Below are 114,653 nucleotides of genomic sequence, written 5' to 3'. Positions count from 1 at the left end.
CCTTGCTGACGGAGACGGCAGGTTGCGCCTGATCGTCGATGCGGGAATCCTTGCGAAGCTCCTTCAGGATGCGATCGGCCAGCGCCGGAACGGCGCCGGCGGGGACCGGAAACGTCACCTTGATCTCGCCCGTGCCAGGATAGGCGCTGTGGTTGATGATGGCCGCGCCCCAGACCTGTCCATTCGGCAAAAGGATTTGCGTGTTGTCGGGCGCGACCAGCTCGGTCATGAACAGCGACAGCGATCTCACCTTGCCCGCCTTGCCGGCGACCTCGACATCGTCGCCGATGTGAAAGGGCCGGAACAAGAGCAGCATCACGCCGGCGGCGAGATTGGACAGCGTGCCCTGCAAGGCAAGACCAATGGCGAGCGAGGTCGCGCCCAGCACGGCAACGAGGCTCGCCGTCTGGATGCCGAACAGCTGCAGCACGGCGATGCCGACGACCGCGAGCACGCCATAGCGCGCAAGGCTGCCTACGAACAGCGTCACCAGCGGGTCGACGCGGTGGGTCACGCTGAGGACGCGCGTGACGAAGCGTTGCATCGCGCCGGACAGATACCAGCCGACCGCGAGCAGCAGGACCGCGTAGATCGCGTTCAGGCCATACAGGACAAGCGAAGCTTTCAGCGTGTCGAAATTGATGGTCATGACGGCTCCAACCCGGTCAGTCGGTTGAGAACGCGCCGCGATGCGAAATGATCCCGGTGGATGCTGATGGGGAACACGGAGCGATGTTGGATTGGGAGGGCACGCCCGCCGCTCCATTGTCATTGCGAGCGGTGGAGAGAGCAGTGCTGATCGCGACTACGTCGACGCCAGCTTTGGCCGGCCGTAGATCGCGTCCGCCCGTTTCTCGAACGCGGTCGAGAACCGCGCGAAGGCGGCATCGAACATCGAGCCCATCAGCATCGCCAGCATGCGGCTCTTGAATTCGTAGGCGAGGAAGAAGCCGACGTCGCAGACGCCCTCGCCCTTGGGCTCGAACGTCCAACGGTTTTCCAGATTCCTGAACGGACCTTGCAGATATTCGACCAGGATCTTCAGATTGGCGCGGTCGAGCGTCACGCGGCTGGTGAAGGATTCCTTGACCAGCTTGAACGACACCGTCATGTCGGCGACCAGCACCTCGGTGCCGTCGGGTTTCGCCATGCGCTGGCGCACCTTCAGCGCGCTGCACAGCGGCACGAATTCCGGGTAGCGCTCGACATCGGCGACCAGATCAAACATCTCGGACGCGCTGTGGTTGACACGGTGCTTGCTCGAAACTCGATGCATGGTACGTCAGCGGGCGTGAGCTGCCCGCGCAGCCTTCAGTCTCGCGAAATCCTCGCCGGCATGATGCGACGAGCGGGTGAGCGGGCTTGCCGACACCATCAGGAAGCCCTTGGTGTAGGCGATCTTTTCGTAGGACGAGAACTCGTCCGGCGGCACGTAGCGCATCACCGCGTGATGCTTGCGGGTCGGTTGCAGATATTGTCCGATGGTCAGGAAGTCGACGTCGGCCGAGCGTAGATCGTCCATCACCTGCTGCACCTCGTGGCGCTCTTCGCCGAGGCCGACCATGATGCCGGACTTGGTGAAGATGGTGGGATCGAGCTCCTTGACCCGCTGCAGCAGCCGGATCGAATGGAAGTAGCGCGCGCCGGGCCGCACCGTGAGATAGCGCGACGGCACCGTCTCGAGATTGTGGTTGAACACGTCGGGCTTCGCCGCAACGACGATTTCGAGCGCCCCCTCCTTGCGCAGGAAGTCGGGCGTCAGGATCTCGATCGTCGTCGAGGGACACGCGGCCCTGATCGCGCGGATAGTCCGAGCGAAATGCTCGGCACCGCCGTCAGTGAGGTCGTCGCGGTCGACCGAGGTGATGACGACGTGGGCGAGGCCGAGCTTGGCCACGGCCTCGGCGACGTTCTGCGGCTCGGCCGCATCCAGTGCATTCGGCAAGCCGGTCTTGACGTTGCAGAAGGCGCAGGCCCGGGTGCAGGTGTCACCCATGATCATAAAGGTCGCGTGCTTCCTGTCCCAGCACTCGCCAATGTTCGGGCAGCCCGCCTCCTCGCACACCGTGTGCAGGCCGTTGGCGCGCACGATGTTGCGGGTGTCGGCATAGCCGCGGGTGTTCGGAGCGCGCACGCGAATCCAGTCCGGCTTCGGCGGCGAAGCGGAATCGGGCCGATTCACCTTTTCGGGGTGGCGCGGGCGCAGCGGATTCGAGATGGTATCGACAATAACGACCATGGGGTGTCCGGTCTGTTCAGGTCCTACCTAGTCGGTCTGGCCTGGCATCGCAACCCGGCTCGCCCCGCTTCAGGGAACATGGCAGATATGGGCAATATCTTGCTCTGTTCTCAGGCGATTCTCACCTCGAATGGCTCCAATCTCGAACGCTTCACCACCGCGGCTCGGCAAGCCCCTGAAGCGCGCCTTCTTCGGACGCAGCGTCCATGAGGTCGCGCCCGACCTGATCGGCGCCACCATGCTCGTCGACGGCGTCGGCGGGATCATCGTCGAGGTCGAGGCCTATCACCATACCGACCCGGCGGCGCACTCCTATCGCGGGCCGACGCAGCGGAACCAGGTCATGTTTGGCCCGCCTGGCTTTGCCTATGTCTACCGCTCCTACGGCATTCATTGGTGCGTCAACTTCGTCTGCGAGGAGGAAGGCTCGGCCAGTGCCGTGTTGATCCGCGCGCTGGAGCCGACGCATGGATTGGCCGCGATGCGCCAACGCCGGCGTCTGCAGGAGGTGCATGCGCTGTGCTCGGGCCCTGGCAAGCTGACCGAGGCGCTCGGCATCACCATCGCGCACAACGCCCTGCCGCTGGACCGGCCCCCCATCGCGTTGCATGCGCGAACCGAGGATGTCGAGGTCGCAACCGGCATCCGCATCGGCATCACCAAGGCGGTCGAACTGCCCTGGCGCTACGGCGTCAGGGGCTCGAAGTTTTTGAGCAAGCCGTTTCCGAAATAGGCCTAAAGCGCGATGAATCATCATCGCGCTTTAGGTTATTGTTTGAGCATGATCTTTCCGGAAAACCGCTGCACACTGTTCCGATCATGCTCTAAGACGCCTGCTTCAGCCGCTCCATCGCCTCGAGCAGCTTGGCCTTGCGCGCCAGCGCCGCCTCGCGCTTTTCGCGCTCCTCCTCGACGACCTCCTCGGCCGCGTTGGCGACGAACTTCTCGTTCGCCAGCTTCGACTCGGCGCGCTTGATGTCGGCCTCGGCCTTGGCGATCTCCTTGTCGAGACGCGTGCGCTCGGCGCCGACGTCGATCACGCCCTTGAGCGGCAGCGCGGCGACCTCGCCGCGCACCAGCAGTTGGACAGCGCCGTCAGGCGCGCGGTCGGCGAACGAGATGTCCGACAGCCGCGCCATACGCTTGATGACATCGGTCCAGCGCGGCGCGCGCTCCTTGGTTTCGGCCGAAGCGCCTGCGAGCACCAGCGCCGTCAGCGTTGCCGGCGCGATATTCATCTCGGCTCGCACCGAGCGGATCTGCGTGACGAGGTCGATGACCCAGCCGATCTCGGCTTCGGCAGCCGGATCGGTGAAGTCGGCATGATCGAAGATCGGCAGCACCCAGGCCGGCGAGACGAGCGCATCGGTCGGTCCCGTGGTCGCCGCAAGCATCGCGAGCTGCTCCGGCGTCGGCTCGACCGGCTTCAGCGGCCACGGCGCCAATGCGAGCAGGCCCTCGCGCCTGGCCGTCACCTCCCACAGCTCTTCGGTGATGAAGGGCATGAAGGGATGCAACAGCTTCAGGATCTCGTCGCGCGCCCAGGCGACCATGGCGCGGGTCTCGTCCTTGGCAGGGTTGTCCGGACCGAGCAGCACGGGCTTGGCGAGCTCGACATACCAGTCGCAATAGACGTTCCAGACGAAGCGATAGATGCTGCCGGCTGCATCGTTGAAGCGATAAGCTTCGATCGCCTCGGTCACCTCGCGCGTGGTGTGGGCGGTCTCATGCGCGATCCACCGGTTCAGCGTCTCCTTTGCCTTCGCCGGCTCGAAACCATCAGGCACGGCGCAGTGGTTCATCTCCGCGAACCGGCACGCGTTCCAGAGCTTGGTCGCGAAATTGCGGTAGCCTTCGACGCGGCTGGTGGCGAGCTTGATGTCGCGCCCCTGCGCCGCCATCGCGGCCAGGGTGAAGCGCAGCGCGTCGGCGCCGTATTCGTCGATCAGGTGGAGGGGATCGATGACGTTGCCCTTCGACTTCGACATCTTGGCGCCCTTCTCGTCGCGGACGAGGGCGTGGATGTAGATGGTCGAGAACGGTACTTCCTTCATGAAGTGCAGGCCCATCATCATCATGCGGGCGACCCAGAAGAAGATGATGTCGAAGCCGGTCACCAGCGCATTGGTCGGATAATAGCGCTGCACCTCGGGCGTCTCGTCGGGCCAGCCGAGCGTCGAGAACGGCCACAGCGCCGAGGAGAACCAGGTGTCGAGCACGTCCTCATCGCGCGTGATGAAGCCTTCCCGCTTGTTGCGGTCGAGCGCCATCTCGCGGCCCTGCTCGGGCGTAATGACCTCCTGCTCGACGTAATAGCCGAGCGCGTGGCTGATGGCCTCCTCCTCGGTCTCGGCGACGAACACCTTGCCGTCAGGGCCGTACCAGGCCGGGATCTGATGGCCCCACCAGAGCTGACGCGAGATGCACCAGGGCTGGATGTTCTCCATCCACTCGTAATAGGTCTTTTCCCAGTTCTTCGGCACGAACGTCGTTTCGCCCGAACGCACCGCCGCGATCGCAGGTCTCGCCAGCGTCTTGGCGTCGACGTACCACTGGTCGGTCAGGTAGGGCTCGATCACGCTGTTGGAACGATCGCCGTGCGGCACCATGTGGGTGTGCGGCTCGATCCGTTCGACGAAGCCGAACGATTCCAGCCGCTCGACGATGCGCTTGCGCGCAGCGAAGCGGTCGACCTTGTGGAATTCCTCGGCGAATTGCGCAGCGCCTTCGGGCAGGTCGCGCAGATAATCCTCGTTGTCGAGGAGATCGAGACAGCCTTCCCTGTCGAGCACGCTGATCCGGCGCAGCCCGTGGCGATTGCCGACCTCGAAATCGTTGAAGTCGTGCGCCGGCGTCACCTTCACAGCGCCCGATCCCTTCTCGGGATCGGAATACTCGTCGGCGACGATTTTGATCTTGCGGCCGACCAGCGGCAGGACGACATTCTTGCCGATCAGCTTCTGGTAGCGATCATCCTCCGGATGGACGGCCACGCCGGTATCGCCGAGCATGGTCTCGGGGCGCGTGGTGGCGACCACGATGAAGCTCGAGGGATCCTCGGGGTTGAACGTCTTGCCCTCGATCGGATAGCGCAGATACCAGAGGTGGCCCTTCACTTCCGTCTGCTGCACTTCGAGATCTGAGATCGCGGTCAGCAGCTTGGTGTCCCAGTTCACCAGCCGCTTGTCCTTGTAGATCAGGCCCTCACGGTGCAGCTCGACGAAGACCTTGACGACGGCCTTCGACAGGCCCTCGTCCATCGTGAAGCGCTCGCGCGACCAGTCGCAGGACGCACCGAGGCGCTTGAGCTGGTTGATGATGGTGTCGCCACTCTCGGCCTTCCACTGCCAGACCCGCTCCAGAAACTTCTCGCGGCCCATCTCGCGGCGACCGGGCTGCTGGCGCTCCATCAGCTGCCGCTCGACCACCATCTGGGTGGCGATCCCGGCATGATCGGTGCCGGGCTGCCACAGCACGTCGCGGCCGCGCATGCGCTCGAACCGGCAAAGGATGTCCTGCAGCGTGTTGTTGAGGGCGTGGCCCATGTGCAGCGAGCCCGTCACGTTCGGCGGCGGGATCACGATGGTGAAGGGCACGGCATCACGGCGGTCGGGCCGGCCAGCCTTGAACGCAAGGCTGTCCTCCCACACCACGGACATGCGGGTTTCGATATCGGCGGGCTGGTAATTTTTCTCGATCATGGGGCTGCTAGAAAGCCGCGCGAGGGGGCCAAGTCAACGAAAAGTCAACGAAAAGGCCAGGGAAAACGAGGCGGCAACAGCGCTTTCCAGCCCGGTCCGGGGCCCGAATATGACGCCCAAGCCGGGCTTTATGAGGGCCCTTCGGCCGCCCTCAGCGGCCGCCGCGCGAGACCCGCTCGATTTCGGCCTTCACGATGCGTTCAACGAGGCCGGGCAGGTTGTCGTCGAGCCAGGACTTCAGCATCGGCCGCAGCATCTCCTTGACCAGGTCCTCCAGCGTCCGCGCATTGCTGCTGAGCACCGTATGGGCCAGGGAGTTGAAGGCGGATTCGACCGCGGAGACCGTCGATTGCGCGAGGATCGGCTGCTGCGGGGGCAGCGGCGGCGCGTCGAAGTCCACCGGCGCGTAGGACGGCGGCGGGGCGGGACGCGGCGGCTCGGCGAATTCGAGATCGTCGCGTGGCTCGACCTTGCGGAAGGTCGGCGGCGGCGGAGGCGGCGTCGGGTCCATCGCCATGTCGTCGGTCAGTTCGAGCACGTCGGGCTCAGGCTCAGGCTCGGGCTCTGGCTCGGGCGCGCGGACCTCCGGCGTAGGTGTGGCCGCATCGAGACCCGCCAGCAACGCGTCGATATCGTCCTGGCTGTTTGATGCGTCCGCCGCGGGCGCCGGCGCAGGTGGCGGCGCCGGCTTTGCAGCCGGCGGCGGTGCCGGCTTCTCGGCGGCGGGTTTAGGCGGAGCGACCTTGGATGGCGGGATGTCGTTCATCGCCTGCGGCTTCGGCGGCGCGGCGGGCGCAGCAGCCTTCTCGGGCTTGGCGGCCTCAGCCGGCGGGGGCTTTGCCTCGTCGTCGGCAATGATGCGCCGGATCGAGGCCAGAATCTCCTCCATCGAGGGTTCTGTGACCTTTGCAGGCTGCGTCATCTCCGACTCCACATCATCAACGCCCTCGCATGCGTTGTTTTACACCAAGCACGGCAGGATTGGCCGGTTCCGCAACGATGGGTCCGCCATTTTCGTCGCCGCAGCCCGACTTGTCCCCAGATCACGGCTCGACGCGCAGCGGTGCGCCCCTGCCCCCGGCGCCGAAGCGTTACGCACACGACATCAACGCGGGCGAATCGACCCGCATCATCTTGGCAAGGCTATGTCAGGGATTTTGACGATTGCAAGCAAAGCACCGGTCGACCTCGGCTATTGGCGAGATCGACCGGATGATTACGGGAATCAGCGGCCGTCAGGCGTGCGCACACCCGCCCAGCTGTCCCGCACCTGATGATAGTGAACGCTGGGGTCGTAGGTCGTAGTCGCAAGGCCGAGGACCTGCGGCGATAGACGCCCGACCGCCGCGAGGACGTTATACGATGCGACCACGCGATCGTGCTGCGCGGTCACCAACGCAACGCGCGCGTTCACCAGCGCCTGCTGCGCATTGAGCACGTCCAGCGTGGTGCGCTGGCCGGCCTTGGCCTCCTCGCGGACGCCGTTCAGGGCGATCTCGGACGCCGTCACCTGCGCCTGAGCCGACTGCACCTGCGCCTTGGTGGCCTGCAGCGAGCCCCACCATTGCACAATGGTCGCGCGGGTCTGGTCGCGAGTCGTTTCGAGGTTGAGCCGCTGCTGCGCCAGGTTCTCCTTGGACTGGCGGATCAGCGAATATTCACCACCGCCATTATAGATCGGCACGGTGAGCTGCGCGATCGCCGATGCGGTGTACGAACGCATCTGAATCAAGGATTGTTCGTCGGCCCGCTGGGCCGTTGCCTGAACCGAAAGTGTCGGCAGCAACGCTCCTTCATTGATCTTGACCTGCAGATAATTGACGTCGATGCCGTACATGGCGGCCGTCACGTTGGGGTGCTCGATCAGGCCGAGCTCGATGGCGGAAGCCAGCGTCTGAGGCAGAAACCGATCGACAGGCGAGCCGGGCGCAAGATTCGTGGGCTCGTTTCCGATGATGCGACGGTAGTTCGCGCGGGTCGTCGTCAGATTCGCTTCAGCGGTGAGCGCCTGGGTCCTCCCGGCCGCCAGTTGCGCTTCCGATTGGGCGACGTCGGTGCGGGTCACTTCGCCGACATTGAAGCGGTCGCGGGTCTGCTTCAGTGTCTGCTCGAGGACGCGCACGTTGCTGCGCTGGACTTCGAGCGTGGCGGCATCCCGCAGATAGTCCATGTAGGTCGTCGCGGCGCTCAGCAGTACGCTCTGATCCATACCGCGCAGCGCTTCACGCGTACCGGACACCTGGCTCTCCGCCGCGCGGGTCCGGTTGGCGGTCTGGTTGCCATTGTAGAGCGTCTGTGTCGCCGTCACGCCAATGCTGCGAGGCACCCTCGTTCCGTAGACTGAGTTGGTCCCGGGGGCACTCTGCAAATCTTGATATGAATAGCCACCGGTCGCTGTCAGATTGACCCTCGGGCGATAGCCCGACAAGGCCTGAGGCACGCCCTCGTCAGTCGAGCGCACCTGGGCACGCTGTGCGTTGAGCTGCGGGTTGTTCTGATAGGCGCGCACCAGCGCGCCCTCGATCGTATCCGCCAAGGCAGGTGTCGGCCCGGCAAGCGCCAGCAGCAGGACCGAAACCGCAGCTCCGGTGAAGAGCTTCACCCCATGCATCCGTGAAATTCCGTTCGTTCTAGCGCCCTGCTCGTGCCCGCGAGCCGGGGTACCGTACCAATGGAGTCGTTGCCCCGCCGCAACATAGGACGCGGTCAAGCGCGACGGAACTACCTGGGGGTGGTTCTCAGTGGAAACTCTTCGCGTGCAGCATCCCGGCCACACTTCTGATTCAGAACGGATTTGGGGCGGCTTTGGGGCCGTCAGAAGACAAAGGCAGCCGCCCGTTCCAGCCCGGGAAGCACCGGGGCGGCGGCGTCGAACAGGGTCCGATGACCGAATTCGCCGTGGGTACGGGTCACGATCGTGGCGCGCGGCGGCCTCGATTCGGCCGACACCCCCACCAGGCGCCCACCCTCCTCCAGCTGCCCGAGCAGCGCTTCCGGCATCACCTCGGCCGCGCCGTTGAGGAGAATCACATCATAGGGGGCAGCAGCAGGGTCCCCCTCGGTGCAGGCCGCCGCCTTGCAGGCGACATTGGCAAGCCCCTGGGCGGCGAAGGCGTCGCTGGCCTTGGCCGCCAAAGCCGAATCGCACTCGGTCGCCGTGACCTGACGCGCGAGCTTGGCGGCCAGTGCGGCGAGATAGCCGGTGGCGCAGCCCACGACCAGCACGTTGTCATCCGCGCCGATCTCGGCGGCCTGGAGCAGCTTGCCGGTCAGCGCCGGCTTGATCAGGAACCGCTTGGCGGCGCCCTCGCTGACGTCGAGGTCGAGATCGAGGTAAGCCAGCGCCTGCCGGCCGGCCGGCACGAAAGCCTCGCGCGGCACCGTGAGCATGGCATCGAGAACACGACGGTCGGTGACGTCATTGGTGCGCACCTGGCCATCGACCATTTTTTGGCGCGCGGTCGAAAAACCGGACATTTGCGGACCCTGCAATGCGGACGATGCCGCGGAGAAAAATCGCGGCATCTTTTGGAGCATGCTCGGTCAAAACGCAACATAGCGGTTGGCGATGCGCGTTTCGCCCTCCGCAACCTCTCCTGATGGAGGGCCGGGCCGGCCCTATTCGATGGCGACTGCCAGGCGGCCAATGAGGCCAGCGACCTCGTCAAGCCGCGCCGAATCCGGCGCCTCGACTGCGCGCGCGAGACAAGCGAGGCATTCATCGTCGCTGAGCTCGGGGATGCCGGCCGGCAGAATCGAGGGGGCCAAATCAGAACGGTCGACCTTGATGTCTGGCATGGGAATCAGCTCCGCGAGTGTCCGGCAGATCCACGCTCGACGTAAATTGAGTCGTTTTGGCGCCGTCCGAATGGCGGGACCTCGCCGACGCACAGGTGTTCGAGCGCGATTCCGTGCTGCACCCCGGTGCTTCGCTCTCGATTTCAGGCAAAGCACATAGCACGCAGCATTAGGATGCAAGGGCAAGCTTTTGAATTTAGTAAGATTCGGCTCTCCGGACTGGATCCGGTTTTGTTACGGAAGCGTCGGTTTCTCTTGAGCCTTTTAGCGCGCCTCAGCGTCGAGGTTCCCAAATCATTCCCAAGGCCTACCAAGCGTTCACGTTGGAGAGGGACGCGCTGACGGCGCGCAATGATCCAGAGGCCCTTGACCCATATCAAGGGAGCCTGTCGCCCGCCCGCCAACATCCACACATTACCGCCCTTCAGCCCATCGTCGGGCGACCGGGAGTTTCGATCATGAAGGCTGTTTCCGTCGAAGAAGCCGTTGCGATGATCCCGGCGGGCGCCAGCGTCATGGTTGGCGGCTTCATGGGAGTTGGAACGCCGGAGCGGCTGCTCGACGAAGTCGTGCGCCAGAGGAAGACGGGTCTGACCTTGATCTCGAATGACGCGGCCACGCCCGGCAAGGGCGTCGGCAAGCTGTTCGATCAGGCACTGGTGTCGAAGCTGACGGCAACGCATATCGGTCTCAATCCGAAGGCGCAGCAGCAGATGCTGGCGAACCAGATCGCGGTCGACCTCGTGCCGCAAGGCACCTTCGTCGAACGCATCCGCGCCGGCGGGTGCGGTCTCGGCGGGGTGCTGACGCCGACCGGGGTCGGAACGCTGGTGGCCGAAGGCAAGCGCCAGATCGAAGTCGACGGCAAGCCGTTCCTGCTGGAAACGGCGCTGCGGGCGCAATTCGCATTGGTGCACGCCTTCCTCGCCGACTACCTCGGCAACCTCGCCTACGCCCTCACCTCGCGCAACTTCAACCCGGTCATGGCGATGGCAGCCGACACCGTCATCGTGACGGCGGAGCATATCGTCCCTGTCGGCGTGATCGCGCCCGATCACGTCGTCACCCCCGCGCCGCTCGTCGACTATCTCATCACCAACGGGTGACATCATGGATCCCCAGATCATCATCGCCCGGCGTGTCGCCAAGGAGCTGAGGAGCGGTAATCTCGTCAATCTCGGCATCGGCATTCCGACCCTGGTCGCCAATTACGTGCCGTCGGACCTGAAGGTCTTCTTCCAGTCCGAGAACGGATTGATCGGCACCGGGCCGATTCCCGAGCAGGGGATGGCGCATCCGACGCTCACCGATGCCGGCGGACGCCCGATCAGCGCGCTGCCGGGCGCATCCACCTTCGACAGCGCGATGTCGTTCGGCTTGATCCGCGGCGGCCACGTCGATGTCACCGTGCTCGGCGGCCTCCAGGTCGATGCGCATGGCCATCTCGCGAACTGGATGATTCCGGGCAAGATGGTCCCGGGCATGGGCGGCGCAATGGACCTCGTCACCGGCGCCAAGCGCGTGATCGTCGCCATGCAGCACGCGGCCAAGGGCAAGTCGAAGATCGTGGTGAAATGCTCGCTGCCGCTGACCTCGGCACGCCCTGTCAACCTTGTCGTGACCGACATGGCCGTGATCGGTTTTCCCGATGGCAAGGCGACGCTGCTGGAAACAGCACCCGGCATGAGCATCGGCGAGGTCATGGCCTTGACGGAGGCCGAACTCGCCATTCCCGACAATGTTCCGGAAATGAAGCTCTGAACAGGTCAACCCATGCGAATATTCAGCGACTTCAACGAGATCAAATCCGCAATCGGCACCGAGATAGGCGCCAGCGACTGGATCGAGATCACGCAGGACCGCATCAACCAGTTCGCCGAGGCGACCTGCGACGAGCAGTGGATCCATGTCGACCAGGAGCGCGCCAAGCAGGAGATGCCGGGCGGCAAGACTATCGCCCATGGCCTGCTCTCGCTTGCCCTTGCCCCGCTGTTCATCCGCTCGGTCATCGGCCTGAAGGGGCTGCGCAACACGCTGAATTACGGTGCTGACCGCATCCGATATCTCGCGCCGGTTCCGGCGGGCTCGAAGTTACGCGGCCGGGTCACGATCGCGGAAGCGGAGGACGTGCCGCCGGACGGGCTGCGCGTCAACTACCACCTCGTGATCGAGATCGAGGGCGGCAAGAAGCCGGCCTGCGTGGCCGAACTGATCGCGCTTCACTATCGCTGAATCAAAGAGTCGAAAAACAACCCCATGCACAGTAGACATGGGGCTGATCTGATTGATGTTTCCTGTTCGCCCGGAACCGGTTGCTCCGTCGGGCAAAACACTGGCAATATTGTCACCATCGATCGTGGGTCGCCGGACTGCTCAGCGCGTCAATCGACGATGTGGTGGCCGCCGTCGACGTCGAGGCCCCGCCGGGATCAGCTTGGCGCCGTGGATGGTGACGCGGCACGTCCTCCGAACCAGGCACCGAAATAGCCTGCATAAAGTGCCGGTGATTCGAGGTTCATCGAATGCCCTATGCCTGGCACGACGACCAGCCGGCAATCCGGCATCGCTTCGGCCATGGCACGGAGATCGGCCGGCGCGATCCAACCGTCCCGCTCGCCCCACAACACGAGGTGCGGATGCCGGATCTCGGACATACGGCGCTCCAGCTCACGGCTCTCCTTCTCCCGCGTCAGGTTCACCGGCGTGCCGATCCAGATCCCCTCCGATACGCCGAAGGTCTGCCCAATGATCCGATCGAACAGCGTCTGGATCTCTCCCAGCCCCTCGCGAAAGCGAGGGACCATGTTCGGCCCCATGCTCTCCGGGACGAACAGCGAAGAAGCGGCTGTAGCCATCACGGACCGCGTCAGCTCCTTGCTCGACATCATGGCCCTGAATAATCCGATCTGATCGGCATCGAAGGCCATGCCGAGCGGCGTTACCGGATCGAGCGCGAACACACGGCCGAAGCGCTGCGGCTGCTCGAGCAGCATTCTGGCGGCGATGATGCCGCCGGTGGAATGTGTCGCGAGATGGCAATAGCCGATCCCGAGCGTATCGAGCGCCGCCAGCATGTCCTCGGCGTGCTGCCGCATGGAGTAGTTGGAATAGTCGGCCGACGGCTTCGGCCGGTCGCTGTCGCCACAGCCGCGCCAATCGATTGCAACCACACGGAGCCCGATCGGAAACAATGGCGCGGCGAGCTCGATCCAGTCCTTGCTGGCGAGATTTCCGTGGATGAAGACGACGGTGACGTCGCCTCCTCCCCACTCCCGCCAGCCGAGTCGGAGTTCGCCCGCCTGCACCCTTGGCATCGCCGGGCCCTACTTGTTGAGGCCAGCCGTCGGAGCCGCTCCAGGCGGTGTCGGCGCCACTGGCAAGGCAGAGACGACGGCGCCCTTGATCATGCGATCGGTTCCGAGCGGCGATGATGTGTCCACCTCCCCGTTGGTCACGAAATCCACGACATCGGCAGCGTATTCCACTGGATTGTCGGTGTGGATGAAGTGTCCGGTCTCCGGATAGATCTTGAGCATCGGCCGGTTGCCGGCATTGGTCATACGCGTCATGAACGGCGTGATGACGTCGCGGCCGAGGTCCGTCAGGCCGTTGAACGCAGGCGTCGGAATGAACGGCTCCTTGTCGCCGAACGCCAGGAAGATCGGCGCTTTGATCTGGGTGACCCGCTCATAGAGGTTCTTCGGGTCATCCTGCTGGAGCTCAGCACCGATCGTGTAGATGTCGAAGATGAAGACGTTGCACCACTGATCGAGCTCCTTCGGGTTGCCCTTGGTAAGCCCGGCGCGTTGCTCGGTATGGAAACGGGCATATTCGCTGTCGTTGAAGAAGTATCCGCTCTTCGCAGCCGATACCACGCCGGTGTCCGGATCACGTTTCTTGAAGTAGAAGAAGTCGCGGACGTTCTGCTCGCTCCGCGCCTTTTCCGCAGCGAGAATACCGGTCTGGTCCCAGACCTGCTTCCACTTGTCGAAGTCTCGGCCGAGACCGTCGGCGAACAGAGGCGCCTTCTTGTCCTTGGCAATGGTGATCTCGCGCGGATATTCCTCGAGGCCGGACGGCGCCTCCAAGGCGAGGCCCTGCACCGCATCAGGCCAGGTCAGGGCGTAGCCCACGACGAACTGGCCGCCGAGCGAGTGGCCGAGATAGTACGCCTTCTTGACTCCGAGCTGGTTGACCACGAGGTCGTAGATCACCTCGCGCATGTCCTGCATGGTGCGAGCAGGATTCTTGTCGAGATTGCCGGGCCCCGACATGCCGTAATGCGGTAGGTCCGGCACGATCACGCGCAGGCCGCTGCGCAGCGCATACTGCATGATGTTGCCGTAATGGCCGCCGAACGCGCCCTTGCCGTGGATGATGACGAGCACCTTCGGATCCTTGTCGGTGCCGGCATACTCGTCCATGTAGCCGATTTCCCAGGAATTGCCGCTCTTGTCCTTGGCACTGCCGAATTTGACCGGATAGGGATAGGTCACGTAGGCCTTCCAGAACGACTTCTTGGGATCAATCGTCTGGGCGACGCCGGGCACGCGGTAATTCTTGTCGACGAATTTCTGGGCGCGATCGAGGGCCGCCACGTCATCCATGAAGGCGACGAACTTCGGATCGTTCTTGCGCTGGTTGATGATCGGGAACACGCCGTAGTGCGCGACGGGGCTCTCCTGTGCGATAAGATCAGCGCCGGGCACGCGATCGACAGCCTTCTGCGCCAGCTTGAAGTTGAGCCAGAGGTCGTTGGTGATGTGCATCACCAGCGTGCGAGCCTGAATGCGACCGAGATAGGGATTGACGTTATGGGTCTCGCCGACCCGATTGCGCCAGACGAGATCGACGGCGTCGTAGAGCTTGGCGCGATTAATGACGTTGAGGCCGGCCTTCTCGTTCGGCGGATCCCAATAGAAAATCTCGGGCTGTACCGCCGCCCAGTTCTGGGTCGTGCGGAAGGAAAAGTCATAACCCGTCATGCCGAGGATCGACCAGCCGAAGGCCACGCCCGGCACCGGATGCTTTTCCTTCGGGAGCTTGTAATAGTCGCCCTCGGTCGCCTGCCAGACCGGATCGCCCTGGATCGCGGCTGTCATCATCTGGAAAGTCCAGTTGCCGACCGGGTCGTCGCCATCCGATTGCGTGGTGCCGCCGATCGGCATCAGGGCGCTGACATATTCCGGATGCATCACGCCCCAGACGTAGGTCTGCGTGCCACCCATGGAGACGCCGGTCACCAGCGCGACGCGCGCGACCTTCAGCTCGTCGCGCAGCAGGCGGTAGTTCGCCTGCACCATGTCGTAGTAGCTGTATTGCGGAAACTTGATGCCTAGGCCGTCGGATGGCTTGCTCGCGCCCCAAGTGCCGAGCGGATCGACCATGATGACATAGTAACGATCCGTATCGATCGGCCGGCCCGGACCAATGATGGGTACGCCACCCGACAACGCCGCACCCTTGACCCACTGTTCGTACATGTCGGTGGAATCGCCGGAATAATAGGAGTTGATCACGATGGCATTGGTGATCTCGCCCGCCCCGTTGCGCCTTGCGTTGCCGACGGCGATGTAAGCCGTGCGCAGCTTGCCGGCCCCGAGCGATTCCAGCGTGACGCCGCCCTCGCCGCCGTTCTCCCATTTGGAAGGGTCGGTCAGGTCGTACTTGCCGCCCAGGCGGAAGTTGGCGATCTCGTAGGTCTTCTTCAGCCCGTCATGCTGCACCTGCGACGAACGGCGCGTGAAAGGCTGTGCGGTTGCGATCGCCGTTCCGAGCAGCAGCACGATCAGGCTCAACAGGCAACGATTCAACGCATCTCGTCCGGCCATGATGCGATCCTCCCTGGAAGATTTTCCTGAAACGCTAGGCAGGGCGGCCGGGGAAGGTTTGATCTAGCTCAATGGAATCCGCTCGGAGGAATCGAGCATCGCGGGCATCAAAAGACCGGCGGTACCCTCGCGATGCCCTTCCTCAGCCACGGCTCATATCGGATCCGCTATGAGCTCGACGGGCCGGCGGGCGCACCGGCCTATGTTCTCGTGAACGGGCTGACGCAATATTCCGAGCTGTGGAGCGCCTATCGCGAGGCCTTGTCGGCGCGAGGCTTTCGCGTTGCGACCTTCGATCTTCTCGGCCAGGGCGCCTCCGACAAGCCGAGGCTCTTCATCAGCCAGGACGATCAAGTCGCTGCACTGCGCCTCCTCATCGACGAACTCGGGGACGGTCCGATCTTTCTGAGCGGGATCAGCTTTGGCGGCCTGATCGCGCTGCGATATGCGATCGAGCATGGCAAGCGGCTGGCCGGGCTGGTGCCGATGAGCTGCTTTGCGGAGCTGTCGCCGCAACTCTTGCTGCTTGGCAATGCGCTGCGGACCGGCCTGATCCTCGGTGGCACGAGTTACCTCCAGGATCTCCTGTTGCCCATGAACCTCTCGGACCAATGGCTGAAGCCACTGCTGGACAAGCTCGAGAGCGTGAAGCGGCAAGGTTGGCTGGTCAACGACGTCTACGCGCTGCAAAACCTGATGGAATCTTTCCTCGACTTCCAGCCGCTCACGCCGCGCCTGTCCGCGATCGCCGTTCCGACCATGATTCTCAACGGCGAGTTCGATTTCCTGACGCCGCGGGCTCTCCACGAAACATTGCGTGTCGAGATTCAGAACAGCTCATTGGTGATCATCCCCAGGGCCTATCACGCCTTCACGCTGGAGAAAGGGGCACTGACCGCCGATCTGCTGGCGCGCTTTGCCGAAGACGTGCTGGCCGGCCGCTGGCAGGGCAATCAAGCGGTCTGGGTGGCGCCGGACCAGCCCGGCGGCGAGCTCACGCCGTTTCCTGCCGGCTACGATCATCTGCGTGCCATCCCGGTCAAGCGAGCGCTGCCATGAGCGGCTTCCTCGGTCCCGTCGCGCCGGACGGTCGCATTCCACCGAACCAGCAGACGAAGGTCGCAGCATTCCTGATTTCGGCGCACGGCGCCCTGGCTCGGCAATTCGCTTTCATGCTGCCCGCGAGGCTCGACGCGGCATGGCAGACCGAATTGAATGCTCAATTTTATCGCGAGACCGAGATCGTCTCGCTGCTGCTGCGCGCCACGTCCTGGGTGCTGGATCCTTCCCTGGGTTACATGCTCGCCTCCTGGGAGTCCGCCTGGCTGCCTGCACCGGTCGAAGGGATCGCAGACCCTCGCCTTGCCCAAATGATTCACCTCGCAGCGCTTGCCCACGCCGTGCATGCCGGCATACGGCCGGCTGCGATCCTACCGATCGAGGCCAATGCGCAGGATCCTTTTGTTATGGCGCTACGCCGGATCGAATTTGAGAGTGGCCGGCTGTTGCAGGCCCAGATTCTGTTTCTGAAGAGCACAGACCTTGCGCCGCATCGCGACGCGGTCAGTGCGGCGCTCGCGCAGCGTCACGCCGACGTCCGCAAGCTCTGGCGCGAATTACTCGAGTGCATCGGCATCGGCGTACCGCCGGCATGACAACGCGCGATTGCGCGCTCAATCGATGATGTGATAGCCGCCGTCGATATAGAGCACGCCACCGGTGATCAGCTTGGCGCCGTCGAGCGCCAGGAACGCGGTGGCGTTGCCGACATCGTCGATGCTGACGAGGCAGCGCGAGGGCGCCTTGGATTGCGCCTTGTCCATTAGCTCGTCGAACTCCGGAATGCCCGAGGCCGCGCGGGTGGCGAGCGGCCCTGGCGAGATCGCGTGCACGCGGATGCCCTTCGGACCGAGCTCGGCAGCGGCATAGCGGACCGCGGCTTCGAGCGCCGCCTTGGCAACGCCCATGATGTTATAGTTCTCCACCACCATCTGGCTGCCGTAATAGGTCATGGTGAACATCGTGCCGCCGTTCTTCATCAGGGGTTCGGCTAGATGTGCCATCCGCAGGAACGACCAGCAGGAGACGTCCATGGTCTTCAGAAAGCCGTCGCGGCCGACGTCGACGACGCGGCCGTGCAATGCTTCCTTCGGCGAAAAGGCGATGGAATGAAGCAGGAAATCGAGCTGCCCCCACTCCGACTTGATCCGCTCGAATACCGCTTCAGTCTGGCCTTCGACCATGACGTCGAGCGGCAGGAAGATCGGCGCTTCCAGGGCCTGCGCCAACGGCTCGACGTGCTTCTTGGCGCGGTCGTTCAGATAGGTGACGGCGAGATCGGCTCCGAGCGCGCGAAACGCCCTGGCGCAGCCCCAGGCGATCGATTGGTCATTGGCGATGCCGACGACGAGGCCCTTCTTCCCCTTTAGTGCGACCTTGCTGTCCGGAAATACTGGAATCATGACACCCTCTCTTTTCTGGGGTTGGGCGATTGGCCGTTCATCAACAGCGTCAGCGTGTGCTGCGCAATCATGAGCTCCTCGTCCGTCGGGACGACGTAGACCGGAACGAGACTCGTCTTTGCCGATATCAGCCGCGAATGGCGCGTGTTCTCGGCCGGGTCGAGTGCCACGCCAAGCCAGCCGAGCTGCTCCGCCACACGCGCGCGGATGCCGCTCGAGTTCTCGCCGATGCCGGCGGTGAAGACGAAGGCATCGATCCCCTGCAACGCCGCCGCCAGCATTCCGGCGTTGAGGCCGATGCGATAGACGAAATAGTCCACCGCCAGCTTCGCTTGCGGATCCGTGCTCGCCTCCAGCTCGCGCATGTCGTTGCTGAGCCCGGAAAGCCCCTTCAAACCGCAATCGCGATAGAGAAAATCCTGCACCTTCGATGGCGTCATCCCCTTCTCGGACAATAGGTACAGCACGACGCCCGGATCGAGCTGGCCCGGGCGCGTGCCCATCGGCAGCCCATCGAGCGCGGTGAATCCCATCGTGCTCTCGACGCTCAGCCCATTCTTCATGGCGCACATCGACGCGCCACTGCCGAGATGGGCGACAATCACCCGGCGCTTTGCGACCTCTGGCGCAATCTGGGGCAAGGTCCTGGAGATGTACTCATAGGAGAGCCCGTGAAAGCCGTAACGTCGCACACCTTCGGCGTGAAGCTGGTAGGGGATGGCGTAATGATCGGCCAGCGGACCGTGCGTGCGGTGAAACGCGGTGTCGAAGCACGCGACCTGGGGTATCGTCGGGAAATTGGCCAGGATCGAGCGGATCGGCGCCAGATTGTGCGGCTGATGCAGCGGCGCTAACGTGACGAAGCGTTCTAGCCGTGCCACCACGCCATGATCGACGAGAATTGGCCGCTCATGATCCGGCCCGCCATGGACGACGCGATGCCCGACCGCCAATGGATGGATGCGCGCCTCGTTCCGCAGCCATTCCCCCGCGACTTGCATCGCCGCCGGCACATCCGGAATGGCCTCGATCGGATAGGCCCGGTCCGCCATGGGATCATTGCCTGCCCTGCTCGCCCGCAAGCGCGGACGGCTGCCGATGCCGTCCACCTGCCCCTTGATCAGGCGGCGCAGAACGCCCTCACCCTCGACCGCAAAGACCTGGAACTTGACGCTCGAGGAGCCGGCGTTGACGACGAGTATGCTGTCCATGGCGGTCACGCCGCGACTGTCGGCGCCTTCTGGCGCCGCGCGTGAGCATAAAGTGCAGCAACCGCGCAGGACGCCATCCGTGCTCTTGGGCTGTCCGCACGCGAGGTCAGGACGACGGGGACGCGCGCGCCGAGCACAATGCCGGCGCCGTCGGCCCTGGCGAAATAGGCGAGGTTCTTGGCCAGCATGTTGCCCGCTTCGAGATCGGGCACGACCAGGATCTGAGCGCGGCCGGCCACCTCGGACTTGATGCCCTTGATCCGTGCGGATTCGAGGTCGATCGCGTTGTCGAACGCCAGCGGCCCGTCGAGCACGCCGCCCGTGATCTGGCCGCGATCCGCCATTTTGCAGAGCGCCGCGGCCTCGATCGTGGATGGAATCTTCGATGTGACGGTTTCGACCGCGGAAAGGATGGCCACCCGCGGCGACTTGCCGAAGCCCGCCTGGTTGTAGAGGTCGATCGCGTTCTGAATGATGTCCCGCTTGGCGTCCAGATCGGGGAAGATGTTGATCGCAGCGTCAGTGACGAAGATCGTCTCGGCGTAGGCCGGCACATCCATGACGAAAACATGGCTGATGCGCCGATCGGTGCGCAATCCCCCGACTTTGGCCGTGACGGCTCGCATCAGCTCGTCGGTGTGAAGGCTGCCCTTCATGAGCAGTTCGCCGCGCGCGGCATGGATCAATTCGACACCCCTCGCCGCGGCTTCGTCGCTGTGCGCGGCATCCACGATCTCATAACCCGAGATGTCCAGGCCGAACGTGCCAGCCGTATCCCGGATCTTCCGCTCCGGTCCGACCAGGAGCGGCCGGATGATGCCGGCAGACGCGCTGTCGACGGCGCCGCGCAAGGATGTCTCATCGCAGGGATGCACCACGACGGTCGGCGTCGGCGGGATTGCCCTGGCCGCCGCGATCAGGCGATCATACTTGCTGGGAGACTGCGTGGCCGTCGCATCTGCTGACATGATGTCGCTCCCGATCCTTGCAACTCGCGTTACGACGCCTTCGCCTTGGGATCGAAAGGGGCAACGTTCGACGCCCTTTCGGCACCTTCCGCGGTGTCGAGGCCAAACAGGCCGGCGATCTGCCGCAGCCGGTTGGCGCGCTCGCCGGTGACATCCGCACTGGCCGACAGCACCTGCTCGATCGCCTCGAATGCTGCGCGGCGAACGTTCATGTCGTCAGGCAGCAATTTCGGGATTGCAGCGAGCGCCCCTTCCCGGTCGAGCAGCAGCATGAAGAACTGCTCGCGTACCAGCATCTTGAACTCGGCAAGAGACATGCGTGCGCCGCCATGATCCCGGCGGACCCGGCGCAGAGCCTCGATGCTCCGTTCGTCCACCATCCCCCGTGCCGAGCCGACATAGAGCAAAGCGCGTAACGCCGCTGCACGGAGGCCGCCCTCACCGATCCGCGACTTCAGCTCGGCAATGCGCCTCTCGAGCATGGTGCGATGCTCGGCGGACATCTCACGCCGACGCGACGGCGTGGACGTCGGATCGATCCCGACCGCCGCCTGGAGCGCCGGGGATCCGTAGACGCTGAGGAACATCGCTTCGCTGAGCGCCTCCTGTGAATCGCGCCAGCTGTCGAGGGCGTGAACGACCTGCTTCGAGATCTGCTCCTGGAACGCCAGGAACGGATTGTCCGCAGCGACCGGCTTGCGCTTCTCGGCGGCCTTCTCGGCCAATGATTTCACCGTCGCCATGAAAGGATTCTGGCTGCTGAACAGCTCGTATTGCAGCCGCAGCGGATGCATGTTGTGAGCCCATTCGGCCATCTGTGGCGTCACCATGCGCTTGAGCCATGGCTGGACGAATTTTCGATAGGCCGCCAGGTTGATTTCCGAGATTCGTTTGGCGGTGGCAAAGCGTCGCTCGTCCTCAGGCGAATTGCCGCCCATGGCGCGGATGTCGTCGAGCGTCCGCGCTTCGCAGCGCATCACCCACTGGCCGACGACCAGATCCGAACTTGCGGTTTCCTCATCCTTCGCCTCGAACGTCGCTTCATAGAGTCCGGGCGGCAGAACGTCGATGAGGTCGATGTTGCTGGAAAATTCCGCGTGCTCCTTCTTGGCGACGCCGCCGGAGACGAAGATGCCGAGATGGCCGATGTTCTGGTGCACGGTGTAGACGATGGTCTGGCCATAGGCCCTGATCTCATCGACATCGGCATAGCAATCGAGGATCCAATGCAGCGCCTGCTGCGGCGGCGTGATGTTGTCGCCCTCCGAGCAGAACACCACGATCGGGGATCTGATGTTGCGAAGGTCGACCTTCCGGCCATCGGACATTTCGATGTTGCCGGCCGCGAGGTTGTTGCCGACGAACAGCTCATCGACGATGAATTGGATCTCCTCGGCGTTCAGGCTGACGTGGCCGCCCCACCAACGCTCGAATTCGAGGTAACGATCCGCCTCGGTGTCGACCTTGGAATAGACGTTGTATTGCTTGGTCCAGAGCGTATTCGACGGGTTCTGGTTCTCGAAGTTCTGCACCAGCCAAGCACCATCGAACTTGCCGGCGCCGAGATCGGAGGTCAGGGCCGTCAACCAGCTTCCGCCCAACAGCCCGCCCGAGTAGCGCATCGGATATTTTCCATGCACGCCGGCCCAATAGGCCAGCGGCGCGCCGGCGATGATCAGCGGGCCGAATAGCTCGGGACGTAGCGAGGCCAGGATCATGACGGCCCATCCGGCCTGACAATTGCCGATCACGCAGGGCTTGCCGTCGGCATCCGGGTGAAGGCTCATGACCTTTTCGATGAAGATGGCTTCGGCACGCGCGATGCGCTCGATGGTCTGACCGGGCATCGGGTCCGGCAGGAATCCGATGAAGTAGCAGGGATGGCCTGCTTTCATCGCCACCCCGATCTCGCTGTCGGCCTTGAAGCCGCCGATGCCGGGGCCGTGGCCCGCACGCGGATCGACCACGACGAACGGCCGCCGGTTCATGTCGATCTCGACGTTGGCGGGCGGAACGATGCGCACCAGCGCGTAATTGACGGGCTCGGCGAGCTGGCGCCCGTCGATGATCAACTCCGCCGCATATTGCAGAACATGCGGGGCGGTTTGCGCGAGGTGCTCCCTGTACTGGTCCCCGCGCCGGCGCATGATATCCAGGAACAGGATACTGCGCTGTCCCGCATCGACGAGGTATTCGACTGCCGAGGCGACCAGCCCCGACATGGGACCGCCCGGAATTTGCATCTTGTGCATGGACATGTTCTCGACCTCTCCGTCGCCTCGGCCAATTGACGGCTTGGAGCGAGGACGAACGTTGATCTAGGTCAAGATGATCTGCACGCTTGGGAGGCGTTTATCCCGCATACTGAGGCATGAGAGGCGGCTGGACCGCTTTGGACGAGCGACATCGGCATGTCACAAGCTGCAACTTATAGCGTGCAAACCGTCCTGAAGGACGGCACTCCGACCGAGATCCGCGCGCTTCGCGCCAGCGACGAGGCGGACATGCTCGCTGCCATTGCGCGCACTGGACCGCAATCGCTGCAAAGCCGGTTCTTCGTTTTGAAACGGCATTTCTCGGAGAAGGAGCGTGCCTTCTTCATGGACGTGGATTTCAGCAATCACGTTGCGCTGGCCGCTCTCGCCGAGGAGCAGGGTCGATACGCCATTATCGGCGGCGGCCGGTACGTCATCGTCGAGTCCGGTCGGGCCGAGATGGCCTTCGTCGTGGTGGATGCCTGGCAAGGTCGCGGGGTGGGCTCCTTATTGCTGAAGCACCTGACAGAGATCGCGCGCGAACAAGGCGTAAGAGAGCTCACAGCCGAGGTTCTGTCCGACAACATGCCCATGCGCAGCGTGTTCGCGAAGGCGGGCTTCAAGCTCGCGCGGAGTGACGATCCGAGAACGGTGCACCTGTCGCTCACGCTTTGATCCGCGCGCCCGGCTTGAGCCTCACCTCAAAGCGATCGTGATCCGACTGATGTTGGCCGCCAGCTCGAGCCCCGCCTTCGGGCCTTGCAGCACCATCGTGACGCCCTTTTCGTTGCGGAGGTGCACACCGTTGGCACCGCCGACCAGCGCAAAGCCGCCGCCGACGGAGCTGTAGTTGCCGGCAAAATCTCTGACCTCCCTAATGCCGGATGCCCAGCCGTCGAGGCGACCGACACTTGCACCGACCGTGATGCCCAAGCTCACGCCGCTGACGCTGAAGGGATAGGTCTTGCCCCGGTACGTCAACACGCCGCTGCCGGCGCCACCGCCGGCCAGGAGGCCCGCCTTGACGATCTTCACTCTGACCTGACCGGTGGCCTGCGCGAAGGACGGCGCCGCCGGCAGGGTCAGCCCGAGCGCGAGCAGGAGCAGCGCGACCAGGCGAAATGCGCGCATGCGCGGCTCAGGGTTTTGCGGCATCGACTTTCTTCCAGGTTTCATCGGGATTGAACAACGTGGTGCGCTGGGCGATGAACTCGGTGCGCTTGCCGAGATCCTTCTGGTAGACGACGCCGTCATGATTGACCAGGAAGGTCATGACGCCCGAATTGCCGTATTCCGCGGGCCAGGCGATCAGGGCGAAGCCGCCGATCATCTTGCCCTTGACGACGTAGTTGAGCGCACCGCCGCGCGCATCCCGCCCCTGCGCTTTGAGAATCCGGAAGTAATAGCCGTGATAGGGCGTCGGCCCGACATCACCGCCGCGATAGCCCTCCTTCGTTGCTTCGGCCGCGAGCGCGCCGAGCGGGCTCGGGTCGCTGTCGTCGCGCCAGAACAGGCCGTCCTTCTTGCCGGGCGAGGAGGAGATGCGCTGCGCGTAGACGCCGACGCCCTCGCCGCGGTCCTTTTCCGCATATTCGTTTTGCGCGTCGACGAAGGCGAGCGCGGTCTGGATCGCGTCGAGCTCGTTGCGGCCGATGCGACGGCGCAGCACCTCAATGCGTCCCTCGTCGGTGTCGAACGCCCAACCCGTCCTGGTGTTGACCAGCGGAATTGGAAACGGAAAATCGTCCGGCCCGAGCATCAAGGTGGCGGTCTTGTTGCCCTCCGCCTTGATGCCGTGCTTGGCGTCGTACATCGCAGTGAAACGCGCCCGAATGTCGTTGTCCGCAATCTCGTCGCCGGACGACACGATGTCCTCCGCATTCCTGCCGAGCACTTTCAAGATGTCTTTCGGGCCGCTCTTGACCGCGGCGGCGAGCGCAGACGCGGCCTCTTCCGGTGTCTTGTAGGATTCCTGTGCGAGAGAGGCCGATCCGAGCAGCGCGAGCGCGAGGACGCCGGGTATCAGCGCACGGCTAAACGATTTCATGCCGGTCATGGCATCACCTCCGCAGGAATTTTCGCGCCGCCGGCGAGCCAGTCGCGATAGGTGCGGAACGCCAGCCCGAGTTTTTCGTAATGGACGCGCAGATAGCCGTCGCTGCCGCGGGTCACGGCAGCGGGCATCGCCTGCTCGACCTCCTGCGCCATCACGCCGACATAAGCCTTGTCGCTGCCGATATAGCTGAAGCGATAATAGCCAAGGCCGTTCGGAAGGTGCCCGAGCAGGACGATGTCATGCTTGAGCGCGATATCCGAGCGCCGGCCGCCGCCGCCACCGCCACGGAAGCCGCCTCCGCCGCCGCCGCGCATCGCCATTCCGCCACCGCCGCCGCGGCCGGCAAAGCTTGGTCCGCCGCCGCCACCGCGCGGCATGCTCGCCATGCTGGCGCGGCCGCGTGCGGATGCTGCGGCCGCCGAGCGGCCGGAGGAGACGTTCATGGCCCCGCCGCGATTGCCGCCGCCGCGATTGGCCGAACCGCCGCCGGCGCGGTTCGCAGCCTTGGCGCGATCGCCGCCGCCCTTGGTCGCGCCCTTGGCACGATCACCGGCACCGGCACGATCGCCGCCGCCGGGCCGGTCGCGCGTCCCTGCGCTGGGGCGATCGCCCGCGCCCGGACGGTCGCCGCGATTGCCGGCGCGATCACCTGCGCGATCCCCAGCGCGATCTCCTGCGCGATCTCCTGGACCGCCGCGATCACCCGCACGATCTCCCGCCCGGTCCCCGGCACCCTGGTCGGGGCGCAGCACCTGGTTGCCGTCGCGGCCACGGAAATCCATCCGGTCCGACACGCCGGCCTTCAGATTGTTGTTGCCGAAGCGCTGCTGAACATTGCTGTTGTTGTAGCGCACACCGCCGCGATGCGCCGGATTGTGCTGCCAGCCATTGCCGATATTCGTGGTGCGATGGTTGACATAGACGTTGCGGTTGCCCCAGTTGCAGCCGCCGCCCCAGTAATTGCCCCAGCGTCCGATCGCCCAGGCCGTGCCGAACGCGATGCCAGCCGCGACCACGCCGGCGCCGATATAGGACGGGTAGCCCCAATAATAGGGCGGATACTCCGCATAGGGCCAGCTGCCGTAGACCGTCGCCGGGTCGTAATACGGCACGTACATCGCCGCGGGATCGGCCTGCTGGATCACGACGACCTGCTTGCCTTCCTGAGACTGGACGCTGACCTTCTGCTGCTTGGTGGTGACGAGCTTCTTGTTATCATAGGCCTTGTTGCGCAGACGCTGGATCGCGTCCATCACGTCGGGCTGCTGGGCGAGGAAGGCATCGCCCAGCTTCTTGGTCCAGTCGAGCTGCTCGCTCATCATCGCGAGGACATCGGCGGTGCTGGCCAGCGCCTTGACGCTGTCGTCCCAGCCCTGCTTTTCCACTTCCGTCTTCAGCGCATCGCCCTTCAGGCTCTTGCGCTCCTTCAGCCAGCGGTCGGCCTGCACCACCTCCAGCGGATAGGTCGAGGCGGCCAGTACATTGGCGAGCAACTCGTCCGGATAAAGCGCGATCGGCGCGACGAGGGCCTCGAGCTGCTCGGGCTTCAGGAGCTCGGCCGCCGGTGCGGGCGGGCTGGCAGGCTGCGCCTGCGGGGCCGGGGCTGCAGGCGTCGTTGGGGTCTGCGCCATTGCGGCGACCGAAGTTGCCATCAACAGCGCCAGCGCCATCAGGGTCTTGCCGCAACGAAACATCACATCCTCCCTCGGACTTCAGTGCGGGAGGATCAAGCCGGGGCGCAAGCATTTGTTGATCGAGATCAACGAAACGAGGCAGTCGGGGCTGCTGCAGCGCAAGATCGAATAATCATTCGATCAGCTCGGCATCCAGCAGAAGCCGGTTCGGCACCGTCAGGCCGAGGGCCCTGGCCGTCTTCATGTTGATGACGAGCTCGAACCTGGTGGCAAATTGCACCGGAAGAGTGCTGATATCGGCACCGCGCAGGAGACGGTCGACATAGCCGGCGCCATCACGAAATTGCTGGGTCAGATCTGCACCATACGACATCAGCCCGCCATTCGACGCGTAGAAACGGACTGCGAAGATGGCGGGCACGCGCCGCTGCGCCAGCAATGCAATGGCCATCGTGCTGTGGGTTCCGAAGAAGCCGCCATCCGGCAGCACGACGAGGCCGCCGCCTGTGCGCGCCGCCGTCTCGATCGCTGCCGCGATCCCCGGACCGCTGCGAACGCTCGCACCGGCGATCTTGAGGCCGAGACGGCTTTCCATCTGGTGCGCCGCTTGAACATAGAACGGTCCGTAGGGTGCCGATTCCGGGTTGAACAGCAGGGCCGCATGGCTCATTCCCGGCACCATGTCCTTCAAAAGGCCGAGCCACTTCCCGCTCATCGAATGCTCATAGAGCGAAAAGCCGGTCAGATTTCCGGCCGGCCGGGCCAGATTGGCGACAAGCCCCGTCCCTACCGGATCGGAAAGCCCCACGAAGACGATCGGAATTCGTTGCGTTGCATCGCGCAGCGCACGTGTTGATCCCGTACTGGTCGAGAACAGCACGTCCGGCGCCGCGGCGACGAGCTCGAGCGCCTCCAACTTCTGGCGCGCGGGATCGGGGCCCGGCCAGCGCACCTCCAGGCGGTAGTTCTGGTTGGCGACCCAGCCTCGATCGGTGAGACCCTGCTGAAAGGCTTCCACGCGCATTTGCGCGCCGGGATCACCAGCGACATTGCCCGTCAGCACGCCGACGGCGGGCATTCGGTCCTGGGCTTTCGCCAGGACCGGCAATGCAGCGGCAGCACCAACCAGCCTCATGAAGTCACGACGTCTCATACGCCTCACGCTCGCCCGTCGTACTTGTCATGCGACCGAGAGAGAACGGCTTCAGCGCCGTGATGTTTGATCAAGATCAAGATACCGCCCGCTCAGCGAGCGGTCGGAAGCCTGATCGTGAACAGCGCGCCGCCCGCAGGCTGGTTCGCAGCGGCGATCGTGCCGTGATGGGCCTCGACGATGGTTCTGGCGATCGCAAGGCCCATGCCCATGCCGTGCGGTTTGGTCGTGAAGAACGGATCAAACAGGCTTGCGAGATCGGAGGCGGGTATTCCGGGCCCGGTGTCGGCGATCCTGATCTCGGCCTGATTGCCGGCAAGCTGGGTCGCGACGCTGACCTCCCGCTTTCCGGCCTCCGCATCGGAAATCGCATCCATCGCGTTGATGATCAGGTTGAGAATGACCTGCTGAAGCTGGACCGGATCTCCCTTGACGTGAAGGCCGGCCAGCGCCGGCAAATAGCTCAACGTGATCCGGCGTCCCTGAGCGAGGGCCTTCACCAGATCGATTGCTTCGCGCACTGTATCGTTGAGCTCGATGTGCTTGACCTCAAACGGGGTCTTTTTCAGAACGCTGCGCAGCCTACGGATCACCTCGCTCGCCCGTTGGTCGTCCCTTCTGATGTCGGCGAGGATCTGCTGAATCTCGACAAGGTCGGGCTGAGCGGCCCTGAGCATGAGCTGTGCAGTCTCCGCATTGGTCAGAATCGATCCGAGTGGCTGGTTCAGTTCATGTGCGATCGATGTGGTCAGCTCGCCAACTGCCGAGTAGCGGTTGACGTGGGCGAGTTCCGCCAGCCGCTGACGCGATTCGACTTCGGCGACGCGGCGCCGGCGACGCTCGTGCAGGAGCCCGCTGATGAGTCCGGTCTGGACCAGGAACACAGCCGAGATCATCAGCATCTGCCAGTGATAGCGCTGCCAGATACTCGGCTCGCGAAACAGAATGGTGCTTCCCTTGGGCAGGCGACTCTCGCTGATGCCCCAGCGCTGCAGCTCCCGCCAGTCGTAACGCGGCGCGGCGAAGGCGATCGGCTCATAATTGATGCTCGCCGGTTTCGCGCCGCCAAGAATGCCGATCGCGGCGCTGACGGTCCGCGACGTCGTTTCCCCAATCAAGTGCATCGGTCCCCCGACCGTGCTCTCGCCGAAGAACGGCTCCTGGTAGGAGAAGATCGGGGCGTTGGCGACGGCATGCAGGCTGCGCAGCGCCCAGTCGCTCTCATAGACCACTCCGGCCGCATCGACGGACATCAGCCCCCAGAACAGCGCGGTGTGAGACGGGAGCTTCGATGAGCGCTTCAGGATCTCCTCGAACGACAAATCCGAGTACCAAACGAGTTCGATCCGCTCCGCAAAAGGTTTCAGCTCCCGCTTCAGCTCCTCCGTCCAAAACCTCTCGAGCGGCGAAGCTCCGACCACGATCGCAACCGATTTTGTATCGGGCAGGACCTGAAGAATGTTGTCGAAGGCCGCGACAAAATCGTTGCGGACGGCCACTACGACATCGTTGTCGCAGAGGTCGGTGCGATTAATCAGCCGATGCTCGACCGCGGAGAGGATCAACGGTGCATCGGGGAACAGCCTGGCGCGATATTTCTGCGCAAAGCGGGCGGCAGGCGCGCCGATGCTCAAGACGATGTCCGGCACTGCACCTTGGTACAGCGAGTGTAGATATTCGACGAACGGCGCCTCGGGACCAGGGTTGTTGAAGCGCGCGGTGAGCAGTGCGTGCTCCTGGATATCGAGCGGCCAGGGCGATTGCCGCTCGAGCTCAGCCTTGATGTCGCGCGCATACTCGCTCCATGGCCGAAACTCGCGGCCGAAGGAATGCAGCACCAGCACACGCTTGAGCTCGCCGCGCCGGCTCCGCTCGACCGCACCGGCTTGCCCAGCCGAGAGGCACTCGGCCACGAGCAGGCCGAGACATAGGAGCGCGGCCACGAGCCGTGGCTTCAGCCGGTCTATGCACGCGCCCCCGCTCATGCTGCACCCTCACAGCTTACGGCAGCTGCTTTCCAGGCAATTCTAGCTGGAATCGCACCATACGGACAGCCCCCGACGCGGGCCTCAGCAGCGCGTGACGACGCGGCCATAGGCGCCCACGAGTTGCGCGCAGGACGGCGCATAATAGGCGCCGGCGGCCGAAATGGCAGGCGAGGACGACTTTCGGCGACCACGTCTCATCCGTCCTCTTCTCTCGTTCAATGCCCGCCGCTCAGCACGAGCGTCTGGATCGGCAGCAACAGCGCCTGGATCCGCAGCAGCAGCGCGTGCACGAGGCCGACGCCGTCGACGACGTGCAGCGCGATCTTCCGGCTGGTCGAGGTGTCCTTGGCCGAAATCTCCTCGTGATTGCTGGTGTAGGCGTTGACGATGCAGCTCGAGCCCGGCGTGACACCGTCGAGACCGCCCTTGTAGAGCGGCTCCAGGAAAACCAGGATCGTGCCGGGACGGACGGCATTCTGCGGATCGATGAGCTGCTCGCCGGTGCGAAACTGTCCGGCCGCGATGTAGTCCTGCACCGTCGTGATCACCATGGGGATGATGACCCAGGGTTTGGATATGCAGGTCGCTTCCGCCACCATGCCGGTCTTCATGACCTGCGCCTCGATCTGGCCGAAACCGGCCTGGAGCGCCTTGCGGCCCGCGCCCTCCGGAACGAGAACACCGGCCGGACGCATCAGCTGGTTGACGACATCGCCGGGGCGAACCAGGAACTGCTCGACGCGCCCGTCGACACCGGCACGCACATAGGTCTTGTCGAGATCGACCTGAGCCTGATCGAGCGTGGCTTCGGCGCTGGCCTTCTGGGCCGGCAGCAGAACCGAGACCTGCAAGGACGCCGACTGCTTCACCGCGGTCGCGGCGTCGATGCCAGACTGTCGCTGATCGACCAGCACCTGGAGCTTGTCGATGTCACGCTGCGGAACGATGCCGGGATTGCGGCGCTGGAGCTCGGACTTGACCTCGAGCTCGTCTTTGGCCTGCTGGTAGTTGGCCCTCGCTTCGCCGAGCTGCGCCTCGGCCTTGACCACGTCGGCCTGCGCCGTCTGCATGGCGGCATCGACTTCTGCCACCTTCCGCTTGGCGGTCTCGACCGCAGCCTTTTGCTTCGAGCTATCGAGCGTGAACAGCACATCGCCCTGTTTGACGGGCGCGGTGAAGCCGACTTTGACCTCGGCAACACGGCCCGAGCCTTCGGGCAGAATTGGCACGGTGCGGAAGTACAGCGTCGCCGACGATGTCGCCGGATGGAAGTAGAAGATCATGGTGATGAGCGACACCGTCAGCATCAGGCAGGCGGTGATGCCCCAGCGCAGCTCGTACCAGACCGAGAAGAAGGTGATTTCCTTCCCGAAGCGCTTGCCCTGGGCGTAGCGGCGGTACAGGTAGTCCGGAAGGATCGTGACGAGGGAGCAGATCAGCAGCTCAAGCATGACTGCGCTCCTTCTCCTTGGCGGGTCCCGGCTTGTCCGCGGGGGGCGGTGCGACGGCCGCCTCAGCCTGGACTTCCTCCGCATCGGAGGCCGGCGTCGCGTCGGCGATCTTCTCGACGGACCCGGCAATGCTGCGCAGCGGCGTGCCGAAATCCGGAAGATCGATCATTGCGAGGAGCAGTCCGGCGATCCAGAAGATGTGCATGTGCGTGAACAGCGAGATCAGGCCGAGCACGGCGACTAACTCGAACTGCAGTTTATGCGTTTTGTGCGCCATCCGCTCGGGCAGGCTGTGCAGTTTCCAGTAGAGCGTGCCGACCCAGAGCACGGCCCCAATCAGGAATACGCCCATCACCACCATCAGCGTATCGGTCCCGCTCCCCGGTGCGAGATAAAACGGCAGATGATGCGGTGCCATCGGATGAAGCTGCTCGCTCAAACGTCTCTCCCGGTCAAAACGTCCATGGGCGGCACTGTGTTCGGGTATGTTCGCGTTTGTTTGATTTGAGTCAAGGGAACACGTCAGGGCCAACCCTAGCGTCAGCCGCATGCTGATTGGACAACCATCAGGAGCCGCCCGCCATGCCCGGCCTAGACGATCTCATCCCCAGCGCAGCCCAGATTCGTAAGGAAGCCGCCCTCAAGGAAGCCGAAAAGGCGGAGGAATATGTGCGCCTTGCCGCCGCGGCCGAGGCGGAGAAGCGCGCCTTGATCGAGCGCTTGAGCAAGCCCTCGGGCAAGACCGAGGAGGAGAAGATCAAGCTCGCCTCGACCGTGATCCAGCGCGCGGTGCGCAACGGCCTCACGGAAGTGCTGGTCTATCGCTTCCCCAACTCGCTCTGCACGGACAAGGGCCGCGCCATCAATCAGATGGAGAAGGGCTGGGAGAACACCCTGACCGGAATTCCCAAGGAGATCTTCCAGCTCTGGACCGATTACCTGAAACCGCGCGGCTATCGCATCGCCTATCAGATCATCGATTTTCCGGGCGGCGTGCCCGGCGACATCGGCGTGACCATTTCCTGGGACGATTAGCAACAGGTGGGATCGGCATGGCGAAGGACGGCCCTGCGGAGCGGATGAAGCGGAAGGATTACGAGAAGGAGCTCGAGAAGCTCCAGGTCGAGCTGTGCCATCTCCAGGACTACGTGCGGGAAAACAAGCTCCGGGTCATCGTCCTGTTCGAGGGTCGGGACGCCGCCGGCAAGGGCGGCACGATCAAGGCGATCACCGAGAAGGTCAGCCCGCGCGTGTTCCGGGTCGTCGCCCTGCCCGCGCCGTCCGACCGCGAGAAGACACAATTGTTCTTCCAGCGCTACATGGAGCGATTTCCGGCCGGCGGCGAGATCGTGATCTTCGACCGGAGCTGGTACAACCGCGCCGGTGTCGAGTACGTCATGGGCTTCTGCACCCCCGCCGAGCACGAGCGTTTCCTCAACCTGTGCCCGCAGATGGAGAAATACGTCATCGACGGCGGCATCATCCTGATCAAGATCTGGCTCGAGGTCGGCATGGACGAGCAGGAGCGCCGTTTCAAGGCCCGCATCGACGACCCGGTCCGACAGTGGAAGCTCAGTCCGATGGACCTGGAATCCTTCCGTCGCTGGTACGATTATTCGCGCGCGCGCGACCTGATGCTGAAGAAGACCAGCACGAAGGATGCGCCCTGGAACATCGTCCGCTCTGACGACAAACGAAGGGCGCGGCTCAACTGCATCGCGCACCTTCTCGGCGCCATCCCCTTCAAGCGCATCAAGAAGGACAAGATCAAACTGCCGAAGCGCTCCGACAAGGGACGCTACAACGACCAGGCCAGCCTCAAGAAAATGAGTTTCGTCGCGCAGCGCTATTGAGCAGCGTCAGGCCGCTAAAGCGCGATGCGATTGGAATGAATCGTCATCGCGCTTTAGGTTGTTGTTTGAGCATGTTCTATTCGGAAAACCGCTACGCACTTTTCCGGATCATGCCCTAGGGGCCCGACGCTGCCGTCGATCGCTCAATGGCCATACGACCCCTTCAACTCGATTTCAGGCGGATCGTGACGCCACCGACTGCAGCCGATACTTCCGCGCCGACCCGCGGGCCGCTGAGCTGGAGGATCACGCCATTGCTGTTTTGCAACTGAACGGCGCCGGCACCTGCGGCGATTGCCCCACCCGCTCCTCCCACGGCATAAGAGCCTTCGATCGACGCCGGCCCCTTTAGATTGAGCGCGCGGCCGACGAACTTCGTGGTCGACGCTCCGATGGTGAGGCCCACGCTCATGCCAGACACCGTGAATGGGTATTTCTTGCCCCGGTAGACCAGAACGCCCTCACCGCCACCGGCGCCGACGATGAAGCCACCCTTGGTGAAGACGACCGCGACCTGGCCGGTGTCGGCACGCGCGGACGTGCTAAAGCCGGCAACAGCGGCGAGCGAAGCGACCAGGACGGCGCCGAAGGACAGTTTTCTCATGACGTTTTCTTCCCCTTATTGAGCCAGGATCATCGCGAAGTAGCCGAAGATGGTGAGAAGGATGCCCGAGACGGCATAGCCGACCGGGAATCCGATCCAGGGCACGGAGCTCTGGATCTCGACCGCAGCCTCGCGGCACGGGCCGGAATGCGAGCGCGCGCCGGCAACGCCGCCCATCAGAACCGCCGGATTGATCTTGAAGACGTGGTATCCGATCGCCCACACAATGAACGGCGGGATCGTGCACGCGATGAAGCCGACGATGAAGATCTTGAGCGCGACCGCGCCGGTGAGCTGAGCCAACAGGCCGGCGCCGGCATTGACCCCGACGATCGCGACGAACACAACGAGGCCGAGATCCTCAAGCACGTTTCGCGCCGCGTTCGGCGTATTGCCGAAGAAGCGCAGCCGCGACACGACCGAGGACACGATCACGCCGGACAGCAACAGCCCGCCGGCATTGCCGAGACCGACCTTGGCACCGAAGGCGGGGAATTCGATCATGCCGATGAGGAAGCCGATGATCATGCCGACCGACAGGGTCAGCAAGTCGGTCGAGGTGTTGGCGCGCGCGATGCGGCCCCACATCTCGCCGAGCTCGTTGACCGCCGACTTCAGGCCGACCACCGAGACGATGTCCATGCGCTCCAGCTTGGTCTTGAGACCGGCCGGGATCTGCACCCCGCCCCGCTCGACCTTGGTCACCTGCAGCTGGCCGGCGATGGCCGTGTCGCGGAAGGACTCGAAGGTCCGCCCGACGACGTCCTTGTTGAAGACGACGATTTCCGCCTGGTCCATGGGTATACCGAGCGTCTTGGCATCGGCGACCTCCGGACCAATCAGGCCCATCTTCTCAGTCAGATGCTCGGTCGATCCGCCCAGCGCGACGATATCGCCCTTCTGCAGCACGAGCTCGGGATCAGCCCCCTGCGGCTCACCATTGCGCCCGACATTGACGATACGGTACTCGGGATTGACCGTGCGGAATTTGGCGATGCTCATCCCGATCGTCGCAGGATTCTCCAGCCGGTAGGCCCGCAGACCGAACTGACGGTAGCCGGTCAGGGCGCCGCCTTCGAGATCTTTGACGCCGAACTCCTGCTCATACTTCTTGGCGGCGGCCTTGGCATCGACGCCCCACCAGCGCGGCAGGTATTTGCAGATCAGGATGATGCCGACGGTGCCCCAAATGTAGGTAATACCGTAGGACAAAGCGATCATGCCGGAGGCATCCTCGGGCTTCATCCCGGCAGGCAGTTTCACGACTCCCGACGTGACGGCCTGCTCGGCCGAGCCGATCGCCGCCGACATGGTCTGCGATCCCGCCAGCATTCCGCCAGCCGCACCGGGCGGCAATGCGAAGAGCTTCGCCCCAAGCACGACGAGGGTCAGGCCGATCACACTCGACACCACCGCGAGGAACAAGAATTTGATCCCGTCGCCCCGCAGGCTGTTGACGAAGGACGGACCTACGCGCAGGCCGACGCCGTACATGAAGAGATAGTAGAACAGGCTCTTGGCGAAGTTGTTCAACTCCAGCTTCACGCCATAGCTGGATGCCCAGACCGAGATGCCCGCGCCGACCACGATGGCACCGGCGACCATGCCGAGGCCATAACCCTTGATGCTGGCTCGGCCGATATAGACGGCGAGACCGACCACGAAGAACAGCAGCAGATACGGGTACTGCTGCAAGAACTGGAAAAATGCCTGCATGTTCGTCCCCTCCCGACCTATGACGCGGCCTTGAGCTTCGGCTGGGCGCTGGGCTTTGGCCTGCCGAGCTTGGCCAAGGCTTCCGTCCGTACGAGTTTCAGCCCTTCCTTGGCGTCGTAGCCGTGGATCTCCTTCACATCGAGCTTGCGCATGAAGTCGATCGTCTCCTGGGTGATGACCTGGCCGGGCACCATGATCGGGAAGCCCGGCGGATACGGGATCACGAAGTTGGCCGAGACGAGCTCGGGCCCGGCCTTCAGTCGCCGGTCGATCTCGGGATCGTTGAGGCGGATGTGCTCGCAGCCGGCGACGTCATAGGCCGCGTAGAAGCCGCTGCGGATGTCACCTTCATTGGTCTTGGTGCCGGCATCGCCGCGGAAGCTCGGGTGGAAATGCGAGAAATTCGGCAGATCGGGCACGTCCTTCATCAGGCTCGTCACCCGTGCCTCGAAGGTCTTCCGCGCATTGGCACCGCCCTGGGCAAGGCCGCGGTCGATCTCGCCCGCGATCTCGGCGAGCACGCGGACGAGATGGGCGACGTCGCTGCGGGTGTTGTTGATGTTGGACTGGACCAGGACCGAGTTGCGCGAGGTCTTGTTGACCTGGATGTTGTACTCGTTGGCGAGAATGCCCTTGAACTGCGTGCCGTCATAGCCGGCCGTGCCGCATACCAGCGTCATGCGGGTCGGGTCGAGGCAGAACTCGTCCTCGTCCAGGCTCTTCAGCGTGTTCGCCCAGTTGACGCCGGGGGCGAGGAAGTCGGTGAAGCCGCTCTGGCGGTACTGCGCCGGCACCATGGCGTCGGCACCGAGGATGCGGAAATATTTCGAGATCAGCGGGTTGTTGTTGACCGCCTGGCGGATCGCGAACGCGATCTCGATCGCATTGGCGACGAGGCCATAGCCCTCCAGCTCCATCTGCCGCCGTGAGATGTCAAGGCTCGCGATCAGCTGCTGGTTCGGGCTTGTCGAGGCGTGGGTGAACACCGCTTCCTTGAACTGCTGCTCCACGGTGTGGAATTCGACGTCCTTGACCGAGAGCATCGAGCCCTGGCGGATCGCCGACATCGACTTGTGGGTCGAGTTGGTCTGGTAGACGCGCAGCCGGATCTGTCGGGGGTCCGGGATCAGCCGGGTCTTGAGCAGCACCTCGTCGGACGGGTTCTTGCCGAGCTCGGCCTGCTGCTTCTCATAGGCCGCGACCGACTTGGGATCGCGCATCCATGCCTCGATCTCGTTGGCCGCGCCAAGTCCGGTGCGGCGGCGCAGGAATGGCGAGAAACGCGCGAAGCCGAACCAGGCTTCATCCCACAGGAAGATCAGATCGGGCTTGATGGCGAGGCATTCCTCCATCACCCGCCGTGTGTTGTAGATATGGCCGTCGAACGTGCAGTTGGTGAGGTCGACCATCTTGACGCGGTCGAGCCGGCCATCGGCCTGGGCGCCCAGCAGCGCCTGCTTGATGGTCTTCAGCGGCACCGCGCCGTACATCGAATATTCCGTCATCGGGAAGGCTTCGACGTAGAGCGGCTGCGCACCGGCCAGCACCATGCCGTAGTGATGCGACTTGTGGCAATTGCGGTCGACAATCGCGATGTCGCCGGGCGCGAGCAGCGCCTGCACCGCCATCTTGTTGGACGTCGATGTGCCGTTGGTAACAAAGAAGACGCGGTCGGCGCCGAGCGCCCTCGCCGCCTTCTCCTGCGCCTTCTTGATGTTGCCGGTCGGCTCCAGCATGCTGTCGAGACCGCCGGTGGTGGCGCTGCTCTCGGCCAGGAACAGGTTCGGGCCGTAGAACTCGCCCATGTCCCGGATCCAGTCGGACTTGAAGATCGACTTGCCGCGGGCGATCGGCAGCGCGTGGAAGGTGCCGATCGGACGCTGGGCGTATTTCTTGAGATTGTCGAAGAACGGCGTGTCGTAGCGATCTTGGATGCCTTCGAGGATCGATAGGTGGAGTTCCAGCAGCTCTTCAACGGAATAGAAGATGCGACGGACCACATCCGCCTCGGGATTGCCGGCGAGCTCCTCCACGTCGCGGTTCGAGATCATGTAAAGGTCGAGCTCGGGCCTGACGCGCTTGATGATCTGGGCGAGCCGCAGCGCCGAAGCGTCGGTTTCGTCGTTGAGACCGGCCGAGGCCATGATCGAGCGCAACACCGGTGCATCGTGCCGCGAACGCAGGCCAAAGCCCTCGTTGATGATGACGGCTCCGATGTTCGGATTGAGCATCGTCGCACAGAAAGCGTCCTCCAGGCTGCCGACGATCACAGGTTCATAGATGAACGCGTCGACCGGGCGCCGCAGCTTGCGCCATTCCGCGGCCAGCGCCGGCCATTGGCTGGAAGATACGCCGGTGACGATCAGGGTTTCGAAATACGGCCTGCGCGCGCTGTGCGCGCCAAAGGCCGGCGGCGCCAGCTCGGGCGCATCGCCGTTGCCGTCGTCCTTGGGGCTCCAGTCACCGGCATGTTGGCGGAAGGATCGCGTCGCCAGTGCCTGGGCAATTCTCGTCGCAAGGGCGAACGATGATGCACCGTCGCCGGCGACTGCTGCTTCCCGCAGCGCCGCCATGAGGTGCGGACCGGGATAGCCGTGAAATTCTTCGATGATTGAAAGATCGGCCAACGCCGCGTCATAGGCTGTGCGATTGCCGACGCGCGCCCAGGTCTTTGCTGCTTCCACAAGGTCGCGCCAGTCGTCTGCCCGCGCGCCCGGGCCGGAAAAGAACTGGTCGATACGCTTCTGTGCGGGCTTGGCGTCTTTGGACATCTCTCTCTCCCGATCCTCTAAAGGTGATGCGGATCGTGGGAGCGGCGCGGCTCGCTCCATTGATCCAAGTCAACGGTCGCGTGCATTCTGCGGGCCGACGCCGTGCCGTTCGCAGCGCAACACGAAAAGATCAGGCCGTTCGTTGTGCGACGCTCACCTGATCATTGGCGCGCTCATCTCCCCTCCTGCGAACGTAGCGCTTCGCAGCGCAGCAGCACGATCAACAGCGCGACGACCGGCGGGCCCAGCGCGAGATCGGGGACGCTCTTGGTTGCAAAGGCTCCGGCGGCGGCACCGAAGCCGAACACGACGCACAACGCGATGAAAATGCCCGAGCGGCGCAGCGTTCCGAGTGGTGCGCCGCCTGCTGCGACTGCGAAGACGTTCTCGATGGCCTGACGCATGTTGCTGGTGATCATCACCGTGCTGCACACTGTGCCTTCGACCTTGACGAACATTGCGGCCTGCATCGCTGCCACGGCGGAAATACCGAGCGTTCCAGCCAAATCGGGCAACCTATTGTGCAAGATGCCGATCGCTATCAACAGCAGGATCTCGATCAACGTACTGACCGCGCTGGCCCGCTCGCCCGTTGCGCGGCGCAGCCAGGCTGCGAGCACGATGCCGACCGCGAACGCCAGGATTGGCGGCACGAAGTGCAGCGCCTTCGCCCAGTTGCCCGCCATCGCGTGAATCCACAGGAAGATCAGGTTGGCGGTCTGGGCATTCGCCAACACGCCGTGGATGATCCAGGTATAGGCGTCGATATAGCCGCCGACAAAGGCGAGCAGCAGGACGATCTCGACTGTCTCGTCGCGGCGGATCGCACCGGTTGTGACGTTCAGGGTACTCATGACGGCAATATGGGCTGTCGCGAACATTCCATCGCGTCATAGCCGCCGCCACGTCGCCGCGAAGGCTTGATCTGGATCAAGCAACATCTCGCCGCCGCCAATCAAATCGCGCCAAAGCGCCGGGGGAATGCCATGGAAACCGTCAGGTGGATCATCGCCACCGCACCGGAAATATTCCTGCTGCTCGCGATCGCGATCGGTACCATCCTCGGCCGCATCAGGATCCGCGGCTTCTCGATCGGAACCACCGCCTGCATCCTGATCGTCGCCGTGCTGATCGGACAGCTCGGGAGCTTCACGTTCCCGCCGATCCTCCGGGCGATCCTGTTCAGCCTGTTCGTCTTTACGATCGGTTACCGTTCTGGACCGGAATTCTTCGCCTCGCTGAGCGTGCGGACCTTGGCACAGGTCGTGCTGGCGTTGGTGATCGGCGCCACGGGGCTCGCGCTCGTGCTCATCTTCGCGCGTGTCTTCACGTTGGATACGGGAACAGCGGCAGGACTGACGGCAGGGGCGCTGACGCAATCCTCGGTGATCGGCACCGCATCCGGCGCGCTGGCGCAGCTCGGCCTGCCGAGCGACGTGCTGAAGCAGCAGGAAGCCAACATCGCGGCGGGCTATGCGGTGACCTACGTGCTCGGCTACATCCTGACGCTCCTGTTCGTGCCATTCGTCGCGCCGCGGCTGATGCGGATCGATCTGAAGGCGGAGGCGAAGAAGCTCGAGGCGGAGCTCGCCGGCGGTACGCCGCCAAAGACGGAAAACCTGTCCTATCGCAAATTCCAGGCCCGCGCCTATCGCGTCTCGGCCGGCGCAGGTCGTACCATCGGTGCTATCGAGGCGGAGATCGGCGGCCGCACGGTCGTAGAGCGGATCGTGCGCAGCGGGGCCGACATCAAGCCGCAGCAGGACGCCGTGCTCGAGGCCGGCGACGACATCGTCATCGCCGGTCCGACCGCCGCGATCGTCGCGGCCAAGCCGATCCTCGGGGCCGAGATCGACGCGGGGGAACTGCTGCGCAACCTGCCCGGCAATGTGATCGAAGTGCTCGTTGAAAACCGCCAGCTGCACGGCCGCTCACTGCGCGAAATCGTTGATCGGCTCGGCGACAATGCACGCGGTGTATTCCTGCGTGCGCTGACGCGCATGGGGCGGGAAGTGCCGCTCGGTCCCGATACGCGCGTCTATCTCGGCGACGTCATGACGCTGGTCGGCAGCACCGGCAATATCTCGCGGGCAACGGCGCCAGTGGGACACGCTCTGAATACGAGCGACCGCACGGACATCGCCTTTCTCGCTGCGGGCATCGCAGTGGGTCTTCTGGCCGGCCTTGCCAGCTTCAAAATCGGCACTGTCGCATTGACACTCGGTGGCGGCGGCGGCGCGCTGATCGCCGGGCTCGTCTGCGGTTGGTTGCGTTCGCGCAGGCCGGGCATCGGCGCAATGCCGCCCGCGGCGCAGCAGACCCTGAGCGACATCGGCCTCGGCGGCTTCATCGCGGCGATCGGACTCGGCAACGGCCTTGCCGCCTGGTCGGCGATCCAGGCGCACGGTCTGTTGCTGGTCGGCATGGGCATCGTCGTCACGCTGGTCCCGATGACGGTGGGAACGCTGGTTGCCTATTATCTGCTGCGCATGAATCCGGTCGTGACCTGCGGTGCGCTCGCCGGCGCCATGACGGTCGATGCCGCCGTCACCGGCGCCTGCGACGTTGCCGAGAGCCAGACGCCGGTGCTCGGCGTCGCCGTCCCCTACGCGGTCGGCAATGTCGTCCTCACGGTGCTCGGCCCGATCGTCGTGGCCGCAACCTATTCAGGTTGAGGGAGGCCCGGATGCGACGCGGACCTGCATTGCTCCATTTTTTTGCGATCACCTTGCTCAGCGTTTTCGTGGCCGCATCGCCCACGCACGCCGCGGACGAGGTCCGCATCCAGGAGGAAATCTGGGCGCTGCCCCTGCCGCTGCCGATGTTCGCCTATCTGGTGCGCCCGGTCGGCGACGGTCCGTTCCCGCTCGTCATCATGAATCACGGTGTCTCGCTCGACGCGACCCAGCGCAGCCTTTTCCCTCTGGTCGAATTTCGCGACGCCGCCAAATGGTTTGCGAGGCGCGGCTATCTCGTGGTGGCCCCGGTGGGCAGCGGTTATGGCGCGCAGGCAATCGACATCCCCGAACGCGGAATGTTCGGCCCGTTCTTCTCGAAAATCGGGAAGTGCGCCAATCCCAATTTCCGTGATGCCGGCCTCGCGGTCGCCCAGGTCGATCTCTGGATCATTGACTATCTGGCCGCCGAGAAGCGGATCATCCCGAAGGACGTGATCGTGGTCGGCCAGTCTGCCGGCGGCTGGGCCTCGATCGCCCTTTCGAGCGTGAACCCGCCACAGGTGAAGGCCATCATCGTCTTTGCCGGAGGCCGCGGCGGACGCGTCGACGGCAAGCCGAACAACAATTGCGCGCCCGACCGACTGGTCGAGGCCACCGCCGATTTCGGCCGTACATCGCGCGTGCCGATGCTGTGGATCTACACCGGGAATGACACGTATTTCGGTCCCGACCTATCGAAGCGCATGCACGCTGCCTTCATCGGCGCCGGCGGCCGGGCCGAATATCACCTGATGCCCCCGTTCGGCAACGAGGGACATTTCCTCCTCGGTTCGCCGGACGCGGTTCCGCTCTGGTCGCCGTTGGTGGCGAAGTTTCTCGACGCGCAGAACTGAGTCCGGATCTCGGAGTTGCAGCGATGGCCCGTGCTTTTGATTGTCTCTCTGGTCTCCTGATGGCTGCAGCCGCCGGAGTCGCGACGGTCTTGGCTGTCGCTTCGCTCAAGGCGGCGCAAGCGGAAAAGTCCTCCGAGGTCGCAACACGCGGCCAACGCGACGCCAGCGACATCAGCTATGGCAGCTGGCAAAAATTGTGCTTCAAGGCCGGCGGCGCGCCGTCCCTCTGTCGAACCTCGATCACTGGCCGGTTCGCGACCGGGCAAACAGCCGTGCGCATTGATCTGATCGAGCGGGAGGACGCGCCCACCGCCCGCCTGCAACTTTTCGTGCCGGTCGGAATGTACCTGCAGCAAGCACCGAAACTGGCCGTCGACCATGGCGCCGCGTTCCGCATTCCTTATACCTGGTGTCTCACCAATTTATGCGTCGCGGCGGACGTCGTGACGCCAAAAATCATCTCGGAGATGGAAAACGGTCAAACGCTTCTGCTCGAACTAGTCGACTCCAATCTTCTTGCCGTGACGACTTCGATTCCGCTCGCGCAATTCGGTTCCGCCCATAAGGGGGCGCCGACCAGGATACTCGAGCAATATGTCGAAGAATGACGGCCGTCGTGGAGCTACAAGACGCGGGCGCGCTGGACGGATTCGATCAAAGACTGCGCCGCAAACGGCTTGATGAGATAGGCGATGCAGCCCGAGGCAATCGCGGCCGAGCGGTTTGCCGGGCTGTCATTGCCGGTGACATAGATCACCGGTGCCGCAATGCCCTTCTCGGCCAGGCTTCTCCGCACCTCGATGCCGGACCTTGCACCCAGATTGATGTCGAGGATGATGCAGATCGCGGTGTGGAACCTGTCATGATCGAGCAAGGCCCCTCCCGTGTCGAACAGGGTTGTGGCGAAGCCGTATCCTCGCAGCAGCCTGTCCATGCTGGTACGCATGGACGGATCGTCATCGACAACGAAGACGGACTCGCGCAGGAGCAAAGCGATTGCCTTTCCGGAACACGACAGTGGGATAATGGATACGACAGCTCCGCGCTCTCGCGTGTGCGTATGTGCATTATTGCACATAGCGCGTCGCGCACTGTCAACACGCCTTGGCATTGTCCTTTGGGACAGGCTCGCTCTTTCCGGAGCCGTCAGCGTTCGTCCGGATCGAGCATTCCGAGACGCTCTGCGATCGAAACGAGTTCCGCCAGCGAGCGAACCTGCATCTTCTCCATCACTTGATGGCGGTGCGCCTTCACGGTGCGCTCGGTGGTGCCCAGCTCATGCGCGATCTGCTTGTTGATCCGGCCGCGCACGATCAGATCGAACACCTGTCGCTCGCGCTGCGTCAGCGTGGCGAAATGGCCACGAAACGCATCCAGCCTGCTGGCCTGAGCCCGCGCGGTCCGCTGACTGGCCAGCGCACGCTCGATCGCATCGAGCAACTGCTCGGAGGATATCGGTTTGGTCAGGAAGTCTTCCGCACCTGCCTTGATCGCGCGCACGGTCGTCTGCGTGTCGGCATGACCAGTCAGGAAGACGATGGGCAGCATCGACCCCGCCGCAGCCAACCGCGCCTGCAGGTCGGGACCGCTCAGGCCCGGAATCCGCACGTCGAGCAGGATACATCCCGCCTGCCCGTCATCCGGCGCCGAGTCCAGGAGCTCCAGCGCCGAGGCGTAGGTCGCGACCTCGTATCCCGCGAGCTTTAGCCGGCGCTCGATCGCGGTCCGAAACGACTCGTCGTCGTCAACAACGTGAACAAGGCCTGGCAACTTCCTACCTCTCGCCCAACTTGATCAGGACGCTCGACGTCCTTGTCGTTCTTCAAAGCGATTTTCTCGTTTGAAGGTCGGAATATCTGCTTCGCAATATGTCGCATCTTCCCTGCGGTGGAGGATTCTCATCCAGCGCAGCAATCACCAGTGCTGTCCTTTGGTACAATGAACCTTGGGACAATGGATAACAATACTTGGCTGGCCGAAAATCAACTTCGGCGGGAGTGGGATAGCGCGGCGCATTTCCGGCAAAGTATTTCGTCTGACAGACCAATTCGGCGGATAAGCTGAGGAGTTGGCCTATGTTCGTTCGCATCACGACGGATTCCAAGCTGCGTCCCAATACCCTCCGCGACCTCGGCATGGCATCTCATTCAAATGCCCTGGTCAATTTAAGCGAATTTTCCTACCGAAAAGGCTCCGAGATCTACGGCGAGAAGGAGCCGGCCGAGTATGTCTACCAGGTCAAATCCGGCGCGGTGCGTAGCTACAAGCTGCTGTCGGACGGGCGCAGGCAGATCGGCGCATTTCACCTCGTCGGCGACATCTTCGGGCTCGAGAACGGCAGCGAGCACCGCTTCACGACGGAAGCCATCGTCGACACCACGGTGCGGCTGATCAAACGCCAAAGCCTGGAAATCGTGGCCGAGAGCGATGCCATGGTAGCCAGAAACCTGCTCAGCATGACCACGAATAACCTCCAGCATGCTGAAGACCACATGCTGCTGCTCGGCCGCAAGACCTCCCTGGAGCGCGTCGCCGCATTCCTGCTCGAAATGGACAAGCGCCTGACGGCTGCCGGCGTCATGGCGCTTCCGATGTCCCGACGCGACATTGCCGACTATCTCGGCCTGACGCTGGAGACCGTCTCGCGGGCTTTGTCGCGGCTGCATGAACTCGGCGTGCTCGGCTTCATCGGCAACACCCAGCGCCAGATCGTGCTCCTCGACCGGCACCAGCTCGCAGGCCTCGATCTGCAGCCGTGAACCGGCGAAATGCCGGTTCGCGATCCGCGATGGTCGCGATCGCCGCGGCTCAGGTGCCCGGCAGGTCCGCGCCGGGTTTTTCCGTGAGCCCGAGATGGTCGAGCGTCCTGAGCAAAACCTCGAACAGGATGGCGGCGGACCAGCCGAACAGAAGAACGCCGTTCATGGCGGTCAGCGGGCCAATCAGCCGCCATTCGGGCACCGGCGTGATGTCGCCGTAGCCGAGCGTGGTGTAGTTGACGAACGCGAAGTAGAGCATGTCCGCGTCGGCGGTCGCCGCGTGCACGATATGATAGGTCGCCGCCCACATCAGAATTTCGATCATGTGGGCGATCTTCAACACGACGGCGATCGTGATCATGAGGCTCATGAGGTGCAATCGCGGCCGCTTGGTATGGCGCGGGACGGCACTGCGGGCCACCGTGACGGCCACCACCGTCACGAGCGCGTGGATTCCGATATTGATCACGCTGACGAGCGTGCCGACAAGGAATTGGAGCATCATCGGGGTGAAACACACCTCATTTTAGCCTAGGCCAAGCGTGCCTCGATGGTTTCTTTTGCGACAACGGTTTCCTGATCGACCCGCGCTGACGCAGCGCGGTCGATTCCTGTCCATGCGGTCGCGAGCTCCCAGGCCACCGACAGGATGATCGGCCCAATGAACAGTCCGATGATTCCATGCGCGAGCGTACCACCAATGACCCCGATCAGGATGACCAGCGTCGGCGTCGTCAGGCCCCGCCCCATGAGGAGCGGCTTCAGCACGTTGTCGAGCAGACCGACGACGACCAGATAGACAGTCAAGAGCAGGGCGACGGTCACGTCCTTGTCCACCCATATCCAGACCAGCACGGGGAAAAGAACGGGGCCGGCGCCGATTTGGACAATCGACAGCAAGAGCACGACGACCGCGAGCAGTCCCGCGCTTGGGATCTCTGCGAGCTTGAAGCCGATGCCCGCCAGCAAGGCTTGAAGGATAGCGACGCCGATAATGCCCTGCGCGACGGCGCGTATGGTTGCGCCGGCGAGCTCGAGAAAGTGCTCGCTCCGGCCGGGCACGACGCGCAACAGGAAGCCGCGCAGCGCGGCGACGAGCTGCGCGCCGTGCGGGAGCAGAAAGCCCGCGACGATCACCGACAGCAGGAATTGGAGCATGCCAATTCCGGTGTCACCGGCAAACGACAGCATCACTCCGGCGAGCGGTTTCAAGTACGGCGCCACCTCGCGCAGCGCCGCACGGATGTTCGTGTAGGCCTCGTTCCAGATCGCGTAGAGCTGAGGACCGATCAACGGCCAGCTCCTGATCTGCTCCGGTGCGGCCTGGAGCGCGAGATCGCCACTGCCGATCTGGGCCGCAAGGTCCCGGATCCCTTCGACTGCACTGAGGCCGAGCCACGCGGCGGGACCGATGACTATGCCCAGCGTGATCAGGGTGAGAACGGCTGAGGCTGTCCGGGGACGGCCACCGAGGCGTTGGGCGAGCCCGGCGAAGACGGGATGAAATGCCACCGCCAACACGGCGCTCCAGCTCAGGATCGGCACGAACGGCCGGAGGACGAGAAATGTCCAGAAGATCAGCAGCCCGAGCAAGCCTAGCCGGATCACGAGTTGGACAATGTCCTCCGCGGACAGAAGCTGGCGAAGCGTTTTCAAGGGTCGTTGCCTCCAAGCCGACGGACCGCTGCTGAAAAGCTAGCGGGGCGGCCCGCCGAGGAGGCTTGATCCAGATCAAGCCAGGCGATCGGTCACCTAGCGAGATCGGCAACAGGCGCGCAGCCAGTTGCGTCTCGGCGCAGATTGCGCGGTCCACCGCCCGCGAGTGAGAATGCCCCGGTGCTGGACCTGAGCCAGCAGTCGTGAAGTTGACGCCGACGAACGGATTGATCTCGACATAGCTCCGACCGACGGCAAAGCCCATGATCTCGATTGCTGTGCCCGTCTGGAGGCTAATGGCGGGTACGGCCGAGCTATATCGGCCGCTCCGCCCGGCGGCCTGTTCTTTCTGGTCACGACCAAGAGGGCCAGGGGCTCTGGAGGTATCGGCCGGCTTTCATTCCTTCGATTCGGACTTGGCGCTCAGGACGACCCGATCAGAGAGTGCCTTTTGGAACTTTATTCCAACGCCGTCGCCGGAATTTGGGGGGATCCCGAGGGGCAATTTGGGGGTACAAGGCCCCTACCCCCTCCATATCCCCAGCCGCTCCGGACCACGGCGGAAGTGGCAGAACAGAACGAGACGTTGAAACCCCTGATTTTTCAGTGGCTTACCCCTAGGACTTGCGTAGTTCTGGAGTGTTTTGAAAGGCTTGGAAACAGCCTGATGGCTCCCCGGGCTGGATTCGAACCAGCGACCATCCGATTAACAGTCGGATGCTCTACCGCTGAGCTACCGAGGAAAAGGGCGAACCGTTCGTTCGCGCGCGGCTGCGTATAACAAAGCCGCTTGCGCTTGCAAAGGACGAATTCGTCATCATCCGCAACGCGCTCGGAGGGACCTGGAATGGCCGCTCCTCCGGCCCGGACGGGGCGAGGATTATTCCGCTAGGAACGAGGTGGTCTTGGTACCGGGGTCGTAGCGCAAGCGGAGCTCGGTGAGCTTGCAGAAATTGACGTTCTTCCACAGCACCGACTCGTCATAGTTCTTCCAGTCGACCCGGATGTTCCAGACGCAGCCTTCATCGTCGTCGTCGAACTCGACATAAGTGCTGGCCTGGTTCTGCAACACCTTGTCGAGCTCGTTCTCCCATTCGTCCAGCCCGTCATCCGGCGCGTTGAAGCCCAGGAACTTGATGGCATAGCCGGTCTCGTTGACGACGGTGACGTTGCGGGCATCGGCCGCAAGCGACGGTGCGGCGGCGATCGAAAGGGCGATCGCGATCAATCCGGACAGAAAATGCTTCATCTGAAAATCCTCCGATCAAAACAGGCCTCGGCGACCGGCATGGATCGGCGCGGGCGCCGCGGCACGGAAATGCGTTGCCTGGAGACACGTCCGAAGCGCGATCGCCTGTTCAAGACACGATCGATCTGCACTCCGGGACGGCTGCGCGACGCGAGACGCGCCCAACCTGTTTATCGTTTCGAATTTTCAGCAGCAATGAACCGGCATTCATAGATCGGCAGAGTTTGTTTTCTCCGGTACCGGCACCGGTACGGCCGCGCCATTGCTCTTGCCCGTCACGGCACCGACCAGCGCCTTGACCGGATCGTCGCCAGGCGCAAAGCCGCTCTGGCGCAGGATCTCGTCGATCATCGGACGCAGCGCGTGAACCTTCAGCAGCTCGCCGGCCAGACCTTCGCCGAAGCCGACATTGCCTCCGCTCGCACCGTTGCCGCCGAACGCGCCGCCGGTGTGCAGGATGCGGACATCCTTGAGATTCGCGATCGGCTTCACCATCTCCGCCAGCGCGGATGGCATGGTCTCAATCCGCTTCTTGGCGATCTCGAAATCGATGACGTTGCTGCCGAGCTTGTTCTGCGCCTCGTTCTTCATGGTGATGACGGCGGCTTCCGCCTCGCCGATGTTGCGGACACCGACCGCCTTGATCTTGTTGGATTCGGCTTCCGCGGTGGCCAGCGTCTTGACGGCTTCGGCGCGATCGAGCGAGGCCTTCTTCTCGGCCTCGGCCGCGACGATCAGCTCGGTCGATTTGCGTTCGGCCTCGGTGCGTGCGGCCAGCACCTGGGTCAGGCGGGCACGATCGGCGACCTCGATGGCGCGCGCGGTGACGACCTTTTCCTCCGCGGAGACGGCCAGCGCCTCGGCGGTCTTGGCTTCGGCGACGGCTTCCGACGTCTCCTTGCTCTTCGCCGCGATCTGGATCTCGTTCTCCTGCGTCGCGATCTGGATCTCGCGCTGGGCGTCGGTCTTGCGCTTGTTGATCGCCAGCTCCGACTCGATCACCGCGGTTTCCTTGACCTGCTTGGCACCCGCCTCCTTCTCGGCAACCGCACGATCGGTGTCGATGCGAGCGTTCTCTTCGGTCAGGCGTGCGGTCTGCGTCGCGGTTGCTACCTCCGCGCGGGTGCTCGCGGTCTTGTTGGCGATGTCGCGCTCCTGCGACAGCTCGGCTTCCTTCTTGGTCCGCTCGATCCCAAGGGTCTGCTGCCGCGCCTCGAGGTCCTTTTGCGCGATCGCGACCTCGTTATCGCGCACGATGGCGTTGCGATCGCGGCGGCGGGTTTCGGTGACCGTCTTGAGCTGGGTCAGACCCTCGGCGTCGAAGAAGTTCTCCGGGTTGAAGAATTTGACGTCGGTCTGGTCGAGCTTGGTCAGCGACACCGATTCCAGCTCGAGACCGTTCGACTTCACGTCAGACTCGACCGTGGACTGCACGTGCTTGACGAAGTCCGAGCGCTTCTCCTGGAGCTCCAGGATGGTCATGGTCGCGGCGACCGAGCGCAGGCCGTCGACGAATTTCGCCTCGACCTGGTTGCGCAGGGCCTCGGCATCGTTGGTCAGCGCGCCCAGCGTCTGGCTTGCAAGCGCAATGCTCTCCTCGTCGGGACGGACGCGGACGTAGAACTCGGCAACGATGTCGACGCGCAGGCGGTCCTTGGTGATGAGCGATTCCCGCTCCTTGCGCTCGACGGTGAGGCGCAGCGTCTTCAGATTGACGCTGGCATAGGAGTGGAAGATCGGCAGGATCATGGCGCCGCCGTCGAGCACGACCTTCTTGCCGCCGAGTCCGGTGCGCACGAAGGCCTCGTCGCGCGTGGCGCGCTTGTAGAGGATAGTGAAGACGATCCCCAGGACGACGATCAGCGCGACGCCGATCACGGCCGGGACTGCGATGTCGAACATGGCTTTCTCCGCTGTGGGACTTGCTAATTGCTTAGAGTGGGCTTGGGCGGTTTGAGTTCATCGTCGGCCTTCACTGCGACGAAGCGCGTGCCATCGCGGTCGACCAGGAGGACCATGGTTCCCTGCGGCAAAGGTCCCGATGACGGCGCCGCCACCGCCGAGACGAAATGGCGGTTGCCATGGATGTCGGCGACGCTGACGCGGCCGGGCGGCCCCTGGTCGAGCGGGCCAACGACGACCTCGCCGATGCGGCCGACGAGATCCCCCAAGCCGACGACGTAGCTCTCGTCCTTGGGAATGATCCGCGCGATCGCACGGCTGGAAACGCGGACCAACGGAACCGATGCGGCAACCGCCCCGACCGAGGCGATCGACGCCGGCAAGGGACCCGCAATCATTCGCGCGAGGTCCTGGATCAGGAAGCCGGTGATGGAGAAGGCGCCGAGCAGCAGCAGCAGGAAGATCAAGAGCGGCACGCCGCCGACATTGATCCAGGAGATGGCGTTGAGCACGCCGTTGTCGCTGGGATGAGCAAAATCGATGTTGGTGCCCAGCATCTCGCTCAAGGAGGCCCCGATCAGCATCGAGATCACCTCGACCGAGCCGACGATGACGATCATGGCCGCCGCGATCGCGAACGGCCTGACCTCAGGCGCCATGACGTGTTCGAGCAGAGCGCTCATGATACGGCACTCAGGAGCCCGACTTCAACCGGGCCAGCCTCGCTGCAATTTCCTTGTCGCGATGGAGCGTGCTCAGCTCGTCGATGTCGCTCGAATAGGGAATTCCCGGCGGCACGCCGGTGGTCCGTGCCACCGCGCGGCCTGCCCGCAGCGCCTTGGCGGCAGCGGAGGTGCCGCCGGATTTCCGCGACGACGTCGATGTCTGTGGGCTGGCCTGTGCCTCGCTCTTTTCGAGATCGGCGCGGCGCTGCTCGGCATCCTGGAGCGCCGACAGCACCGCGCGGAGCGATGTGACGCATTGCTCTATCTTCTCGTTGTTCTCGTCGATGGCGCGGGAGAGCACCTCGAACTGCGCCTCCAGGTCCATTTGCCGCGCGATGCCGGCGCGGGCGAGATCGTCGCGCCCGTCTGCGATCGCGGTCTCGATCTTGGCGGTCAGATCGGTCATCGCCCGCTCGATCTCGCTGCGGCGCGCATTGAGACGATATTCCTCGGCCCGCGCAGCGGCGAGCGCATCGCGCGCTTCGGTCTCGGCGCGCTCGATCTCGCGGATGGCTTGGCTGACCACCTTCAGCTTGTTCTTGCCCTCCGCCTGCTCGATCGCATCGTACGCGATCCCGGCGATCAGGCGCCCGACACGGGACAGAAAGTTGTCGGGAGCGGCAGCGATGGTATCCATAGCGTTCTCCTCCTCTGGCAGGCTGTTCGGCGTGACGCCGTAGTGAACTTCGAAACCGTCGTCGGTGCGGATGAGGCGCGCCGGCACGCTCTGTCCCCAGCCCTCGGCATAGCCGGCGTAGTCGAAGGGCACGCTGAAGCGCCCTTGCACGGTCGCAATCGAAATGGTGGCGGGCCCCTTGATCTTGGCGAGCTTGTCGTCGAGCGGCAGGCGGCGCCCTTGCGCGGCGCGATACTCCGCGCGGTCGCGCAGCCCCAGCGTCACCAGCCGCGAAGGCAGCGCCGTCTGTTTGCGGATCGGCTCATAGGCATGGGCATGGAGCAGGACCACGTTGGAACCCACATTGTGGATCCGCGCCACCTCGTCGAGGATTTCCATCATGCGGTCATAGGCCTGGAATGTCGCCTCGAGGGCGGCCTTGGCGGCCGGGTCAGGGGCAAGCCGGTAACGCAGCGCGGACGGCGCGTATCGGGACGATTGGCTCATGGAAAGCACTAAAGCACCATTTTGGTGCTTTAGGAAGAGGAAGCTTAATCACGTTCCGCTGATCCCTATGCACTCTGTCGATTAGTCGCGGCGGTCCGGGCCCGCGTTCAAGGCCGGTCGATCACCCCTAGCTCACGGCCGATCAAGACTTCTTGCACGCGCCGGTTGCAATTTGAGACGAAATGCGCGGAGCGTTCGGCAACTGTCAACCGACCCCACCGCTCTCATGTCCCGGACAAGCTGCAGCGCCAAAGGCGTTTGCGGCGTAGAGCCCGGACCCAGAAAGCTGCGCTGAACCAGCATTCGTAGGATGGCTTGAGCGAAGAGAAACCCCTCACCCTCTCCTTGTCCGGCAACCGCGACGCCCTCGACAGCCCCATTCACGCGTGCAAAATTACATATTTATTATCTTTGATTGAGTGAGGCCTATCATGCTTTGTAACCACGGTCTCTACGATATTGCGAAAGACTTCCAGCCGGCGCTCTCCGCAACTATCGCTCTCGTCGCCGCAGGAGTCGCCTTCATTGTGGGAATGGCGAAGATCAACGTTGACCGCAGAGCCGCCGCGTTCCAACGCGTGAGCAGTCAGCTTGGCGTATGTTTGCGGCTCCGGTCGCGCGCCGGCCATCTCGACGACGTAGCAAAGACCCTGACCGCCTGGCTTGCGAAGGGCGAGCCTGACCCCGACAAACTTGAGCAGGTGTTGAAGGCGTGGCCTTCTGCCTCCGAATTGGACGAAGCATGGAAGGTCGTCGAGAGTATGCCCACAAAAGCGATGGATGACTTCGAGACACTCCTCTACTGCCACCGGGGAATGGCGGCTTACGCCAGCGAGCAGAGAGCCATGTGGCTCGACAAGAATAGACCGTCCGCTGTGAAGAACCTTTGCACTAACCTGTCCACATCGTATACCCAACTTGAGAAACATCTGAACAATGAGATCAATACCCTCGAGACGGAACGAGAGAACCTTCGGCGGCAGCTGTGAAGCAACTCAAGTCGCAAGTTTCAAACTGAGGTGCTGCCCAACGCGCGATCTTGAGCCTTCATCCAACAAGCAAGCAAAAGATTCGCCCCTATCGACGGTTCCCTTTCACGGCCTCCGGCACACCAGATCGATCTCGATCAGCGCATCATAGGCCAGACCGGTGACGCCGACGCAGGTACGGGCCGGCAGGCGGTCAGGCGGAAAGTACGTCCGATAGGTCTCGTTCATCGCCGCATAATCGTCCTTGAAGCGCGTGAGATAGATCCGCGTCATCACGACGTGCGGGAGGCCGAGGTCGAGGCCGGCGAGAACCACCTTCAAATTCTCCATCACGGCCTTCGTCTGCGCGACGATGCCCTCGGGCAAGACACCGGGCGCTTGCGGCGTATCCGGCATCTGGCCGGTCACGAAGACGAAGCCATCGGTCTCGACCGCGTGGCTGAACGGCGCGACCGGCTTCGGTCCGCCGCTGATCATGTGGAATTTCACCTGAATGTCCTTGTTAGGATGCGTCCTGAAACAGGCGCTTGCTGAGGATGGCGTGCACGCCCCAATTGCCGTCGACCACCTGCGTCACGCCGAAATCGACCGCCGCCGACATCAGTGCGATCGCCTCGTCCTCGCTGAGGCCTTTGACGTTCATCAGGAAGCGCCGCATCTTGCGGAAGGCGTCCTTCATGGCAAGGTCGAGCGAGGATTTTGCGTAGACCTCGCTCTGCCCCTGCGCGCCGAACTCGGCGAGATAGTTGGGGTGGCTGAAGCCGGTCAGCACCCAGTCGCTCTCGGTCTCGATCAGGGGATAGGAGAGATCGGCGAAAGGACGGCCGGCAAGATCGGCTTTCTTGTGCAGGATCACCTCGAAGGTGCCGGTCATCGAGCATTCGATCGCGGTGCCGCTGAGCTCGCCGTCGCCTTGCGCGGCATGGGGATCGCCGACCGACAGCAGCGCGCCGGGGACCGAGACGGGGAGATAGACGGTTGCCCCCTTCCCCAGCCGCCAATTGTCGAGATTGCCGCCGAAATAGGACGGCGGCACGGAATCGACGAAATCGAGCTCGCGCGGCGCCAGCGCGATGACGCCGAAATGCGGACGCAGGGGAATCTTGATGCCGTCGAGCACGGCGTGTCGGCGCTTGATCGTACCGGGTGCGACGGGAACGCCGGGATAGTCGTAAGTGGCGTGCACCACGCCGAAGGGATCGGTCTGCGGCTCCCAGCGATAGGAATAGAGCGCGCGGGCGTGCGGCAGCTCGGCGTCTTCGAAGATCTCATAGATGGTGACGGCTTCGCGCGGCTTGGGACCGCCGAGAAACTCGTTGTAGTGATAGCCCCACCACGCTGCGACAGAGGAGCCGAACACACGGCCCGCATGGCTCGGATTGCGGCTGGCCCGCAGCACGATGTCGAGGATGCGCACCTCCAGCACATCGCCGGGCTGGGCGTCCTTCACCGCGACAGGCCCGGTGCAGATGTGCACGCCAAACCCCTCGCCGGCACCGAGGCCGAACACGCTGGCATCCATCGGGCCTGCGCCGCGGCGGTCGACGTTCTTCTTGCTCCGTGTCCAGCCGAATACGCTTTCTGCGGCGGCATCGCCTGATATCATCAACTCGGGATCGTCAGAGGCGTGCTGCGTCAGCGTCTCGATGGTGATGGTGTCGCCCGACGCGATCTCGATCTGCGGCGGCAGCGAGCGGCTGAAATAGCCCCAATGAACGCGGCTGGCCTCGACCGGGAGATGATGATGACGGCGTTCGGTGGTGGTCGGCTCCCCCGCGCCGGCACAGGCGACGCTGCTGCGGGCCTCCACACTCTGATGCGCGCGCAATTGCGCCAGCGCCTCCTGCGGCCAGCCGCGTTGGCCGGTGACGCCATGTTGCACGGTCGCCCGCACCGCCTCCTGCTGTCGGAACTCGCGCGGTGGCAGGCCGAAGCGATGGCGGAAGGCGCGGCTGAAATGCGCGGAGTCGCCAAAGCCATAGGCGTAGGCGATCTCCGAGATCGAGCGATGCGCCTCTGACGGACTGGACAGATCCGCCCAGGCGCGCTGGAGACGACGCTCGCGAACATAGTGGGTGAAATTGTCGCCGACCGTCTCGAACAGCTTTTGCAAGTAACGCTCGGAGATCCCCTCGATTTGCGCGACGCGCGCCGGCACCAGATCGGGATCGTCGAGGCGGCGCTCGATGGTCTGGCAGATCCGGTGCAGCAGCGCGGCCTGCGTCGCGCTCGCCCCGGCGTCGGAGGTCGATGCCGCGAGTTGATGCGCGAGCGTCAGGAGAAGATCGACGAGCGACTGCGCAAGCAGATTCCATTCGGAATCGCTCAAAGTGTCGAGCGTGCGCGCGGTCGCGTCCAGCAGGCGCGAGAACACCTCGGCAAAGCCGCTGGGCGGAACGACGCGCGGCTCGCCGAGCCGCGGCTTACCCGAAAGGCGTCCGTGCAGCGCCTCGGAGGTGACTGACAGCACGATGGCGCGCATGTCCCGCTGGAACACGATGCTCCAGTCGCCGCCGCGCGGCAGCATCACGAGATGACCGACGGGAACGATGCGGTGTCCGCCGACGGTTTTCAACACCATGCCATCCTCGACCGGCATCAGCGCGATCGGCAGGTCTTCGTTCCCTCGTGCCAGCGGACCGACGCTCTGCGCGCCCGCGGCCATGCGCGTCAGCGCAACACCGGCGGTCTGGCGATGGGAGGCGGTCGCATGCCCGTCCAAGAAGGAATGGCCGCCTGCCGGCTGCAGGCCGACCGCCGCCAGCACGTCCCGCCAGGCTTCGGGCCGGTCGTCCTGCGCGTAGGACTCGCTCGTGAACGGGCGAAAGCTCATCGGATCGACCCAGATTGCAGTCGATCGAAGCAACCTCTGTGCCAGACGCACGCGATCCTCCGTCGCTGCGACGGGCCGCAAATGGTCTCCGCTTGTCACCTGCTCATCCCGAAAACCGGCTGCGTCTCAATGCATTAGTCGCACCGAAACATGTTCTTTCTGATCGTGCCGTGGACGCCCCAATTGGCATCGACCACCTGGGTGACGCCGAAATCGGCGCCGACCGACATCAGCGAGATCGCCTCGTCCTCGCTGAGGCCATGCACCGTCATCAGAAACCGGCGGAGTTTTCTGAACGCATCGCGCATCGCACGGTCGAGACTGGAGTGATTGGCAATCTCGGTTTGCGCATCAGCGCCGAGCGCGGCCAGATAATTCGGATAGGTGAAGCCGTAGAACGACCAGGCAAGGTCGGTCTCGAGCATGGGATGGTCGAGGCCTTCGAGGCTGGTGCCGCCGAGGTCGGCCTTCTTGTGCAGGATGAATTCGAAATCGCCCGTCAGCGAGGTCTCGATGGCGGTGCCGCCGAGCTCGCTGTCGCCTTGCGCGGCATGGGGATCGCCGACCGAGAAATAGGCGCCGGGGACCGCGACCGGATAGAACATCCGCGCGCCCTTGCCGATGCGCCAGTCGTCGATATTGCCGCCGGTATAGCTCGGCGGGATCGAGCTGACGAAATCGGCTTCCGATGGCGCAAGGCCCATGGTGCCGAAATGCAGCCGCGCCGGCACCTTCACACTGGGAAGGATGTTCTCGCGCTTCCTGATGGTGGCATGGTCCACGCGCACGCCCGGATAGTCGATGGTCGGGTGCACGATGCCGTCGGGGTCGGTTTGCGGCGTCCAGACGTAATTGTAGACGGCCTTCGCATAGGGCTCGCCGGAGGTGTCGAGCTCGAAGATGGTGACGACCTCGCGCGGCTTCGGCTCCTCGATCAGGTCGTGATAGTGGAAGCCCCAGTTCGCCGCGACATTGGAGCCGAAGCAGCGGCCGGCATGACAGGCACTGCAGCTCGGCCGCGGCCTGATATCGAGGATGCGCACCTCCAGAATGTCGCCGGGCTCGGCGCCTTCGATCGCGACGGGGCCGGTGAGCAAGTGCACGCCGATCCCCTCGCCCGCGCCGCGGATGAACGGGCCTTTCGTCGGGCCCGAGCCGCGGCGCGCCACCGCCTTGTGCTCGCGCGTCCACTGGAACACGCTTTCGGCACCGGGGTCGCCCTGAATCATGCGCTCGTAATCGTCGTTGGCGTGATGGGTCAGCGTCTCGATCGTGGCCCGGTCTCCCGAGCGCAGCGTCAGGGCCGGCGTGACCGTTTTGGAGAAATAGCCCCAATGGACGGTCTTCGGCGAAACCGGCAGCGTGACATGCTTCATGGCGTGACCTCTTCGGGGATCTTGCACAGGGTGGAGAGAGGGCTCATCGCACCGTCTCCGGAGCCTTGTCGGCCTCCATCACGCTGAGGAAACGCGCCGTCAGCGGATTGCGTGGATTGGAGAGCACCTCGTGCGCCGGCCCCTCCTCGACGATGGTGCCACCGCTCAGGAAAGCGACACGGTCCGCGACCTCATCGGCAAAGCGGATCTGGTGCGTCGAGATGATCATGGTGAGGCCGTCGTCAATCGCGAGGCGGCGGATCACCTCCAGCACTTCATTGACGAGCTCCGGATCCAACGCCGAGGTCGGCTCGTCCAGCAGCAGCACGCTCGGATTGGGCGCCAGCGCGCGGGCGATGGCAACGCGCTGCTGCTGGCCGCCGGAGAGATGTCGCGGCAGCGCATCGGCACGGTGTGAGAGACCAACGCGGTCAAGCAGCTCGGCGGCGCGGCGGTCGGCGTCGATCCGGGTCATGCCGTGGACCCAGCGCAAGGGCCCGGCGATGTTCTCCTTCGCTGAGAGGTGAGCAAACAGGTTGAATTGCTGGAACACCATGCCGACGCCGACACTGGCCCGCTCGTTGGCGATGGCGCGCGGCGACAATGGCTTGCCATTCTCGCCGAAGCCGAGCCGCCGGCCGCCGACGCGCACTGTGCCGGCGTCCCAGTTCTCCAGATGGTTGATGCAGCGAAGCAGCGTGCTCTTGCCGGAGCCGCTGGGACCGAGCAACGCCACCACCTCGCCCACACGCACGGTCAAGTCGAGGCCGTTGAGCACCTTTTGCCCGCCGTAGCTCTTGGTGAGGTCCTTGGTCTCGACCGCGATATTGTTGCGCGCGATCGTCGCCGCGCGACGGGCGCGCTCCTCACGGGTCAAGGCCAGCGGCGGCGTATCGCCGGGCGCTGGCTGTGCAGGCTCCGGATCAGCGGCGGTCACGGCGGCAAGCTCGAACTTGGTGCCGAGGTCGACGCGGCGCCACGGCAGATAATCGGCGAGCTTGCGTTCGCGGCGTGTGGTTCGGTCGAGGTCGAGCCACCATTCGACGAGGAGCTGGATGACACTGATGGCCGTGGTCAGAACGAGATAGAGCAGCCCCGAGGCAAAGAAGATCGAAAAGAAGTCGAAGGTCGAAGATGCCAGCTGGGTCGAGCGCAAGGTCAGCTCCTGCACCGCGATAACAGACGCGAGCGAGGAGTTCTTCAACGCGCTCACCGCCTCATTGCCGAAGGCCGGAATCATCGTGCGGATCGCCTGTGGGGCGATGACCCTGCGCATCAGCACCGACGGCGTCATGCCGAGCGCCTGCCCCGCCGTCACCTGGCCGCGGTCGACGCCGAGCACGCCGGCGCGCAGCATCTCCGCAATGAACGGCGCCTCGTTGCAGGCGAGCGCAAGGCCTGCCGCCAGCACGGCCGGCAGCTTGATGCCCATATGCGGCAGCGCGTCGTAGGCGAAAACCATCTGGAGGATCAGCGGCGTGCCGCGGAAGATCACGGTATAGGCCCGGGCGATCGCCGCCAGCAGCCAGAAGCGCGACAGCTGCATGCCGGCGAGGATCAATCCGAGGATCAACCCGCCGCCGAGCCCGAGGGCGGTCACCTCGAGGGTGAGCTCGATGCCCGCGAGCAGATACGGCATGCTCAGGTAATGAAGGAACAGCGACATCAGTCGACAGTCATGAGAACGGGATCGGGTTTGGTCGAAGACGGGCGCCTCGAGGACAGGCCACCTCTCGAAGCGAAGCTTCGGCTACGTCGCATCGTTCGATGCGATCCGGATGAGAGGTTACGCCCTCTCACCCGGCGCTTCGCGCCGACCTCTCCCCGTCGGGGAGAAGTCGACCGCGCTCAGTCAGTCAGCCGTGAGAATTTCCGGCTCGATGAAGTTGTTCACATCGAGCCCATGCTTCTTCAGGAGCGCCATGTGCGTGCCCGCCTTCTGCACCTCGATCAGGGCAGCGAGCACGGCGTCACGAAATTTCGGCTTGCCCCTGGGAACAGCGATGCCGACCGAGTATGGGATCGTCACAGCGACCGCCTTCTCCAGCTTGTCCGGATAGGCTTTTACGGCGCTGTCGACGGTGTTGACGTCGTTGATGTAGGTGTCGGCGCGGCCGGCCAGAATCGCCTGAATGCAGTTGGCGTTGTTGTCGTAGAGCTGGATGGTCGGCTCCGGCTTGCCGGCCTTCTTGCACTCCGGGATCAGCGCCTGGATCAGGGGCACCTCGACATAGCCGGTATTTTCGGCAGCAGCGGCGCCGCACAGCGACAGGTTGATGCCGTTGATGCCCTTCGGGTTGCCCTTGGCGACCAGCACGCCATCGAACACCTTCGAGTAGGTGATGAAGTCGGCCGCCTTGGCGCGCTCCTTGGTGGCGTAGATGTCGGAGATCACGATGTCGGCCTGACCGGCGGCGAGCGTGGTCAGGAGCGCCGCGAACGTCACCGCCTTGTAGGTCAGCTTGAAGCCGAGACATTCGCCGATGGCTTCACCGAGATCGATGTCGAAGCCGATATACTTGCTGGGATCCTTGGGATCGATCGTCTCATAGCCCGGCGTGTGCGGGTTGATGGCATTGACGAGCGTCTTGCCCTTCCAGTCCGGATACTTTTCCTGAAGCGCGGCGCAGGCAGCGGGCGCTGCGGCCTCCGCGCTCAGCGGTGAGGCAACGACGAGACCGAAAGCAATGGCGGCGCCGAGCATGAGCTTGTACCGCGGCAATGATGCGCGCGCCATTCCCCGCCGCGCCTGGGGCCAAATCGACTTCTCCATCTCGCCAGTTCCTCCGAAATGTCATGGCGTCTGCCATGCTCCAGTGATCGGGGAGGAAGCGTGCGGGAGTGGGCGGTGAAAAGCTTGTCCGCGGGCGTACAAAAATTTGGACGGAGCGCGCCCGACATTTGGGCAAACGGTTGCCCAAAAACTGTCCGCGGACCGCGACGCAGGTGAGGGATTCCGAATTCGGGGGATTACGAAATGCTCTCGGCCGCAGCAGCGATCTGCCGGCCCGCTGAATCATTCGGTGAGCTCATTTGACGCAGATATGACGATTGGCGACCAAGATGCGATGAAGGTACGAAGCATCCACGTCCAGCATCCGCAGCAAATCCACAGCATATCCACAGGGTGCCTGTGACGGATTCGCGAGCCCCTGCGAGGGACTTGCTGCGCACAAGCCCACAAGCCGGGCCGTTCAGCCGCCCGCCTGGTCGAACACGGATCGGCAGGCCTCGCTGAGGCTCGCGCGGTTGCGGCGCAGGCAGGCCGTGATGGCGCGGACGTTGGGGATCTCGCCGGCGCAGAGCCGGTAGACGTCGGGGGTACAGGCCCGCCGCTGCTCCGCAGTTCCCTGTGCATGGGCCGCGGAGGCAAATAGCGTCAGGAATAGCCCGACCGTAGAGGCGCCCCGCGCCCGGCTCTTCACGCCCGCAAACCGCAAGAACCTCGCCTTCATGACCAGTCTCCCGCTCTGCCCTGCCCGCTCCGGCCTGCATTGGCCGGCATGGGACAAAGGGGTTACGAGAAATAAACCGCCGGGAACGTGATCTCCTTCACACCCGCTGCGCGGCGGCGGCACATAGGGTTGCCGCGGGGATTTTCAGGAATCGCTAACCATTCGGGTCCCGATCGCCGCATCGTTAAAATGCGAACGATCGGATCAATCCGGAAACAAACCGGCTTTGCGACATTGCGCCGTCCGCATTCTGCGAGGGTGTGATGAGCGAAGCCGAATTCAATTTGCTGCTGGATGCTGTCCGGGACGCCATGGTCTTTGAGGATTTCGCGCCCGTGCCGGTGGAGGACTACGTGCCCCGCTCGTGGAGCTTCGACGCGACGCCCAAGGCAGCCAACAAGGCTGCCAATGACAACGAGGGCGCCTGGCCCCTCCTGCCCTTTCCCGACGGCTGGTACGCGGCCTGCTGAGGCCGACTTGAAGTGAACCGATGCGTCCGCCTTGCGGGCGGTTCGGCATGACCGAGCGCCGGGGACCGGCGCAGCCCCGATCAAGTCTTGACGCGCTCCTCGCCCTGCTGCGGCGCCCGGTCGGGTGCAGCCGGCGGGAAGATGCTGTCATAGATCGCGCGCGCCTCGGCAATGAGGCGGGCCCGCTCCAGCTCGGATTTCGGGACAAATCGAACGACGTCGCCCACGTGCTCTCCAGCTCCAGGGTTTGGATGCGTCTCTTCGCAGATGCGAAGTCTATGCCAGAGGACCTGAATCGCACCTTTCCGCCAAGCCCCGGGCAAACCCGGTGGCTGGCGGGTACGTGCGGCTCGGCGGAACCGCGCATAGGCCAAAATTTTGCGGAAAATCAGAGGCTTGTGATGGAGGCCACGACCAGAATTGAACTGGTGTACACGGTTTTGCAGACCGTTGCGTAACCACTCCGCCACGTGGCCCCGTAAGGGCGGACCAATATAGGGGATCAATGGCTTAGGCAACCCCACGGCCCGCTTGTAGCACAGCGAAATGTCCAGCCGAAATCAGGCGCGCTTGCCGCGCCTGAAGTCGCGCCGGCGGCCCTTGGGCGCGGGCTTGGGTGCCAGTTCCGGCATCTCGGCCTGGACCTCGCGGTAGCGAGCCAGCATCCGTTCGAAACTGGCATGAAGCGTCTCGGCGAGATCAGGGCGCCGCTCGAGGCCGGCGAGGATCGTCGCGGCGGCTTCGATGGTCGAGAGGCCGTCGCGGCGCGGCTCCTTGCGCAAGCGCCCGTAGCGAGAGGGACGTGCCGGATTGAGGATCACGCGCTGGCATTTCAGCATCCAGGGATTGCGCCACCACAGCGCCTTGGCCTGGCTCCAGGTGCCGTCGAGCAGCACCACACCTTCGAGCTTGCCGAGGATCGCGCGCTGGTTCTCCGCGACCTCGCCCTTGCGGTTGAGTGCGACGATCTCACCTTCGGCATCGAGATCGGCCGCGCGTGCCGAGCCGAGATAGAGCACCGCCCAGTGCGAAGCATTCTCGACCGGCCGTCCCAGCGCCTTGGACAGGCTCGGCCAGGACAGGCCGACCCGCACCGTGGCATCGGCAAAATGCCTGGCCAGCAGCCGCGCCGTGCCGAGTGCCCTGTCCTGCTCCTGCGGATGCTGCAGGATCAGGAGCGAGAGCCGGTTCTCGATCGGCGTGACGCTGTCGCAAATGCACAGCGGCATCGGCTTCTGGCAATGCGGGCATTCGGGGATCGGCTCGGCCAGCGCGGCGGCAGTCTTGGGCGGATTGGACATGGTCGCCGCTATACGCTTCGCGCGGCGCTGCAACAACCTATTCCGCCGGTGCCGCCAGCGGACGCGGCTCGGATCGCCGCCGCAGGCGGTCGATCAGCAGGTAGATCACGGGCGTCGTGTACAGCGTCAGGATCTGCGAGACGAACAGGCCGCCGATGATGGTGATGCCGAGCGGCCGGCGCAGCTCCGTGCCGGGGCCGGTCGCAATCACCAGCGGAATGCCGGCGAACAGCGCCGCCATGGTCGTCATCAGGATCGGGCGGAAGCGCGCCTGGCAGGCCTCGAAGATCGCCTCGGCCGAGGACAGCCCGCGCTGGCGCTCGGCATCGAGCGCGAAGTCGACCATCATGATGCCGTTCTTCTTGACGATGCCGATCAAGAGGATGATGCCGACGAAGGCGATCACCGTCAGCGGCGTGTTGGTGAGCTGCAAGGCCAGCAGCGCACCTAAGCCGGCCGAGGGCAGCGTCGAGATGATCGTGAGCGGATGGGCGAGGCTCTCATAGAGCACCCCGAGCACGATATACATCGCGACCAGCGCGCCGAGGATCAGGAGCGGCTGACGACCGCTGGTCCTGGCGAAATCGCCGGCATTGCCGTCGAAGCTGCCGCGAATACCTTCGGGCATGTGCAACTCGTCGACCGCGCGCTGGATGTTCTGGGTCGCCGCCTGAAGCGGCACGTCCGGCATCAGGTTGAAGGACACCGTGGTCGATGGGAACGACTGCGAATGATAGACGGCGAGCGCAGCGAGCCCGCGCGTCGCGCGCACCACGGCCGACAGCGGCACCTGCGCATCTCCCGCGCCGGCGACGTAGATGCGATCGAGATTGAAGGGGTCGACCTGGAACTTCGGGTCGATCTCCAGCACGGTCATGTACTGGTTCCGCTGGGTGTAGATGATCGAGATCTGCCGCTGTGCGAAAGCGTTGTTCAGCGCGTTGTCGATGTCCTGGACCTTGACGCCGAGCGCGGACGCCTTCTGGCGGTCGATGGCGAGCGTCAGCTGCAGCCCGCCGGGATCGCGATCGCTGGAGATGTCGGTGATGCCCTCCACGCTCTCCAGGCGCTTGGCAACGATTGGCGCCCATTTCTGCAACAGGCCGAGATCGGTGCTGGTGAGCGTATATTGGTAGTCGGAATCGCTCTGACGCCCGCCGGCCCGCACGTCCTGGGCAGCGAACATGAAGAGGCGGATGCCGGGCACGGGATATAGTGCGCGCCTGAGCCGTTCGATCACGACCTCAGTCGACACGTGGCCACGTTCCTCCGGCGGCTTCAGGCTGATGAACATGGTGCCGCGGTTCGAGGTCGCCGGACCCGGGCCCCCGCTGCCGACCGTCGAGCCGATGCCGGCCACGGCGGGATCCTTCATCACGATCTCGGCGAGCCGCTGCTGCAGGCCGAGCATCGACTGGAACGAGGTGTCCGCCGAGGCGCGCGTCGCGCCGATGATGAAGCCGGAATCGTCCGTGGGGAAGTAGCCTTTGGGGACCTTGATGTAGAGCGTCACCGTGAGCGCGATGGTGGCGAAGAACACCAGCAGCGTCAGCAGCGGGAATTCCAGCACGGTGCGCAGGGTGCGGGCGTAGAACACGATGGTGCGCGACAGCGCGCCTTCGATGATGCGGTCGAACAGCGTTGCCGTGCCGGAGGTGGCCTGCCGGATGTAATGGGCGCAGATCATCGGCGTGACCGTCAGCGACACCAGCGTCGAGACCAGGATGGCGAAGGTCAGCGTCAGCGAAAATTCGCGCAGGAGCCGACCGACGACGCCGTCCATGAAGATCAGCGGCGTGAAGGCCGCGATCAGCGACAGGCTGATCGAGACCACGGTGAAGCCGATCTGCTTGGCGCCCTCCTGCGCCGCCCGGAACGGCCGCATGCCTTGCTCGAGGTTGCGGAACATGTTCTCGATCATGACGATGGCGTCGTCGACAACGAAGCCGACGGAGATGGCGAGCGCCATCAGCGACAGGTTGTCGATGGAGAAGCCCGCAACCCACATGCCGGCGCAAGTCCCGGCGAGTGCCAGCGGCACCGAGATGCCGGCCGCGATGGTCGGCGTCAGCCGCCGCAGGAACACGAACACGACGACCATCACCAGGACGGACGTTGCCAGCAGCGTCCATTGCATGTCCAGCACGCTGGCGCGGATCGTGCCGGTCCGATCGACCAGGGTGGAGATCTCGACACCGGCCGGGATCCACTGCTTCAGCTCGGGGATCAGCGCCTTGACCCGGTCGACGGTGTCGATGACGTTGGCATCGCCCTGCTTGGTGATCTGGATCAGAACCGCCGGTTGCCTGTTGAACCAGGCTATCGAGCGGACGTTGCGGACGGAATCCTCGATGTCGGCGACATCCGACAGCCGCACGAAATTATTGCCCGAGCTCTTGATGACGATGTCGCGGAACTCCTTCGCCGTGCGCATCTGCTTGTTCAGCGACAGCGTCTCGCTCTGGCGCTCGCCTTCGAAGATGCCGACGGGGCCGAGCGCGTTGGCGGCGATGATCGCGGTTCGCACGTCGTCAGTGGCGATTCCAGCATTGGACAGCGCAACCGGGTTGAGCTGCACGCGCACGGCCGGCTGGTCGGCGCCGGAGATCGACACGTTGCCGACGCCCGGCACCTGCGAGATGCGTTGCGCCAACACGCTATCCGCGACGTCGTAGATCGCCGACGGAGAGATCGTCTTGGAGGTCAACGCCAGCACGAAGATGGGTGCACCGGCCGTGTTTGCCTTGCGGAAACGCGGCAGCGTCGGCAAGTCGCTCGGCAGGTCGACCATCGCGGCGTTGATGGCCGCCTGCACGTCGCGCGCGGCCTTGTCGATGTTGCGGCCTATGTCGAACTGAAGCTGGATGCTGGTCGTGCCGAGGCTCGAGGTCGAGGTGATCTGGTTGATGCCGGCGATCTCTCCCAAACGTCGCTCCAGTGGCGAAGCGACCGTCGCCGCCATCACGGACGGATCGGCGCCGGGCCGGCTGGCGGAGACGAAGATGGCGGGAAAGTCGACGTTCGGGACCGAGGCGACCGGCAGGAACCGGTAGGCGACGACACCCAGCAGGAACAGCCCGATCGACAGCAGCGTGGTCGCGACCGGACGGCGGATGAAGGGCTCCGAGATCGATGCCATCACTGCATCCCCTCGGTCGCGCCGGCGACCGGCGGGCCGCCGGATCCAGCCGGCGGCAGTGCCTGCTCGAACCGGCGGTTGATGCGGTCGAGCGCCAGGTAGATCACGGGCGTCGTGTAAAGTGTCAGGAGCTGGCTGAGCAGCAGGCCGCCGATGATGGAGATGCCGAGCGGAAAGCGCAGCTCGGCGCCGGTGCCGCTTTCGATCGCGAGCGGCAGCGCCCCGAACAGCGCCGCCAGCGTCGTCATCATGATCGGACGGAAGCGCAACAGACAGGCCTGCACGATGGCTTCACTGGGCGACATGCCCCGCCCGCGCTCGGCCTCGAGCGCAAAGTCGATCATCATGATCGCGTTCTTCTTGACGATGCCCATCAAGAGGATGATGCCAATCAGGCCGATCACCGAGAGGTCCTGTCCGCACAGCATCAGTGCCAGGATGGCGCCGACGCCGGCCGAGGGCAGCGTCGACAGGATCGTGATCGGATGGATATAGCTCTCGTAGAGCACCCCTAACACGATGTAGATCGTGATGACGGCGGCGAGCAGCAACCAGGGCTGGCCGGCGAGTGCCTTGGCGAATTCGGCGGCGTCGCCGGCATAGACGCCGACGATACTGCCCGGCATGCCGATGCGGGTCTCGATCACCTTTACGGCTTCGACGGCATCGCCGAGCGCCGCGCCCGGCGCCAGATTGAAGCTGAGCGACACCGACGGGAATTGCGCCTGATGCGAGATCGCGAGCGGCGCCGTGGTCCGCTTCAGCGTCGCCACGGCCGACAGCGGCACCTGGGCATTGGGCGCGCCCGCGGTGGCGCTCGCGGCACCCGGCAGATAGAGCTTCGACAGGATCGAGGGATCGCGCTGATACATCGGCAGCGCCTCCAGCACCACCCGGTACTGGTTGGCCTGGCCGTAGATGGTCGAGATCTGCCGCTGCGCGAAGGCGTCGTTCAGCGTGTCGGTGATTGCTTGCAGGCTCACGCCGAGCTGGCCGGCGCGCGTGCGGTCGACATCGAGCTGCGCCCGCAGGCCGCCCTCCTGCGCCTCGGAGGAGACGTCCCGGAACAAGGGATCGCGCCGCATCTCCGCAACCAGCTTGCGCGCCCATTCCGAGACCAGCGTCGCATCGGTGCCGGTCAGCGTGTACTGGTATTGCGAGCGGCTCGACTGGGTCGAGATCTGCACGTCCTGCACCGGCTGGAAATAGACGGTCATGCCGGGGATGCCGGAGACCCGCTCCTTCAACCGGGTCACGACCACGCTGACATCGTCTTGGCGCTCGCCGCGCGGCCGCAAGCTCATGACGAGGCGGCCGACATTGGTGGTCGGGTTGACGGAGCCCGCACCGATCACCGAGACCACGCCGACCACATCAGGGTCGGCCCTGATGGCCTCGGCTGCCTCGGCCTGCCGCCTCTTCATTTCCGCAAACGACACGTCGGGCCCCGCCTCCGTCACCGCCGTGATCGAAGCGGTGTCCTGCAGCGGCAGGAAGCCCTTGGGCGCGACGACATAGAGCACCAGCGTCGCGATCAGCGTAACGAAGGTCACGACCAGCGTGGCGCGCTGGCGCTCCAGCACCCACAACAGCGATCTGTGATAGGCATCGACCGTGCGGTCGATGAAGCGGCTGATCGCGGCCAGTCCCGGCACGGCCAGCTCCTCGTGCGCGTGCTTGAGCAGCCGCGAGCACATCATCGGTGTCAGCGTCAGCGAGACCACCGCCGAGGTCACGACCGCAATCGTCAAGGTCAGCGCGAATTCGCGGAACATGCGCCCGACCAGGCCCGACATGAACAGGAGCGGGATGAAGACCGCAATCAGCGACACCGTCAGCGAGATCACGGTGAAGCCGATCTCGCTGGCGCCCTTGCGCGAGGCCTCCATCGCGCCGTCGCCATTTTCCATGTGGCGCACGATGTTCTCGATCATCACGATGGCATCGTCGACGACGAATCCGGTGCCGATCGTGAGCGCCATCAGCGACAGATTGTCGAGGCTGAAGCCGGCAAAATACATGATGCCGAAGCTCGTGATCAGCGACAACGGCAGCGCCACGCCGGCGATCACGGTCGCGCGCAACGAACGCAGGAACAGCAGCACGACCAGCGTCACCAGCACGACGGCAAGGACCAGAGTGAATTGTACGTCGCGCACCGAGGCGCGGATGGTGACGGTGCGATCGGAGACGATGGTGAGATTCACGCCGGCCGGGATCGCGCGCTGCAGTTTCGGGATCTCGGCGCGGATCTGGCTGACGACGTCGATGACGTTGGCGCCGGGCTGGCGCTGGATGTCGAGGATGACCGCCGGCGTGCCCTGGTACCAGCCGCCGGTGCGGTCGTTCTCGAGGCCGTCGACGATCTGGGCGACGTCGGCAATGGTCACCGGCGAGCCGTTGCGATAGGCGATGATGACGGGCTTGTAGGCTTCAGCCGCCGCGATCTGGTCGTTGGCGGCGATGATGTAGGATTGCTGCGCGCCGTCGAGCGAGCCTTTCGGCCCCGAGACATTGGCATTGGCGATCGCGGTGCGCAGATCTTCCATCGCGATGCCGTAGGCTGCAAGGCGCGCCAGATCGGCCTGGATGCGCACGGCCGGCTTCAACCCGCCCAGCACGGACACGCGCCCGACGCCGGAGATCTGGCTCAAACGTTGCGCCAGAATGGTGTCGGCGATGTCGCTCATCACCCGCAGCGAGATCGTGTCCGAGCGCAGCGCCAGCGTCATCACCGGCGCATCCGCCGGGTTCACCTTGGCGTAGGTCGGCGGGTAAGGCAGCGTCCTCGGCAGCACGCCCGCGGCGGCATTGATCGCGGCCTGCACGTCCTGCGTCGCCCCGTCGATGTCGCGGTTGAGCTCGAACTGCAGCGAGATCTGGCTGACGCCGAACGAGCTCGTCGAGTTCATCGCCGAGAGCGACGGGATCTGCCCGAGCTGCCGCTCCAGCGGCGCGGTGATCAGCGAGGCGATCACGTCCGGACTCGCGCCCGGCAGCTGCGTCGTCACCTGCACGGTCGGGAAATCGACCTGCGGCAGCGCCGAGACCGGGAGTGCGAAATAGCCGAGCAGCCCGCCGATCAGAAGCGCGATGCCGAGCAGCGAGGTCGCGATCGGCCGGCGGATGAAGGGTTCGGAGACACCCATGGGTTATGCCTGCCGCTTCAAGCGGCTGTTGTCGGGATCATGGCTGCTTGGCTCCACTTTCCGATGCCCCCGGCCCCGGCGCCGGTCCCGTCTGCCCCTTCTGGTCGCCTTCACTGCTCTTGCGCTTGGCGCGCAACTCGCCGTCCTTGGCTTGGCCGTCCTTCTGCCCGTCCTTCTGGCCTTCGTTAGCACCATCCTTCTTCTGAGCGTCCGGTGCGCGCGAGCGCTTGCGCGGGGCAAGATCGGCCGACGGAGTCTGGTCATCGCGGCCGACGATCACCTTGGAGCCGTCGGACAGATTTGCGAAGCCCGTGGTGACCACCCTCTCGCTCGCCGACAGGCCGCTCGCGATCACGGCGTCATGCTCGTTCTGCTGGGTCACCGTCACGGGCTTGGCCGAGACGATGTTGTCCGCGCCGATGACGTAGCTGAAAGTGCCGATCGGGCCGCGCTGCACCGCCGAGGTCGGCACCACCAGCGCCTGCGTCAAGGTCTCGACCTTGAGGCGGACATTGACGAACTGGCCCGGCCAGAGCTGGTAATTGGCATTGGGGAATTCGGCCTTGAGCTTGAGCGTGCCGGTGGTCTGGTCGACCTGGTTGTCGATGCCGGTGAGCTTGCCGGTATCGATCACCGTGATGCCGTCATTGCCGAACACGTCGACCGCGAGCGGCCCCTTCGCCGCTGCCGCGTTGACGCGCATGATCTGCTGTTGCGGCAGGCTGAACCACACCGCGATCGGCTGCAATTGCGTGATCACCACGAGGCCCGTGGTGTCGGAGGCATGGATGATGTTGCCCTGGTCGACTAGGCGCAGGCCAACGCGGCCCGAGATCGGCGCCACGATCTTGGTGTAGCTCAGCGTCGCCGCCGCGTTGTCGATCGCAGCCTGGTCGGCCTTGACCAGCGCCTCGGTCTGCGCGACCAACGCACGCTGGGTGTCGGCCTGCTGCTTGGAGCCGGCGTTGGAGGCCGCGAGCTGCTCGTAGCGCGCGAGGTCGATGCGTTGGTTGGCGAGCTGGGCCTGATCCTGCGCCTTCTTGGCAACCGCCTGGTCGTACTGCGCCTGATAGATCGCCGGATCGATTTCGCCGAGCACGTCGCCCTTCTTGACGTCCTGGCCTTCCGTGAAGTTGACCGCGATCAGCTTGCCATCGACCTGCGAGCGCACGGTCACGGTGTTGAGCGCGCGGATCGCGCCGACGCCGTCGAGATAAACCGGCACGTCCTGGATGCGCGGGCTCGCCGCCAGCACCGGCACCGGCAGATCGGGGCGCTGATTGCGGTTGTTCGTCTGCTGCTGTTGCATGACGATCCAGCCGACATAGCCGAGGCCGGCGAGGATCGCGAGCGTGATCAGGGTCATGACGAAGCCGCGGCCGCGCGATCGCTTCGCTGTCCCCTCTCCCGCTCCCTGCTTGGTGTCCGGCTTAAAGAGCATTGACCGGTTTCTCCATTCGCGGCTCCCAGCCTCCGCCGAGCGCCTGGTACAGGCTGACGATGGCCAGAAGCCGTGCGAGTTGGGCCTGCCACAACGCGTCTTCCGCCTGGAACAGGGTCAGCTGGGTGTTGAGCACGGTCACGATGTCGGCGGTGCCGGCGCGCAATTGCTGCTCGGAGAGATCGAAGGCGCGACGCGAGGCGGCGACGACGTCGCGCTGCAATTGCAGCCTGATCGTGGTCTGCTTGATCGAGAACAGCGCGTTGTCGACGTCGGCAAAGGCCTGGATGATGGTCTTGCGATAGGTTTGCAGCAGCTCGTCCTGCCGCGCCTTGGCCAACTCGAAATTGCCGAGGATCCTGCCGCCGTCGAAGATCGGCTGTGTCGCGCTGCCGACGAGCTGGAAGAAGGCCGCATGCGGCTGGAAAAGCGAGACCAGCGCCGAGCTCTGGTAGCCGCCATTGCCGGTGAGCTGGATGGTCGGAAAGAATTGTGCCCGGGCATTGCCGATGTTGGCGGTGGCCGAGGCGAGCTGCGCCTCCTGTCGGCGGATGTCCGGCCGCTGCGTCAGCAACTCCGACGGCAGGCCGGGCGTCACGCGCGGGATCGCGATCCGGTCCAGAGAGCCGCCGTGCACGCGCACGCTCTCCGGCGGCCGCGACACCAGCACGGCGAGCGCGTTGACGTTCTGGTCCAGCGTCTGGCGCAACGGCGGCACCAGCGCCTTCTGGTTCGCCAGCACGCTCTCCTGCTGGGCGACGTCGAGGTCGGTGCCGGTGCCGGCCCTGCGGCGCTCCCTGACCGCATCGAGGATGCGCTGCGCGCTCGCGATGTTGCGCTGTGAGGTCCTGATGCGGTCCTGCGAGGCCAGCACCTGGAAATAGGCGTTGGCGACGGCGGCGAGCGTGGTCAGCGCGACCGTGTCGCGATCGAAACGATTGGCGTTCGCCGTCTCCTCTGCCGATTGCAGCGCGTCGCGGTTCTGGCCCCAGAAATCGAGCTGATAGCTCGCGCTCAGCGAGGCCGAATAATTGACGACCTCGCGCCCGCCGATGGACAGTCCCGAAGCGCTCGAGCCCGATGTGCGCGAATAGGTTTCGGATCCGCCTGTCGAGACACTCGGCAGCAGCGCCGCGCCGGCCTGCCGCGCCTGGGCGTCGGCCTGGACGATGCGCGCCACGGCCGCGGCGATGTCGAGATTGACGGTCTGCGCCTCCTCCATCAGCTGCGTCAGCTCCGCAGAGCGGAAGCCGCGCCACCAATCCAGCGACGGCGGCGCGTCGCCCTTCCCGGCATATTTGTAATGCGTGGGAACGTCGAGCGCGGGATCGGGAAGATCCTGGGTCAGCACGCAAGCCCCCGAAGCCGCGGCGAGGCACAGCACCGCAGTCCATCGCGCCGCGCGCAGCGTTCGGAGTGCAGAACCGCGAGACCGCCGCGAGGCGACCACTGGAACTTGCTGTGTCACATCCACCCCCCGCCGGGCAGATCAAGCCGCCGCAACGCTGCCGGATTAACCGATTCGCGGCAGGGTGGTCGGGAGGCTTTGGACGACGCGCTCACAGTGATGATGCTTTCTGCGGAACCTGAGCTTCATACTAGCCGGGCGCGGAACGGCGGGACAGTGCCGCAATTGCGAGATGCCCGTGCCAACGAGGCGGGAGCGAACTGACAAGAATGCGAAAAGCGGCTGTCTCGCAGAGACTTTCTTCATTGCGAAACATTGGGAAAACGTAAGCAAGCTTACCAAGATTTCATGTGATATCGCGGCCACACCCACTGCTGCAGGGTTCGCTTCGCCTCTCCCGCTGCGGCGGCTGAGGTTCTTACCACCGAGGGACAACCGCATTTCTAGATAATCCCCCGCGAACAGGACACGCGCCCTGTCGCGACCCGTTTCGCCCGTGGCAAGAATTGATCGCAACAACGTTGATCGGGAGCGCAATCGTTTCGTGCACGGGCCGGGGTTGGGCCATTTCCTACTGCAGGCATATCACTGTTTCCGCGGGCGTTTCGGTCGGGTTCGCCGCAGCGCAAAAGCCTTCCCCTTTGGCCTCCCAAGCACTAGGTTCGGGCCAAAGCCGATCAACCCCTTGGTAGTGATTTTCCCCGACATGACCATTCGCAACGACGTTGTCGAAGCCATCGGCAACACCCCCCTGATCAAGCTCAAGCAGGCTTCGGAATTGACCGGCTGCACCATCCTGGGCAAGGCCGAGTTCATGAATCCCGGTCAGTCGGTGAAGGACCGCGCCGGGAAATGGATGATCCTGGAGGCCGAGAAGCGCGGCGAGCTGAAGCCCGGCGGGCTGGTGGTGGAAGCGACCGCCGGCAATACCGGCATCGGCCTTGCCGTGGTTGCGAGCGCGCGCGGCTACCGCACCCTGATCGTGATCCCGGAGACGCAGAGCCAGGAGAAGAAGGATTTCCTGAAGCTTTGCGGTGCCGCGCTGATCGAGGTGCCGGCCCTTCCCTACGCCAACCCCAACAACTACCAGCATGTTGGCCGGCGGCTCGCCGACGAGCTGCGCAAGACCGAGCCCAATGGCGTGCTGTTCGCCGACCAATGGAACAACCTGGACAACGCCAAGGCACATTACGAATCCACGGGGCCTGAGATCTGGGAGCAGACCGGCGGCAAGGTCGACGGCTTCGTCTGCTCGGTCGGCAGCGGCGGCACGCTGGCCGGCGTCAGCCGCTATTTGAAGGAGAAGAACAAGAACATCCGCATCGCCTGCGCCGATCCGCATGGCGCCGGCATGTACGAATATTTCAGGACCGGCGATCCCAAGGCGACGCCGGGCGGCTCGATCACGGAGGGCATCGGCCTCAACCGCGCCACAGCGATCGTCGAAACTGCCAAGGTCGACGATGCCTATCTCATTCCCGACACCGACGCCGTCAGTGCGATCTACGAGCTGCTCCAGCACGAAGGTCTGTGCCTCGGCGGCTCGACGGGCATCAATGTCGTCGGCGCGATGCGGCTTGCGAAGCAGCTCGGGCCCGGCAAGACGATCGTCACCGTGCTGTGCGATTCCGGCAGCCGCTATCTGTCCAAGCTGTTCAACGCCGACTTCATGCGCGCCAAGAACCTGCCGGTGCCGGAATGGCTGGAGAAGCGCAGCAACATCAAGCCGCCCTTCGTCTGATCGTCACACGCATCATCGGGCCGAAGGCGCAGATCCACAAAATCTGCGCGGTTCGGCCGGCTTAAGCGACCTCCCCGCTTTCCGAGGCCGCGGCACAATAGTCGCGCCAGAACTTGCGGTAGCCCTCCTCGACCCTGCGCGTGTAGGTTTCGACATTACCCGCGGCCGAAGCCGCGATCCGGGCCGGCAATTCCGCGCGCAGCCTTGCCAGATGCGCGGGCTGGGCAGCGAATTTGCACGCGATCGCGGCGTAGCCCTCGTCGTCCTCGGCCACCCAGTCGTCAAGACCGACGGCGGCCACGATGGAGCCGCCGGCGCGCGAGGATGCGCCGTGGCCGAGCTTGGCGACGACCGGAACGCCCGCATAGAGGGATTCCCAGGTGCTGACGCCGCCGTTCTGCGGAAACGGATCGAGCGAAATATCGACCAGCGCGAAGGCTCGCAGATGATCGGCGCGCTCGGACGAGCCGAGGCAGGTGATCCTCTCCTCGGCAATCCCGTGGGCGACAAAGCGCGCGAGAAGGCCGTCGCGCACCAGGGGATCGTCGAGCAGCGTATGCTTGATGATGATCTTCGATCCGGCCACCTCCCGCATCACGTTCGACCACACGCGAATGGCCTCGTCCGAGATCTTGTTGACGCGGTTGAACACGCCGAAGGTGACGTAGCCGTTGCGAAGCATGGGAAGCTCCGAAGGCGGCACATCCAGGATAGGATCGATCGTGATCAGGCACGGCAGGTCATAGACCTTTTCGGCCAGCAGATGCCGCGCCGATTGCGGAATGAAGACAGGGTCCGCGAGCACGTAGTCCATCGTCCGAAGGCCGGTACCGGTCGCGTGCCCGAAGCCCGTGACCTGTATGGGAGCCGGCTTGCGGGCGAAGATCTGAAGCCTGTTGCCCGACGAGTGCCCGGACACGTCGATCAGGATATCGACCTTGTCGGCCTCGATACGATCGGCCAGTTCGTCGTCGAACATCTGCCAGGCATCGACCCAGCCGTCTGCCGCCGACTTGAATTCGGCTGTGATCGCATCTTGAGTCGGCGAACACGAATAGCAGACGACCTCGAAGCTGGCATGATCGTGATGGCGCAGCACCGGCAGCAAGCCGAACGCCGCCGAATGATACCAGAATTCGGCGGAAACATAGCCGATCACGATCCGCCTGTCGGGATCGAGCTGCCGGGGGGCGAGCTTCCTCTGCGGCACGCGGGCACCGATCGCTTCGCCCCAGGACCGTCGCGTCGCCTGCTGGATAGTGAAATCGGCGTCGGGGAGAAAGTCCAGATAGTAGATCTTCCGCGCCATCAAGTCTGGATCCGGCGAGATCGCCAACGCGGCGTCGAGATGTTCGATTGCGGACGCGATTTCTCCCTGATTTGCAAAACAGGAGCTCAGCAACGCCAATGCGATCGTGGAATGTGGATTCTGCTCGAGCAAGGTCGTGCAGGCCAGGATCGCCTGTGCGGTGTTTCCCAGGCTGAGCGAGACCTCCGCCTTGCCCCGCAAGGCCATCTCGAACCGGGGTGAAAGCGCAAGTGCCGCATCGAAGTCCGCTGCCGCCTGTTCCAGCCGCGACAGGGACGAATTGAGGCGTCCGCGCTGCGCCAGGATCTTCGCTGAATCGGGCTTGATCGCGAACGCCGCTGCGAGTGCAGCCTCCGCCTCATCGTAGCGCTTGAGCTCGATGCTGACCACGCCCTTGCCGATCAGCGCTTCGACGTGGCGCGGCTGAAACAACAGCGCGCGATCAAAGCTCTCCCTGGCGCGGTCGAACCGGAACAGCGCCAGCTCCGCCACGCCACGATTGCAAAGCGCGTCGGCGTAGTCGGGCTTCAGCTTGATGGCGCGCTCGTAGACCTCGATGGCCTGTTCGGGCAGGTTCATCTGGAGCAGGATGTTGCCGAGGCCGGCCAGGGCCGGGGTAAAACTCGGCTTCAGCGCGATCGCTTTCTCCTGACAGGCGCGCGCCGCTTCCAGTTTCTGAAGCACGAAGTAGACGGCCGCGAGATTGCTCTGAGCCTCGTGCGAACGCGGATCGATCGCAATCGCGCGCTCGAGCAGCTGTTGCGCTTCGTCGAGGCGCCCGCCCTGCTGCACGCTGAGGCCGAGCACGTGCGTCGCGTCGAAATGATCCGGAACGGCTTGCAAGATCTGGCGGCAGAGCGCCTCGCTCTCCGCATATCTGCCTTGACCATAGGCGCTCGCCGCGGCGGAGATGACGGCGTCGGCCTGCTTCTTCAATTTCTTCTGCAATCGCGCATTCTGGAATGCGCGCGCGCCGACGCTGCTCTGCAAGGTGTCTCTCCGGAAGATGGCCCAAGGCCGAGTCTAACTGATTCGCGCACCGACCCGGCCGGGCTGCCGGACCAGAAATCCGTCCGGGATATCCCGGGGGTCGCCTGCAGGATGCGGCTCAGGAGCCGCCAGGTGCGTCCGCCCCGCTGACCGCAGCGTCGCCGTGCTCGGCGGCAGCGGCACAATAGTCGCGCCAGAACTTTCGGTAGCCCGCCTCGAGCTCACGCGTGTAGATCTCGACATTGCCGGCGGGCGAGGCTGCGATCTGGGCCGGTAAGCCCGCGCGCAACTTTGCCAGATATTCGGGCTGCGAGGCGAACTTGCGGGCGATCTCGACATAACCGTCGTCATCCTCCGCGACCCAGTCGCCGAGGCCGACGGCCGCCACGATGGAGGCGCCAGCACGCGAGGAGGCTCCAATGCCGAGCTTGGCCACGACCGGAACGCCCTTGTAGAGGGATTCCCAGGTGCTGATGCCGCCGTTCTGCGGGAACGTGTCGAGGGAAATATCGATCTTGTCGAAGGCCATCAGATGGTCGTCACGCGAGGTGGTGCCGAGGCAAGTGATGTCCTCCTCCGCAATACCCTGTGCGATGAAGCGTGCGACCAGGCTATCGCGCAGCAGGGCATCGTCGAGCAAACCATGCTTGAGGATGATCTTCGATCCCGGCACTTCCCGCATGATGCGCGACCACACGCGGATCGCATCATCCGAGATCTTGTAGATGCGGTTGAACACACCAAAGGTGACGTAGCCGTTGCGGAGCATCGGCAGCTCGGAGGGCTTTAGATTGGTGACCGGCTCCATCGTGATCAGGCACGGCAGATCGTGGATCTTCTCGGGAAACAGATGCCGGGCCGATGGGGGAATGAAAATGGGATCGGCGAGCACGTAATCCATGGTCGGCATGCCCGTACCCGTCGCGTGTCCGAAGCCGGTGGCCTGGATCGGAGCCGGCTTCCGCGCGAAGCATTGCAGCCTGTTGCCGGTCGTGTGGCCGGAAACGTCGATCAGAATGTCGACATTGTCGGCCTGAATACGATCGGCGAGCTCGTCGTCCGACATCTGCCAAGCGTCGACCCAGACATCCGCCAGCGCCTTGAACTTGGCGGTGTACTCGTCCGCCCCCGGCCAGGCGTAATAGCAGACGATCTTGAACTTGGCGTGATCATGATGGCGCAACACGGGCAGCAAGGTGAGTCCCGCCGAGTGTTGTCGGAATTCGGCCGCGACATATCCGACCACAATCTGCTTGTCCGGATCCAGCGGCCGCTTCGGCAGCGTCCTTTGCGGAATCCTCGAGCCGATTGCATCCCACCAGGACTTTCGCACCGCCTGCTGGACCGCGAAATCCGCCTCCGCAAGGTAGTCCAGCAAGAAGATCTTGCCTCTGATCGCGTCTCCATAGTCCGGTCGGAGCGCCAGCGCGCGATCGAGATATTCAATCGCGGATTCCATATCTCCCTGGTTCGAATAAGCGAAGCCCAGAAGCGCCAACCCCATCTCCGAGCGAGGATTTCGCTCGATCAAGGTCGTTGCGGCCGCCATCGCCTGCGCGGTCCTTCCCATGACGAGGCAGACCTGCGCCTTGCCCCGAAGGGCCAGCTCGAGCTTGGGCGAAATCGCAAGCGCCGCATCGAAATCCGCCAGCGCCTCCTGCAGGTGCTGCAGCTCGTAACTGAGCCGTCCGCGCTGGGCCAGAATTCGTGGCGCGCCTGGCTTGATTGCGAGGGCCTGAGCGAACTTGGCTGCGGCCTCCTCGTGGTGCCGCAGCTCCATGCTGACCATGCCGCTGCCGACGATGGCCTCGGCGTGACGCGGCTGAAACAGCAGGGCGCGATCGAAGCTCGCCTTGGCACGCATGATCTGCCCAAGCACGATCTCGACCATGCCGCGATTGCAGAGCGCATCGGCACAATCCGGTTTAATCTTGATGGCGCGCTCGTGCATCTCGAGCGCCTGTTCGTACAGCCCCATATGCATCAGCGTGTTGCCGAGATTGGTCAATGCGACGGCGAAACTCGGCTTCAGCGCGATCGCCCTCTCCTGGCAGCGCCGCGCCTCTTCGTAATTGCCGAGGTCGAAATGCACGGTCGCGAGATTGTTATGGGCATCGTGCAGGCGCGGATCGAGCGCGATCACGCGCTCCAGCAGCTCTCTCGCCTCCTCGAGGCGCCGGCCGTCATGGGCGCACATGCCGAGCAGGTGAATGGCGTCGACATGATCCGGAAGGGCTTTCAGGATCTCGCGGCACAGCGCCTCTGTCTCGGCGTATCGGCCCTGGCCATAGGCGTTCGCCGCTGCGGCAATGACGGCGTCGGCCTGCTTCGTCAATTTCTTCTGCAATCGCGCATTCTGGAACGCGCGCGCGCCGCCGCCGCTCTTCTGCAAGGTGTCTCTCCGGAGGATGCCCTCAGCAGAGTCTAACTGATTCGCGAGCCTGGTCGGCCGGTCACCGGAGGCGCTCCGCCTCCGGGATTTCCCGGGGCCCGGCGCAACATCTTCCTAGGCCAGCTCCGAGGCGGCGGCGCAATAATCGCGCCAGAACCGGCGATAGGCCGCTTCGACCTCGCGCGTGTAAAACTCGACGTCGCCGGCCGGCGAGGCTGCGATCCGAGCCGGCAGATCCGCCCGCAGCTTTGCCAGGTAGGCCGGCTGCGCCGCGTGTTTGCACGCGATCGCGGCATAGCCCGCGTCATCCTCGGCGAGCCAGTCCTCCAGGCCGACGGCGGCAACGATGGAGCCGCCGGCGCGCGACGAAGCGCCGCGGCCGAGCTTGGCGACCACGGGAACGCCGGCATAGAGGGACTCCCAGGTGCTGATGCCGCCGTTCTGCGGGAAGGTGTCGAGGGAAATGTCGACGATCGCGAAGGCCCGCAGATGCTCGGGACGCGAGGTCGAGCCCATGCAGACCACGTTCTCTTCGGCGATGCCCTGTGCCGCGAACCGCGCGATCAGTCGATCGCGCAGCAATGGATCGTCAAGCAGCCCGTTCTTGACGATGATCTTCGATCCCCTCACCGCATGCATGACGTTCGACCACACCCGGATGGCTTCGTCCGAAATCTTGAAGATGCGGTTGAACACCCCGAAAGTGACGTAGCCGTTGCGGAGCATGGGTGGCTCTGAAGGCGGAATGTCCAGGATCGGATCGATCGTGATCAGGCACGGCAGGTCGTGCACCTTCTCGGCCAGGAGATGGCGCGCCGATTGCGGGATGAAGATCGGGTCCGCGAGCACGTAGTCCATGGTTTGAAGGCCTGTCCCCGTGGCGTGCCCGAAGCCTGTGACCTGGATCGGCGCCGGCTTGCGGGCAAAGACATGAAGCCTGCTGCCGGTCGTGTGCCCGGAGACATCGATCAGAATATCGATGCCATCGGCCTGGATGCGGTCGGCCAGCTCGTCATCGGACAATTGTGCGGCATCGACGAAGACATCCGCGAGAGGCTTGAAGCTCTCCGTCATCTCGTCCTGCACCGGCCAGCAGGAATAGCAGACGACCTTGAACTGGGCGTGATCATGATTGCGCAGCACCGGCAACAGAGAGTATGCCGCCGAGTGGTTCCTGAATTCGGATGCGACGTATCCGATCACGATCCGCCGGTCAGGATCGAGTGGCCGCGGCGCCAGCGTCCTTTGCTGCAGCTTCGCGCCGATCGCGTCCCACCAGTATTTCCGCGCGGCCTGCTGGGCGGCGAAATCGGCCTCCGGCAGGTAGTCCAGCACGAAGATCTTGTATCCGATCGCCTCCGGAAAATCCGGCGCGATCTCGAGCGCGGCGTCGAGGTGCGCGAGCGCGGTCGCGATGTCTCCCTGGTTCACAAGGCACGCCGCCAAAAGCGCCAACCCCATCTCGGATTGCGGATTGACCTTGAGCAGCGTCTTGACGCCTGCCATCGCCCGCGCCGTGTTGCCCGCGAGAATGTCGATCTGCGCCCGCCAGCACAGCGCGAGCTCGAGCCGTGGCGATTGCGCCAGCGCCGCGTCGAGGTCCGCGGCCGCCTGCACCAGCCGGGACAAACTTAGGTTGAGCCGTCCACGCTGCAGCAGAATCCGCGGCGAACCCGGCTTGATCGCGAGCGCGGCGTCGAAGGCGGCGCCCGCTTCCGCGAAGTGCCGAAGCTCGAGGCTGACCATCCCCCTGCCCGCGATCGCCTCGGCGTGAGATGGCTGAAATGTCAGGGCACGGTCGAAGCTCGCTTTGGCGCGCTCGAACTGGCCCGTCATCAATTCCGCCATGCCGCGGTTGCAAAACGCATCGGCATAATCCGGCTTCAGCCTGATCGCCCGCTCGTGCAGCCCGATCGCCTCGTTGCCGAGGCCGATGTGCAGCAACGTATTGCCGAGATTGGTCAGGGTGATCGGACAATTCGGCTTGAGCGCGATGGCCTTCTCCTGGCAGGCGCGGGCGCCAGCGAATTTCTCCAGCGCGAAATAGACCGCCCCGAGATTGCCGTGCGCATCGGGCGAACGCGGCTCGAGTGCAATTGCACGCTCGAGCAGGAATTCCGCCTCATCGAGCCGCCCGCCGTCGAACGCGCGCAGGCCGAGCAGGTGCGTGGCATGAAAATGATCCGGCACCTCCTTCAAGATCTCGCGGCAGAGCATCTCGGCCTCATCAGGCCTGCCCTGCCCGAGTGCCTCGATCGCGAAGGCCATGACGGCGTCCGCCTGCTTCTTCAGCTTCTTTTCCAGTCGCGCATTCTGGTATGCGCGCACGCCAGCACTGCTCTGCAAGGTCTCTCTCCGGAGATGGTCCGAAAAGAGGCAAGCCGATTCGGATGGTGCCAGGCTTGCGGTCAGACCGGCGAGGCCACGGGTCGCCGGACTCAGCGCAGAATCTGGCTCAGGAACAGCTTGGTGCGGGCGTGCTGCGGGGCGGCGAAGAACTCGTTCGGAGTGTTGGCCTCGATGATCTGCCCGGCGTCCATGAACACGACGCGGTTGGCGACCTCGCGGGCAAAGCCCATCTCGTGAGTGACGACCAGCATGGTCATGCCTTCCTCGGCGAGGTCGACCATGGTGTCGAGCACCTCCTTGACCATCTCGGGGTCGAGCGCCGAGGTCGGCTCGTCGAACAGCATCACCTTCGGGTTCATGGTCAGGGCTCGCGCGATCGCGACACGCTGCTGCTGGCCGCCGGACATCTGACCCGGAAACTTGTTGGCCTGGTGCGGGATCTTGACGCGCTCGAGGAACTTCATCGCCGTCACCTCGGCGTCCTTCTTGGGGATGTTGCGGACCCAGATCGGCGCCAGCGTGCAATTGTCGAGCACGGTCAGATGCGGGAACAGGTTGAAGCTTTGGAACACCATGCCGACTTCACGGCGGACCGCGTCGACGTGCTTGAGGTTCGGTCCGAGCTCGATGCCGTCGACGACGATCTCGCCTTCCTGGAATTCCTCCAGCGCATTGATGCAGCGGATCAGCGTGGACTTGCCCGAGCCCGAGGGGCCGCAGATCACGATGCGTTCGCCCTTCTGCACCGCGAGATCGACGTCACGCAGGACGTGGAATTCGCCGTACCATTTGTTCAGGCCGGAAATCTTGACGATGGGCTCGGACATGGTGGCCTCGATCAGTTGCGGCGGTGGGCGTTGAGGCGGTGCTCGACGAACAAGGAATAGCGCGACATGCCAAAGCAGAACAGGAAGTAGATGATCCCAGCGAAGGCGAAGCCGGTGAACGCCGTCGACGGCGTCGACCATTTCGGATCCGCGAACGAGGCGCGCAGCGAGCCGAGCAGATCGAACAGCGCCACGATCGAGACCAGCGAGGTGTCCTTGAACAGCGAGATGAAGCTGTTGACGAGGTTCGGAATGACGTGCCGCAGCCCCTGCGGCAGCACGATCAGCGAGGTCGTCTTCCACCAGGACAGCCCGAGGGCGGCGGCCGCCTCGCTCTGCCCGCGCGGGATCGCCGCCAGCCCGCCGCGGACGTTCTCGGCCTGATAGGCGCCGGTGAACAGCGCGATGCCGATCAGCGCACGCACCAAGCCGTCGACGGTGAAATTGCCGGGAAGGAACAGCGGCAGCATGTAGGTTGCGAAGAACAGCACGGTGATCAGCGGCACGCCGCGCCAGAACTCGATGAAGGCGATCGAGAAGATCCGGATCAAGGGAATGGTCGAGCGGCGGCCGAGCGCGAGCGCGATGCCGATCGGCAGCGAGGTGACGATGCCGGTGACGGACACCACCAGCGTCACCAGGAGACCGCCCCACAGATTCGTCGTCACGATCGGCAATCCGCCGTGGTCGAGGTCCATCAGCCTGATGACGATGGCGATGCCAATGAAGGTAGCGATGCTCGACGCCAGAGCCCGCCCGCCGGTGCGAACACCACCGCCGAGAGCGAAGGCGATCAGGCAGACGATCGCGGCCGTGACGGCGAAATCCGCCCAAACCGGCTGGCCGGTGCCCTGGAGATAATCGCGCAGCCAGGTGAGCGGAAAGATCAGCCAATGGATCAGCGTACCGAGCAGCACGATGAGGCTCCCGAGCGCCCACAGCAGCGGACCGACCGCAGAGGTCCTGCCCGATGTGATCAGCGCTTGTCCGGCACCGACGATGCTCTCGTCGAACAATTGCAGTAGGCCGGCCGTCCAGCTCAGCCCGAAGCCCTTGATGCCGCCGCCGTGCAGCAGGAAGAACGCCACCACCGGAAAAGCGACGAAGAACAGGCCGGCATTCAGGCTCTTGGCCGGCAGCCGCGGAATGAGCAGCGGCAACAGCAGGACGACTGCAAGCAACAGCGTCAAGTTCACCCGCCAACGCTCGGCCTCGGGATAGAAGCCGTAGATCAGTTGCGGGAGCTTCGCCTGGATGTAGGGCCAGCAGGCGCCGACCGCAAAGCCGGCGTTCTCGGCGAGGCACGCGGTGCGGTCCTTACCGCTCCAGACCGCATCGACCAACAGGAACTTGACGGAGGGAACGATGGTGAACCAGAGCAGCAAGGCGCCGACGATCGTCAGCAGGATGTTGGTCGGCGAGTTGAACAGGCGCGTGCGCATCAGGCCGATGAAGCCCGTGGTCTTCACCGGCGCCGGACGCTCGGCGAGCAGGTCCTGGCGGACGAAGCTGGACGAGATGACATCGCTCATGCGCCGAGGCTCCGGCTGACACGCCAACCGTAGACGCTCATGATCGCGCTGGTCAGGAGCGAGATCAGGAGATAGACGCCCATCGTCATGGCGATGATCTCGATCGCCTGCCCGGTCTGGCTCAGCGACGTGCCGGCAAACACCGACACCAGGTCAGGATAGCCGATCGCGACCGCCAGCGACGAGTTCTTGGTGAGATTGAGGTACTGGTTGGTTAGCGGCGGCACGATGACGCGCATGGCCTGCGGCACGACGATGAGGCGGAGCGTGGCGCCGCGGCTGAGGCCGAGCGAAGATCCCGCCTCCATCTGCCCCTTGTGAACGGACAGGATGCCAGCGCGCACGATCTCGGCGATGAAGGCGGCGGTATAGGTCGCCAGCGCCACCGTCAGCGCCACGAATTCCGGGATGATGCGTGAGCCGCCGGCGAAGTTGAACCCCCTCAGCTGCGGCAGCTCGAAGGTGAAAGGCAGACCGAAGACCAGCATCGTGGCCAGCGGAAGCCCGAACAGCAGGGCCAGCACGGAAGGCCAGATGCGGATCACCTGCCCGCGCTGAAACAGCGCTCGCCTTGCGTAGACGCGCAGCGCCAGTGAGGCGACGATGCCGAGCGCCAGCACCGCGAGGAACGGCGCGAGACCGCTCTGACCGATCGGGCTGGGAATGACGAGGCCCCGATTGCTGATGAAGGCAATGCCGAACAGGGAAATGCTCTGCCGCGGATTGGGCAAGGCCGCGAGCACCGCCAGATACCAGAACAGGATCTGGAACAGCAGTGGCAGGTTGCGGATGACCTCGACATAGATCTCGCCGACCCGCGACAGCAGCCAATTGGGCGACAGCCGGCACAGCGCGACGATGAAGCCGATCACCGTGGCGAAGACGATGCCCACCACGGAGACCACGAGCGTGTTCAACAGCCCGACCACGAACACGCGCAGGAACGTGTCCGAGCCGGTATAGGAGATCAGGGTCTGATTGACGTCGAAGCCGGCATTGTTCCTGAGGAAGCCGAAGCCGGCGGCGATATGCTGGTTCTCGAGATTGGCCCGCGCATTGGAGACGATCTCGTAGCCGATCCAGCCCAGGATCGCCGCGAAGGCAAACTGGACGGCAACGCCGTTCCAGCCTGCCTTGCCGCCCAGAATGCGCCGTATCTTCAGCGCGATCTGGGGCGGCGGTTTTCGAGCCTCGGTGCTCATGCCGCTGCCGGCCGATCAGGGCTGATCAGCGGATCGGCGGCGCGTACTGAAGACCGCCCTTGTTCCAGAGATTGTTGACACCGCGATTGATGCCGAGCGGCGAACCGGCGCCGACGGTGCGATCGAACACCTCACCGTAATTGCCGACGGTCTTGACGATCCGCACCACCCAATCCTTGGTCAGGCCGAGCTGTTCGCCGAAATTGCCGTCGCTGCCGAGCACGCGCTTCAGCTCGGGATTTTCCAGCTTCGCCTTCTCGTCGATGTTCTTCGAGGTCACGCCGAGCTCTTCGGCGGTGAGCATCGCGAACAGCGTCCATTTCACGATGTCGAACCACTGGTCGTCGCCGTGCCGCACCATCGGGCCGAGCGGCTCCTTCGAGATGATCTCGGGCAGCACCATGTGGTCGTTGGGGCTGGCGAGCTTGAGGCGGTTGGCGTACAGGCCCGACTGGTCGGTGGTGAAGACGTCGCAGCGGCCGGCCTCATAGGCCTTGACGGTCTCGTCGTTGGTGGCGAACGCGATCACCTCGTACTTCATGTTGTTGGCCTTGAAGTAGTCGGCGAGATTCTGCTCAGTGGTGGTGCCGGTCTGCACGCAGACCGATGCACTGTTGAGCTCGAGCGCCGAATTCACCTTGAGCGACTTCTTCACCATGAAGCCCTGCCCGTCGTAATAGGTCACGCCGGTGAAATTGGCGCCGAGCGAGGTGTCGCGCGAGATGGTCCAGGTGGTGTTGCGCGAGAGCACGTCGACCTCGCCGGATTGCAGCGCCGTGAAGCGGTCCTTGGCCGACAGCGGCACGAACTTGACCTTGGTCGGATCGTTGAAGATGGCGCCGGCAATGGCGCGGCAGACGTCGACGTCGATGCCGGTCCAGTTGCCCTTGTCGTCGGGCGAGGAGAAGCCCGGCAGGCCCTGGCTGACGCCGCAGGACACCATGCCCCGATCCTTGACGGTCTTGAGCGTTTGCGCATCGGCGGCTTGGGCGGTGAGGCCGGCGGCGAGAGCAAGGGAGAGAGCCAGGGTTACGCGTTTCATGGGCTTTGGGCCTTTCAAGGTCGTCTCAAGGTCAGGAATGTTGTCTTAGGATCGTCTCTGCCAAACCAGGTCCTTCAAGAATCCGGCCTTGCAAGAGTCATGCTGGAAAACCTTGCCGAACACTCGCCGATCTCGGGAGCCCATACCTTCATCCCCGCCGCCGGCGCCCGCCATCTCTTGGCTGTGACGCGACGTCCGGTCAGGCAATGGATCGAAGGTCGCGGCAGGCCCCTCAACATGCGGCGACTGAATAGCACCTGCGCATCACAGAACGACTGGCGTTCCGGGTCAAGGGGTTGACGGGACTCTTCTGTGTTCTGTTATTAACGACCGCGGCCTTTCGGTCGGCCCAGGGGCGCGATGCGTCCGGTGGAAACGCGGTTTTGAAAGCAGGCGCATGGATTCTTCGTCCCCCCAAGAGCAGCACGCCGAGACCCGGCTGGTCACCTCCGGCCGCGACACCAAGGCGCAGAAGGGGTTCGTCAATCCGCCGGTCTTCCACGGCTCGACCGTGCTCTATCCAACCGCAGAGGACCTGCACGCCCATCGCGGCGAGTTCACCTACGGCCGTCACGGTTCCCCGACGACCAAGGCGTTCCAGGAGACGCTGATGGCGCTGGAGGGTCCGCAATGCGCCGGCGTCGGTATCGTGCCGTCGGGGCTGTCGGCGATTTCCACCACCCTGCTCTCGGTGCTCAAAGCCGGCGACCACATCCTGGTGGTCGACAACATCTATCGACCCTCGCGCAATTTCTGCAACGGCATGCTGACCCGCTACGGCGTCGAGACCACCTATTTCGATCCGATGATCGGCGCCGGCATCGACAAGCTGTTCAAGCCCAACACCCGGGCCGTTCTGGTGGAGGCGCCGGGCTCGCAATCGTTCGAGATGCCCGACATCCGCGCCATCGCCGAAGTCGCACATGGGCGCGGCGCGCTCGTCATCGACGACAACACCTGGGCGACGCCGCTCTATCACCGCTCGCTGGACCAGGGCGTCGACATCAGCATGCAGGCCGCGACGAAATATATCGGCGGCCATTCCGACATCATGTTCGGCACCATCTCGGCCAACGCCAAGGCCTGGCCGATGATTGCCGAAGGCATCCGCTTGCTCGGCGTCTGTGCCGGCCCCGACGACGTCTTCCTGGCGCTGCGCGGCCTCCGCACGCTGTCGGTGCGGCTGGCGCAGCATCATCGCTCCGGGCTCGAGATGGCGCGCTGGCTGGCGGCAAGGCCTGAGGTTGCGCGCGTGCTGCATCCCGGGCTGGAGACCGATCCCGGTCATGCGATCTGGAAGCGCGACTTCACCGGCGCCTCCGGCCTGTTCAGCATCGTGCTGAAGCCGGCGCCGCAGAAGGCGGTCGACACCATGCTCAATACGCTGAAGCTGTTCGGCATGGGCTTTTCCTGGGGCGGGTTCGAGAGCCTTGCAATTCCCTTCGATTGCGATGCCTATCGCACCGCGACCAAATGGGAGCCCGGCGGCCCGACGCTGCGTCTCCACATCGGGCTCGAGAGCACCGACGACCTCAAGGCCGATCTCGACCGCGGCTTCGCTGCCCTCAAAGCGGCCATGTGAGCATCAGGATTGGGCATCTCGCCTAGCAACGTGCCAGGCTTCAACAAGCGGAGCTGAACGCTGGATCAGCGGTCCAGCGTCTTCGAGGCGGTGCCGCGGTTCTTCCAGATCAGCATGATGTTTCTGATATAGATGATGGTCGCGAGCGACTGTCCGAGGATGATGACGGGCTCGCGCTTCACGACGCCATAGACCAGCGTCATCAGCCCGCCGCCCATCGAGCAGAACCAGAACGCCATCGGCACCACGCTGTTGCCGGCGCGCTCGCTCGCGATCCACTGCACCAGGAAGCGCGCCGTGAAGAACAGCTGCGCGACCAGGCCGAATGCCAGCCAGAAGTCGAACTTGGCGACGAAGACGTCATAGAGATAATTGCTCAGCGCCTGACCGTATTGAATGATCATGCGTCCACCTCGGTCACTTCTGGCGTCGGCTTCTTGCGGCGGATCAGCCACCAAACGCCGGCGAGATCCATGATGCCGATCCACAGCCGGTCGAAGAAACCATAGTTGGACACGCCCGAATGGCGCGGCCGGTCGATCACGTCGACATAGGCGATGTCGTAGCCTTCGCGGCGGACCAGGGCGGGAAGGAAGCGATGCAGCCCGTCGAAATAAGGCAGCATCAGGAAAACGTCACGCCGGAACGCCTTCAGCCCGCAGCCGGTGTCGCGCGTGCCGTCCTTCAGGATGGCGTTGCGAATGCCGTTGGCGACGCGCGACTGGAATTTCTTGAAGCCGGTGTCCTTGCGCCCGATCCGCTGGCCGGCCGCGAGCCCGACGCGCCCTGCTCCCTTCTCGACCGCCGCGATCAGGTCGGGCAGGAAGGCCGGATTGTTCTGGCCGTCGCCATCGAGTGTCGCCACGATCTCTCCGCGCGCCGCGCGCACGCCGCTGCGCACGGCCGCCGACTGGCCGCCCGATCTTGCATGGCGAAGCTGACGCAGATTGCTCTGCTGCTTCATGATGGCGCCAAGCCGCTCGCCGGTGGCGTCGGTCGAGCCGTCGTTGACGTAGATGATCTCATAGGGCCAGCGGCCATCGAGTGCCGCGCCGATCTCCGCGATCAGCGGCGCGATGTTGTCGGCTTCGTTGCGCACGGGAACAACGATGGACACCGAAGGCTGGGACGTCGACAAATCGAGGCTCGTGGTTGGAATTGACTGCCCAAAGGACCTGCCCAAGGGAACCGGCGGTCCCGGCAGGCAGCCGCTTTTATGGGGCGGATGCCCGGTGGGCAACCCTTTTGAGGCGGTCGGAAAACGTCCCTGAAAGCGGCACGATGGTGCCGTCGGCGCGGATGGCAAATCCGAGCTTTCGGGCCGCAAACCAGTAATGAACGGCCATGGCGCCCACCGTTCCGACCAGAGCGCCGGCGACCACGTCGCTCGGATGATGCGCCAGCAACACCAGGCGCGTCAGCACGATCACGATTGCGTAAGTGAACATGAAGACGCGCAGACGCGGCCACAGTGCCGAGACGGCAAACGCCAGGGCGAACGCGGCCACGGCGTGGCCTGACGGCAGGCTGGCATAAGCCCCCGTCCCCTCGAACGGGACGAAGTTGAACGGATTGGCCTTGCCCCCGACGAACGGACGTCCGCGGCCGATGACATATTTCAGGATCTCGGCGACGAAGGCTGACACGGCAACCGACAGAAACAGGAATTGCAGCCGCGTGCCGAAGCCGAGCAGCAGCGCGCGGCGGCTCCCACGCAGCCCGGCCGCGACGAGCGCCAGCACCACCAGCGCAGCCCCCAGCACCGAGAGGATATACTCGTCCTTGCCGAAATCGGTGAGGATGCGGATCGGCCACAGGCTCGGCGTGCCGCGCGGCGGCATCAGCAGGATCTCGGTCTGATCGAACGCGACCATCAGCAAGATGACGAGCGCTGCACCCGCCGCGGCAAGCCACAGCGAATGCCGCGCCAGCTTCCGGGCGGCTTCGGCGCGGCGCGAATGCGAGGGCGACCGCACGAGCTGCGCCAGCGCGCGCCAGGACACCGTTAGCAATTGCGCGGGATAGCCGGCATGCGGCGCAATGTCGGTCGGAGCCCGCATCCTATTCGGTACCTTCGGAGCGGAAGATCGAGATCGAGATCGCGCGCCCTTGCGAGAAATTATAGCCGTCGATGCGCGCGCCGACCTTGTAGCGCAGCCCGATCGCCTCGGCGCGCTGCACGAAGCTGCGCTCCGAGCGCTGCTCGATCAGCGCGAAGCGGCAGCTGCCCTGCCGCAGGAAGTCCGCCGCACTGGAGCCGTCGGTGAGCAAGGTCCGGGTGCCCGCCAGGAAGACGAGGCTCGGCTCGTGATAACCGGCCGCAGCCGCCTTCGGTCCGACGCAGGTGACGTTGCGAAGCGCGCGCGCGATCTCGATGCTGGGAAACAGCGGGGTCAGCGACGGCAGCACGATGCCGTAAATCGTCACGGCGAGCATCAGGCCTGCGACCAGGGCGTTGAGAAACGAGCGCTCGGCGCGGTTGGTATCGAACAGCCACCAGGCGAACAGACCGAAGATCAGCGCGGCCGCGATGAACGGCCAAGCTACGAAAGCGGGCTGCCGCGTCAGTATCACCGAGCCGACCACCGCGATGATGGAGGCGGCTGCGGGGATCGCGAACCACCAGGCCGAGCCGCGCATCAGCCAGGAGCGCGACAGCACGCGCCGCTCCACCGCGCCGGCGGTGAGGATCGCGATCGCGGGATACAGCGGCAGCACGTAATGCGGCAGCTTGGTCAGCACCGCCTCGAACACGATCCAGGACGGGATCAGCCAGGCCAGCAGGAACTGCGCACCGGGCTCGCGGCGGGCCCGCCACACCGCGGGCGCCGCCATCGCCGCCAGCGGCGCACCTGGCCAGAACGTGATCCAGAACAGCGCCAGGTAAAGTCCGGGCGGTGCGCCGTGCGATTCCTGGGCGCCAAGCTTGCTCAGCATGTCGCCGCCGACGGAGGTGGTGAAGAAGGTCTCGCCCGCGCGCCAGAAGATCGCGACGAACCAGGGCAGCACCAGCACCAGCATCCACATCAGGCCCCAGACAGGCCGCAGCTTCCACAGCCAGGAGGCGTCGCGGTCCTGGATCGCGAGCGCGACGATGGTCAGGCCTGCGAACATCAGGATCAGCGGCCCCTTGATCAGGATGCCCGCAGCAAGCGCGGTCCAGAAGATCGCGGGCCAGCTCCAGGGCGGATGCGTCTCGTCCTCGGCGCGCTGCCAGGACAGATAGGCCCGCGCCATCGCGCCCATCGCGGCAACCACGCAGAGCAGCAGCACGGCGTCGGTCTTGGCCAGGCGCGCCTCGACGCCGAGCAGCACCGAGGCGCACATCATCAGCGCAGCCAGAACCGCGGCGCGCCGCGTGACGAAGCCGAGCGCGGCCCAATAGGTCATCAGCACGGCGCCGATTGCGCCCATCAGCGACGGCAGGCGGTAGACCCAGATCCGCAATTCGGCCTTCGGCAGCTTGAGCATCGAGGCGGCCTCGACGGTTGCCGACTGCAACCAGTAGATGCCGACCGGCTTCTTGTAGCGGACGTCCTCCTGAAAGCGGATGTCGACATAGTCGCCGCTCTCGACCATCTGCTTGGTGGCCTGGGCAAACCGTGCCTCGTCGCGGTCGATCGGCGGGATGGTGAAGAAGCCCGGCAGGAACAGCAGCAGCGCACACAGCACCAGGAAGCCGACCGCGCGCGGGTGGCTGGCAGTGACGATGTCGAGCATGCGCACGAGCCCGCTGCCCGGATTTGTGGGCGATTTCGACTCGCGGGGGGCACCAAAACGGGGGCTGGGGTAGGTCTCGGCCATTGGTTCCGCTTACGCTGAAACCGCCATGGCCACAACCGCTTAAGGCAGGGTCATTGAATTCGAATGACGACTGTGTCCGCGGCGCCCGTGGCGTCGATCACGGTGAGCCGTGCAAAGCCCGGGCCGGGCGGATCGATCAACCGATGACGGCGGCCGTCGATCTCGCCGAGCGCGGTGCCGTTAACCATGACGGTCATGGGCAGCACGCCGCCGGCGACCTTGACCGGCATAGCCGCGCTCTCCCGGCCACCCGATCGATCGATGTCGATCCGCGAGCCGTTCAGCGGAAACTGGATGTGCAGCGGCTGCTCGCCCCCGCTTCGCACCAGTTCGCCGACCGGACGGAACCGCTTCAAGGGCAGCGGCAGCTTCGCGTTGCTTGCGACTAGGGTTCCCTTGGGCGGCTTCGGCAAGGCGGTCAGCGTCTTGCCGCTGCGGGCGAAGGCATCGAACAGGATGGGCGCGGCGGCAACGCGTCCGATCAGGCCGGGAACCGGCGCTCCGTCCGGACGGCCAACCCAGACGCCGATGGTCATGCGACCGTCGAAGCCGACCGACCAGGCGTCGCGATAGCCGTAGGAGGTGCCGGTCTTGAAAGCGATGCGGTTGTGGGCGGCGTTCTCCGGCGGGGGCGTGCCGAGCAGGACGTTGCCGACCTGCCAGGCTGCGACCTGATCCAGCAGCCGCAGCGGCTCCCGCTCGTCCTTGGCCGTGACGATCTCGCGCAACGGCTTGGTGGTCCCGAGGCGGGCAAAGCCGGAATAGAGCTGGGCGAGGTCCTGCAGCGTCACGCCGACGCCGCCGAGCCCCATGGCGAGGCCGGGCGCTTCGTCCTTGGGCAGGACGAGGTTGCCGCCGGCCTGCCGCAGCCGCGAGGTCAGCCGGCTCGAGCCGACGCGGTCGAGCAGCACGATGGCCGGCACGTTCAGCGACAGTTGCAGAGCCTTCCTCACCGGCACGGTGCCCTGGAAAGTCATGTCGAAATTTTCCGGCGCATAGGAGCCGAAGCGGACCGGGCGGTCGTCGATCAAGCTGTCGGGATGGACAAAGCCGTCCTCGAAGGCGAGCCCGTAGATGAAGGGCTTGAGCGTCGAGCCGGGCGAGCGGATGGCGCGGGTCATGTCGACCTGCCCTGCCCGGCTCTCGTCGAAATAATCGGCCGAGCCGACACGCGCGAGCACGTCGCCGCTCTCATTGTCGACCACGACGATGCCGACCGAGATGTTCGGACCCAGCGCAATTGCGCGGTCGCGCGCCAGCGGCTCCAGCACCTTCTGCAAGGTCGCATCGAGCGTCAGCTTGATGATCGGCGCGTCCTTGACCGTCGACTGCGCGGCGTCGGAGGCATGCGGCGCCAGGATCGGCATCGGCCTGCGCAGTTTCGGCACCGGCATCGCCTTGGCCTGATTGGCGTCGTCGGCGCTGACCACGTGCTCCTCGACCATGCGGTCGAGCACGCGGTCGCGCGCCTTGCGGGCTGCCTCCGGATAGCGATCCAGCCGGCGCGTCTCCGGCGATTGCGGCAGCGCGACCAGCAACGCGGCCTCCGCCAGCGACAGCCGCTTCGGCTCCTTGCCGAGGTAGGAGATCGACGCCGCGCGGATGCCTTCGAGATTGCCGCCATAGGGCGCCAGCGCCAGATAGAGATCGAGGATCTGCTCCTTGCTCATGCTGCGCTCGATCTCGATGGCACGCACGATCTGCCGCAATTTTGCGTAAAGCGAGCGCTGCCGCCGCGGCTCCATCAGACGGGCCAGCTGCATCGTGATGGTCGAGCCGCCCGAGACGATGTGGCCGCGCGTTCCCAGCTGCAACGCGGCGCGCCCCAGCGCCAACGGATCGATGCCGCCATGGGCGTAGAAGCGCTGGTCCTCATAGGCGAACAGCAGTTTCAGGTAGGTCGGATCGACATTGGTCCTGGTATCGACCGGCAACCGCCAGCGCCCATCCGCCATTGCATAGGCGCGCAGCAGTTTGCCGTTGCGATCGACGATGGTGGTTGAGACCTGGCGGGCTTCGTCGAGCGGAAGCGGGCCGAGCGAATAGACCCAGCCAACGAAGCCGATGATGGCGAGGATAAAGGTGAGCGCGGCTGCGGAGAGAAGGCGAAAGGCGATCCGCCCCCTCCGTCCGTCATGGCCGGGCTTGACCCGGCCATCCACGCCAACACCCACCGCCGGCGCGGCCGTGGATGCCCGTGTATGTGGCTCAGCCTCGCTCATCTCACTCACTTCGCCGCCCGCACCTCGACACTGCCCGTGCCGGTCCGACCATAGCGCGAGGGATTGTACATGTCCTCGACATAGGCCTGCGGCAGCACGTATTTGCCGGGCGAGACCGCGCGCACGACATAGGCGAGCGTGAAGACCGACTTGGAATCCGAGGCCCGGTCGACGGCCGCGGTGAAGCGGTCGTCGCGGAATTCGGTATGTTCAGGCTCCTCGCCGTCCTCGATCCAGTCCAGCGTGCCGCTGTCGCCCGACGACACCAGGTTCGGATTGTCGATCTCCAGACCCGCCGGCAGATAGTCGGACACCATGATGTGGCCGTACTCGGGCTTGGCCTCAGTGATCTTCAGCACGACTGCAAAGCGCTGGTTCTGCTTGACCTTGCTGATGTCGGCGGGCTTGCCGTCGAGCGTATAGTAGCCGCGCTCGATCTTGAAGCCGTTTGACGCCGCCGGCTCCGGCGCGACCGGCGAGCCCGACACCGAGACGACCGCCTGCACCGGCGCATCGCCGGTGTTGGTGATCTTCAGCGGTTTGCCGCCCAGCGTGTCCGCCTTGTAGCTGCGATACAAGGCGGTCTTGACCGGCTGGCCGTCGACCTCAATCGACATGTTCTCCTTGGCGAGCGCCCGCGCCGCCAGCACCAGCCACGCATTCTCCTGCGTGGAGGTGTAGGGCGTCAGCCCGCGGGCGGTCTCGACCCGCGACACCGCCTGCGTCAGCGTCGCCCTCGGCGCGTTGCCTTCACTGGCGAGCGACACCAATGCGGCGGCGTCGCGCAGCTGCGAGCCGTAATCGGTGCGGCCGAATTCCAGCGCGGGCTTGGGCGCGAGGCTGTCGAGCGCAGCGCCATAGACCCGCTCGGCGCGGTTGCGGTCGCCGACCAGGGCGAGCGCCGCCGCAAGCTGCGATTTCGCGATCGGGGTCGCGAGGTTGGCAAGCTTGGTATCGGCGAGATAGCGGAGGTCGCCGATCGGAGCCGCGCCGTTACGCGCGAGCACATAGAGGCCGTAGGCGAGATCGCGGCCACCGTCCTTCTCCGGCTCGTCGGCATTGACGACGGAGTTGCGGATACGGTCGAGCGCGTTCTTGAACAGCACGTCCGGCACCGCAAAGCCCTTCTCGCGGGCGCGGGTGAGGAAGTCCGTCACGTAGGCATCGAGCCAGGCATCGTCGCCGCCGGCCAACCACAGGCCGAACGAGCCGTTCGAGCCCTGGCGGGCCAGCAGCCGCTCGATGGCGTCGCGGATGCGCTGGTCGACCTCGGTGTCCATGGCAAGATGCGCGCCGGCCGCGAGCTCGTTGACATAGAGCAGCGGCATCGCCCGGCTCGTGATCTGCTCCGAGCAGCCATGGGGATAGCGGTCGAGCGCCTTCAGGATCGTTGCCGCGTCGAGTGCGGTCGACAGGCTGGCCGAAACTGAGACAGCGCCGGTGCCCGGCACGAGATCGGAGAACATGTCCGAGGTCAGCGTCAGGCTCTCGCCCTTCGCCAATGTGCGGATCGAACGCCGCGCCAGCACCTGCGTCGCCGGCTTGACGTCGAACGCATAGTGACGCACCAGCGCGAGGCCATTCGGGCCCTTGATGTCGACGTCGAGCGTCGCCTGCCCCGCCGCGGTCGCATCGAGCGCGAGCGAGACCGAATTTCGCTGCTTGGCGGCGAGCTTCACCGTGGTTGCGGGATTGCCGGTCATCTTCACCGGGCCGCCCGCCTTCACGCTGATGACGTAGTCGCCGGCCTGGCCCTCCACATTGTCGATCTCGAGGTTGACCGAGCCGCGGTCGCCGTTGAGCAGGAAGCGCGGCAGCGTCGTCGTCAGCACGACGGGATCGCGGATCACGACGTCGGTGTTGGCGCGGCCGAGCTTGGTCGCGGTCCAAGCCACCGCCATCACGCGCGCGGTTCCGGCGAACTCCGGAACATCGAAACTCACTTCGGCCGAGCCGTCGGCGGCGACGGTGACGATGCCGGAATAGAGCGCGAGCGGCTTCTGCGTGGGCGGCGAGCCCTGGAGCTCGCCACCGGCGTCGCCGCCGGACTTGATCTGGCCGCGCGTGCCCGACATGCCGTCGATCAGCTGCCCGTAGAGGTCGCGAATCTCGGCGCTGAGGCGACGCTGGCCGAGATAATAATCGTCCGGCGCCGGCGGCTTGTAATTGGTGAGATTGAGGATGCCGACGTCGACCGCGGCGATGACGACCTTGGCGTCCTCGCCCGGATTGAGCCCATCGAGCTTGACGGGGATCTTCAGCGTCGAATTCGGCCGGATCAGCGAAGGCGGCGACAGCTTGACCTGCAAGGTGCGAGCCTGCTTGTCGATGCCGAACCATTTCAGCCCGATCGCACGGCCAGGCATGCGCTGGGCGGCGGCATCGAGCGGACGGCGCAGCGTCGCCACCACATAGGCGCCGGTGCCCCAATCCTTGCCGATCGGGAGCTTGACCTGCGCGGTGCCTTCCTTGACGTCGATGGTCTGCGTCGTCAGCAGCCGCTCGCCGAGCACGTTGATGGTGAGCTTGCCGGCGCTGCGGATGTTGACGGACACCGTCATGGTGTCGCCGGAGGCGTATTGCGGCTTGTCGATCGAGGTCTCCAGCAGGTCCGGCGTGTCGGCGCTGCCGTCGGAGTACCAGCCGACGTCGAACTGCACCGAGGTCACCGGGCCGTCGGCCTCGTTCGACTTGACGTCGAGCCGGTAGCGGCCGGGCTGCGGCGTGAGCGAGATCCGCGTCGGCTTGTCGACCGTAACAGTGACGTCGCCATCGGCGACGCGCGAGGTCGACTTGACCGGCTCGTACTCCCAGTAATTGTTCTGGCGGTACCACTGGTAGCGCGACTCGATCTTCAGGAGCTCATAGCGCAGGCCGTCGCGGCGCAGCTTCTCGCCCTCCGGCGAGACGAACACGACGTCGAACTCGGCCTTGTCGCCCTCGGTGACGTTCTTGTCGCCGAACAGCGGCTTGATGCCGATCTGCGCCGTTGCCGGCGCGACCGGCAGCACGATCTTGCGCTCGACGGCGCGGCCGCCGGTCTCGACCATGCGGACGAAGATCTGTGCCTCCTGCGGGCGCGTCGAGGCCGGCTGCTTGTCCAGCGTCACCGGGAAGGTCGCGACGCCATTGGCGTCGGCCTCCGGCAGGTTCTCCAGCGGCGTGCGCTCGTTCGAGGTGGTCTCTTCGTCGTCGACGCCGAACTTGTAGCCGGCGAAGCCGGGCCGCTCGGCCGCCGGCGCGATCAGCATGTCGCCTTCGAGCTGCAGGCCCGAAGCAGGTGCGCCATAGAGGAAATGACCGTCGGCCTTAAGCTCCACTGGAGCGTTAGCTTTGATCAGCTTGTCCTTGGCGGACAAGTCGAATTCGATCCGATCGGGGACGTAATCCTCGACCATGAAGGTGGTCTCGCCGACCGAAGCTCCCTTCGGATCGGTGAAGGCGCGCACCCGCCAGGTGCCGGTCGGTACGGCCGAGTTGAGCGGCACGGACAGCGTGCGGCCGCCGGCGCCCTGATCCGCCAGTACAGCGCGACGATATTCGACGCCGTCCGGGCGCTCGACCACCAGCGTCATCGGCCCGCCGGTAACGGCATTGCCCTGCCCGTCGCGCAGCAGCGCGGTGAGGAACACGGTCTCGCTGGAACGGTAGACGCCACGCTCGGCATAGACGAAGGCATCGGCGCCGGCGGGCACCGCGCGCCCCGAAACGCCGCGGTCGGACAGGTCGAAGGCCGAGGTCTTCAGGCTCAGGAAGGCATAGTCGGCCTTCTCGCCGGTGACCGTGAGCATCGCCGGCGACAATCCGCCCTCGCCGCGCGCAAGGCCGGCCTCGAACAGCACGTGACCAGCATCGTCGGTCTTGCGCGTCGCCAGGATCTCGTTGTTGCGCGCGACCAGGCGCACCTCGGCCTTGCCGACCGGGTCGGTCGACGCCAGCGAGTTGACGAAGACATGAATGCCGTCATTGCCGGAATAAGCGGCGATGCCGAGGTCGGAGACGATGAACCATTGCGTGGCGAGCTGGTAGTCCTCGTCCGAGGCCCTCGCCGCGGCCGTCATGACGTAGACACCGGGCTGGAGCTCGCCGAGTGCCTGGTCGACCGGGAAGGCCGTGGTGACGTCCTGGTTCAGCGTCGTCGCAGTCGCAAGCTCGCCGGTCCACACCTTGACGCCGCGCTCGTCGCCGAGCTCGCTGAGCTGGTACTTCGACAGCGTCCTCTGGAAATCGCTGTCGACCACCGTGTTGATCAGGTTGCGGTCGCCGATCCGGAAGACATTGATGCTAACCGCAGGCGTGTTGACACTGACGACGGGAATGCCGCGCTGGCCGGTCCGCGGCAGCACATAGGCGCGGCTGGTGAAGCGCACGAACGGCTTGCGGTCGCGCACATAGATGTTGAACTCGGCCGATTTCGGCAGCCCCTCCTTCACGGTCGACGGCAAGCCGGCGCGCAGGTTGATGTTGTAGCGCTCGCCGTGCTTCAGCCCGTCGACGCAGAGCTGCTTGCCTTCGGCCGACAGCGCCGGCTTGTCCTGGCCTGCAAGCGCCAGGAACGGCGCGAAGTCGGTGCGCTTGGCGAGCTCCTCGGAGAACTGGAAGCAGGCGCGCGGGCTCGCCGAGTCCGAGTCGACGGTATAGTCGAGCAGCCGGAAGCCGTGCTCGTCGCGCATCTTCTCATATTGGCCGCGGACCTCGGCGACCTCGCGCATGTCGAGCGACAGCCGCAGCGCATCCAGTGCCGGCCGCCACAGCTTGCGGTCGGCCAGCGCCTTGCCGAGCACGGCGAGCGCGTCGGCCTCCTCGCCCGGATTGCCGGCGCGCATGTAAGCGATATAGGCCGCCGTCGAGGCGCGCTCCAAAAGGAAGGTCTGCTCGCTCGAGCTCTTCGGCGAGATCTGGAAGATGACCTTGGCGAGCCGCAGCCAGTTGCCGGCATCCTCGGGCGCGGTCGCGGCGATCTGGCCGAGCACGGAAAGGCCGGTGCGGTAATCATTGCGCCGGAAGGCGGCGTCGGCGTCCGTCTTCAGCGTCGCATTGGTCTTGGCGACCGGCCCCGCCTCGCTCTTGATCTGGGCCTCCAGCTTGATCGCGGAATCCGCGAGGTCGTCGCGTTTGAACGCCTTGTCGGCGGCCTGCGCGGTGACAAGGCCGAGCGCTAGCGCGGCGCAGATTGTGACGGCGCGAACGAGACCGATCATTGAAGACTCCCGGAAAGCGCGGACGAACGCCGCGGCGGCAAATGAAATGCGCGGAAAGGTGACGGACTCAAGGCGATGGAACCAGAAGGTGCAAAGCGTCGCTTTCGCCATGACAGAGGTAAGCCCAGAGGAGACCGGCCAAGATATCGCCACGCACGCCGTCCTGATGGCGCAGCACTACCTGACCAGTCGACCGGCGGCCGTGCCCCGGAAGCTGTTCAGCGTTCCCTGCGATGTGATCCATCGTCCAGTCCGCTGCCGCTCGACCCGGCACCCTGACACCCCACCGTTCCGCTTTGTCGCCGCACTGAGGAAAACGGTTCGGTTCAGGCTTGGCGAAACACCACTTTTTTCATATTGGCATGCTACATGAACGGCCAGCCGCCCAATCCGGGCGGCTCAAGACGGTCCCGTAGCTCAACTGGATAGAGTAGCGGATTTCTACTCCGCGGGTTGCAGGTTCGAGTCCTGCCGGGATCGCCAGCTCGTTGCCTCGCCGCCGCTCTTCACGAACGCGTGGGTAACCATATGCCGGCCTTTGAACGGCGCCGATCAGCCCTATCTAAGCGCCGGGTGAGACGCGCCCGATAGGTTTGGGAATGCAGCAATCCGAATTGACGAGAATGGCGATCGCATCTGCGGTCGCGGTCGTTGCGATCTCGTATTTGGCGGTCGACGCGGGCTTGGTGAGCACCAATGCGGTCACGAGGCCCATCAAGGTGGTCCAGGCCTCGATCCTTGGCGCCGCAACGGGACAACGTCAGCCTGCATTTGCAGTTGAGGACTGGGCGCGCCGCGGTCACGACAAGCCGCGACTCGAATATTGCCTGGCGGTCGACTGATCGACGCGCCCGCCCTCCGGTCTATCCACAGCCTGCCCGCTGATGACCCCGCCACCACCGCGCAATGGCCGCGGTGAGATCGTCCCACACCTCCGTCGGCAGGTCCGGCACCGCCACCCGGACGCTGTACTGGTCCGTCGTCGCGTCGTGAAACCACTCGGTCGCGGCGAAATCGAAGCCGAAGCTGCCGGCGTGGCGGATGGGAAAGCCCGCGCGGCGCAATTCGCAGCTCATGTCCTCGGCAGCCTGCCGTGCTGCCGCCTCGTCGAGCGCGCGCCTTCCGCGAAGAGTCACGTAGAGGCCGTGAGCGAAGCGAAGCTGAGCCGAGAGCGCCGGGATCTCGGCGGCAAAGCATCGCGCCGAGCTGCGGCCGTTGCGCAAGATCGCCGCCACGCGCCGCTTCGTCAGCGCCCAATACGCCGCGCTGCCCGCGAAGGGCGGGAAGTGGGCCGGCAATGCCGCGCCGCCGAGCAGCCGCACTGCGTTGCGCGTTTCGAACGCGAGACGTGACCATTCAGCGTCCCCTGCCCGCGGTGGACGCTCATGCCCGCGCACGAAGACGGCCGAGCCGAGGCGGCCATATTCCGCTCCGAGCGAATCGAGCTTGTTGTGGCTTCGCACCAGCACCAGCGCAATTCCGTGTCGCCTGGCCCACCCCACGACGCGCCTGATGCGGCCCGACCTGCCGGCGAAGCACGTCGTATCGAAAATCAGGAGATCGAGGCCCGAGCCGTCACAGCGCAGCACCGCCTCGATGGCGCCGGCGACGGAGCAGGAATCCAGCAGCAGGATCCGCGGCGAGCTCACCCGTGCAAGCGCATCGCCGAGCGGCAGCGGCAAGGGTTCGATCCGCAAATGCGGCATGAAGTTTCGGATCAGCTCCAGCGTCTCGCCATAGCAGCCTGGCAGCACCAGGATATCCGCCTTCGCGACGATCCGCGCGGAGGCGAGCAGCACCGCGGAGATCGCCGCCATCCCCGAGGCAGTGTAGATCGCCGTGCTCGTGCAGCCGCCGTCGAGCTCGTAGAACGACGGACCGCGTACCGTGAGATCGGCCCGCTGGTAGTCGTAACTGAACTCGAACGGCCCGCTGGCGGGATCGGCCGTGTGCGACCAGGCGGTCTCGGTCGCCTTCCACTCGTGTAATTCATGCTCCGCCCTGAGCGCGGCAGTGATCTGGAATTTGGACCTGACGACGTCATCGACGGAACGCGGCGACGCCAAATCGAGCGGGTTTCTCAGGCCGTCGTTCAACAGCCTGAGTTCCCAGTGCTTGCGTTCCAGATAGGCCCGAACGGTCTCCATCGCGCTTCTTGACAGATCCAATCAGGCGTCAACGTCCGGAAATCCCAACGGGTCCAACGTGCCTGCTGCAACGAACCAGCGCCTTCGCAGTTGAAGCCATGCAAGGAGGACAGCATGGCTGACATCAGAGAGCACATGAAGATCATCGGCAAGGACGGCGCACATGTCGGCACCGTCGATCGTCTCGAGGGCAACCGCATCAAGCTGACGCGCAAGGACAGCCCGGAAGGTCACAAGGACCATCATCACTACATCGACACGAAATATGTCGGCGCCGTCGAAGGCGACGTGGTCAAGCTGTCGGTGAATGCCGACGCCGTCCCGAAGACCGAAGCTGCGTAAAACACTGAGCCCCTGCGGGGGCTTTTTGTTTGTTCACGGTCCGACTCCGCTTCGTTCGCGAGTACTGCAATTCGATTGCGCGGAGCATTCGTTAACGATGACTTTCTGCGGAAGGTCGCTGCAATGCGATCGGATTTCAGCGCTGCGGATTGACCGGGAACGAATGCGCGATCCGCGCGTTGAATGACCGAACTGAGTGGTGCCGACCCGCCAGCCCCGGTCGGCTTTGAAGGACCCCGTGCTTGTCCCCCGAGCACGGGGTTTTTCTCATCTCAGCGCTCTCGGGCCAAAGGCCTGCGCCCGGCTGGATGCGAGAGGCCGGCTTGCTCATCGTGCAGATCGCGGGCGAGCTCGTGCCATGCCAGGGCCAGCTGGATCAGCCGTTGCCTGTCGGCACCCTCGGCCGCCGCGGCGCGCTTCATAGCGGCCTCGGCCTCATGTTGCGGATCGTACTCGGTGTACATGCGCAGACTCTAGCCGGCCATCTGGACGAGTGCGTGGCAATTTCGTCCGTATGATTGCGGGGTAACGACCAGCCTTCCTGCACCGGTCTGTGAACCACGTCACAGCCTGTCCGCGACATCTCCGCTAAACTACGTGTCCAGGCTTCATGGGTGATGTCCGGTCATGACACGCAAAGCAGCAACCGAAGTCATCGTCCCGAGGCAGCGACATCGCGCGGACCTGCTCGGCATCGCCTATCTCGGCACCATCGGCGTCGTCATGGTGGCCTGGATCGCGGGCCTGGTCTGGGCCTCGATCGCATTCTTCGATTGGCTCGTGTCCTGACCGACCAAGGCATTGGCCTGCCAGCTGATCGCCGTTTTAGAGCAGGTAGGGCAACGCCTGCGAGAGTTTAATTCCGCCGCAAACGATCATGGCCCAGAGCGCCACGCTGATCTGGATGGCATCCAGCATGCACCACATCCCCCGCGAATCATCCCGTCATTTTTCTTTGAAATTGACGTGAGGGGGCGACGAGCACCAGAGCCAATTCATAGCAACCGCCGGCGTGCAAAAGGATGAGGCGGGCCCGAAGCCCGCCTCCAATGGTCCGATCCTGCCGGCAAAACTCAATAGCAGGCGCGGGGATCGGCCTGCACATATTGGCCGTTCGGATAGCGGTAGTAGCAGGTGCCCTGCGCCCAGTAATAGCCGGGCTGGGACGCCGCGGTCGCGCCAGCAATCGCGCCCGTCGCGCCGCCAAGAACCGCGCCTGCGGCGGCCCCGGTTGCATTGCCCGAGATCAGTCCGCCCAGCAGGCCGCCGACGAGCGCGCCGCCGAGCGCGCTGGCGCCGGGATCGGCCGGCGGTGGCGGCGGAGGTGGCGGCGCATAGGCCACCGGAGGCCGGGCGTAGACCACCGGCACGTCGTCGATATAGTCCTCTGAAATGTAGGCGGGCGGGCCGGCCAAACGCTGCGGATAATAATACCAGACGCCGCCAACGTCCCACCACCAGCCGGATCGGCCATGGCGGACGTCGTGGCGCCAGCGTCCACCCTCCCAGGCAAGGTTGCCGCGATAGGTGTGCCCACCCCAATCACGTGTGGGAGCAGGACCGCGCGCGACGTGACGTCCGGGCGGCGGGCCCCCGGCGTTGTGACCCGCATGGGGCTGACCGCCGGGCTGCGCAGGCCTGGTCGCTTGCTGCGGCGGAGGGCCCTTGCGCATGGGCGGATTGGCCTGTGGCGGCGCGCCTGCTGCCGGCCCGGCCGGCGGTTGGACGACCTCTTGCCGGGACCTGGCCTCTTGCGCCTGCGCCGACAGCGCGAGCAGCGACGTGGCCGAAACCAAGGGAATGAAGATCTTCAGATGTTTGGACGCACTCATGCGTGCTCGCCCCCTGCTCTCATGGCCGTGAATCCCGGGCGCGATCGGCGAATCGCCGCGCGCCGGGCTGATGCCGGCCGAAATCACTGCCCTGCTTGATCGGCTAAGTCCCGTTACAAATGATTAAGATCAGGGCATTTTTTCGGCCCCATGGCCATGCTGTAGAGCGCGCCTAGCGAGCCGGCTCGATCACATTGCAATTGCTTCGCCCGGACATCAGACAATCCTGCATCTTGCTGGCTGCCGTCAGATCCCGGGCAAGCCACCAGCCGACGCCGAGGATCACGACCGCGATGATCAATCCTGCCAGCGCGCCGCGGCGGTCGCCGCCGGACGGAGGCTTGGGCTGACGGTTCGGTCGAGGATGGGGCTCCTCGCCCGGTTCGGATCTGGACTCTGGCTTCGACATGGCCGCCTGGTCACGCTGGCGCGCTGGCTTTACCACCTCTGCGGCGTCGCGTCACATCCGGATCGTCCGGCCCAATTCAGCCCCGGGTCTGCTGGATTGCATCCTTGCGCAAGGTTTCGACCGCCGGAATTGCCTCCTGAACGCGCGGTGCGCAGCTCGTGAGCACGAATGCGGTCTGGGTGCATTCCCAATCCGCTCCCAGCACGGCACTTTCGATGGGCTGCGGACGAGCCAGCAGCAGCGCGGCGCCGGCCACGCCTGCCAGGGCGACGGCAATCGCGAGCGCCTTCAGGCTTGGTCTTGAGATTGTCATGCCCGTGCTCCGTCTCGTACGGGGCGGACGCTAGGCGTCGCCCATGTGCTCCCTTATGAGGGACATCACAATTCGGCAGTTTTTTCGGGCTACGAGAGATCGTCGGGGGGCGATTTTTCGTTGACCTGATCGGCTGCGATTATGGGTGGCTTCGCGACGCGCGCCGATGTACACGCTTCTGCGTCGCGTGGCGCCTGCTATGCCCAGCCGACTTACCAACAGGCACCGATGTAGGATCGAAAGCGAGGAAGACAAGGCTCGTCGATGAGTGGATTCAGGGAACCCGGCTTTGCAGACCGGCAAAAGGCGGCGCAGGACGCCCGCAAAAATCTTTTGAACAAGTTCAAGTCGCAGCCGGGGCCGGATGATCCCGCGGTGGCGGCGAAGCGCGCCGAGCGTGAGGCCCTCGCGGCCAAGCGCGCCGAGGCAAAGGCCGCGCGCGAGGCCGAAAAGGCTGAGCAGAAGCGCCTGGAGGAAGAGGCCAAGGCAGCCGAAGCTGCGCGGCTCGCGCGGGAAGCCGAGGAAGCCGCCGAGAAGCAGGCTGCGCTCGAGGCCGAGCAGAAGGCCAAGCGCGATGCGCGCTACGCCGCCCGCAAGGCTAAGCGCAAGTAAAACGCGCTGGTCACGTTCAATTGAACTTGAACTGAGCCATCATTCCGGCGGCCTCAAATGCCGCCGGAATTCGAGAGGACGCGGCCCGCCCAAGGGGCGTTGCGCGATGACGACCCGGGATCAGTTCTTCTTCATCATCCCGTCGTCCTTTTTCATGCCGTCCTTCGACATGTGATCCTTCTTCATGCCGTCGTCCTTGGACATGTGGTCCTTCTTCATCATGCCGTCCTTGGACATCGTGTCCTTTTTCATCATGCCATCATCCTTGCCCATCTTGTCCTGAGCAAAGGCGGCCGGCGCAAACGCGAGGCCTAGCGAGAGAGCGGCAGCCGAGACGCCGAGCACGATGCGGGTGCGAATGGTCATGGTTCATCTTCCTTCGTGATTTGTTTGTCAGCGACGGACGCCGCTATCCTGTCTCGACGGATAGCCGTGTGGCGTTGTTACGCTGACCATCGATAAATTTCTGCGGCCAGCCGCCCTCGTTGATTGGCGAGCCCGCATGGATCGGATGTGCTGCAGCGCAGCACAACCGACACTTGCCGCGGCACTCTGTCTCGAACTATCAGATGAAAGACCATCGGATGGAGACCGGCTTGGATTGGCCCCGCGGTCGCGAAGAACCCAGTTCAAATCACCTCTGCCAAAACACTCCGAGAAACGCCCAAAGAAACGCCCAAGGGGATTACATCATGTTCACGCGCCGCCATCTGCTCGCGACCGCCGTCGCGGCACCTGCCATTCTCCGCTTCGGCACCGGCACCGCGCAGGCCGCGACCACGCTGAAGATCTCGCATCAGTTCCCAGGCGGCACTATCGACAAGGGCGATTTCCGCGACCGGCTGTGCCGCATGTTCGCCGCCGAAGTGAGTAAGCGCAGCAATGGCGACATTGCCGCCGAGATCTATCCGAACTCCTCGCTGATCAAGACCAACGCGCAGTTCTCCGCCATGCGCAAGGGCGCGCTCGATATCAGCCTCTATCCGATGCCCTATGCCGGCGGCGAAGTGCCGGAAACCAATATCGGCCTGATGCCGGGCCTCGTGACCAACTACGACCAGGGTCTGCGCTGGAAGAAGGAGCCCGTCGGCAAGGCGCTGACCGACTTCCTGGCCGACAAGGGCATCATCCTGCTCACCTGGGTCTGGCAGGCCGGCGGCGTCGCCAGCCGTTCCAAGCCGATCGTCGTCCCGGAGGACGCCAAGGGCCTCAAGGTGCGCGGCGGCTCGCGCGAGATGGACATGGTGCTGCAGACCGCCGGCGCCTCGGTGTTGTCGGTCCCGTCGAACGAGATCTACGCGGCGATGCAGACCGGCGCCTGCGATGCCGGCATCACCTCCTCGACGAGCCTGATCTCGTTCCGCCTGGAAGAGGTCGCGAAGTCGCTGACCTCGGGCGCGGGCGCCTCCTATTGGTTCATGCTCGAGCCGCTGATGATGTCGAAGGCGATCTTCGACAAGCTGCCGAAGAACCATCAGGACATCCTGCTCGCGGTCGGCACCGAGCTCGAAGCCTTCGGCCGCAAGGGCGCGCAGGATGACGACGTCGAGGTCGCCAAGGTCTATGAGAAGGCCGGAGCCAAGGTCTCGGCGCTCGACGCCGCCACCGTCGGAAAATGGCGCGACATCGCCCGCGACACCGCGTGGAAGGACTACAGCGCCAAGACCGCGACCGCCGCAAACCTGCTCAAGCTCGCCATCGACGTCGCAGCATGAGCCACGGTCCGCTTCCGGATCGTGACGACCGGACGAGCGTTGCCGCGGGGACCGGCCCTGCGGCGGCGATCGATCGCGGTCTCGCCGTCCTCAACAGCATCATCGTCGTGTTCGCCGCGATCGCACTTGTCGCGGCCTGTGCAATCCTGAGCTACAGCGTGCTCAGCCGCGCGCTGTACAAGGCCGCGAACTATTGGCAGGACGAAGCCGCCGTGTTCCTGCTGGTCGGCGCGACCTTCATGACGGCGGCCTATGTGCAGCAGAACCGCGGTCATATCGGCATCGAGGCCTTCGTCGGCCTGCTCTCGCCATTCGCGAACCGGGTCCGGCTCTGGCTGGTCGATGCCGCCACGTTCCTGTTCTGCGCCTTCTTCACCTGGAAGTCGTGGACACTGGCGCACGAAGCCTATGTCGACGGCCAGGTCTCCAACTCGATGTGGTCGCCGCCGCTCGCCATTCCCTACACGCTTATGGCGCTGGGGATGAGCCTGCTCTGCATCCAGATCCTCGTGCAGCTTGCGCTGCCTTTCGCCGGAGCCAAGCGGCCATGAGCGTTTTCGGTATCGGCGTCGCCTACGGCATCGTGACGCTGCTCGTGATGTTCTCGGGCATGCCCATTGCGTTCGCGCTCGGCGCGGTCGCGGTGGTGTTCATGGCCATCTTCATGCCCTCGGCCTCGCTCGATACGGTGACGCAGAACGTCTACGAGGAGATGGCCTCGATCACGCTGTTGTCGATCCCGCTCTTCATCCTGAAGGGCGCGGCGATCGGCAAGTCCCGCGCCGGCCAGGATCTCTATCTGGCGCTGCATGCCTGGCTGCACCGCGTGCCCGGCGGCCTCGGCGTTGCCAACGTGTTCGCCTGCGCGCTGTTCGCGGCGATGGCGGGGTCTTCGCCGGCAACTTGCTCGGCGATCGGCTCGGCCGGGATCCCCGAGATGCGCAAGCGCGGCTATTCCGGCGGCTTCGCCGCCGGCATCATCGCAGCGGGGGGCACGCTCGGCATCCTGCTGCCGCCCTCGATCACGATGATCCTGTTCGCGGTCGCCGCCGAGAAGTCGCTCGGCCGCCTGTTCCTCGCCGGCATCGGTCCCGGCCTGCTGTTGGTCTTCCTATTCGGCGCCTATGCCGTCGTTCGCTTCCGCCAGGAATATGCCGCCGCCGAGGTGGCTTACAAGAACGGCGAACCGGAAGCTCCGATCTTGCATCGTGACGAGTACACGCTCGCCGAACGCTTCAGCGTGCTGCCGCGCGTGATCCCCTTCGTGCTGCTGCTCACCGGCGTCATGGTCGCGCTCTATGGCGGCTACGCCACGCCGTCGGAGACCGCGGGCCTCGGCGGCCTCCTCGCGCTGGCGCTGATCGCTGCAATTTACAGCGTATGGCGGCCGAGCGACCTCGCGCCGATTATGAAGTCGACGATCCGGGAATCGACCATGCTGATGATGATCATCGGCATGTCGCTGCTCTATTCCTACGTGATGAGCTATCTGCACATCTCGCAATCGGTCGCCGAATCCATCGTCGCGATGCATCTGCCGCGCTGGGAGCTGCTGTTCGCGATCCTCGTCATGGTCGTGGTGCTCGGCTTCTTCCTGCCGCCGGTCTCGATCATCCTGATGACGGCACCGATCATCCTGCCGCCGCTCCGCGCCGCCAATTTCGACATCATCTGGTTCGGCGTCGTCATGACCATCGTGATGGAGATGGGGCTGATTCATCCGCCGGTCGGCCTCAACATCTTCGTCATCCGCAACGTCGCGCCCGATATTCCCCTGCGCGAGGTGATCTGGGGTACGCTGCCCTTCGTGCTCTTGATGATGCTTGCAGTGCTGCTGCTGTGCCTGGTGCCGGGGATTTCGACCTGGCTGCCGGACCTCGTGATGGGGCCGGACGGGAGCAGGTAGAAGCGATCGCCGGCCTGTAGGGTGGATTAGCCGAAGGCGTAATCCACCTCTTCTGTCGCAGCGGAGACGAACAGCGGTGGGTTACGCCTTCGGCTAACCCACCCTACGATTTCTCCTTCCGCCGCGACTTCGGCGCGTTCGCCACCACCTGCAGCAGGTCTTTGCGCACGGCCTCGATGTGCCGCTCCAGGAAGCGGCAGGCCTCCTCTACTTTCTGCGCACGACAGAGCGCGATCAGATGGGCGTGCTCCTTCTCGGCAATGCCCATCGACTTGGTGTTGGAGAGTTGTAGCCGCGTGTAGCGGTCGCTGGTCTGCAGCAGCGACAGCACGATCGCGCGCGTGCGCGGCTGCGGGGCGTGGACGTAGAGCGCCATGTGGAAGTCGGCATTGAGCTGGCCCCACTCACTGACGTTGCGCGCCTTGATCGCCTTCTCGAAGCTCCGGTGGATGTCGTCGAGCCCGTCGAAATCCTGCGCGGTGAAGCGCGGCGCCGACTGCGCCAGCAGTCGCGGCTCCAGGATACGGCGGAGGTCGAACACGTCGTTGATCTCGTCCAACGACAGCTCCGAGACGATGGCGCCCTTCTGCGGCACGATGCGCACCAAGCCTTCCGCCTCGAGCTGGAACAGCGCCTCGCGCACCGGGATGCGGCTGACGCCATAGGCTTCGCCCAGCGCGTCCTGGCGCAGCTGCGATCCGGCCGGATAGGAGCCGTCGAGGATTGCCTGGCGGAGCTGGTCGACGATCGCAGCCGACAGGGTGCGATGCTTCAGAGGCTGTTTCATCTGATCGTCCGATGTCCTTCCCGACTCGCGCGGCCGACGCGGTCCCTGTCTTGCATGTCGAGCTGCCCGGCAAAAGCCGGGGCGCCGCATAGTGCCCAGCAAACGCGCGCCCTGCCGCCGAAATGACCGCAAACTCCGTTTGACTCCCAAAATGTATAAATTATACATTTGGCAATCGCACGACAAATCTTCAGGGGGTTGGGGCCTCTTTCATGATCGAGCAGACCATGCCGGCCACGCGCGCACTCAGCCTCCGACGCATGATCGTCCGGATGTCGAGCGCCCTGCTCGCCTGCGAGCGGCTCGCGCTGATGGGCCTGATGTACCTGCTCACCGGCCTGATCCTGGTGAACGTCGTCACCCGCTACTCGCATTTCCCGATCTACTGGATCGATGAATCCGCCGTCTATTGCGTGGTCTGGCTGACCTTCATCGGGGCATCCGCGATGACGCGGCTGAGGCTCGATTTCGCCGTGACCATGCTGACGGAGCGACTTTCCGGTCAGCACCAGAAATTTGCAAAAGTGATCTCGACCGGCCTCGTCGTGGTGTTCGGCGTCGCCCTGATCGTCACCTGCGTGCTCTGGATGGACCCGGTGGGCCTCGCCCGCGCCGGCTTCGACGGGCGTAAGCTCGCCGCCGAGACCTTCAACTTCCTCTACACCGAGCGCACGCAGACGCTGAACTGGCCGACCTGGGTGCTCTATCTGACGCTGCCGATCTTCGCGGTGTCGATGACCGTACATGGTCTCGCCAACCTGCTGGAAGATCTCGAGTTGGTCCCGCGCACGCCGCCGAAGGGTTTTCAGCTCTCCGAGCTCGACGGGGTCAATTGATGATCACGTCAGCAGCCTTCATGGCCTTCATGCTGGTCGGCGTACCGATTGGCCTCTGTCTCTGCCTCGCCGGCCTCGTCTACATCGCCGCCTCGGGCAACCCGGTGCTGTTCCAATCCTATCCGCTGCAGCTGTTCGGCGGGGTCGACAGCTACGGCCTGATCGCAATCCCGCTCTTCATCCTGATCGGCGAGATCATGAATGGCGGCGGCATCACGCGGCGCATCGTCGACATGGCGATGGCCTTCGTCGGCTCGCTCAAGGGTGGGCTCGCCTACGTCAACATCCTCGCCAACATGTTCATCTCGTCCATCCTGGGATCGGCGACCGCGCAGGTCGCGATCATGGCGCAGATCATGGTCCCCGAGATGGAGAAGAAGGGCTATGACAAGACCTTCGCGGCCGGCCTGACCGCCTATGGCGGCATGCTCGGCCCGATCATCCCGCCCTCGGTGATGTTCGTGGTCTACAGCGTGCTGGCGCAGGTCTCGGTAAGCGACATGCTGATCGCCGGCATCGTCCCGGGCGTCATCCTCACCGTGATGTTCTGCCTCGTCATCGCGCTGATGGGCTACATCTACAACTATCCGCGCGCGGCCTACCAGACGCCGCGCCAGCGCGTGATGACCATCCTGCGGACCTCGCCGACGCTGCTGATCCCGATCGTCATCGTCGGCACCATTCTCGGCGGCCTCGCCAACGCCACGGAATCCGCGGCCGTCGGCGCGGTGGCTGCGGCCCTGGTCGGAAAGTTCTGGACCAAGGAGTTCAAGTTCTCGCAGCTGCCACAGATGATGCTGCGCAGTGCGATCTATTCGGCGATCGTGCTGTTTCTGGTCGCAGCCGCCGCGGTGTTCTCCTGGGTGCTGATCTTCGGCAAGGTGCCACAGGAGACCGCCGCCTGGATCCAGACCGTCGCCAAGGATCCGGTCAGCTTCATGCTGATCTGCAACGTCATCCTGCTGCTGATCGGCACTGTCATCGACGGCATTCCCGGCTTGATCATGACGGTGCCGATCCTGCTGCCGGTCGCAACCGAGATCTATCACATCGACCCCCGGCAATTCGGCGTCGTCGTGGTGATTAACCTCGTGCTCGGCCTTTTGTCGCCGCCGGTCGGGCTTTGCTTCTTCGTCGCGGCCGCCGTCACCGGCGCCAAGCCCGGCAGGATGTTCATGGTGACGCTGCCCTTCTTCGTCATCGCCTGCATCCTCCTGGTGCTGCTCTCGCTGTACCCATCGCTCTCGCTGATCCTCGTCAAATAGGCCCAAAGGAGTCCCACGATGCCGCTTTCACGCCGCCACTTTCTCGCCGCCAGTGCCGCCGCCTCGGTGTTCACCCCGTCGCTGGCGCTCGCCCAGGCCAAGGAATTCCGTCTCGGCCTGATCACGCCGAACGGCCATTCCTGGAACAAGGCCGCGCTCAAATTCGGTGACGAGCTCAAGGCCGCCACCAACGGCCGCCTGACCCTGACCGTCTTTCACGCCGGCCAGCTCGGCAACGAGACCGCGATGATGCAGCAATTGCAGTCCGGCGCGCTCGACATGGGCTTCATCCAGGCCGCCGAGCTCGGCTCGCGCGTGCCGCACATCGCCGCGATCAACGCGCCTTACATCGTGCGCTCGACGCCGGCGGTGGCAAAGTTCGTGCGGCATCCGGCGGCGGTGAAGTTGTTCGAGGTGCTGCCGCAGGAGACCGGCACGATCGGGCTCGGCTGGGGCATCACTGGAATGCGCGCGGTGTTCTCCTCCAAGGACCTGAATTCGCTCGCCGACATCAAGGGCATGAAGCTGCGCATCAACCCGACGCCGGTCTATCGCGACTTCTATTCCTCGCTCGGCGCGGCGCCGACGCCGATCCCGACGCCGCAAGTGTTCGACGCCATGGCCAACGGCCAAGTCGATGGTCTCGAGGCCGATCTCGAATTCTCCTGGAACCAGCGTTTCGACAAGGTGTCGAAGGTGATCCTGCAGATGAACGCCGTCTTCATGCCGATGGCCGCGGTCGTCTCCGGCCGCGTCTGGCAATCGCTGCCCGCCGCCGACCGCGAGCTGATCACGAAAACGATCAAGACGACGCTGGACGCGCAGATCGACGAGCTCGCCGGCAACGAGCCCACGCTGATCCAGAACTTCAAGAAAGCACCGATCCCGATCCGCCAGGTCGATGCCAAGGACACCGAGGCCGTGATTGCCGAGTTCGACAAGATCTGGCTGCCCAAGGCCCCCGTCCTCGCCGAGCTGCGCAAGGTCGGCGCGACGCTCTGATCCCGTTCCCCATCCCTTTCACAAGAGCCGGCGGCTCCAGCCCCCCGCCGGCATCTACACCTGGAGTCAAATCATGAGCCGCCGCGTTGCCTGGGAAGGCGTCTTCCCGGCCGTCACCACCCAATTCTACGACGATCTCTCGCTCGACATCGACGCAACCGCCAAGGTGATGGACGGATTGATCCGCGACGGCGTCTCCGGCCTGATCGTCTGCGGCTCGGTCGGCGAGAACACCTCGCTTGAGCGCAAGGAGAAGGTCGCGATCATGGAAGCGGCGAAGTCGGTCGCGAAGGGCCGGGTGCCCGTGCTGTGCGGCATCGCCGAATTCACCACCGCGTTTGCGGTGGAGACCGCGAAGGAAGCAGCACGAATCGGCATCGACGGCGTCATGGTGATGCCGGCGCTGGTCTATTCCTCCAAGCCGCACGAGACCGCCGCGCATTTTCGCGCTGTCGCCTCTGCGACCGACCTGCCGGTGATGCTCTACAACAACCCGCCGATCTACAAGAACGACGTTACGCCCGACATCCTGGCCTCGCTCGCCGACGTCGAGACCGTGGTCTGCTTCAAGGATTCCTCCGGCGACACGCGACGCTTCATCGACACCCGCAACATGGTCGGCGACCGCTTCGTGCTGTTCGCAGGTCTCGACGACGTCATCGTCGAGAGCGTCGCCATGGGCGCTGTGGGCTGGGTCTCCGGCATGTCCAACGCCTTCCCGCGCGAGGGCGAGACCCTGTTCCGCCTCGCCAAGGCCGGGCGCTTCGCCGAGGCGATGCCGCTCTACGAATGGTTCATGCCGCTCCTGCACCTCGATGCGCGCCCGGACCTCGTCCAGTGCATCAAGCTGTGCGAGCACATCATGGGCCGCGGCACCGCCCTGACGCGCCCGCCCCGCCTGGCACTGCTGCCGCAGGAAACGGCCGAGGTCGAGGCCCTGATGGCCAAGGCGCTGAAGAACCGCCCGCGCCTGCCGGATGTCGGGCTGAAGGCGGCTTGAAAACTCTCTCGGTCGTCATTGCGAGGAGCCCTTGCGACGAAGCAATCCAGACCGCCTCAGCGGAAAGACTCTGGATTGCTTCGCTTCGCTCGCAATGACGGAGAACTAGGAGACAGCCCGCTTCTTCTTCGCGTTCAGCGCGGAGGCCACGCGGCTCACGGGCGGCTTGCCGAGCACGCCGCTCATCGCGTTCGTCGCCGCCAGCAGCTTCTCCATATCGACACCCGTCCTGACGCCCATACCCTCCAGCATGTAGACGACGTCCTCGGTCGCGATGTTCCCCGTCGCGCCCGGCGCATAGGGACAGCCGCCGAGCCCGCCGGCAGCGGCGTCGATGACCCGGACGCCCTCCTCCAGGCCCGCATAGAGGTTGGCGAGCGCCTGGCCGTAAGTGTCATGGAAATGCATCGCGAGCCTGGCTGCGGGAATGTGGGCCGCAACCGCGCGCAGCATCTCCTTGGCCTTGGCTGGCGTGCCGACACCGATTGTGTCGCCGAGCGAGATCTCGTAGCAGCCGAGCTCGAACAGCGTGCGCGCGAGATCGGCGACCGCCTTCGGCTTGATCTCGCCATCGAACGGACAGCCCAGCACGCAGGAGATATAGCCGCGCACCTTGACGCCATCCTCCCTGGCGCGCGCCAGCACCGGCTTGAAGCGCTCGATGGACTCCGCAATCGTGCAGTTGATGTTCGCCCGGGAAAACCCCTCGGAGGCCGCCGCGAACACGGAGACCACTTTCGCGCCCGCGGCACGCGCGGCGTCATAGCCTTTCTCGTTCGGCACCAGCACGTGGAATTCGGCGCCCTTCACATGCGCGACGCCGCGCAGCACGGCATCCGAGCTTGCCATCTGCGGGATAGCCTTGGGCGAGACGAAGGCGCCGACCTCCACGGTATCCAGCCCGGCCGCCACGAGCGCCTCGATGAAGGCGATGCGCGCCTCGACGCTGACGGACGTCTTCTCGTTCTGAAGGCCGTCGCGCGGCCCCATTTCGATGATGCGGACCGGATCGCTCATCTCATTCCCCTGCAGGTTCGACCATAGCGAGCTCGACGCCCTCCTGCACGATGTCGCCGACCTTGCACTTGATAGATTTCAGCACGCCGGCATAGGGCGCGCGCAGCGTCTGCTCCATCTTCATCACTTCCAGCGTGAGGATCGGCGCGCCCTTCTCCAGCTCGGCCCCCTCCTCGGCCAGCACGGCAACCACCGTGCCCGGCAAGGGTGCTGCGATCTTGTCCTCGCCGACATGCTCCTCGCTCTCGCCTCCGAACGGATCCACCCAATGCAGGTCGAAGCGGCCGTTGCGCGTGCGCAGGTACAGCTCATGGCCATCGATGACCGCTGCCACCGACGATTTGACGCCGTCGAGCGTCAGATCGAAGCCCCCATCCTTCGCTGCGATCGTGAACGCCAGCTCGCGGTCGCCGATCACCAGCGTCGACGGTCCGCTGCCATAGTTCAGCGCGATCTTCTGCTCCGGACCATGGCCGACACGGAAGGCAAAGCTGCGCTGGCGGCGACCGATCGGCTGCCAGCCGAAGGTCTGCCACGGCGAATTCGTCTCGGCCTGCGCGGCCTGCTGTTCCTCGTTGACGATTGCGGCGACTGCGGCGCAGAGCTCGAGCTCTCCAGGCGCCGGCGCCGCCGCGGTCAGCACCGCCAGCTCGCGCTCGATGAAGCCGGTGTCAATCGCATTGATCCGCACCTGCGGATGCGTCATCAGCGCCGACAGGAACGGGATGTTGGTGACGATGCCGCGGACGTCGGATTCCTCCAGCCCGCGGTTCAGCCGCTCGATCGCGACGTCCCGCGTCGGCGCCCACGCGATCACCTTGGCGAGCATGGCGTCATAATACGGCGAGACCGTATCGCCCTCGCGATAGCCAGCGTCGATACGCAAGCCCCCGGTCTCCGCCGGCAACCGCCAGGTCGAGATCCTGCCGACCGACGGCATGAAGTTCTTGGTCGGGTTCTCGGCGTAGACGCGCGCCTCGACGGCATGGCCGTTGAGCCTGATCTCATCCTGCTTGAGCGGCAGCGCCTCGCCGAAGGCAACGCGTAGCTGCCACTCGACCAGGTCGATGCCGGTGATCAGCTCGGTGACGGGATGCTCGACCTGCAGGCGCGTATTCATCTCGATGAAGAACACGTCCTTGCCGTCGGAGACGAACTCGATGGTGCCGGCACCGACATAGTTCACCGCGCCCGCCGCTTTTCGCGCGGCGGCGCAGACGGTTTCGCGCTGCGCAGCATTGAGCGTCGGTGATGGCGCCTCCTCGATCACCTTCTGATGCCGGCGCTGGAGCGTGCATTCGCGCTCGAACAGCGAGAGCAGATTGCCATGGCTGTCGCCGATGATCTGCACCTCGATATGCCGGGGATTGTCGACGTACTTCTCGATCAACATGCGGTCGTCGCCGAAGGCGGCCTTGGCCTCGCGCTTGGCGCTGACGATCGCCGGCGCCAACTCATCGGCGGACCGCACGATGCGCATGCCGCGCCCGCCGCCACCGGCGGAGGCCTTCACCAGCACGGGAAAGCCGATCTTGTCCGCCGCCTTGGCGAGCGTCGCCTCGTCCTGGGCCTCGCCGTGATAGCCTGATACCAGCGGCACGCCGGCCTTCTCCATCAGCTCTTTCGAGCCGGATTTCGAGCCCATTGCCGTCATCATCCCGGCGGTCGGCCCGACGAAGACGAGGCCGGCGTCATAACAAGCCTGCGCGAACTCGGCATTCTCGGAGAGGAAGCCGTAGCCGGGATGCACGGCCTCCGCTCCGGTCTTGCGCGCGGCCTCGATCAAGCGCTCGATATTGAGATAGCTGTCGCGGGCGCGGGCGGGCCCGAGCAATACGGCCTCATCGGCGAGCGCGACATGCATCGCCTCGCGATCGGCCTCGGAATAGATCGCGACCGTGCGCAGGCCCATCGCACGGGCGGTGCGGATGACGCGGCAGGCGATCTCGCCGCGGTTGGCGACCAGGAGCGTGCGGAAACGCCGGTAGAGTTTTGAGCGGTCCATCACATTACATCCTGAACAGGCCGAATTTCGTCGGCTCGAGCGGCGCATTCGATGCCGCCGAGAGGCCAAGGCCGAGCACGAGACGCGTGTCGGCCGGATCGATCACGCCGTCGTCCCACAGCCGCGCGGTCGCGTAGTACGGGTGGCCCTGGCTCTCATATTGCGCGCGAATGGGCTCGCGGAACTTGTCTTCCTCTTCCCTGGACCAGCTGTCGCCCTTGGCCTCGATATTATCGCGTCGGACCTGGCTCAGCACCATCGAGGCCTGCTCGCCGCCCATCACCGAGATGCGCGCGTTCGGCCACATCCAGAGGAAACGCGGCGAGTAGGCGCGGCCGCACATGCCATAATTGCCGGCGCCGTAGGAGCCGCCGATCACGACGGTGAATTTCGGCACCGACGCCGTCGCAACCGCCGTGACGAGCTTGGCGCCGTCGCGCGCGATGCCGCCCGCCTCGTACTTCTTGCCGACCATGAAGCCGGTGATGTTCTGCAGGAATACCAGGGGAATGCCGCGCTGACAGCACAGCTCGATGAAATGCGCACCCTTCAGCGAACTCTCGCTGAAGAGAATGCCGTTGTTGGCGATGATGCCGACCGGATAGCCCCAGATATGGGCGAATCCACACACCAGCGTCGTGCCATAGAGTTTCTTGAACTCGTCGAACTCCGAGCCGTCGACGATGCGCGCGATGATATCGCGCACGTCGAACGGCTTGCGGCCGTCGACCGGCACCACGCCGTAGATTTCCTCCGCCGCGAACAGCGGATCGCGCGGCTTATGCATGTTCAGGTTCGGCCGCACGGAAGGCTTGAGCGTGCCGACGATACGCCGGGCGATGCCGATCGCATGCGCATCGTTCTGGGCGTAGTGATCGGTCACGCCGGACTGCCGCGAATGCACGTCGGCGCCGCCGAGCTCCTCCGCACTGACGACCTCGCCGGTCGCGGCCTTCACCAGTGGCGGGCCGCCGAGGAAGATGGTGCCCTGGTTGCGCACGATGATGCTCTCGTCCGACATCGCCGGCACATAGG

Annotated in this window: 97 protein-coding genes and 3 tRNA genes (2 of these 100 running past the window's edge); 30 read left to right on the top strand and 70 right to left on the bottom strand. The window is 64.6% G+C overall.

Annotated elements, in window-relative coordinates; genetic code table 11:
* The 3 genes from N2605_RS16840 to lipA form a co-directional block, all read right to left on the bottom strand.
* Window positions 1–649, bottom strand: the 5' portion of a protein-coding gene (locus N2605_RS16840) for a mechanosensitive ion channel family protein (protein ID WP_050996038.1). Its footprint begins 134 nt before the window's first position; only the first 649 of its 783 coding nucleotides appear in the window; its start codon is at window positions 647–649; the stop codon falls past the left edge of the window.
* Window positions 650–805: 156 nt separating this feature from the next.
* Window positions 806–1,276, bottom strand: a complete 471-nt coding sequence (locus N2605_RS16835) for a type II toxin-antitoxin system RatA family toxin (RefSeq protein ID WP_027542754.1) — start codon at window positions 1,274–1,276, stop codon at window positions 806–808.
* A gap of 6 nt (window positions 1,277–1,282) precedes the next feature.
* Window positions 1,283–2,239: a lipoyl synthase gene (gene lipA / locus N2605_RS16830; protein WP_225125418.1), complete on the bottom strand. Its 957-nt coding sequence runs from the start codon at window positions 2,237–2,239 to the stop codon at window positions 1,283–1,285.
* Between the two features lie 130 nt (window positions 2,240–2,369).
* Here lipA and N2605_RS16825 point away from each other — a divergent pair, with 130 nt between their 5' ends.
* The gene (locus N2605_RS16825) at window positions 2,370–2,972 is read left to right on the top strand and encodes a DNA-3-methyladenine glycosylase (protein WP_225125420.1); all 603 of its coding nucleotides are present in this window, start codon (window positions 2,370–2,372) and stop codon (window positions 2,970–2,972) included.
* 91 nt (window positions 2,973–3,063) lie between these two features.
* On the opposite strand, the gene N2605_RS16820 is transcribed toward N2605_RS16825, so the two are convergent.
* The 5 genes from N2605_RS16820 to N2605_RS16800 all read right to left on the bottom strand — a co-directional run bounded on the left by N2605_RS16820 (window position 3,064) and on the right by N2605_RS16800 (window position 9,738).
* Window positions 3,064–5,940 (bottom strand): valine--tRNA ligase, encoded by a 2,877-nt coding sequence (locus tag N2605_RS16820; protein ID WP_260347275.1) that lies wholly within the window; start codon window positions 5,938–5,940, stop codon window positions 3,064–3,066.
* Between the two features lie 151 nt (window positions 5,941–6,091).
* Window positions 6,092–6,862 (bottom strand): PopZ family protein, encoded by a 771-nt coding sequence (locus tag N2605_RS16815; RefSeq protein WP_225112862.1) that lies wholly within the window; start codon window positions 6,860–6,862, stop codon window positions 6,092–6,094.
* A 303-nt stretch (window positions 6,863–7,165) separates the two neighbouring features.
* Window positions 7,166–8,551 (bottom strand): TolC family outer membrane protein, encoded by a 1,386-nt coding sequence (locus tag N2605_RS16810; RefSeq protein WP_035999388.1) that lies wholly within the window; start codon window positions 8,549–8,551, stop codon window positions 7,166–7,168.
* A 203-nt stretch (window positions 8,552–8,754) separates the two neighbouring features.
* Entirely contained in the window at window positions 8,755–9,417 is a 663-nt protein-coding gene (locus N2605_RS16805; protein WP_225173360.1) for a protein-L-isoaspartate O-methyltransferase family protein, read from the bottom strand.
* A 141-nt stretch (window positions 9,418–9,558) separates the two neighbouring features.
* Window positions 9,559–9,738 carry a hypothetical protein gene (locus N2605_RS16800; protein WP_225112861.1) on the bottom strand — a complete coding sequence of 60 codons (180 nt, stop codon included), beginning with the start codon at window positions 9,736–9,738 and terminating at the stop codon, window positions 9,559–9,561.
* Window positions 9,739–10,196: 458 nt separating this feature from the next.
* On the opposite strand from N2605_RS16800, the gene N2605_RS16795 reads away from it, so the two are divergent.
* The 3 genes from N2605_RS16795 to N2605_RS16785 are packed head-to-tail and all read left to right on the top strand — an operon-like array spanning window position 10,197 to window position 11,970.
* The gene (locus tag N2605_RS16795; protein WP_035999395.1) at window positions 10,197–10,844 is read left to right on the top strand and encodes a CoA transferase subunit A; all 648 of its coding nucleotides are present in this window, start codon (window positions 10,197–10,199) and stop codon (window positions 10,842–10,844) included.
* Between the two features lie 4 nt (window positions 10,845–10,848).
* A complete protein-coding gene (locus N2605_RS16790) occupies window positions 10,849–11,499 on the top strand; it encodes a 3-oxoacid CoA-transferase subunit B (protein WP_036028009.1) in 651 nt (216 codons plus the stop codon).
* Window positions 11,500–11,511: 12 nt separating this feature from the next.
* Complete coding sequence (locus N2605_RS16785; protein WP_036028008.1) at window positions 11,512–11,970, top strand: MaoC family dehydratase; 459 nt, start codon at window positions 11,512–11,514, stop codon at window positions 11,968–11,970.
* A 197-nt stretch (window positions 11,971–12,167) separates the two neighbouring features.
* Here the strand turns inward: N2605_RS16785 and N2605_RS16780 are convergent, their stop codons facing one another.
* Entirely contained in the window at window positions 12,168–13,052 is an 885-nt protein-coding gene (locus tag N2605_RS16780) for an alpha/beta fold hydrolase (protein ID WP_260347274.1), read from the bottom strand.
* Window positions 13,053–13,061: 9 nt separating this feature from the next.
* Window positions 13,062–15,569, bottom strand: a complete 2,508-nt coding sequence (locus N2605_RS16775; protein WP_260347273.1) for an alpha/beta hydrolase — start codon at window positions 15,567–15,569, stop codon at window positions 13,062–13,064.
* Window positions 15,570–15,701: 132 nt separating this feature from the next.
* Here N2605_RS16775 and N2605_RS16770 point away from each other — a divergent pair, with 132 nt between their 5' ends.
* Complete coding sequence (locus N2605_RS16770) at window positions 15,702–16,628, top strand: alpha/beta fold hydrolase (protein ID WP_225112858.1); 927 nt, start codon at window positions 15,702–15,704, stop codon at window positions 16,626–16,628.
* Window positions 16,625–17,224, top strand: a complete 600-nt coding sequence (locus tag N2605_RS16765; protein ID WP_225140824.1) for a hypothetical protein — start codon at window positions 16,625–16,627, stop codon at window positions 17,222–17,224. Before N2605_RS16770 ends, N2605_RS16765 begins: the two co-directional genes overlap by 4 nt.
* An 18-nt stretch (window positions 17,225–17,242) precedes the next feature.
* Here the strand turns inward: N2605_RS16765 and fabI are convergent, their stop codons facing one another.
* From fabI to N2605_RS16745, 4 genes are read right to left on the bottom strand one after another with little or no spacing between them, the layout of a single operon-like run.
* Complete coding sequence (gene fabI, locus N2605_RS16760) at window positions 17,243–18,031, bottom strand: enoyl-ACP reductase FabI (protein WP_225112856.1); 789 nt, start codon at window positions 18,029–18,031, stop codon at window positions 17,243–17,245.
* Window positions 18,028–19,242: an acetate/propionate family kinase gene (locus N2605_RS16755; RefSeq protein ID WP_035999405.1), complete on the bottom strand. Its 1,215-nt coding sequence runs from the start codon at window positions 19,240–19,242 to the stop codon at window positions 18,028–18,030. The genes fabI and N2605_RS16755 overlap by 4 nt, the downstream gene beginning before the upstream one ends.
* Window positions 19,243–19,247: 5 nt before the next feature.
* On the bottom strand, window positions 19,248–20,210 hold the full coding sequence (locus N2605_RS16750) for a phosphate acetyltransferase (RefSeq protein ID WP_225112855.1): 963 nt from the start codon (window positions 20,208–20,210) through the stop codon (window positions 19,248–19,250).
* A 29-nt stretch (window positions 20,211–20,239) separates the two neighbouring features.
* Window positions 20,240–22,468 (bottom strand): DUF3141 domain-containing protein, encoded by a 2,229-nt coding sequence (locus N2605_RS16745; protein ID WP_260347272.1) that lies wholly within the window; start codon window positions 22,466–22,468, stop codon window positions 20,240–20,242.
* A 153-nt stretch (window positions 22,469–22,621) separates the two neighbouring features.
* On the opposite strand from N2605_RS16745, the gene N2605_RS16740 reads away from it, so the two are divergent.
* A complete protein-coding gene (locus tag N2605_RS16740) occupies window positions 22,622–23,140 on the top strand; it encodes a GNAT family N-acetyltransferase (protein WP_225147949.1) in 519 nt (172 codons plus the stop codon).
* A gap of 21 nt (window positions 23,141–23,161) precedes the next feature.
* Here the strand turns inward: N2605_RS16740 and N2605_RS16735 are convergent, their stop codons facing one another.
* The 7 genes from N2605_RS16735 to N2605_RS16705 form a co-directional block, all read right to left on the bottom strand.
* Entirely contained in the window at window positions 23,162–23,596 is a 435-nt protein-coding gene (locus N2605_RS16735; RefSeq protein WP_306469113.1) for a hypothetical protein, read from the bottom strand.
* 7 nt (window positions 23,597–23,603) lie between these two features.
* Window positions 23,604–24,521, bottom strand: a complete 918-nt coding sequence (locus N2605_RS16730) for a DUF2950 domain-containing protein (RefSeq protein WP_225125430.1) — start codon at window positions 24,519–24,521, stop codon at window positions 23,604–23,606.
* Window positions 24,518–26,215 (bottom strand): DUF3300 domain-containing protein, encoded by a 1,698-nt coding sequence (locus tag N2605_RS16725; protein WP_225188885.1) that lies wholly within the window; start codon window positions 26,213–26,215, stop codon window positions 24,518–24,520. Before N2605_RS16725 ends, N2605_RS16730 begins: the two co-directional genes overlap by 4 nt.
* Before the next feature lie 112 nt (window positions 26,216–26,327).
* Window positions 26,328–27,290: an ABC transporter substrate-binding protein gene (locus tag N2605_RS16720; protein ID WP_260347271.1), complete on the bottom strand. Its 963-nt coding sequence runs from the start codon at window positions 27,288–27,290 to the stop codon at window positions 26,328–26,330.
* 110 nt (window positions 27,291–27,400) lie between these two features.
* Entirely contained in the window at window positions 27,401–29,293 is a 1,893-nt protein-coding gene (locus tag N2605_RS16715) for a sensor histidine kinase (RefSeq protein ID WP_225150691.1), read from the bottom strand.
* A gap of 218 nt (window positions 29,294–29,511) precedes the next feature.
* Complete coding sequence (locus tag N2605_RS16710) at window positions 29,512–30,747, bottom strand: HlyD family secretion protein (protein ID WP_109143801.1); 1,236 nt, start codon at window positions 30,745–30,747, stop codon at window positions 29,512–29,514.
* Window positions 30,740–31,165: a hypothetical protein gene (locus N2605_RS16705; protein ID WP_035999432.1), complete on the bottom strand. Its 426-nt coding sequence runs from the start codon at window positions 31,163–31,165 to the stop codon at window positions 30,740–30,742. The genes N2605_RS16710 and N2605_RS16705 overlap by 8 nt, the downstream gene beginning before the upstream one ends.
* Window positions 31,166–31,329: 164 nt before the next feature.
* On the opposite strand from N2605_RS16705, the gene N2605_RS16700 reads away from it, so the two are divergent.
* Together N2605_RS16700 and ppk2 are read left to right on the top strand one after the other, a co-directional pair.
* Window positions 31,330–31,782 carry a hypothetical protein gene (locus N2605_RS16700; RefSeq protein WP_035999435.1) on the top strand — a complete coding sequence of 151 codons (453 nt, stop codon included), beginning with the start codon at window positions 31,330–31,332 and terminating at the stop codon, window positions 31,780–31,782.
* Window positions 31,783–31,799: 17 nt separating this feature from the next.
* Window positions 31,800–32,600 (top strand): polyphosphate kinase 2, encoded by an 801-nt coding sequence (gene ppk2 / locus N2605_RS16695; protein WP_109143802.1) that lies wholly within the window; start codon window positions 31,800–31,802, stop codon window positions 32,598–32,600.
* 163 nt (window positions 32,601–32,763) lie between these two features.
* Here ppk2 and N2605_RS16690 read toward each other — a convergent pair whose 3' ends face one another.
* The 4 genes from N2605_RS16690 to N2605_RS16675 all read right to left on the bottom strand — a co-directional run bounded on the left by N2605_RS16690 (window position 32,764) and on the right by N2605_RS16675 (window position 38,545).
* On the bottom strand, window positions 32,764–33,204 hold the full coding sequence (locus tag N2605_RS16690; protein ID WP_035999439.1) for a hypothetical protein: 441 nt from the start codon (window positions 33,202–33,204) through the stop codon (window positions 32,764–32,766).
* 15 nt (window positions 33,205–33,219) lie between these two features.
* Complete coding sequence (locus N2605_RS16685) at window positions 33,220–34,920, bottom strand: aspartate:alanine exchanger family transporter (protein ID WP_109143803.1); 1,701 nt, start codon at window positions 34,918–34,920, stop codon at window positions 33,220–33,222.
* Between the two features lie 17 nt (window positions 34,921–34,937).
* The gene (locus N2605_RS16680) at window positions 34,938–37,691 is read right to left on the bottom strand and encodes a decarboxylase (protein WP_225150693.1); all 2,754 of its coding nucleotides are present in this window, start codon (window positions 37,689–37,691) and stop codon (window positions 34,938–34,940) included.
* A gap of 173 nt (window positions 37,692–37,864) precedes the next feature.
* On the bottom strand, window positions 37,865–38,545 hold the full coding sequence (locus N2605_RS16675) for a YoaK family protein (RefSeq protein WP_225151156.1): 681 nt from the start codon (window positions 38,543–38,545) through the stop codon (window positions 37,865–37,867).
* A 132-nt stretch (window positions 38,546–38,677) separates the two neighbouring features.
* Between N2605_RS16675 and N2605_RS16670 the strand changes: the two genes are divergently transcribed.
* The 3 genes from N2605_RS16670 to N2605_RS16660 are packed head-to-tail and all read left to right on the top strand — an operon-like array spanning window position 38,678 to window position 41,870.
* Window positions 38,678–40,366 carry an aspartate:alanine exchanger family transporter gene (locus N2605_RS16670; protein ID WP_260347270.1) on the top strand — a complete coding sequence of 563 codons (1,689 nt, stop codon included), beginning with the start codon at window positions 38,678–38,680 and terminating at the stop codon, window positions 40,364–40,366.
* 11 nt (window positions 40,367–40,377) lie between these two features.
* Window positions 40,378–41,262: an alpha/beta hydrolase family protein gene (locus tag N2605_RS16665; RefSeq protein WP_036027991.1), complete on the top strand. Its 885-nt coding sequence runs from the start codon at window positions 40,378–40,380 to the stop codon at window positions 41,260–41,262.
* Between the two features lie 23 nt (window positions 41,263–41,285).
* On the top strand, window positions 41,286–41,870 hold the full coding sequence (locus tag N2605_RS16660) for an invasion associated locus B family protein (protein WP_260347269.1): 585 nt from the start codon (window positions 41,286–41,288) through the stop codon (window positions 41,868–41,870).
* A gap of 14 nt (window positions 41,871–41,884) precedes the next feature.
* Here N2605_RS16660 and N2605_RS16655 read toward each other — a convergent pair whose 3' ends face one another.
* Together N2605_RS16655 and N2605_RS16650 are read right to left on the bottom strand one after the other, a co-directional pair.
* Complete coding sequence (locus tag N2605_RS16655) at window positions 41,885–42,208, bottom strand: response regulator (protein WP_240538073.1); 324 nt, start codon at window positions 42,206–42,208, stop codon at window positions 41,885–41,887.
* A gap of 200 nt (window positions 42,209–42,408) precedes the next feature.
* Window positions 42,409–43,032 carry a response regulator transcription factor gene (locus N2605_RS16650; RefSeq protein ID WP_225171139.1) on the bottom strand — a complete coding sequence of 208 codons (624 nt, stop codon included), beginning with the start codon at window positions 43,030–43,032 and terminating at the stop codon, window positions 42,409–42,411.
* 305 nt (window positions 43,033–43,337) lie between these two features.
* Between N2605_RS16650 and N2605_RS16645 the strand changes: the two genes are divergently transcribed.
* On the top strand, window positions 43,338–44,021 hold the full coding sequence (locus N2605_RS16645) for a helix-turn-helix domain-containing protein (protein WP_225186340.1): 684 nt from the start codon (window positions 43,338–43,340) through the stop codon (window positions 44,019–44,021).
* Between the two features lie 49 nt (window positions 44,022–44,070).
* Here N2605_RS16645 and N2605_RS16640 read toward each other — a convergent pair whose 3' ends face one another.
* From N2605_RS16640 to N2605_RS16625, 4 genes are all read right to left on the bottom strand, one after another.
* Window positions 44,071–44,526: a potassium channel family protein gene (locus N2605_RS16640; RefSeq protein WP_260347268.1), complete on the bottom strand. Its 456-nt coding sequence runs from the start codon at window positions 44,524–44,526 to the stop codon at window positions 44,071–44,073.
* 26 nt (window positions 44,527–44,552) lie between these two features.
* The gene (locus N2605_RS16635; protein ID WP_225171140.1) at window positions 44,553–45,677 is read right to left on the bottom strand and encodes an AI-2E family transporter; all 1,125 of its coding nucleotides are present in this window, start codon (window positions 45,675–45,677) and stop codon (window positions 44,553–44,555) included.
* 668 nt (window positions 45,678–46,345) lie between these two features.
* Window positions 46,346–46,420: transfer RNA gene (locus tag N2605_RS16630), tRNA-Asn, on the bottom strand.
* Window positions 46,421–46,557: 137 nt separating this feature from the next.
* The gene (locus N2605_RS16625; protein ID WP_260347267.1) at window positions 46,558–46,926 is read right to left on the bottom strand and encodes a hypothetical protein; all 369 of its coding nucleotides are present in this window, start codon (window positions 46,924–46,926) and stop codon (window positions 46,558–46,560) included.
* Here N2605_RS16625 and N2605_RS16620 point away from each other — a divergent pair.
* The gene (locus N2605_RS16620; RefSeq protein WP_141697635.1) at window positions 46,918–47,139 is read left to right on the top strand and encodes a hypothetical protein; all 222 of its coding nucleotides are present in this window, start codon (window positions 46,918–46,920) and stop codon (window positions 47,137–47,139) included. The genes N2605_RS16625 and N2605_RS16620 overlap by 9 nt on opposite strands.
* On the opposite strand, the gene N2605_RS16615 is transcribed toward N2605_RS16620, so the two are convergent.
* Genes N2605_RS16615 through N2605_RS16605 form a run of 3 tightly spaced genes read right to left on the bottom strand, consistent with a single transcriptional unit; the run spans window position 47,134 to window position 50,685 of the window.
* On the bottom strand, window positions 47,134–48,828 hold the full coding sequence (locus N2605_RS16615; protein WP_036027986.1) for a flotillin family protein: 1,695 nt from the start codon (window positions 48,826–48,828) through the stop codon (window positions 47,134–47,136). The genes N2605_RS16620 and N2605_RS16615 overlap by 6 nt on opposite strands.
* Window positions 48,829–48,851: 23 nt before the next feature.
* A complete protein-coding gene (locus N2605_RS16610; protein ID WP_036027985.1) occupies window positions 48,852–49,511 on the bottom strand; it encodes an OB-fold-containig protein in 660 nt (219 codons plus the stop codon).
* 10 nt (window positions 49,512–49,521) lie between these two features.
* The gene (locus N2605_RS16605) at window positions 49,522–50,685 is read right to left on the bottom strand and encodes a PspA/IM30 family protein (protein ID WP_260347266.1); all 1,164 of its coding nucleotides are present in this window, start codon (window positions 50,683–50,685) and stop codon (window positions 49,522–49,524) included.
* A gap of 422 nt (window positions 50,686–51,107) precedes the next feature.
* Between N2605_RS16605 and N2605_RS16600 the strand changes: the two genes are divergently transcribed.
* Window positions 51,108–51,665, top strand: a complete 558-nt coding sequence (locus N2605_RS16600) for a hypothetical protein (RefSeq protein ID WP_260347265.1) — start codon at window positions 51,108–51,110, stop codon at window positions 51,663–51,665.
* A gap of 105 nt (window positions 51,666–51,770) precedes the next feature.
* Here the strand turns inward: N2605_RS16600 and N2605_RS16595 are convergent, their stop codons facing one another.
* The 6 genes from N2605_RS16595 to N2605_RS16570 all read right to left on the bottom strand — a co-directional run bounded on the left by N2605_RS16595 (window position 51,771) and on the right by N2605_RS16570 (window position 59,329).
* A complete protein-coding gene (locus N2605_RS16595) occupies window positions 51,771–52,154 on the bottom strand; it encodes a RidA family protein (protein ID WP_260347264.1) in 384 nt (127 codons plus the stop codon).
* Between the two features lie 13 nt (window positions 52,155–52,167).
* Window positions 52,168–54,498, bottom strand: coding sequence for an acetamidase/formamidase family protein (locus tag N2605_RS16590; protein WP_260347452.1), 2,331 nt, complete (start codon window positions 54,496–54,498; stop codon window positions 52,168–52,170).
* A 134-nt stretch (window positions 54,499–54,632) separates the two neighbouring features.
* Window positions 54,633–55,874 (bottom strand): acetamidase/formamidase family protein, encoded by a 1,242-nt coding sequence (locus N2605_RS16585; RefSeq protein ID WP_225125446.1) that lies wholly within the window; start codon window positions 55,872–55,874, stop codon window positions 54,633–54,635.
* Window positions 55,875–55,917: 43 nt separating this feature from the next.
* Window positions 55,918–57,540 carry an amino acid ABC transporter permease/ATP-binding protein gene (locus N2605_RS16580; RefSeq protein WP_225141915.1) on the bottom strand — a complete coding sequence of 541 codons (1,623 nt, stop codon included), beginning with the start codon at window positions 57,538–57,540 and terminating at the stop codon, window positions 55,918–55,920.
* Window positions 57,541–57,726: 186 nt separating this feature from the next.
* Window positions 57,727–58,611: an ABC transporter substrate-binding protein gene (locus tag N2605_RS16575; protein ID WP_425248849.1), complete on the bottom strand. Its 885-nt coding sequence runs from the start codon at window positions 58,609–58,611 to the stop codon at window positions 57,727–57,729.
* A 457-nt stretch (window positions 58,612–59,068) separates the two neighbouring features.
* Window positions 59,069–59,329 (bottom strand): hypothetical protein, encoded by a 261-nt coding sequence (locus N2605_RS16570; protein WP_025036239.1) that lies wholly within the window; start codon window positions 59,327–59,329, stop codon window positions 59,069–59,071.
* 263 nt (window positions 59,330–59,592) lie between these two features.
* Here N2605_RS16570 and N2605_RS16565 point away from each other — a divergent pair, with 263 nt between their 5' ends.
* The gene (locus N2605_RS16565) at window positions 59,593–59,799 is read left to right on the top strand and encodes a hypothetical protein (protein WP_225112836.1); all 207 of its coding nucleotides are present in this window, start codon (window positions 59,593–59,595) and stop codon (window positions 59,797–59,799) included.
* Window positions 59,800–59,879: 80 nt separating this feature from the next.
* On the opposite strand, the gene N2605_RS16560 is transcribed toward N2605_RS16565, so the two are convergent.
* The 7 genes from N2605_RS16560 to N2605_RS16530 form a co-directional block, all read right to left on the bottom strand.
* On the bottom strand, window positions 59,880–60,026 hold the full coding sequence (locus N2605_RS16560) for a hypothetical protein (RefSeq protein WP_167361661.1): 147 nt from the start codon (window positions 60,024–60,026) through the stop codon (window positions 59,880–59,882).
* Window positions 60,027–60,201: 175 nt separating this feature from the next.
* Window positions 60,202–60,275 (bottom strand) — tRNA-Cys (locus tag N2605_RS16555).
* Between the two features lie 84 nt (window positions 60,276–60,359).
* Window positions 60,360–61,100, bottom strand: coding sequence for a tRNA-uridine aminocarboxypropyltransferase (locus N2605_RS16550; RefSeq protein WP_225128772.1), 741 nt, complete (start codon window positions 61,098–61,100; stop codon window positions 60,360–60,362).
* A gap of 37 nt (window positions 61,101–61,137) precedes the next feature.
* On the bottom strand, window positions 61,138–64,239 hold the full coding sequence (locus N2605_RS16545; protein ID WP_260347262.1) for an efflux RND transporter permease subunit: 3,102 nt from the start codon (window positions 64,237–64,239) through the stop codon (window positions 61,138–61,140).
* Window positions 64,239–67,388: an efflux RND transporter permease subunit gene (locus N2605_RS16540; RefSeq protein ID WP_260347261.1), complete on the bottom strand. Its 3,150-nt coding sequence runs from the start codon at window positions 67,386–67,388 to the stop codon at window positions 64,239–64,241. The genes N2605_RS16545 and N2605_RS16540 overlap by 1 nt, the downstream gene beginning before the upstream one ends.
* Before the next feature lie 37 nt (window positions 67,389–67,425).
* Entirely contained in the window at window positions 67,426–68,829 is a 1,404-nt protein-coding gene (locus tag N2605_RS16535; RefSeq protein ID WP_260347260.1) for an efflux RND transporter periplasmic adaptor subunit, read from the bottom strand.
* Window positions 68,819–70,303 (bottom strand): efflux transporter outer membrane subunit, encoded by a 1,485-nt coding sequence (locus tag N2605_RS16530; RefSeq protein ID WP_225125458.1) that lies wholly within the window; start codon window positions 70,301–70,303, stop codon window positions 68,819–68,821. Before N2605_RS16530 ends, N2605_RS16535 begins: the two co-directional genes overlap by 11 nt.
* A gap of 640 nt (window positions 70,304–70,943) precedes the next feature.
* On the opposite strand from N2605_RS16530, the gene N2605_RS16525 reads away from it, so the two are divergent.
* Window positions 70,944–71,978, top strand: coding sequence for a cysteine synthase A (locus N2605_RS16525; RefSeq protein ID WP_260347259.1), 1,035 nt, complete (start codon window positions 70,944–70,946; stop codon window positions 71,976–71,978).
* A gap of 61 nt (window positions 71,979–72,039) precedes the next feature.
* On the opposite strand, the gene N2605_RS16520 is transcribed toward N2605_RS16525, so the two are convergent.
* The 7 genes from N2605_RS16520 to N2605_RS16490 all read right to left on the bottom strand — a co-directional run bounded on the left by N2605_RS16520 (window position 72,040) and on the right by N2605_RS16490 (window position 83,621).
* The gene (locus tag N2605_RS16520; RefSeq protein ID WP_036027978.1) at window positions 72,040–74,277 is read right to left on the bottom strand and encodes an O-linked N-acetylglucosamine transferase family protein; all 2,238 of its coding nucleotides are present in this window, start codon (window positions 74,275–74,277) and stop codon (window positions 72,040–72,042) included.
* Window positions 74,278–74,395: 118 nt separating this feature from the next.
* On the bottom strand, window positions 74,396–76,669 hold the full coding sequence (locus tag N2605_RS16515) for an O-linked N-acetylglucosamine transferase, SPINDLY family protein (protein ID WP_036027977.1): 2,274 nt from the start codon (window positions 76,667–76,669) through the stop codon (window positions 74,396–74,398).
* A gap of 114 nt (window positions 76,670–76,783) precedes the next feature.
* Complete coding sequence (locus N2605_RS16510) at window positions 76,784–79,015, bottom strand: O-linked N-acetylglucosamine transferase, SPINDLY family protein (protein ID WP_036027976.1); 2,232 nt, start codon at window positions 79,013–79,015, stop codon at window positions 76,784–76,786.
* A gap of 92 nt (window positions 79,016–79,107) precedes the next feature.
* Complete coding sequence (locus N2605_RS16505; RefSeq protein ID WP_035999552.1) at window positions 79,108–79,845, bottom strand: amino acid ABC transporter ATP-binding protein; 738 nt, start codon at window positions 79,843–79,845, stop codon at window positions 79,108–79,110.
* 11 nt (window positions 79,846–79,856) lie between these two features.
* Window positions 79,857–81,377: an amino acid ABC transporter permease gene (locus tag N2605_RS16500; RefSeq protein ID WP_036027975.1), complete on the bottom strand. Its 1,521-nt coding sequence runs from the start codon at window positions 81,375–81,377 to the stop codon at window positions 79,857–79,859.
* Window positions 81,374–82,579 (bottom strand): amino acid ABC transporter permease, encoded by a 1,206-nt coding sequence (locus tag N2605_RS16495; RefSeq protein ID WP_036027974.1) that lies wholly within the window; start codon window positions 82,577–82,579, stop codon window positions 81,374–81,376. The genes N2605_RS16500 and N2605_RS16495 overlap by 4 nt, the downstream gene beginning before the upstream one ends.
* A gap of 25 nt (window positions 82,580–82,604) precedes the next feature.
* Window positions 82,605–83,621 carry an amino acid ABC transporter substrate-binding protein gene (locus N2605_RS16490; protein WP_036027973.1) on the bottom strand — a complete coding sequence of 339 codons (1,017 nt, stop codon included), beginning with the start codon at window positions 83,619–83,621 and terminating at the stop codon, window positions 82,605–82,607.
* A gap of 397 nt (window positions 83,622–84,018) precedes the next feature.
* On the opposite strand from N2605_RS16490, the gene metC reads away from it, so the two are divergent.
* Window positions 84,019–85,203, top strand: coding sequence for a cystathionine beta-lyase (gene metC / locus N2605_RS16485; protein WP_035999562.1), 1,185 nt, complete (start codon window positions 84,019–84,021; stop codon window positions 85,201–85,203).
* Window positions 85,204–85,268: 65 nt separating this feature from the next.
* Here the strand turns inward: metC and N2605_RS16480 are convergent, their stop codons facing one another.
* From N2605_RS16480 to N2605_RS16455, 6 genes are all read right to left on the bottom strand, one after another.
* Entirely contained in the window at window positions 85,269–85,607 is a 339-nt protein-coding gene (locus N2605_RS16480) for a lipid-A-disaccharide synthase N-terminal domain-containing protein (RefSeq protein WP_025036223.1), read from the bottom strand.
* Window positions 85,604–86,341, bottom strand: a complete 738-nt coding sequence (locus N2605_RS16475) for a glycosyltransferase family 2 protein (protein WP_036027971.1) — start codon at window positions 86,339–86,341, stop codon at window positions 85,604–85,606. The genes N2605_RS16480 and N2605_RS16475 overlap by 4 nt, the downstream gene beginning before the upstream one ends.
* A gap of 76 nt (window positions 86,342–86,417) precedes the next feature.
* Complete coding sequence (locus N2605_RS16470) at window positions 86,418–87,263, bottom strand: phosphatase PAP2 family protein (RefSeq protein WP_225156069.1); 846 nt, start codon at window positions 87,261–87,263, stop codon at window positions 86,418–86,420.
* Between the two features lies 1 nt (window position 87,264).
* Entirely contained in the window at window positions 87,265–89,007 is a 1,743-nt protein-coding gene (locus N2605_RS16465) for an ArnT family glycosyltransferase (RefSeq protein ID WP_260347258.1), read from the bottom strand.
* A gap of 50 nt (window positions 89,008–89,057) precedes the next feature.
* On the bottom strand, window positions 89,058–91,229 hold the full coding sequence (gene pbpC / locus N2605_RS16460; protein ID WP_260347257.1) for a penicillin-binding protein 1C: 2,172 nt from the start codon (window positions 91,227–91,229) through the stop codon (window positions 89,058–89,060).
* Window positions 91,230–91,234: 5 nt separating this feature from the next.
* On the bottom strand, window positions 91,235–96,430 hold the full coding sequence (locus N2605_RS16455) for an alpha-2-macroglobulin family protein (protein ID WP_036028018.1): 5,196 nt from the start codon (window positions 96,428–96,430) through the stop codon (window positions 91,235–91,237).
* A gap of 406 nt (window positions 96,431–96,836) precedes the next feature.
* Between N2605_RS16455 and N2605_RS16450 the strand changes: the two genes are divergently transcribed.
* A tRNA-Arg gene (locus N2605_RS16450) sits at window positions 96,837–96,913 on the top strand.
* A 140-nt stretch (window positions 96,914–97,053) separates the two neighbouring features.
* Complete coding sequence (locus N2605_RS16445) at window positions 97,054–97,272, top strand: hypothetical protein (protein ID WP_225112821.1); 219 nt, start codon at window positions 97,054–97,056, stop codon at window positions 97,270–97,272.
* 21 nt (window positions 97,273–97,293) lie between these two features.
* Here the strand turns inward: N2605_RS16445 and N2605_RS16440 are convergent, their stop codons facing one another.
* On the bottom strand, window positions 97,294–98,577 hold the full coding sequence (locus N2605_RS16440) for a PLP-dependent aminotransferase family protein (RefSeq protein WP_260347256.1): 1,284 nt from the start codon (window positions 98,575–98,577) through the stop codon (window positions 97,294–97,296).
* A gap of 114 nt (window positions 98,578–98,691) precedes the next feature.
* On the opposite strand from N2605_RS16440, the gene N2605_RS16435 reads away from it, so the two are divergent.
* On the top strand, window positions 98,692–98,919 hold the full coding sequence (locus tag N2605_RS16435; RefSeq protein ID WP_025036201.1) for a DUF2171 domain-containing protein: 228 nt from the start codon (window positions 98,692–98,694) through the stop codon (window positions 98,917–98,919).
* A 272-nt stretch (window positions 98,920–99,191) separates the two neighbouring features.
* Here N2605_RS16435 and N2605_RS16430 read toward each other — a convergent pair whose 3' ends face one another.
* Window positions 99,192–99,383, bottom strand: coding sequence for a hypothetical protein (locus tag N2605_RS16430; RefSeq protein WP_260347255.1), 192 nt, complete (start codon window positions 99,381–99,383; stop codon window positions 99,192–99,194).
* A 163-nt stretch (window positions 99,384–99,546) separates the two neighbouring features.
* Between N2605_RS16430 and N2605_RS16425 the strand changes: the two genes are divergently transcribed.
* Window positions 99,547–99,708 carry a hypothetical protein gene (locus N2605_RS16425; RefSeq protein WP_035999590.1) on the top strand — a complete coding sequence of 54 codons (162 nt, stop codon included), beginning with the start codon at window positions 99,547–99,549 and terminating at the stop codon, window positions 99,706–99,708.
* Between the two features lie 284 nt (window positions 99,709–99,992).
* Here the strand turns inward: N2605_RS16425 and N2605_RS16420 are convergent, their stop codons facing one another.
* The 3 genes from N2605_RS16420 to N2605_RS16410 form a co-directional block, all read right to left on the bottom strand.
* Window positions 99,993–100,751, bottom strand: coding sequence for a hypothetical protein (locus N2605_RS16420; RefSeq protein WP_225147924.1), 759 nt, complete (start codon window positions 100,749–100,751; stop codon window positions 99,993–99,995).
* Window positions 100,752–100,923: 172 nt separating this feature from the next.
* Entirely contained in the window at window positions 100,924–101,160 is a 237-nt protein-coding gene (locus tag N2605_RS16415) for a hypothetical protein (RefSeq protein WP_057029336.1), read from the bottom strand.
* A gap of 76 nt (window positions 101,161–101,236) precedes the next feature.
* The gene (locus N2605_RS16410) at window positions 101,237–101,473 is read right to left on the bottom strand and encodes a hypothetical protein (protein ID WP_035999592.1); all 237 of its coding nucleotides are present in this window, start codon (window positions 101,471–101,473) and stop codon (window positions 101,237–101,239) included.
* 264 nt (window positions 101,474–101,737) lie between these two features.
* On the opposite strand from N2605_RS16410, the gene N2605_RS16405 reads away from it, so the two are divergent.
* Entirely contained in the window at window positions 101,738–102,085 is a 348-nt protein-coding gene (locus tag N2605_RS16405) for a DUF6481 family protein (protein ID WP_035999606.1), read from the top strand.
* A gap of 120 nt (window positions 102,086–102,205) precedes the next feature.
* Here N2605_RS16405 and N2605_RS16400 read toward each other — a convergent pair whose 3' ends face one another.
* A complete protein-coding gene (locus tag N2605_RS16400) occupies window positions 102,206–102,451 on the bottom strand; it encodes a pentapeptide MXKDX repeat protein (RefSeq protein WP_035999609.1) in 246 nt (81 codons plus the stop codon).
* Between the two features lie 326 nt (window positions 102,452–102,777).
* On the opposite strand from N2605_RS16400, the gene N2605_RS16395 reads away from it, so the two are divergent.
* From N2605_RS16395 to N2605_RS16385, 3 genes are read left to right on the top strand one after another with little or no spacing between them, the layout of a single operon-like run.
* Window positions 102,778–103,800: a TRAP transporter substrate-binding protein gene (locus N2605_RS16395; RefSeq protein ID WP_225156065.1), complete on the top strand. Its 1,023-nt coding sequence runs from the start codon at window positions 102,778–102,780 to the stop codon at window positions 103,798–103,800.
* Window positions 103,797–104,351, top strand: a complete 555-nt coding sequence (locus tag N2605_RS16390) for a TRAP transporter small permease (protein ID WP_057029145.1) — start codon at window positions 103,797–103,799, stop codon at window positions 104,349–104,351. The genes N2605_RS16395 and N2605_RS16390 overlap by 4 nt, the downstream gene beginning before the upstream one ends.
* Window positions 104,348–105,706, top strand: coding sequence for a TRAP transporter large permease (locus N2605_RS16385; RefSeq protein WP_057029144.1), 1,359 nt, complete (start codon window positions 104,348–104,350; stop codon window positions 105,704–105,706). Before N2605_RS16390 ends, N2605_RS16385 begins: the two co-directional genes overlap by 4 nt.
* A gap of 103 nt (window positions 105,707–105,809) precedes the next feature.
* Here the strand turns inward: N2605_RS16385 and N2605_RS16380 are convergent, their stop codons facing one another.
* A complete protein-coding gene (locus N2605_RS16380) occupies window positions 105,810–106,493 on the bottom strand; it encodes a GntR family transcriptional regulator (protein WP_036027964.1) in 684 nt (227 codons plus the stop codon).
* A gap of 227 nt (window positions 106,494–106,720) precedes the next feature.
* Between N2605_RS16380 and N2605_RS16375 the strand changes: the two genes are divergently transcribed.
* From N2605_RS16375 to N2605_RS16360, 4 genes are all read left to right on the top strand, one after another.
* Window positions 106,721–107,329 (top strand): TRAP transporter small permease, encoded by a 609-nt coding sequence (locus N2605_RS16375; protein ID WP_035999731.1) that lies wholly within the window; start codon window positions 106,721–106,723, stop codon window positions 107,327–107,329.
* Entirely contained in the window at window positions 107,329–108,594 is a 1,266-nt protein-coding gene (locus N2605_RS16370) for a TRAP transporter large permease (protein ID WP_036045581.1), read from the top strand. Before N2605_RS16375 ends, N2605_RS16370 begins: the two co-directional genes overlap by 1 nt.
* Before the next feature lie 18 nt (window positions 108,595–108,612).
* The gene (locus N2605_RS16365) at window positions 108,613–109,596 is read left to right on the top strand and encodes a TRAP transporter substrate-binding protein (protein ID WP_260347254.1); all 984 of its coding nucleotides are present in this window, start codon (window positions 108,613–108,615) and stop codon (window positions 109,594–109,596) included.
* A gap of 73 nt (window positions 109,597–109,669) precedes the next feature.
* Entirely contained in the window at window positions 109,670–110,596 is a 927-nt protein-coding gene (locus N2605_RS16360; protein WP_260347253.1) for a dihydrodipicolinate synthase family protein, read from the top strand.
* 105 nt (window positions 110,597–110,701) lie between these two features.
* Here N2605_RS16360 and N2605_RS16355 read toward each other — a convergent pair whose 3' ends face one another.
* The 3 genes in view from N2605_RS16355 to N2605_RS16345 are tightly spaced (at most 4 nt apart) and all read right to left on the bottom strand, a layout consistent with a single transcriptional unit that may run on beyond the window.
* Window positions 110,702–111,613: a hydroxymethylglutaryl-CoA lyase gene (locus N2605_RS16355; RefSeq protein ID WP_260347252.1), complete on the bottom strand. Its 912-nt coding sequence runs from the start codon at window positions 111,611–111,613 to the stop codon at window positions 110,702–110,704.
* 1 nt (window position 111,614) lies between these two features.
* Window positions 111,615–113,618, bottom strand: coding sequence for an acetyl/propionyl/methylcrotonyl-CoA carboxylase subunit alpha (locus N2605_RS16350; RefSeq protein ID WP_260347251.1), 2,004 nt, complete (start codon window positions 113,616–113,618; stop codon window positions 111,615–111,617).
* A 4-nt stretch (window positions 113,619–113,622) separates the two neighbouring features.
* A protein-coding gene (locus N2605_RS16345) for a carboxyl transferase domain-containing protein (RefSeq protein WP_035999644.1) crosses the window boundary here: on the bottom strand, window positions 113,623–114,653 show its 3' portion. 574 nt of this gene lie beyond the right edge of the window; the window shows 1,031 of its 1,605 coding nt (coding positions 575–1,605); its start codon lies off the right edge, out of view; its stop codon occupies window positions 113,623–113,625.

This window comes from Bradyrhizobium yuanmingense (assembly GCF_025200905.1).
GTDB lineage: Bacteria > Pseudomonadota > Alphaproteobacteria > Rhizobiales > Xanthobacteraceae > Bradyrhizobium > Bradyrhizobium yuanmingense.
This window is presented reverse-complemented; position numbering and strand designations above follow the sequence as displayed.

Bases quoted from the DNA above. Each gene is read 5' to 3' on its own strand.
- N2605_RS16685 (WP_109143803.1), bottom strand. From the start codon at position 34,920: ATGCAGGCATTTTTCCAGTTCTTGCAGCAGTACCCGTATCTGCTGCTG.
- N2605_RS16730 (WP_225125430.1), bottom strand. From the start codon at position 24,521: ATGACCGGCATGAAATCGTTTAGCCGTGCGCTGATACCCGGCGTCCTC.
- N2605_RS16660 (WP_260347269.1), top strand. From the start codon at position 41,286: ATGGCCCGTGCTTTTGATTGTCTCTCTGGTCTCCTGATGGCTGCAGCC.
- N2605_RS16790 (WP_036028009.1), top strand. From the start codon at position 10,849: ATGGATCCCCAGATCATCATCGCCCGGCGTGTCGCCAAGGAGCTGAGG.
- N2605_RS16525 (WP_260347259.1), top strand. From the start codon at position 70,944: ATGACCATTCGCAACGACGTTGTCGAAGCCATCGGCAACACCCCCCTG.
- N2605_RS16765 (WP_225140824.1), top strand. From the start codon at position 16,625: ATGAGCGGCTTCCTCGGTCCCGTCGCGCCGGACGGTCGCATTCCACCG.
- N2605_RS16415 (WP_057029336.1), bottom strand. From the start codon at position 101,160: ATGTCGAAGCCAGAGTCCAGATCCGAACCGGGCGAGGAGCCCCATCCT.
- N2605_RS16705 (WP_035999432.1), bottom strand. From the start codon at position 31,165: ATGGCACCGCATCATCTGCCGTTTTATCTCGCACCGGGGAGCGGGACC.
- ppk2 (WP_109143802.1), top strand. From the start codon at position 31,800: ATGGCGAAGGACGGCCCTGCGGAGCGGATGAAGCGGAAGGATTACGAG.
- N2605_RS16505 (WP_035999552.1), bottom strand. From the start codon at position 79,845: ATGTCCGAGCCCATCGTCAAGATTTCCGGCCTGAACAAATGGTACGGC.
- N2605_RS16585 (WP_225125446.1), bottom strand. From the start codon at position 55,874: ATGAAGCATGTCACGCTGCCGGTTTCGCCGAAGACCGTCCATTGGGGC.
- N2605_RS16780 (WP_260347274.1), bottom strand. From the start codon at position 13,052: ATGCCAAGGGTGCAGGCGGGCGAACTCCGACTCGGCTGGCGGGAGTGG.
- N2605_RS16610 (WP_036027985.1), bottom strand. From the start codon at position 49,511: ATGAGCGCTCTGCTCGAACACGTCATGGCGCCTGAGGTCAGGCCGTTC.
- N2605_RS16375 (WP_035999731.1), top strand. From the start codon at position 106,721: ATGCCGGCCACGCGCGCACTCAGCCTCCGACGCATGATCGTCCGGATG.
- N2605_RS16540 (WP_260347261.1), bottom strand. From the start codon at position 67,388: ATGGGTGTCTCCGAACCCTTCATCCGCCGGCCGATCGCGACCTCGCTG.
- N2605_RS16385 (WP_057029144.1), top strand. From the start codon at position 104,348: ATGAGCGTTTTCGGTATCGGCGTCGCCTACGGCATCGTGACGCTGCTC.
- N2605_RS16655 (WP_240538073.1), bottom strand. From the start codon at position 42,208: ATGCGTACCAGCATGGACAGGCTGCTGCGAGGATACGGCTTCGCCACA.
- N2605_RS16810 (WP_035999388.1), bottom strand. From the start codon at position 8,551: ATGCATGGGGTGAAGCTCTTCACCGGAGCTGCGGTTTCGGTCCTGCTG.
- N2605_RS16370 (WP_036045581.1), top strand. From the start codon at position 107,329: ATGATCACGTCAGCAGCCTTCATGGCCTTCATGCTGGTCGGCGTACCG.
- N2605_RS16710 (WP_109143801.1), bottom strand. From the start codon at position 30,747: ATGCTTGAGCTGCTGATCTGCTCCCTCGTCACGATCCTTCCGGACTAC.
- N2605_RS16405 (WP_035999606.1), top strand. From the start codon at position 101,738: ATGAGTGGATTCAGGGAACCCGGCTTTGCAGACCGGCAAAAGGCGGCG.
- N2605_RS16350 (WP_260347251.1), bottom strand. From the start codon at position 113,618: ATGGACCGCTCAAAACTCTACCGGCGTTTCCGCACGCTCCTGGTCGCC.
- N2605_RS16600 (WP_260347265.1), top strand. From the start codon at position 51,108: ATGCTTTGTAACCACGGTCTCTACGATATTGCGAAAGACTTCCAGCCG.
- N2605_RS16465 (WP_260347258.1), bottom strand. From the start codon at position 89,007: ATGGCCGAGACCTACCCCAGCCCCCGTTTTGGTGCCCCCCGCGAGTCG.
- N2605_RS16545 (WP_260347262.1), bottom strand. From the start codon at position 64,239: ATGGCATCGATCTCGGAGCCCTTCATCCGCCGTCCGGTCGCGACCACG.
- N2605_RS16570 (WP_025036239.1), bottom strand. From the start codon at position 59,329: ATGAAGGCGAGGTTCTTGCGGTTTGCGGGCGTGAAGAGCCGGGCGCGG.
- N2605_RS16785 (WP_036028008.1), top strand. From the start codon at position 11,512: ATGCGAATATTCAGCGACTTCAACGAGATCAAATCCGCAATCGGCACC.
- N2605_RS16430 (WP_260347255.1), bottom strand. From the start codon at position 99,383: ATGTACACCGAGTACGATCCGCAACATGAGGCCGAGGCCGCTATGAAG.
- N2605_RS16395 (WP_225156065.1), top strand. From the start codon at position 102,778: ATGTTCACGCGCCGCCATCTGCTCGCGACCGCCGTCGCGGCACCTGCC.
- N2605_RS16675 (WP_225151156.1), bottom strand. From the start codon at position 38,545: ATGAGTACCCTGAACGTCACAACCGGTGCGATCCGCCGCGACGAGACA.
- N2605_RS16775 (WP_260347273.1), bottom strand. From the start codon at position 15,569: ATGGCCGGACGAGATGCGTTGAATCGTTGCCTGTTGAGCCTGATCGTG.
- N2605_RS16360 (WP_260347253.1), top strand. From the start codon at position 109,670: ATGAGCCGCCGCGTTGCCTGGGAAGGCGTCTTCCCGGCCGTCACCACC.
- N2605_RS16565 (WP_225112836.1), top strand. From the start codon at position 59,593: ATGAGCGAAGCCGAATTCAATTTGCTGCTGGATGCTGTCCGGGACGCC.
- N2605_RS16480 (WP_025036223.1), bottom strand. From the start codon at position 85,607: ATGATCATTCAATACGGTCAGGCGCTGAGCAATTATCTCTATGACGTC.
- N2605_RS16625 (WP_260347267.1), bottom strand. From the start codon at position 46,926: ATGAAGCATTTTCTGTCCGGATTGATCGCGATCGCCCTTTCGATCGCC.
- N2605_RS16440 (WP_260347256.1), bottom strand. From the start codon at position 98,577: ATGGAGACCGTTCGGGCCTATCTGGAACGCAAGCACTGGGAACTCAGG.
- N2605_RS16470 (WP_225156069.1), bottom strand. From the start codon at position 87,263: ATGCGGGCTCCGACCGACATTGCGCCGCATGCCGGCTATCCCGCGCAA.
- N2605_RS16580 (WP_225141915.1), bottom strand. From the start codon at position 57,540: ATGTCGCTGTTCCTTCATTACCTGAGCATGCCGTATCTGCTCGCGGGC.
- N2605_RS16620 (WP_141697635.1), top strand. From the start codon at position 46,918: ATGCTTCATCTGAAAATCCTCCGATCAAAACAGGCCTCGGCGACCGGC.
- N2605_RS16455 (WP_036028018.1), bottom strand. From the start codon at position 96,430: ATGATCGGTCTCGTTCGCGCCGTCACAATCTGCGCCGCGCTAGCGCTC.
- N2605_RS16535 (WP_260347260.1), bottom strand. From the start codon at position 68,829: ATGCTCTTTAAGCCGGACACCAAGCAGGGAGCGGGAGAGGGGACAGCG.
- N2605_RS16720 (WP_260347271.1), bottom strand. From the start codon at position 27,290: ATGAGGCTGGTTGGTGCTGCCGCTGCATTGCCGGTCCTGGCGAAAGCC.
- N2605_RS16640 (WP_260347268.1), bottom strand. From the start codon at position 44,526: ATGATGCTCCAATTCCTTGTCGGCACGCTCGTCAGCGTGATCAATATC.
- N2605_RS16835 (WP_027542754.1), bottom strand. From the start codon at position 1,276: ATGCATCGAGTTTCGAGCAAGCACCGTGTCAACCACAGCGCGTCCGAG.
- N2605_RS16805 (WP_225173360.1), bottom strand. From the start codon at position 9,417: ATGTCCGGTTTTTCGACCGCGCGCCAAAAAATGGTCGATGGCCAGGTG.
- N2605_RS16645 (WP_225186340.1), top strand. From the start codon at position 43,338: ATGTTCGTTCGCATCACGACGGATTCCAAGCTGCGTCCCAATACCCTC.
- fabI (WP_225112856.1), bottom strand. From the start codon at position 18,031: ATGATTCCAGTATTTCCGGACAGCAAGGTCGCACTAAAGGGGAAGAAG.
- N2605_RS16665 (WP_036027991.1), top strand. From the start codon at position 40,378: ATGCGACGCGGACCTGCATTGCTCCATTTTTTTGCGATCACCTTGCTC.
- N2605_RS16590 (WP_260347452.1), bottom strand. From the start codon at position 54,498: ATGAGCTTTCGCCCGTTCACGAGCGAGTCCTACGCGCAGGACGACCGG.
- pbpC (WP_260347257.1), bottom strand. From the start codon at position 91,229: ATGAGCGAGGCTGAGCCACATACACGGGCATCCACGGCCGCGCCGGCG.
- N2605_RS16745 (WP_260347272.1), bottom strand. From the start codon at position 22,468: ATGTCCATGCACAAGATGCAAATTCCGGGCGGTCCCATGTCGGGGCTG.
- N2605_RS16740 (WP_225147949.1), top strand. From the start codon at position 22,622: ATGTCACAAGCTGCAACTTATAGCGTGCAAACCGTCCTGAAGGACGGC.
- N2605_RS16500 (WP_036027975.1), bottom strand. From the start codon at position 81,377: ATGAGCGATGTCATCTCGTCCAGCTTCGTCCGCCAGGACCTGCTCGCC.
- lipA (WP_225125418.1), bottom strand. From the start codon at position 2,239: ATGGTCGTTATTGTCGATACCATCTCGAATCCGCTGCGCCCGCGCCAC.
- N2605_RS16795 (WP_035999395.1), top strand. From the start codon at position 10,197: ATGAAGGCTGTTTCCGTCGAAGAAGCCGTTGCGATGATCCCGGCGGGC.
- N2605_RS16495 (WP_036027974.1), bottom strand. From the start codon at position 82,579: ATGAGCACCGAGGCTCGAAAACCGCCGCCCCAGATCGCGCTGAAGATA.
- N2605_RS16735 (WP_306469113.1), bottom strand. From the start codon at position 23,596: ATGCGCGCATTTCGCCTGGTCGCGCTGCTCCTGCTCGCGCTCGGGCTG.
- N2605_RS16825 (WP_225125420.1), top strand. From the start codon at position 2,370: ATGGCTCCAATCTCGAACGCTTCACCACCGCGGCTCGGCAAGCCCCTG.
- N2605_RS16725 (WP_225188885.1), bottom strand. From the start codon at position 26,215: ATGTTTCGTTGCGGCAAGACCCTGATGGCGCTGGCGCTGTTGATGGCA.
- N2605_RS16715 (WP_225150691.1), bottom strand. From the start codon at position 29,293: ATGAGCGGGGGCGCGTGCATAGACCGGCTGAAGCCACGGCTCGTGGCC.
- metC (WP_035999562.1), top strand. From the start codon at position 84,019: ATGGATTCTTCGTCCCCCCAAGAGCAGCACGCCGAGACCCGGCTGGTC.
- N2605_RS16445 (WP_225112821.1), top strand. From the start codon at position 97,054: ATGGCGATCGCATCTGCGGTCGCGGTCGTTGCGATCTCGTATTTGGCG.
- N2605_RS16410 (WP_035999592.1), bottom strand. From the start codon at position 101,473: ATGACAATCTCAAGACCAAGCCTGAAGGCGCTCGCGATTGCCGTCGCC.
- N2605_RS16690 (WP_035999439.1), bottom strand. From the start codon at position 33,204: ATGAGAAAACTGTCCTTCGGCGCCGTCCTGGTCGCTTCGCTCGCCGCT.
- N2605_RS16670 (WP_260347270.1), top strand. From the start codon at position 38,678: ATGGAAACCGTCAGGTGGATCATCGCCACCGCACCGGAAATATTCCTG.
- N2605_RS16365 (WP_260347254.1), top strand. From the start codon at position 108,613: ATGCCGCTTTCACGCCGCCACTTTCTCGCCGCCAGTGCCGCCGCCTCG.
- N2605_RS16575 (WP_425248849.1), bottom strand. From the start codon at position 58,611: ATGGCGCGCGCATCATTGCCGCGGTACAAGCTCATGCTCGGCGCCGCC.
- N2605_RS16435 (WP_025036201.1), top strand. From the start codon at position 98,692: ATGGCTGACATCAGAGAGCACATGAAGATCATCGGCAAGGACGGCGCA.
- N2605_RS16815 (WP_225112862.1), bottom strand. From the start codon at position 6,862: ATGACGCAGCCTGCAAAGGTCACAGAACCCTCGATGGAGGAGATTCTG.
- N2605_RS16355 (WP_260347252.1), bottom strand. From the start codon at position 111,613: ATGAGCGATCCGGTCCGCATCATCGAAATGGGGCCGCGCGACGGCCTT.
- N2605_RS16390 (WP_057029145.1), top strand. From the start codon at position 103,797: ATGAGCCACGGTCCGCTTCCGGATCGTGACGACCGGACGAGCGTTGCC.
- N2605_RS16615 (WP_036027986.1), bottom strand. From the start codon at position 48,828: ATGTTCGACATCGCAGTCCCGGCCGTGATCGGCGTCGCGCTGATCGTC.
- N2605_RS16550 (WP_225128772.1), bottom strand. From the start codon at position 61,100: ATGTCCAATCCGCCCAAGACTGCCGCCGCGCTGGCCGAGCCGATCCCC.
- N2605_RS16490 (WP_036027973.1), bottom strand. From the start codon at position 83,621: ATGAAACGCGTAACCCTGGCTCTCTCCCTTGCTCTCGCCGCCGGCCTC.
- N2605_RS16755 (WP_035999405.1), bottom strand. From the start codon at position 19,242: ATGGACAGCATACTCGTCGTCAACGCCGGCTCCTCGAGCGTCAAGTTC.
- N2605_RS16380 (WP_036027964.1), bottom strand. From the start codon at position 106,493: ATGAAACAGCCTCTGAAGCATCGCACCCTGTCGGCTGCGATCGTCGAC.
- N2605_RS16400 (WP_035999609.1), bottom strand. From the start codon at position 102,451: ATGACCATTCGCACCCGCATCGTGCTCGGCGTCTCGGCTGCCGCTCTC.
- N2605_RS16770 (WP_225112858.1), top strand. From the start codon at position 15,702: ATGCCCTTCCTCAGCCACGGCTCATATCGGATCCGCTATGAGCTCGAC.
- N2605_RS16820 (WP_260347275.1), bottom strand. From the start codon at position 5,940: ATGATCGAGAAAAATTACCAGCCCGCCGATATCGAAACCCGCATGTCC.
- N2605_RS16750 (WP_225112855.1), bottom strand. From the start codon at position 20,210: ATGTCAGCAGATGCGACGGCCACGCAGTCTCCCAGCAAGTATGATCGC.
- N2605_RS16800 (WP_225112861.1), bottom strand. From the start codon at position 9,738: ATGCCAGACATCAAGGTCGACCGTTCTGATTTGGCCCCCTCGATTCTG.
- N2605_RS16680 (WP_225150693.1), bottom strand. From the start codon at position 37,691: ATGTCCAAAGACGCCAAGCCCGCACAGAAGCGTATCGACCAGTTCTTT.
- N2605_RS16700 (WP_035999435.1), top strand. From the start codon at position 31,330: ATGCCCGGCCTAGACGATCTCATCCCCAGCGCAGCCCAGATTCGTAAG.
- N2605_RS16420 (WP_225147924.1), bottom strand. From the start codon at position 100,751: ATGAGTGCGTCCAAACATCTGAAGATCTTCATTCCCTTGGTTTCGGCC.
- N2605_RS16425 (WP_035999590.1), top strand. From the start codon at position 99,547: ATGACACGCAAAGCAGCAACCGAAGTCATCGTCCCGAGGCAGCGACAT.